We start from the raw sequence: 111572 nt of genomic DNA on the forward strand, positions 1-111572 counted from the left end.
GCATTCGCCTGAGCCAGAAACTGGCGGCACTGTTGAACGGCTCGGTCCGGCATTTCGACAAACCTGGCAATGGCAGCATATTTGTGCTCACATTGCCGCTGGAATAGCGGATACTAGAGGCGATACATTGACAGGAGTACCAATGTCAGCACGCATCCTGATTATCGAAGACAACCCTACGAATATGGAGCTGATGGTGTACCTGCTCCGTGCCTTCGGCTATCAGCCGCTCCTGGCCCACAACGGAGAGGAAGGCGTGGAAGTGGCGCGCCGCGAAGTGCCCGACCTGATCATCTGCGATGTGCACCTGCCCAAGCTCGATGGCTACGGCGTGGTGGCGCAACTGAAACAAGACCCGGAACTGAAAGACATTCCCGCGCTGGCCGTGACCGCACTGGCCATGGTCGGCGACCGCGAAAAGCTGCTCGCTGCCGGCTTTGACGGCTATATCGGCAAGCCGATCGAACCTGACACCTTCGTCTCGCAAATCGAGTCTTTTTTGCCGGGGGAGATGTCGCCCCGGGATGAGAACGACATCGCGACGATCCTGATCGTCGACGATCATGTACTGAACCGCGAATTCCTGATGACGCTGCTGGGCTACAGCGGCCACCGCCTGCTGGAAGCGTCCAGCGGCATGGAAGGCTTGAAGGTGATGGAAGCGGAGCGGCCGGACCTGGTCATTTCCGACATCCTGATGCCGAACATGGATGGCTATGAGTTCGTCAACCGCATCCGCAGCAAGCCGGAACTGGCTGACGTGCCGATCATTTTCTATACCGCGACCTACCGCGAGCGCGAGGCGATGGCAGTGGCGGAAGCGTGCGGCGTGCGCTGGGTGCTGCCCAAGCCGTCCGACCCGGACGTGATCCTGAAGACGGTGCACCAGGCCCTGGGCATGGCGGAGCAGGGCGAGGCGCTGCCGGCATTTGCACCGGAGCCGCCCAGCCAGGGCCGCCTGTTCGATATCGAGCACAAGGTGGCGGAATACATCGACGAACTGGAGTCGAGCAGCCAGGGCATTACGCGCATCGCCAACAACGGCGAGACGCATGAAGGCGAGCCGGAACACCTGAACCAGATGACCGAGCGCCTGTCGCGTTCCCTCTCCAGCCTGCAGGCTGTCAGCTTGCGCCTGACGGCCCTGATCGAGCTGGGGATCGAGCTCGGCGCCGAGCGCGATGCGCAAGGCCTGATTGAAATCGGCGTGCGCGTGGCCCAGAATATTTGCGTGTCGCGCTTTGCCTGCATCGGCGTGCTGGAACAGGATGCGCAGGAGACCAGCTATTTTGCATCCTGCGGCGTGGGCGAACAGGCCCAGGTCGTGGCGGGCCAGCCGCGCGCCGGCATCCTTGACAGCCTGCTGCAGCAACGCCAGCCGGTTCGCATGAGCCGCCTGGGCGGCGATCCGCGTGAGATCGGGCTGCCGGCCGGGCACCCGCAGGTGCATTCCTTCCTTGGCGTGCCGATTGCCTCGCGCGAACGCGTGCACGGCTGGCTTTACCTGGTGGACAAGCTGGGCGCCGACGAATTCAACGAAGTCGATGAACGGGTGGCGGTGACGGTGGCGGCGCAGATTTCAGTCGCCTACGAAAACCTGCTGCTGTACGAGGAAATCAGCCGCCACCACGCCCAGCTCCAGCTGGACATGAACGCGCGCATCCGGCTTGACGAAGACCTGCGCCGCTTCCGGCTTGCCATGGACGCGACGGCCGATGCGATCTTCCTGGTCGACCGCGCCAATTCCTGTTTCATCGACGTCAATGTGACAGCCTGCCGCATGCTGGGTTTCGCGCGCGAGGAATTCCTGAAGGTTGGGCCGGATCGTGAGCTGGTTCCCGGCTTGCAGCCTTTGCAGGACCTGTACGACAAGCTGCTGGCGGGCGACCAGAGCGGGGCGATGGCCGAGTTGCTGCTTGAATGCAAGGATGGTTCGCCGCTGTCCGTGGAAGTGCAGCGCCGCACGCTGCGCTCGGGCCAGAACTGGATCCTGGTGGCCGTTGCGCGCGACATCACGGAGCGCAAGGAGGCGGAGCGCCGCCTGCTCAAGCTGGCCCATTTCGATACCCTGACCGGCCTGCCGAACCGCAGCCAGTTCTACGATTCCCTGACGCTGTCGCTGAAACAGGCGGCCGAGCATAACTGGGCGCTGGCGGTACTGTTCCTCGACATGGACCGCTTCAAGAACATCAACGACACGCTGGGCCACACCATCGGCGACGAGCTGCTGCGGCAGTTCTCCAGCCGACTGGTGGAGTGCCTGCGCGTGCGCGACACCATCGGGCGTTTCGGGGGCGACGAGTTCGCGGCGATCCTGATGCTGCCGGAAGGTGCGCAGAACGCCATCGCGGTAGTCGACAAGATCCGCGAGGCGATGCGCCAGCCCTTCGACCTGAAGGGCCACGAGGTGACGGTCACCGCCAGCATCGGCATTTCCGTTTTCCCGGAAGATGGCAGCGATCCCGATACCTTGATCCAGTACGCCGATACGGCGATGTACCGCGCCAAGGAGGCGGGCCGAGACGCCTTCCGCTTCTTCACCGCGGAGATGAATGCGCAATCGCTGGCGCGGCTGGACATGGAAAATGCGCTGCGGCGCGCCATCGACAACAATGAATTCAGGCTGTACTACCAGCCCAAGGTGCATATTGCCTCCGGCCGCATCAGCGGCGCCGAAGTGCTGCTGCGCTGGGAGCGGCCAGGCCACGGGCTGGTGTCGCCGGCGCTGTTCATCCCGCTGCTGGAGGAAACCGGCCTGATCGTGCGAGTCGGGAGCTGGGTGATGCATGAATCCTGCCGCAAGATTGCCGAGTGGGCGAAAGGAGATGTCGGCCCCGTGCATTTGTCGGTCAACGTATCCGGGATACAGTTCTTCGTCGGCGGCCTGGAAGAAGAGGTGATGCGGGCGATCAAGGAGAACGATATCTCGCCGGAACTGCTGGAGCTGGAGCTGACCGAAAGCTCGCTGATGTCCAATGCCGAGGAAACCATCACGGTCCTGCAAAACCTGAAGGCGCTGGGCGTGAAGATTTCGATCGACGATTTCGGCACCGGCTACTCGTCGCTGGCTTACCTGAAACGCTTCCCGATCGACAAGCTGAAGATCGACATCGCTTTCGTGCGCGAGGTAACCAGCAATCCGGACGATGCGGCGATCGTGCTGGCCATCATCAATATGGCCCACAGCCTGAAATTGAAAGTGATTGCGGAGGGCGTGGAGAAGGATGCGCAACTGTCCTACCTGCGGCGCCACGACTGCGACGAAATGCAGGGCTATTACTTCAGCCGCCCCTTGCCCGAGGCCGACTTCGTGCAGATGCTGCGCGAAGGGCGCCACCTACAAACGCCGACGGACGAAAGCATCGTCGACCAGCAAACCTTGCTGATTGTCGATGACGATGCCTTCATGCTCGATGTGCTGAGCGATTTCCTGGCGCAGGACGGCTACCGGATCCTGACTGCCCAGACCGCGGCGGAAGGCTTCGACGTGCTGGCGCGGCACCGCGTGCAGGTGATCCTGTGCGACCAGTGCATGCCGATGATGACCGGGACCGAGTTCATGGAGCGGGTCAAGAACCTGGCGCCGGATACGTTCCGCATCATGCTGTCGGCCTATGCAGACCTGACGCCGATCATGGCTGCCATCAACCACGGGGCGATTGACCGCTTCTACACCAAGCCGTGGAAGGGGGCGGTGCTGCGCGAGAATATCCGCGAAGGCTTCCGGCTGCATTCGCAAGTCAGGGCGCCGCAATACCTCAATTAATCGGCCGCCTGGCCGAGGGCGGCGAAGTGCAGGACCCAGCGGCCTTTCTCCGCCTTGACCAGCGCCGCCGCCTCGTCGTCGTAGAACGCACCGACGGGACAGGCGCCCAGTCCCCTGGCGACGGCGCCCAGCAGCCAGCGCTCGCTCATCAGGCCTGCTTCCAGGAAGGCCATGCGGTAGCCGCGGGCGCCGTTTTTCAGCGCCCGGGCGCTGTCGGCGGAGAGGATGAGGACGACGGCGGCGTCGCCGATGACGTCCTGGTCCAGCGCTGCGTTGCGGGCCTGTGCCGCGAAGTCGCCAAGCTGCACTGGCTGCAGCGCATGCCGCGTTGGCAGGTAGCGATAGACGCCGGGCCTTAGTCCAGCTACGCGATTCACCACCAGGTCTGCATGCAATGCGCCTGACAAGAGCGGTGCCTGCGCCATGTCGGCCAATATCGATGCCAGTTGCTGGAGCTGGACCGGCCGTTCCGGGAAGCGGCGCTGGCTGCGGCGCTGCAGGATTGTTCGGGCCAGGTCCATTGGCGCCGCATCGCCCGGCGGCAGGGCGACCAGTCCGTCCGCACGCAGTGCGCGCGCGGACGTGCCGCCGTTGGCCGCCGAGGTGGCGGCATGGATTTCGCCGGTCACGCCGAGGCTGGCCCCTGGAGCAGAATCGGCACTGCCGGGAGGCAGCGTTTGGGCTGCCGGCCTGCCCGGCGCGGCTGCAGTCGGGCGTGAAAAAGCCGCCATCGCAATCACGCCTTCCTGCACGCCATCCAGCCCGAATAGCGACGCCAGGGCCGTTTCGTCGAATTGTTCTAGAAGGACGGCGTGCACGCCAACATAATGTCCCGCCAGCCGGGCATTTTCCAGCAGGTGCCCCAGGTCGGCTGCGACATAGCGGTAAGCGCGATCGCGATACTTGTAACCGGTCCTCTGGAAGACAGCCGACACCACCATCAGCAAATCCGCCTCGACTGCAAGCAGCCCGGAACGAAGTCCGCCAAGCCACGCCAGCCGATGCTGGTCGGGATCAAAATGGTAAAGCCCCGGTTGCAAGCCATTGACACGCCTGGCAACCAGGTAAAGCTCGGCAGGGAACAGGGCGCCGGAAGAGGGCGCGGCGCGCAATGCAAGTCCTCCGCGCCTGGCGGTGACGCCTGCAGTCAGGTGCAGTAACTGCCCAACGGCCGCAAGGTCGAGAGCCTGCCCTGGGTGCGGCGCTGCCGGGCCGCGCAGCATGGCGCCCAGACTGCGAGAGTCGGCATCGTCCGGTACGGCGCGAGGCAAGGCGATATGTGGCGAGGCCGGATAGCTTTTGAAGGGAGGCCGTTGTGCGCCCCAATCGACCGCGGGAGCGCGGCGCAACATGCCGCTGCGCGAAGACGATGACGCTTCGTGATAGCGCAGCACCGTCGCAATGGCAGCCGCGAGAGTGTCGCCGCGCGCATCCGTCACGCCAACCGGGGGCGGTACGCCGCGCGCGCCCCAATGCGCACCAAGCGCAAAGGCCAGCACCAAAGCCCCCGCGATACCGGCGATCAGCACGCTGCCGCGCCACGCCCTGGCGCCGGCAGGCCGGTGCGGCGCTGGCGGCGAGCCATGCCGCTGCCGCAGCCAGCGCAGGGCCGTCGGCAAATTGAAGAACAGATGCAGCGACACCAGGAGCAGCGTCGCATAGCCGAACAGGTAATGCCAATCGAACACGGGAAGCTGCTGGTTGGCGACCCAGAACAATCCCAGGCCGGCAGTGCAGAGAAGGTAGGCCATCAGCAGCAGGCTGCTATGCATATTGAGCGCAAGGCGCGACGGTGCTTTCCCGCGCCATGCCAGCGCGAGCAGGGCGGCGTACACCGCCAACGGCAGCAGCACCCACAGGATTTTCGGCCCCATGCGGGCATTGTAGACCGCATTAGAAGCCCCGTTCTAGAGAGCGCGACTTACAATGGCAGCAGAATAAATACAGGAGCCGCCGCCATGGGTAAAAAGACGAAATCGTTTGAGGAAAGCGAAGAACGGCTGACCAAGGCAGTACGCGAATCGGCACAGGAGATCTGGAAGGCGGGGCTGGGGGCCTTCACCGACCTGCAAAAACGTGCCCGAGCCGTCGAAGGCGACCGCGCCGTCCATGTGCGCGAAACCGTCAATTCGCTGGAAAGAGTGTTCGAGGAGCGGGTGACGCGGGCGCTGGACTCGATTGGCGTGCCAATGCGGCAGGACATCAACGCCCTGATCGACCGGATGGATGAACTGAGCCGGCAGGTCGAAGAATTGAAGGCTTTGGTGAAAAAGCCCGTCAAAAAGGCCACAACGAAAAAAGCGTAACTTCTGGAAAGCTTCTAATAGTGATATCCTTGCAGGGGAAACAATAGAGCCCCCTGTTATGCTACAAAAAGCGCCAAGACGAACCCGCGAACGCATCCTGGAACTCTCGCTGCGCTTGTTTAACGAGTTCGGCGAGCCCAACATCACGACCACCGTCATTGCCGAGGAGATGAATATCTCCCCGGGGAACCTCTATTACCATTTCAGGAACAAGGACGACATCGTCAACTCCATCTTCGTCCAGTTCAAGGCTGAAGCGGAGCGCATGCTGCAGGTGCCTAGCGGCCGCCGCTCAAACGTGGAGGACGTGTGGCTGTACCTGCACTTGATGTTCGAGCTGATCTGGCGTTACCGCTTCTTCTACCGCGACCTGAACGACCTGCTGTCGCGCAACCGCAAGCTGGAGCTGGAGTTCAAGGAACTGCTGGCCCACAAGATCAAGGTGGCGCGCAATCTGTGCCTGGACCTGCGCAGCGAAGGCTCGCTGGAAGCCAGCGACATGGCGATCGACGCGATGTCGGTGAATATGGTGGTAGTGGCGACGTATTGGCTATCCTACGAATACGTGCGCAACCCGCGCAAATACTCCGAACAGCAATCGATGGCGGATGCACTGGCGCGCGGCTGCTACCAGGTGCTGTCCCAGATCGGCCCTTACCTGCGCGGCGAAACCAGCCTGCTGTTCCAGAAACTGTCCGAAGAATACCTGAAGAAGCTCAAATGAAATCGATTTGCGTATATTGCGGCGCCAATGCCGGCGCCTCCCCTCGTTACGCCGAACAGGCGCGTGCGCTGGCCGCGGCCCTGGTGGAGCAGAACCTGGCGCTGGTGTATGGCGGCGGCAATGTGGGCTTGATGGGCGTGATTGCCGACGAAGTGCTGCGCCTTGGCGGCGAAGTGACCGGCGTGATCCCGACCGCCCTGGTCGAGCGCGAAGTAGGCCATAACGGCCTGACGCGCCAGTTCATCGTCAAGGATATGCACGAGCGCAAAGCCATGATGGCGCAGTTGTCGGATGGCTTTATCGCCATGCCGGGCGGCATGGGCACGCTGGAAGAACTGTTCGAGATGCTGACCTGGTCGCAGCTCGGCATCCACAGCAAGCCGGTTGGCCTGCTGAACGTCGATGGTTTCTACGACAAGCTGGTCGGCTTCATCGAGCACGCCCGCGACCAGGGATTCATCAAGCCCCAGCACGCGGCCATGGTGCGTGTGAACGCCTCGCCGACGGCCCTGGTGCAAAGCCTGCGCGGCTAAGGCCAGAGCTTCTTGCCGGACGCATCGAGGTGGGTCAGGTACAGGCGGGTGTCGAACTCGTATTGGTGGTAGTTCGGCTCCATATACGTGCACAGCTTGTAGAACGCCTTGTCGTGTTGCTTTTCTTTTACGTGGGCCAGTTCGTGCACTGCGATCATGCGCAGGAATTCCAGCGGCACTTCCCTGAACATCGTCGCGACGCGGATTTCGTGCTTGGCTTTCAGCTTGCCGCCCTGGACGCGTGACACGGAGGTGTGCAGGCCGAGCGCGTGGTTGATCACGTGGATCTTGCTGTCGAAAGCCACTTTGTCAATCGGGGCCGCATTGCGCAGGAATTCGTTGCGAAGATCCTGGACGTAGTCGTACAGCGCACGGTCATTGCGGATATCGTGGGCTTTCGGATAACGTTGCAGCAGTACTTCGCCAAGGCGGCCCTGGTCCATTACCTGGCGGACCTGCGAAAGTGTCTGTTCTGAGTAAGCGCTGAGGTATTTCATGGCGGGGCGAATGGTATCATGGCCGCATGCGCACCCACGTCAATTCGGTGGGACTGCTGGTGGTCAGCGACCCCGTATTGAACTTCAGCTATCCCGCCCACATCCCCAGAGAATGCATCGATGCCTTGCCGTCGCTGCCGGGTATTTACATCTTTCGCGATGCGGCCGGCAAGCCGGTCTACATCGGCAAGAGCGTCAATATCCGCACACGGGTGCTGTCGCACATGCGAACGACGGAGGAAATGCAGATGCTGGCGCGCGCCGCCACGATCGACTTCGAGCGCACCGGCGGCGAGATTGGCGCTTTGCTGCGCGAATCGGAACTGGTCAAACGGCACCAGCCGGTCTTCAATTCCAAGCTGCGCAGGCTGCGCGAAATGTGCTCGATCAGCATGGGGGGCGACCATCCCGAGATCGTCTTTGCACGGGAAGTGGACTTTGCGCTGGCCGGCCAGCTATATGGACTGTTTGGCAGCAAAAAGGCGGCCATCGAAACGCTGCGCGACGTGGTTCATGCACGTAGCCTGTGCCCGGTGGCGACGGGGCTTGAGAAGGGCGTTCCGGGGCGGCCGTGTTTTGCGCGGCAGGTGGCGCGCTGCAAGGGCGCTTGCACTGGCGAAGAGCCTGCAGCCGATCACGCGGCACGGGTACGCCAGGCGCTGGAACCGTTGCGCGTGACACGCTGGCCGTTCGCTGGCGCGGTGGCAATCGTCGAAGAATCGGCGGGACTGCGCCAGCGTGCGATCGTCGATCGCTGGTGCTATCTTGGTGTCGACAAGCCGCGTGCGGCCGCTGTGAGCTTCGATATCGATGTGTACAATATCCTCGTGCGCCCGCTGCAGTCGGGCACTTTACGCATCGAGGAGCTTTGAATGTCGTTGAAGTTCAATGTATTCGGCACGCGCATCCATATTGAGCGCCAGGGCGGCCAGTGGGCTGCTTTCTATCCCGGTTCGGACGGCAAGCGGCGCGCGGCCGACTTCGTCATCCCGCACGATGTCGAGGAGGCCGACCTGGCCCTTTACCTCGGCGATCTTTTCCATGAAGAGGCGCGGCCTGCCTACCCTGAAGTGATCAGGGTAGCGTAATGGTTCCGTCAACACAGGTGATGGCGTTGCCGCCGACGCGGATTAGCTTGTCGCCGGTCGACAGTTTCAATATTCCCGCACGTCCGACACGCGCGCCTTGCGACGCAAGGAATTCGCGGCCAAAGGCGTCGGCCTGGCCGGTGTGGCGCAGGTAGGCGGCCAGGCTGCCATTGCCGCTGCCGCAAACCGGATCTTCATTGATGCCATGTGCAGGGGCGAAGGCGCGCACTTCGATATGTGTCGCGGCGCCTGCAGCGTGCGGACCGAAGATCACCACGCCAGTGTGGCGGCCTTTGATGTCTTGCGCCTTCATCCGCGCAAAATCCGGAGCGCATTCCAACACGGCTTCTGCGCTCGGCAACTGCGCGACTACCCAGCGCGCGCCGACCTCGACCAGGTGAGGTGAGACGCCTTGCGCCAGTGGCGTGTTGAGGATAGCGTGCAATTCATCAGCCTGACCGGCGTCGAGCGCGGTACAGGTCGGGGTGGGCAGGTCAAACGCGATCCATTGGGCGCCGTCCGGGGCGCTTTCCACCGTCAAGCGGACCAGTCCAGCGGCGCACTGCTGGACTAGCGCGCCATCGCGGGCGGTCACCATGCCGGCTTCCAACAAGGCGTGTGCCGTGCCAATGGTTGGATGCCCGGCGAAAGGCAGTTCGCCACCGGGAGTGAAAATCCGCACGTGGTAGTCGGCGCCAAGGGCGGTTACTGGTAACACGAAGCTGGTTTCGGACAGGTTGGTCCAATTCGCGATTTGCTGCATCTGCGCCGTGGACAGGCCAGCGGCGTCAAGCATGACAGCGACCGGGTTGCCCTTGAAGGGCGTGCTGGTGAAGACGTCAACAGTTTTGAGCGGAACGGTTTTCATGGCCTCAAGTGTATTTGCCGCTTGCCGCGGGCTGAAGCGACACTTGAGCAATCCAGGGCCAGTACTGTACTGGCCCTGCGACCGTTACACATCGGCGTCGCGTGCGGATTCGAAGCGGGCGCGCGTCAGTTCTTCCTTGCGCTCTCCGAAGGCGTAGTTCGCCTCCAACCACATCACATTGATGATGGCGGCGAAGACGGCGACGCAGATGCCGAGGATCCAGGTGAAGTACCACATGACTGATTCCTTTCAATAAGCGGTGTGTTCGTTTTCGTGAATATGGGCGCTGGTGACCTTGCCGCGCACCACGCGGTACACCCAGCTTGTGTACATCACGATAATCGGCAGCATGATCACCACGACCCAGAACATCACGGCCAGTGTCTTGTGGCTGGAGGTGGCGTCCCATGCAGTCAGGCTGTGCGAGGGCGCCAGCGAAGACGGCAGGACGAAGGGGAACATGGCGCCGCCAACAGTGAGCAGGATGCCGGCGACGCTCACGCCGCTGGCAAGGAAGGCTGCAACGGTGCGGCCTGCGGCGCTGAGCACGATCACCAGCACGGCGCCGAGGATGGCTGCCGCCGGGAAGGCCAGCGTCAGCGGCCAGTGCGAATAATTGTCCATCCATGCGCCGGCGGCAAGTACCACGGTTTTCGCCGGAGGCATGAAGGCGGTGCCGGCATCGGGCATGGCGGTGATGCGGTAGCCGGGCAGGGACGTGGCGACCCATAGTCCGGCGGCGGCGAACAATACGATGGTCAACGCGGCGGCAACCATCGCCATGCGGCGCGCGCGCTCGGCGATGACGCCCTCCGTCTTCTGGTGCAGGAAGGTGGCGCCGTGCATGGCGAGCATGGCGACAGCCAGCACGCCCGACAGCAGGCCGAATGGGTTGAGCAACTGGAAGAAATTGCCGGTGTATTCGAGCCGCAGCAGGTCGTCGTAGCGGAACGGGACGCCTTGCAGCACGTTGCCCATGCCGACGCCGAAGATCAGCGGTGGCACGAAGCCGCCGATGAACAGTCCCCAGTCCCAGCTGTTGCGCCAGCGCGGGTCGGCGATCTTGCTGCGGTAGTCGAAGCCCACCGGCCGGAAGAACAGGGCGAAGAGGGCGACGAGCAGGGCGATGTAAAGGCTGGAGAATGCCGCGGCATACACCAGCGGCCAGGCTGCGAACAGCGTGCCGCCCGCGGCTATGAACCAGGTCTGGTTGCCTTCCCAGGTCGGGCCGATGGTGTTGATGATGACGCGGCGTTCGGTGTCGTCCTTGCCGAGGAAGGGGAGCGCCATGCCGACGCCGAAGTCAAACCCATCGGTCAGTGCAAAGCCAAGCAGCAGTACGGCGACGAAGCACCACCAGATCACCTTATAGGTTTCGTAGTCGAAGATCATGCTTGCTGCTCCCAATGGTATTTGCCGGTGTGCAGGGCGCTTGGGCCGAGGCGGGCGTACTTGAACATCAGCTTCATTTCAATCACCAGCAGCACGGTATAGAACAAGGCGAAGCCGGCCAGGCTGAAATACAGGTTCGATGGCTGGATGCTGGAGGCCGACAGGTGGGTCGGCAAAATCCCCGCAATCGTCCAGGGCTGGCGGCCGTATTCCGCCACGATCCAGCCCAGTTCCGCGGCAATCCACGGCAGCGGGATCGCCAACACGGCCAGCTTGAGCAGCCAGCGCTGCGGCGCCAGGCGCTGGCGGATCAGGAAGTAGAACGAGGCGCTGAAGATGAACAGGAAGGCCAGGCCAAGTCCTACCATGCCGCGGAAGGCCCAGAACAGCGGGGCTACTTTGGGGATGGTGTCATCCACCGCCATCTTTACCTGGGCGTCGGTGGCGTCGATCACGTTTGGCGTGTACTTCTTGAGCAGCAGACCGTAGCCCAAGTCTTCCTGCAGCGCTTTGAAGCCTGCCAGCGCCTCGGGCGACTTATCGCCGGCCTTGATGCGCGTCAGTGCGGCATAAGCTTTCATGCCATTGCGGATGCGGACTTCGTGGTTCGCCTTCAGCTCGGAAATGCCAGTGACCGGCTTGTCGATCGAGCGAGTGGCAATGAGTCCCATGACGTAAGGGATCTTGATCGCGTAGTCGGTGCGTTGATGCTCGTCGTTGGGCAGTCCGAATACGGTGATGCCGGCAGGAGCGGGTTCCGTGTGCCATTCGGCTTCGATGGCGGCCAATTTGACTTTGTTCACTTCACCCACGGTGTAGCCGGATTCGTCCCCCAGCACGATCACGGACAGGGTCGAGGCCAAGCCAAAGCCTGCGGCAATCGCGAACGAGCGCAGGGCAAACGCCACGTCGCGCGCCTTTAGTAAATACCAGGCGGAGACGCCGAGCACGAACATGGAGGCGGTGACATAGCCTGCCGCCACGGTATGCACGAACTTCACTTGCGCCACCGGGTTGAAGATCACGTCGGCGATGCTGGTCAGTTCCATGCGCATGGTTTCGACATTGAACTCCGCGCCGACCGGATGGTTCATCCAGCCGTTGGCGATCAGGATCCACAGCGCGGACAGGCTGGAGCCGAAGGCCACCAGGAAGGTGACGAGCAGGTGCTGGCGCCTGGAGAGCTTGTTCCAGCCGAAGAAGAACAGGCCGACGAAGGTTGATTCGAGGAAGAAGGCCATCATGCCCTCGATCGCCAATGGCGTGCCGAAGATATCGCCCACATAGTGCGAGTAATAAGCCCAGTTGGTGCCGAACTGGAATTCCAGCGTGATGCCGGTGGTAACACCCATGGCAAAGTTAATGCCGAACAGCTTGCCCCAGAACTTGGTCATGTCGCGATAGATTTCGCGGCCGGTCATCACATAGACCGACTCCATGATGACCAGGATCCAGGACAGGCCCAGCGTCAGCGGGACAAACAGGAAATGGTATAGGGCGGTGAGCCCGAACTGCAGCCGGGACAGGGCAACAACTTCATCGACGGGTGCCATCTTTGACCTTTTCGGTAAGGGTTGGCGCGGGCGCCGCCAGCAGGTGTTTTTCCACCTGCCCGGTCGGCAGCCGCATTTTCTTGGTTTGCGGATGCGAGAAGAAGGCGTACCACAGGCCGTACAGCAGCAAGGCCTTGACGGCCAGTGCGATCGTGATGGTCAGGGCCAGGCTGTGGCGGCCGGGGGGCTTCATTTGCTGTCCTCTTCAGCCTCGCTGCGGCTGGAGCGGAATTTGCCGCGCACAACGTCGCCCACATCAAGCAGCTTCTTGACGGTGGAGCCCATTTTCATCAGGGAAGCCAGGGTGTCCGGCGACAGGCGCTGCACGTCGTCGAACCAGGAGCTGGAAAGCTCGATCAGTTCATACATCTCGCGCATGCGTTCCTGGGCATAGCGGTCTTCCGCCGTGGAGGCGGATTCGAGCATCGCGTCGCGCAGCATGGACAGGGTCGGTTCGACCTCGCGGCGGCGCCGTTCTTCCAGCAAGGTCTTGAAAATGTCCCACACGTCTTTCGGCGGTTCGAAATATTCGCGGCGATCGTTTGGCTGGTGCAGCAGCTTGACCAGGCGCCAGGATTGCAGTTCCTTCAAGCCCATGGAAACGTTGGAACGCGAAAATTCCAGGTGCTCTGCAATTTCATCGGCATTCAGCGGGCGGTTGCTGACGTAGAGCAGGGCATAGATTTGCCCGACAGTGCGGTTGATCCCCCAGCGGCTGCCCATTTCGCCAAAGTGGAGGATGAATTTCTGTGCGAGGGGGCTCAGGTTTACCATTTCTTGATCTGCTTCCTTGAGTTTTTGAATTTTCAGGATTTCCTGAAATTATAGGACGATTCAAAAAACTTTGCGCTGTATAATCGTGTATATTGCGCTTTTGCAAAGGAATGCTGATGAAACGTATCACTGCTGTCTTGCTGTTGGGCGCCGCTGGCGCCGCCTCTGCTGCAGATATCACTGTATCCGCCGCAGCCAGTCTCAACAACGCTTTCCGTGAGGCAGCAGCGGCCTACGAAGCAGCCCATCCGGGCGACAAGGTCCTGCTGAACTTTGCAGCATCCGATGCGCTGGTGGCCCAGATTGCCAAGGGGGCGCCGGTGGATGTCTTTGCCTCCGCCGACCAGGACGCCATGGACAAGGCCCAGCCGCACCTGGCGCCGGGCAGTCGCCGCGACTTCGCCAGCAATCGCCTGGTGGTGGCTGTTCCGTTCGGCAGCAAGCTGGAACTGCGCACGTTGGCCGACTTGCGCCAGCCGGCGCTGCAGCGGCTGACCACGGGCAATCCGGCCAGCGTGCCTGTTGGCCGCTACACCAAGGGCGCGCTGGAAAAAATAGGGCTGTGGGGCGAACTGGAACCCAAATTCGTGTTCGGAACGAATGTGCGCCAGAGCCTTGACTATATCGCCCGTGGCGAAGTCGAGGCAGGCCTGGTGTACCAGACCGACGTCGCTTCGCAAGCGGAGAAGGTGCGCACAGCGATGGTGGTGCCGACCAGGACGCAGATCACCTATCCGCTGGCCGTCATCAAGGACGCGCCAAATCCGGTGGGTGCGCGCGGTTTTGCCGATTTCATCATGTCCGCCGGCGGCCAGGCCATCCTGGCGCGCCACGGATTCGGAAAACCATAAGCAATGGATGCTGCGCTGATCGCCCTTGGCCTGTCACTGAAGGTGGCGTTGTGGGCCATCTTGATTGACCTGGTCCTGGGTGTCGGCTTCGGCTACCTGCTGGCGCGCGGCCGCTTCCCCGGCCGCGATGTGCTGGATGCCTTGCTCACGCTGCCGATGGTGATGCCGCCGACGGTGCTGGGTTATTACCTCCTTGTGCTGATCGGCCGCAATGGCCCGTTAGGTCATTGGCTGCAGCAGCACTTCGGCATCAACCTGATCTTCACCTGGCAAGGTGCAGTCATCGCGGCAGCGGTCGTCGCTTTTCCGCTGGTGCTGAAAGGTGCGCGCTCGGCCTTCGAAGCTGTCGACGTGCAGCTGGAGCAAGCCGCCCGCGTGCTGGGCGTGCCGCCGCTTGGCGTATTCCTGCGTGTCAGCCTGCCGCTGGCGTGGCGCGGCGTGCTGGCCGGCACCTTGCTGGCTTTCGCTCGTTCGATGGGCGAGTTTGGCGCCACGCTGATGGTGGCGGGAAGCATTCCCGGCAAGACGCAAACGCTGTCGATTGCCGTCTATGAGGCGGTGCAGGCGGGGCAGGACGATACGGCCAACCTGCTGGTGATCATTACGTCGCTCACCTGCATCATCGTGCTGGTGGCTGCGAACCGGCTGGTACCGAATCGCGCGCAGGGGGCGGCATGACGATCAGTGTGAATATCCGCAAGGCCCTGCGCGCCGGGCCGCGCAGCTTCCTGCTCGATGCGCGGTTCGAATCGGCGAGCAAGCGGGTCGTGATCTACGGCGCATCAGGTGCCGGCAAGAGCCAGATGCTGAAAGCGATTGCCGGCTTGTCGCGTCCTGACAGCGGCATGATTGAACTGGATGGGCAGAAGCTGTTCGACAGCAGCGCGGGAATCGATGTGCCGACGCGCAAGCGGCGCGTAGGCTACCTGTTCCAGGACTATGCCTTATTCCCGCACCTGAACGTGCGGCAGAATATCGGCTTCGGCCTGCAGCGCGGCTGGTTCAATCCGTCGCATCGCGGCGAGCCGGAAGCAGTGCGCTATTGGCTGGAAGCCTTTGGCCTGGCCGAGGTCGCGCATCAGCGGCCGGCGGAATTATCCGGCGGCCAGCGGCAGCGCGTGGCGCTGGCCCGTGCGCTGGTGGCGGAACCGAGTGCGCTGCTGCTGGACGAGCCATTCGCTGCGCTGGACCCGGCGCTGCGCGTGCGCATGCGCGCCGAACTCGATAGCCTGCAGCGCCGGCTCGATATTCCGATGCTGCTGATTACGCATGATCCCGACGACGCCGCCACTTTCGGGGGGCATGTATTGACGATGGCTGACGGCCGCGTGGCCGGAGAGGGCAGCAATGGTTAAAGAGGTCGCACTGCAAGGTGAAGTGTGGATCACGCTTGATGGCAAGGACTTCGGCGGCCACCAGCGCGTCGAACTGCTGGCCAGCATCGCGCAGCATGGCTCGATCACGCAAGGCGCCAAGGCAATCGGCATGAGCTACAAGGCTGCATGGGATGCGATCGATGCGATGAACAACCTGGCCGGCGAACCGCTGCTGGAACGATCCGCCGGCGGCAAGGGCGGCGGCGGTACGCGGCTCACGCATCGCGGCGCGCAACTGGTGGCGAACTTCCGCCGCATCGAATACGAGCACAGTGTGTTCATGAAACACCTGAGCCGCCAATCGCAAGGGTTGGCAGATGATTACCTCCTGTTGCAATCAATGAAAATGAAAACCAGCGCGCGCAATCAATTCTCCGGAACCGTGGCACGTATCAAGCCGGGCGCGGTCAATGACGAAATCATCCTGCGCATTGTTGGCGGCCAGGAGATTGTTGCAATCATCACACACGAGAGCGCAGAAAGCCTTTGTTTGCAAGAAGGAACGGAAGCTTTCGCTTTAGTTAAGGCTTCTTCGATCATCCTGGCGACCGGCGAAACCGGCAAACTGTCGGCGCGAAATCAGCTGCGCGGCACGGTATGCCGCGTGCAGCCTGGCGCCGTCAATTCCGAGGTGACCATTGCCTTGCCCGGCGGCGGCACCATCGCGGCCACCGTCACGCGCGACAGCGAGCAAGCGATGGAGCTCGAAGTAGGCATCGAAGCGACCGCCTTGTTCAAGGCGTCGAGCGTGATCATCGGCGTTCCGATATGAATTCCGTTTTGCAACGTTATGAGGATTTGCTAAGCTAGTCCACTTTTCGGGCCCGCCCCGTCCTTTTTGGAAAAGAAATGGAACTGCTAGCAAAATATTTCCGATGCCAGGGGCGCATCAATCGCCGCACCTGGCTGACACGTATTATCGCGCTTGGCCTGGTCTGCCTGGCCTTCGGCATGCTCGCCAATGAGCTGCTTGGCGATCCCGGCGCCGCCGCGTTCGCGCTGGCCTTCACCTGGGGCGCGCTGGCCGTCTCCACCCAGCGCCTGCATGATATCGGCCGCTCCGGCCCGAGTCTTCTTTTGCTGTTGATCCCTGTCCTGGGCCCGCTCTGGGTACTGCTCCTGCTTTGCCGCCGCGGCGGAGAAGGCAAGAACCGCTATGGCGACGACCCGCTGTCGCGCCACGATTACCTGCAAGTGAACATCGCAAAGTAAGACTATGCCAACTGTAAACGACGTCACCCAGCTCAACCCGATCAATGTCTACGCGGTAGCGACACCCAGCACCACCGCCGACCTGCAGGATGCATTGCGCAAGACCAGCCTGCCGATTTCCATCGGCGGCGGCCATTTCAGCATGGGCGGCCATACGGCCAGCCCCGGCAGCCTGCACCTTGACCTGCGCGGCATGAACCGCGTGCTCGAATTCTCGCCGGCGGACCGCCTGATCCGCGTGCAGGCCGGCATCCGCTGGTGCGATATCCAGCGCTTCATCGACCCGCACGGGTTGTCGGTGAAGATCATGCAGACCTATGCCAATTTCACCGTCGGCGGCGCGCTGTCGGTCAATGCCCACGGGCGCTATATGGGCCTGGGCCCGGTGGTGCTGTCGGTGCGTTCGATTACGCTGGTGCTGGCCAGCGGGGAAGTGCGCGAAGCGAGCCCGCAGCAGGACAGCGAGCTGTTTTACGCGGCAATTGGCGGCTACGGCGCGATCGGCATCATCGCCGAGGCGGAGCTGGAACTGGTGCCGAATACGCGCGTGCAGCGCGGCAGCGTAAAGCTGGCGACCAGGGATTACCCGGCGTGGTTCGACGTGAATGTGCGCGGCCGCAAGGAGATCACTTTCCATAACGCCGACCTGTATCCGCCGCAGTACAACCGTGCGCGCGCCGTGACCTGGACCGTGACCGACCTGCCGGCCGACAAGCCGCGCCTGCAACCGCTGAACCGCGCCTACCTGGCGGAGCTGTATTTCCTGTGGTCGGTGTCCGAATCGCCGTTCGGCAAATGGCGCCGCGAGTACCTGCTCGACCCGCTGCTGTACCGGAAGAAGAAGGTCCACTGGCGCAATTACGAGGCCGGCTACGACACGGCGGAACTGGAGCCGCTGGGCCGCACTGAGCGCACCTACGTGCTGCAGGAGTATTTCGTGCCTTGCACGCGCATGGACGAATTCGTGCCGAAGCTGTCGGCTATCCTGGCCAAGCATCGTGTCAACACCATCAATATCTCGATTCGCCATGCACTGTCCGATCCGGGCACCTTGCTGTCGTGGGCGCGCGGCGAGACCTTCGCTTTCGTGCTGTACCACAAGCAGCGCACGCGCGACAATGCGCGCGAACGCGTTGGCGTGTGGACGCGCGAGTTGATCGACGCCGTGCTGGAATGCGGCGGCACCTACTACCTGCCATACCAGCTGCACGGCACGCATGAACAATTCCACCGCGCCTACCCGCGCGCGAAAGAGCTGTTCGCCATGAAGCGCGAGCTCGATCCCGAGTACCGCTTGCGCGGCGCCCTGTGGGACAAATACTATGCGCCGACGCTGGACCTGAACCCGGATGGCGAAGCGGCGCGCCGTTCGCTGTTCCATTCGGTGTACGGCAGCGAGCGCGAAGCGGACAAGTTCTACGCCTTCCTGCAGAACATCTTCAACCTGTTCCCGGAAGACCGCTTCCACACCCTGATCCGCAAGGCGACCACCGAAAACGACGACGAGGAATCGATCTACCGCGCCTTGCAGGCGGGCCTGCCGGGCATTACGCCGCCGCTGTCGCTGCTGCGTTATGCCTTGCCGTCATTGATGGTGCAGAAAGAAGAAATGGGTGTTCAGGCCAAGCGCCTGCTGGGCGACCAGGTGTTGAGGGATTACGTGGAGATCGGCACCACCGGCCGCTACGTCAACGCACTGCGCAAGCACCTCAAGCTGAAGGGCAAAGTGACGCTGGTGCACGACAAGGCGCCAGGCTATTCTCCTGTCGATATCGTGGAACGGGGCGGCTTGCTGCAGGTCGGCAAGTTCGTGCAGATGAAGGACTTCGCGCCCATCGAACTGCCGGAGCAAAGCGCGGACCTGGTCAGCTGCTTCGTCGGCCTGCATCACATGGAACCGCACAAGCTGGCGCCGTTCCTGGCGTCGGTGGCGAATGTCGTGCGTCCCGGCGGCTATTTCGTGGTGCGCGACCACGACGTGAAAGACCGCGCCATGGACGATTTCGTCAGCCTGGCCCATTGCGTGTTCAATGCCGGCCTGGGCGAGCCGTGGGCGGTCAATTCGTCGGAGCTGCGCTTCTTCGCTTCGGTGGACGAATGGATCAAGCGCGTGGAAGCAGCCGGCTTCGAGCACACGGGCGAGCGCATCGTGCAGGATGGCGATCCGTCCGCGAACGTCCTGATGGCCTTCAAACGGATCTGATATGCGCAAACTCTTGCTGGCTTTGAGCCTGCTGGCCGCTTGCCTGACCAGTTCCGCCGAAAGCCCGATTGCGGCGGAACAACGGCGCAGCGTGGAGCAGACTTTCCTGACCTTCCCTGAATGGTTCCTGGTGCACAGCCCGGCCGAATACGCCCGCTATGTGAAGCAGCATCCGGCCCACAACTTCCCCTTCCTCGGGCATGTAGGCCAGATCTGGACCAGTTATGCAGCCGTGACTGAAGAACAGGTGCGTGCCAGGTATCCGGGCAACGCCGGCTATCACGTGATGATCGGCGTCATCGGCGGCAGTACCTCGGTGGAATATGGCTTGCGCTCGCTGTATGAAAACACGCTGGGCCGCATCAGCTGGGCCACCGCCTCGGCGCTGACGCCGGAAGACGAATACGGCGCGCGCGTGGCGCAGGATTACGTCGACTTCATCCGCAAGGAGCCTTGGTACCTGTACAACTTCAGCACCAAGCTGAAAGGCCTGTGGACGGATACGCCGCTGTTCGGCGCCAATATGCTGCGCAAGCTCGAGCGGCGCTATGCCTTGACCACCGAATACCTGGTGAAGGCGGCCTACGGCAAGTTGATCAAGCTGGCGACCAGTGCCGCCTACGAGCCGGCCCTGATGACGACGCAGGTGGTGGTCGACCACGAGCCTTACGACCTGGCCGACATGCCCAACGTCAAGCTGCTGCGCATGCTGGACGATGGCCGCGCCGTGCTGGAGCTGCCGCGCTATTACGACTTCCGCCTGGCAGCAACGCGCCTTGGGCTGCAGGACGTGCAGTTGCAGGACATTGCCGGCAACAGCGGCGTCATCCTGGTGACGGTGCTGACGCGCGGGCAGGGCACGGCGGCGCCACCGGACACGCGGGTGTTGTTCGAACAGCCGATCCTGACCGAACCGGGGCGCAAGCGGGTGGCGCTGGTGATGCGGGTGTCGGCATTGTCACGCTACCTGGTCGACGCGCCGCGCCAGGGCGTCGAGGTGGAGCACGTGTACGACTATTAATGCCGGCCGCGGCCAGCGCTCGCCAGGCAGGCCTCAGCCTGCTTCGCCTTTTTCGCCTTGCCGGTTGCCGCCGCGCGCAGTCTGTCGACTCTCGCCGCCTTTGCGCCCGATTTCCGCCATGTGCTCGCGGTTGCGGCTCACCACTTCGCCGCCTTTCTGGCCGGCGCGGCGCGCTTCTTCCGGGGTGAATTCATGCGCCGTGCCCTTCTGGTGCGCGGCCTGGCCGCCCTTGCTGGCAATCATGCGCTGGGTTTCCTTATCCATCGCTGCGAAGCCGCGCTTGCCATTGCCGATTCTGACCTGCTCGTCCTGTGTAGCCATGATCCACCTCCCTCAATGTGCCCAGAAATCCGGGCGTGTGCCCGGGCCGGAAGCAGCGTCGCGGCTGCTTCTTGGGCTTGGAGGGAAGGTCTGCAATAAAGTTCAAACTTTTTTTCGGTTCAGGAACCAGCCTGCCCGGTGGCGGAACGTTCGCCCTCCGCTTCGGCAGTGTTGTTGCCGCGCACCGGGGTGGCGCCGAAGTCATGCTCCAGTTCTTCCTTGCGGTCCTTGAGCTGTTCGCACAGTTCGGCCAGGTTGGCATCGCTCTGGCGGACTTTGGGGAACATTTGCTGTTCTTCTTCGGTAACGTGGTGTTCCACGCATTCGTGCAGTTTTTGCACGGTGGCATCCAGCTCGCCGTCCCCGGTGGCCATGCCGCGAATGTGCTCGACCAGCTCCTTGATCGAGCCATGCTCCTCGAGGGCTTCATCGACTTGCTGCTGGTCGCCGGTCTCGGCGCGCACAGCGGGATAGAAAATCTCTTCTTCGATGGTGGCGTGAATGGTCAGGTCCATGCAGATTTGCTGCGCCAGGTCGTGCTTCAATCCCTGGTGCGAGGCATCGCATTTCTCGAATTCACGGAACAGTTTCTTGACCTTGTCGTGGTCGGCGGTGAGTAGCGCCACGGCATCTTTTGCCGTGGCGCCCTGGTTTTGCTGGCTCATGCTGGCTCCTTCGCTGCGTCGGTTAGGCCGCGCAGAAGAAGCCGCAGCGGAAGGGGCTCAGGCGACTTGCAGCACCAGCTTGCCGAAGTTCTTGCCTTCGAACAGCATGGTCAGCGCCTGCGGGAATTTCTCGATGCCTTGCACGACATCTTCCCGGCTTTTGATTTTGCCTTCCTGCAGCCATTTGCCGAGCGCGGCAACGGCTACGTGGTAGCGGTCGGCATAGTCGAACACGACCATGCCTTCCATGCGCGCGCGGTTCACCAGCAAGGACAGGTAGTTGGCCGGTCCTTTGACCGCCGTCGTGTTGTTGTACTGCGAAATTGCGCCGCAGATCACGATGCGGGCCTTCAGGTTGATGCGCGTGAGAACGATGTCGAGGATGTCGCCACCAACGTTGTCAAAGTATACGTCAACGCCATTTGGACAGTGTTCCTTCAGGCCGGCTCGCACATCGCCGCCCTTGTAGTCGATGCAGGCGTCGAAGCCGAGCTCATGGACCACGAAATCGCATTTTTCCTTGCCGCCGGCAATGCCGACCACGCGGCAGCCAAGCTGTTTGGCCACCTGGCCGACGGTCTGGCCGACGGCGCCGGCCGCGCCGGACACCACCACGGTTTCGCCGGCTTTCGGCTGGCCCACTTCGAGCAGGCCGAAGTAGGCGGTCATGCCCGGCATGCCGAGGGTGTTGAGCCAGGTGGTCGCGGGAGCCAGGCGGGTGTCGATCTTGTGCAGGCCGGCATGACGGTCGTCGGCGGCGCCGACCCAGTACTGCTGCACGCCGAAGCCGCCGCCGACCTGGTCGCCCACGGCAAAGCGCGGCGATTTGGAAGCGAGCACCTCACCCAGGCCGCCGGCGCGCATGACTTCGCCGATGCCGACCGGGCGGATATAGGATTTGGCGTCGTTCATCCAGCCGCGCATGGCGGGGTCGAGCGACAGGTAGAGCGTCTTGACCAGCACTTCACCGTCGGCCAGCTCGCGCACCGGCTCCTTGGTGATCTGCCAGTCGCTGTCCTTGGGCAGGCCGACCGGACGGGCGGCGAGGCGGAACTGGGTGTTCTCCATTTTTGCTCCTTTTTATAAAAAAGTACGGTCATTCTATTCCGGAATTTGCCAGACGTGGCAATGTTCATGCGACAATACCGTCCCGCCCATGACTTGAAATGCCATGAATCACCCAGAATACATCCTTACGCTCTCTTGCCACGACCAGCGCGGCATCGTCCATCGTGTATCGGGATTCCTGGCTGAACATGGTTGCAACATCATCGATTCCGCCCAGTTTGGTGACGCGGAAACGCAACGTTTCTTCATGCGCGTGCACTTTGCGCGCGAGGATGCCGCGTTTACCGATGCCGCACTGCGCGAGGATTTCGCCAAGGTGGCGGAAGCCATGGGCATGGAATGGGCGCTGCACGATGCGCACGCCAAGCCGCGCGTGATGCTGATGGTGTCCAAGATCGGCCACTGCCTGAACGACCTGCTGTTCCGCTACAAGAGCGGGCTGCTGCCGGTCGACATTCCAGCCATCGTGTCCAACCATATGGACTTCTACCAGCTGGCGGCCAGCTACAACATTCCGTTCCACCACCTGCCGCTGGCAACCGGCGCGCCCGAGGAAGCCAAGCTGGCGCAGGAAGCCCGCATCGCGGAACTGATGGAAAACCACAAGGTGGACCTGGTGGTGCTGGCGCGCTACATGCAAATCCTGTCGCCGTCGATGTGCGAACGCCTGAAAGGGAAGGCGATCAACATCCATCATTCCTTCCTGCCCAGTTTCAAGGGCGCCAAGCCGTATGCGCAGGCGCACAAGCGCGGCGTGAAGCTGATCGGCGCCACCGCCCACTTCGTGACCGGCGACCTGGATGAAGGCCCGATCATCGAGCAGGACGTGGAGCGCGTCGACCACGCCATGGATTCGGATGCGCTGACCGCGATCGGCCGCGACGTCGAGTGCGTGGTGCTGGCGCGCGCCGTGAAATGGTTCGTCGAACATCGCATCCTGCTGAACGGCGACCGAACTGTAATCTTCAAATAATTAGTAATGGCACTGAAATCTACGATCTACAAGGCGGAACTGTCCATCGCGGACATGGACCGCAATTACTACGCAACCCATATGCTGACCCTGGCGCGCCATCCGTCCGAAACGGATGAACGCCTGATGGTGCGCATTGTCGCCTTCGCGATCCACGCTGATGAAGCGCTGGTGAATGCGAAAGGCATTTCCGATACCGAAGAACCTGACCTGTGGCAGATGGACCTGACCGGCGCCATCCAGTTGTGGATTGAAGTCGGCCAGCCGGACGAGCGCCGCATCCTGAAGGCCGCCGGGCGTTCCGAGAAGGTGATGGTGTATTCCTATAGCTCCGCCTCGCACGTGTGGTGGAAGCAGCTCGCCAGCAAGATCGACCGCGCCAGGAACGTCAGCGTGGTGAATATCGATGCCGAGGCCAGCGCCGCGCTGGAAAAGATGGCGCAGCGTTCCATGCAACTGCAGTGCACGATCCAGGACGGCCAGATCTGGCTGACCGACGGCGCCACCACCGTGGAAGTCACGCGCGAGGTCTGGAAGTCCTGATCCGGCGAATCGGTGGCAGAATGTGCTCATCATGTTGCGCTACCTGATTGCCTTTCTATTCCTCGTCCAGGGGGCCACGGCCAAGGCGGTGACGCAGGCTGAAGTCATGGCCGGTTCCGCAAAGCTGTATCGCGGGCAGCTCGATGAGCTTCGCAAAGGCTATCGCCTTGACGACGATGAGCGTTTTGGCGCGCGGGTGGCAGCGCTGGCGCGCCCCTTGATCGAGCAGGCGAAGCGCGAGTTTCCGGAAACGACCGCATGGGACTGGGAGCTGCACACCACGACCGACGGCGATGCCAATGCCTTTGCCATGGCGGGTGGAAAACTACTGGTCAGCCGCGCCTATGTCGATGAGCTGGCGCTGTCCGATGCGGAACTGGCAATGCTGCTGGCGCACGAAATCATGCACGCGGTACTGCGTCACAACCTGAAGGAATTCGAAGAGGCGCTGCGGCTCGAGCCGGGGCGGGCGACGCAGCCCTTCGCCGAATTCGAATACGATATCGACAACGATAGTGCCCTGATGCGCAAACTGGCGAGCTTCAATCAGCAACAGGAATTGGAAGCCGACCGCGAAGGCCTGCTGTTTGCGGCGCGCGCCGGATGGCCGCCGCAGGCGCTGGCGGCCTATTTCCGCAAGCTGGCAAAGCACAGCCACTCCCCCAATGTCGCACGCTTCGACCATCCTTCACCCGCCAGCCGCTGGCACGCCGCGCGGGAGCTGGCTGCGCAAATGGAAGCGTCCCGCTAGGCTATAATGCCCGCCATGCATATGAAATCGTCAACCCGCTTGCGCTGGATCTGGATCGCGTGCTTCGCCATCCTGATGAACGCACTTGCGCCGGCAATTTCGCATGCGGTGAACGGCAAGCCGCGCACATGGGAGATCTGCCTGAACGACGGCACGCGCGTGACCGGTGTCGGCGATCTCGATTACGCCACCTTCGTGGCCGTGACCGACCGCAGCAAAGCGCAGTCCCCGGCGCGGCCGATGGCGCAAATGGACATGGAAGACTGTTCCTACTGCTTGCCGCATGCCGGCTGGTTTGGCCTCCCGCCAACCGACCTTGCCTTGCCGTTGCCCCTCGACGGTGCGACCATGCGCCCAACCCTGTTCTACCAGTCGCCACAACCACTGCCGGTGTGGTCTGCGTCCAATCCGCGAGGACCGCCTGCACACGCCTGATTTCGTCCCCCATTTAACGAATCAAGGAGTGAAAAATGAAAAAGCAGTTCTTCGCGTTCGCAATGTCGATCGCCTTCGCCGCCTCCGCCGCGGCACAAGTTACCGTGCGCGAGCCATGGATTCGCGCCACCGTGCCGGCCGCACAGGCCACCGGCGCCTTCATGGAGCTCGTTTCCAAACAGGACGCGCGCCTGGTGGAGGTGCGTTCGCCTGCCGCCGGCATTATTGAAATCCACCAGATGTCGATGCAGGGCGACCGCATGATGATGTCGGCCGTCGAAGGCATCGACCTCCCGGCCGGCAAGCCGGTGGCGCTGGCATCCGGCGGCTACCACATCATGATGATGGACCTGAAGCGCCAGATGAAGGCGGGCGAAATGGTGCCCATGACGCTGGTGATCCAGGGCAAGGGCGAGAAGCAGGAGACGGCGCAAGTGCAAGTGCCGGTCAAGCCGCTGTCGTACACCGCTCCCAAGCACTAAGGAGCCGACCATGAAAAAATACCTGATGGCCGCAGCACTGCTTGCGGCAGCGTCCGCGCACGCCCATATCTCGCTGGAGCAGCGTGAATTTGCGGCGGGCAGCTACCAGAAGCTGGTGTTCCGTGTCGGCCATGGTTGCAATGGCAGCCCCACGGTGGCGGTCAGCATCCGGCTGCCGGAAGGCTTTGCGCCGATGAAGCCCATGCTGAAGAATGGCTGGAGCATCGAACGCACGCCCGACAGCCTGGCCTGGCGCGGCGGTCCCTTGCCTGACGAGTCCTACGACGAATTTGTCATGTTCGGCAAAATGCCGGCGGCGGGCAGCCACACCTTCAAGATCGTCCAGTCCTGCCAGTTCGGCAGCGCGAACTGGGAAGCCACCCTCGAAACGCGCTAGGGGCTGATCATGAAATGCCAATACAAACCGCTGGCCGCAATGCTGGCGGCGATGGGCCTGGCTTGCCCGGCGCAAGCGGACCACGTGGTGACGATCAACGGTGGCCGCCCGACGTCGCTGCCTACGCAGATACCGACCACGATCGAAGGGATCACCGGGGCGCAGGTGGAAGACCGCATCAACGCCTTCGATAGCGAGGATGCGCTGAAATACCTGCCAAGCCTGAATGTGCGCAAGCGTTTTATCGGCGATTACGACCATGCTGTGCTGGCCAGCCGCGCTTCCGGCACTGGCAACAGTGCACGTTCACTGGTGTATGCGGACGGCATCCTGCTCTCCAACCTGCTGGGAAATGGCGCAAGCTACACCCCGCGCTGGGGATTGGTAACGCCGGAGGAAATCGAACGCGTCGACGTGCTGTACGGTCCGTTTTCAGCCGCCTATGCAGGCAACTCGGTGGGCGCGGTGGTGGATTTCCAGACCCGCATGCCAAGCAAGCTGGAGGCGCACGCCAAACTGTCGTGGGTGAGCCAGGATTTCGAGCAATACGGAACTGATTCTCGCCATGCCGGCAGGCAGTACAGCGCCTCGCTGGGTAATCGGACGGGCGCCTTGGCGTGGTGGCTGAACCTGTCGCGCCTTGACAGCGACGGCCAGCCGATCGCCTTTGCCAACAAGCTTTTGTCGGCAGGCGTCGCGCCAAAACCGGGCGAGCCGGCCGGCGTGGCCGTGACAGGCGCTGTTGGGGATCGCAATCCCGCCGGCAAGGATTGGTACATCCTTGGCAGCACGGGCCAGGTGAACACGGTGCAGGACCACGCCAAGCTGAAGCTGGCATATGATTTGTCGCCAACGCTGCGTGCCAGCTACACGCTGGGCTGGTGGCAGAACGACGTGGTGCGCAGTGCCGAATCGTATTTGCGCGATGGCGCAGGCAATGCCGTGACCAGCGGCGCAATCAATATCGGCGGCAAGCGTTTTACGCTGCTGCCTTCCGACTTTGCTGGTGCGCGTGCGGACCTTGAACATCTGATGCACGGATTGTCGTTGAAAACGCACGGGCGCGGCAGCTTCAATTGGGAAATCGCCGGCAGTGCTTACGACTATTCGCGCGACCTCGCACGAGTGCCGACAGGAGGCGGGCAGGGCAACCTGACCGATATGGGAGGCAGTGGGTGGAACACTTTGGCGTTACGCGGTAGCTGGCGCGCTGGCACTGTGCACCAAGTGGAGTTTGGCGTGCAGCGCGAGAATGCCAGGTTGCGCACGCATGTGACCAGCGTGGCGGACTGGATCGCAGGAGCAGGCGGCAAGCATGTGTCGACCTTCAATGGCAATACGCGGCTTGAGAGCCTGTATGCGCAGGACACCTGGCGGCTGTCGCCGGATTGGAAGGCAACGCTTGGCCTGAGGCAGGAAACCTGGCGCGCATATGGTGGACAAATCTCGGCTGCGACTGGAAATCTGCTGCCTTTCACCGAACGCCGCGAGCAGGCCTGGTCGCCCAAGGCTGCGCTGGCGTGGCGTGCAGGCGAGACCTGGAGCCTGAAGGCATCCATCGGCCGTGCGGTACGTAATCCGACCGCGGCGGAGCTGTTCCAGGGTTCCATCGTGGACGACAGGATCGTCAACACGGATCCGAACCTGGGTGCCGAGAAATCGTGGACCAGCGAGATGACAGCGGAGCGCATGACAGCGCAGGGTAGTGTGCGCGCCACGCTGTTTGGCGAAGCCACGCGCGATGCCTTGTATTCGCAGCCGCTGACTGCGACTGTGAATACGGTACAGAACGTGGGCAAGATCCGTACACGTGGGTTGGAGTTGTCGCAACAGGCTGACGACGTCCTGACGCCTGGGCTGACGCTGCAAAGCAGTCTTACCTATGCGGATTCCGAGATCGTCTCGAACGATGCCATGCCTTCCAGCGTCGGCAAGCGGCAACCGCGCGTGCCGAAGCGGCGCGCGAATGCCTTGGCGTCTTACCATGTGGGCCAGCACTGGACCGGCACAATCGGTGTGCGTTATAGCGGCAAGCAGTTCGGCACGCTGGATAACGGCGATCCGAATGGGGCAACGTATATGGGCGTGTCGGACTACCTGGTCGCCGATGTGCGCCTGCGCTACCGCTTCAATCGCCAGTGGACGGCATCGGTCGGCATCGACAACCTGAATGGCGAAAAGTACTGGGCTTTCCACCCATATGCCCAGCGCACGTTCAGCGCTGACATCAAGTTCGACCTCTAAGCCCCCAGTGAACAATGCCCCGCCGGGGCGTTCTCCTTTGCGCGGCTTGACAAGCTGATCGCAGGTGAAAAATTAGAAGAATTTCTGAGGGACGATGGCCCGTGAACTTTGTGGCGACACGGGCCGGGACAGAGGCTTTGATCAGTTCGGGTTGCCAGTCAGGTGCTTCACGCTGCCGGAGCCCATCACGCTCTTGGTGAGCTGCGGCTCACCGTAGTAGCTGACATCGCCCGAGCCGGCCACGCTGACCGACAGCGATTGCTTGGCCCACACCACAGCGCGGCCTGAACCGCCAATGCTGACCGCAGCTTCGCGCGTTGCCAGTTGCCCGGTGCTGACCTTGCCCGAACCGCCAATCGACACCTTCAGTTTGTCGGCCGAACCGCTTGCCTTCAGGTTGCCGCTGCCGCCGAGGGAAACGGTGACGGACTCGCCTTCGATATTGCGCAAGTTCATGGAACCGGAGCCGCCGACATTGAAGGACAGTTTGCCGCCACGCAGGCCTTCCGCATCGACCGAGCCGGAACCGCCAACCGAAATGCGTTCCAGATTCTTTGCAGTGATCACAACCTTCAGGTTGCGGGTATCGAACTGCAGGTTGGGACGGACAGGACGAATCTGCAGGGTGCCATCTTCGACCACGGTTTCGATCAGCGGCAGGATGTTGTCATCCGATTCGATGCTCACGCTCTCGGTACTGCCGATGCGGACTTCGACGCTGCCAGGCAAGCCTAGGCCAAGGCCGGTGAAGTTGGCCGCTTCCCGCGCCTGCCTGGAGATTTTGCCATTGCCCTGCACGCGTTCGCCGGCAAACCAGCCCAGCGGGGCGGCTGAGACCACGGCAACCGGAGCGGCGACAGCAAAAACGGATGCAGCGACCAGGGCATTGCGCATTGCAGCAGACATCTTCATCTTGTTTCTCCTCAATTTGAATAAGAAACATCGTATCGAAGCCTGCGCCCTGATGCCTGCGCAATGCGACAGGACGCCGCCTTGCGGGAACAGAATGCAAATGCCGCGGGCAGGGCGTCGCTCCTGTATCATTTCGCCCATGCTTACCATCATCATCAAACAGGGCAAGGAGAAATCCATCCTTGCCGGCGATCCCTATATTTACCTGTCCGCCATCGAGCGCGTCGACGGCCGTCCCGCAGAGAAAAACAAGCCAGGCGCCACGGCCACGGTCGTGTCCTCATCGCGCCAATTCCTGGCCCGCGCCGCCTATAACGCCAAGTCGCAGATCGCAGCCCGCGTCTGGACCCTGCGTGAAGACGAGCCGGTCGACCACGCCATGGTGAAACGGCGCGTGCGTGCCGCCATCGCGCGCCGCATCCATTCCCTGCAAGCGGCGCGGCCAGATGAGCTGGTGCCGATCGTGCTCGGCGATGAAGATGGCTTGTCCGGCCTGCTGGTGCAGAGTTATGGCGGCAAGGATGGCTACCTGGTGTGCCAGTTCCAGTCGGCTGCGGTGGAAGCGTGGAAGATCGCCATCGTGCAGGCCCTGATTGCCGAAACTGGTTGTCAAAATGTTTACGAGCGTGCGGACAAGCTGATTCGGGAAGGAGAAGGCCTGCATGTGAAGTCGCGTGCGCTGGCCGGCGAGGAACCGCCGCAACGGCTGACTGTGAGCGAGCGCGGCCGCAGTTTTGCCTACGATCTCCGTACCGGATTTGAATATCCGAAATAAATGTTGTTCACCAGCCACTTACATTCTACAAAGCAAATGCAATAGAATCTTGCGTAACAATTGGAGAACACAGGCACAATGGAAACCTCGCAAATTCGCACCCTGACGTATATCGAGAACGAAGACCACCCGGTCTTTGGCACCCTCGTCGAGCAAATCCTGCACCTGCTGAATTCCAAACTGGTTTTTTCGGACATCCTGATCCACCAGAACAGCCCTTTGCTGCTGCGCCAGCCGAAGGGCCTGGTGGCCGTGACCGATTCGCCGATCACGCGCGAAGAGCTGGAAGAATTCTTTGAAGTGGTGGAGCCAAACTGGCGCGAACGCATCCAGGACCGCGCCTTCGACCGCGCCATCGACCTGCACACTGCGCGCATCCGCGCCAACTGCTTCAGTTTCCAGGGCAAGAAGCGCCTCGGCTGCGTGATTCGCCGCTTCCCGAAAGAACCGCTGCTGTTGTCTGGCCTGGGCCTGCGCCCGACGGAAGAAAAGTTCGCGCAGCTCTCGAGCGGTTTGGTGCTGATTATTGGCGACACCTGCCAGGGCAAGTCGACCACCATCGCCTCCATGCTGGACGACATCAACAAGAACCGTTCCGGCCATATCATCACCATCGAAGACCCGGTCGAGACCCTGATCCCGCAACGCAAGTGCGTGATCACCCAGCGCGAAGTCGGCTTTGACGGCGACGTTGAAACCTTCGACCTGGGCGCCAAGGATGCGCTGCGCGAACGTCCCGACGTGATCGTAATCGGCGAGATCCGCGATGCGGAGACCGCACACGAAGCGCTGGCGCTGGCCGAATCCGGTCCGCTGGTGCTGGCCTCGCTGCATGCACGCTCGACCGAGCTCGGCCTGCAAAAGATGATCCGCCTGCTGGGCAACACCGAACCGCAACGCCAGGCACTGGCGCACGCCCTGCGCGGCGTGCTGTGCCAGGCGCTGATGCCGGCGATGGATGGCGACCGCTACTACTTGGGTACGGAAAGCCTGACCGTCAATCCCGACGTGGCGGCCGTGATCGAAAACGGCAATGTGGCCGACCTGCGCAATGTCATGGAGCGCAAGTCCGCCCCCGGTTGCTACACGATGAACGAATGCCTGCGCAAGCTGCTGGCCGAAAAGAAGGTCAGCATCGAAGACGCCCGCCACGCCACCACCGACCGGCTCGGCTTCGCCGACATGCTCTAAGAACAGCCGAGCCCGTGTCACACCTTGGGGTCACACCCCGAGTGTGACACGGGCTCATCCGATACCAGTTGAGGCCGTGTCACAGTTTGGGTGTGACCCCAGGGTGTGACACGGACTGGGCTGTAGTTATTCCAGCGGGACGTTGCGGTAGCGGTTGACCGTGCTGCTTTCGACCGGTGGGGCGTTGTTGCCCCATGCGGCGCGCAGGTAGGACACTACTTGTGCTACTTCCACATCATTCAAGGAATGGCTGAACGGCGGCATGCCGTAGGGACGCGGGTTGCCTGCCGTGCCGGGGGCGAAGCCGCCATTCAGCACAATGCGGATCGGGTTTACCGCTTCGTCCATCGTCAGCGCGCGGTTGCCGGCCAATGGCGGGTAGTGCGGCGCGATGCCTTCGCCTTTTTCACCGTGGCAGTCTACGCACGCCTTGCTGTAGATCTTTTCGCCCGCTGCGAGAAAGGCGGCGGCTTCAGGTTCCTTTGAACGTTCGTACGGCTCGCGGCTGCCGCTTTCGTTCGGCAGCGATTTGAGGTACACGGCCATGGCGCGTGCGTCTTCATCGCTCAGGTGCTGCAGGCTTTCGCGCACCACTTCCGCCATCGGGCCGAACACGGTGGCGCGCTGCGAGACGCCGGTCTTCAGCAGGTCGGTGATGTCTTTTACTTCCCAGTCGCCCAGGCCGGCTTCCCGGTCGGAGGTGAGCGAGGGCGCGTACCATCCCAGCACGGGAATCAGGCCGCCTGACAGGCCTTTGTCGCTGGCGCCCAGGGCGTTGCGTTCGCTGTGGCAGGCAATGCAGTGGCCGGGGCCTTGCACCAGGTAGGCGCCGCGGTTCCATTCGGCGGACTTGCCGGCGTCTGGCGTGTACACGGCGGGCTTGAAGTACAGGGCGCGCCATACCGCCAGCATGGCTTGCTGGTTGTAGGGGAAGCGCAGGCTATGCGGCTGGCTGGCCTGCTTCACCGGTGTGATGGACTGGAAGTAGGCGTACAGCGCGTCCGAGTCGTCGCGCGTCATTGCGGTGTAGTTGGTGTATGGGAAGGCTGGGTACAGCAGGCGGCCATCCTTTGCCTTGCCGTTGTGCAGCGCGTTCCAGAAATCGTCGGCGCTCCAGTTGCCGATGCCGGTTTCCTTGTCTGGCGTGATGTTGGGCGACATCACGTTGCCGAACGGCGTTTGCAGGGCGCGGCCGCCGGCAAAGGCGGCGCCGCCGCGCGTGGTATGGCAGGCCATGCAATCGGCGGCCTTGGCCAGGTAGGCGCCGCGCGCCGCCTTTTCCGCGATCGGCATGGTCTTCGAGGCGGCGCTTGGCGCCGGGCCGGTGTCGTGCTTGGGCCAGAGGAAGCCGACCGCTGCGACGACGAGCAGCAGCGGTACGGCGATGGCGATTTTCGTATTGCGCTTCATGGTCGGTTCTGTTTATTTGTGGATGCCGCCGCATTCCAACGGCAATTGTCCGGGCAGGGCGGGCGCTGGACGCGCGTTCGGGTCGGCCGGTTGCGCGGCCAGCCAGCCGGAGACGGCGGCAACGTCGGATTCGCTCAGGCGATTGGCCACTTCGGCCATGCAGTCCGGCGCGTGCGCCTTGCGCTTCTGGTTGCGCCAGGCGCCGAACTGGGCGTTGATGTAGTCGCGCGGCAGGCCAATCAGGCCGGGAATCGCGGGTGCCACCCCGGTCATCGCCTCGCCGTGGCAGGCTACGCAGGCCGGCACTTTGCGCGAAGGGTCGCCCTGGTGCACCAGCACGCGGCCACGCTCGATCATTTGCGCCGTGGCGCTGGTGGCCGCGGGCGGCGGGTAGGGGGCGTGCTGTTCGGAGAAGTATTGGGCGATCTCCCTCAGGTAGGCATCCGGCAGCTGTTCGACCATATACGTCATCATCGGGTACTGGCGACGGCCCTGCTTGAAGTTCAGGAGCTGGTTGTACAGGTAGCCGGCGGGCTTGCCGGCGATGCGCGGGAAGAAGGCGTCTCCTTGCTCGTTGGCCTTGTGGCAGGCAATGCAGGCGGCGACGCGCTGCTCGACGGTGTCCGGCAGGCTGGCCGGTGCGGCCAGCGCGGAGGTGACCACAACTGCGGCGCCAAATGAGAGAATGCGGAGCATGATGAATCCGTTTTTCTTGTGATGGGTCAAGGATACGCCTGCGAGGCGGAGAATAACAGGCTCAGAATGGCCACGGAATGAGGGTATCAGTTTGAAGCTTTACGAGGCGCTAGCCGATGAACTGGCGGGCTTGATGGCGTCCGGCGTGCTGCGGCCGGGCGAGAAGCTGCCTTCGGTGCGGCAGCAGCAGGAGCGGCGCGGCGTCAGCCCGTCCACCGTGTTCCAGGCTTATTACCAGCTCGAGGCGCGTGGCCTGATCGAGTCGCGTCCGCGCTCGGGGTATTACGTGGCTTCGCGGCGCTTTGCTGCCGCGCCGGAACCGGAGGTGTCGCGGCCTGATGCGGCTTCCACCCTGGTTGACGTCAGTGAGCTGGTGTTCCAGGTGCTGGAGGCCAGCCGGGCGCCGGGCAACGTGCCTTTCGGTTCCGCCTTCCCCAGTCCCTTGCTGTTCCCGCTCGATAAGCTGGGACGCGCGGTCGCTGCCAGCATGCGCCATATCGATCCCTGGAGCACGATTGCCGACCTGTCGCCGGGGAATGCGGAGTTGCGGCGCCAGATCGCTTTGCGCTACCAGCTCGATGGCTTGCAGGTGGCGCCGGACGACATCGTGGTCACCAATGGCGCGCTGGAAGCGCTGAATCTCTGCCTGCAGGCGGTGGCGCGGCCGGGCGACACAGTGCTGGTGGAGTCGCCGAGTTTCTACGCAGCCTTGCAGGCGCTTGAGCGTATCGGCTTGAAAGCGCTTGAGGTGGCGACGCATCCGCGCGAAGGGATCGAACTCGGGGCGCTGGCTGCGGCGCTGGAGCAGCACAGGCCGAGCGCCTGCTGGCTGATGACCAGTTTCCAGAATCCGCTTGGCAGCCTGATGCCGCCGGAGAAGAAGCGGGCCCTGGTCGAATTGCTGGCGGCGCATGACGTGCCCCTGATCGAGGATGACGTGTACGGCGAGCTGTATTTCGGCGCGCAGCGGCCGGCGCTGGCGAAGCGTTTCGACAGCAAGGGACTTGTGATGCATTGCAGCTCGTTTTCAAAATGTCTGGCGCCGGGATTCCGGGTTGGCTGGGCTGCGGCCGGGCGTTTTGCGCGGCAGGTCGAGCGCCTTAAACTGACTACCTCGCTGTCGGCGGCGATGCCTTCGCAGCTGGCGCTGGCGGAATACCTGGGGCAGGGTGGATATGAGCGGCATTTGCGCCAGTTGCGTGGTGCGCTGGCGGGGCAGCAGCAGCAGATGCTGGCGGCGATCGCGTCGCATTTCCCGGCGGGGACGCGGGTGACGCAGCCGCAGGGCGGGTATTTCCTGTGGGTGGCGTTGCCGGAATCAGTGGATGCGCTGGAGCTGCATCGGCTGGCTTTGGCGCACGGGATCAGCATTGCGCCGGGGCCGATGTTCAGCGCGAAGCGGGCGTTTCGCAATTGCATTCGCCTCAACTACGGGCATATTTGGGATGAACGGCAGGCGGCGGCGATTGCGAAGCTTGGGGTGCTGGCGAAAACCGTGAAGCCAGTGTCAGACCCTTGGGCCTGACACTGGCTTCCCGGGTTTGGGTCGCTTGGGCGGCTTGATCGGCGGCAGCACGTTGCCGATGCCGATCCAGTGCCGGTACACGCGCAGCGCCACTTGCGCATCGTCGGCAGCGTACAGGATCTGCTTTTCATTGAGCCGCGGCGTGGCCCAGTTGGTGGTGGAGATCTTCTTGGACTTGGTCAGCGCCTGGCCGAAATACTTGGCGACAGCGCTCTTGGCGCCCAGGTCATTCTTCTGTCCTGGCACGCGCAGCACCACGCCCAGGTCCACCACTTTCAGCGGCTCGATGCCCAGCTTGGCGCGCACGCGCTTGATGTCGTCGGACAGGCCGAAGCCGATCTTCAGCGTCAGGTCCGATTCAAGGATAGCCTTGACCACGGCCAGATGGGGAAAGGCAGCGCCAACCTGGAACAGCCAGGCATGGCGGTCGTCGGCAAACTGGATCAGGTGCGGGCCGTCCGAGCTCTCGCCCTTGACAAAGGTCGGCTTGGATTCGGTATCGAAACCGATAGCATCCGCCGCCAGCAGGGCCGCTTGCGCTGCCTCCGCGTCGGCGGCGGTCTTCACGAGCCTGACGTCGGCCAGCCGGATGCCTTCATAAGGAGGCAGCTCGGGGACCGCTTCTGGCGCGTCGCTCATTACTTCTTGGAGAACTTGGCGGTCAGCGCCTGCAGCTTCTCTGCGCGGCGGCGCTCGGCTTCCTGGGCGGCTGCAGCTTCGCGTTCGGCAGCGCGTTCAGCCTTGCGACGCTCCACTTCTTTCTTGTAGCGTTCAGCCAGGGTTTCCTTGGCGTGCTTGCGGTGTTCGTCGGTGACTTCAGCGCCGGTGCTGCCATCCAGGTTGTAGCGGACGGTGGCTTTTTCCATGGCGCGCAGGTAGCGCTGCGAGGAGGTGTGGATGCCCAGGGCGGCGCGCATCAGCTTGCGGTTAAGCTCCGGCATCGCGGCGATGAGCTGTTTGTCGATGCCGATCGACAGCGGCAGGCTGTCGCGGAACGGGGCATACTGTTGCTGCAATTGCTTGAGCAGGGCGCGTGCGGAATTGGGAGCGGCAGGTGCGGCGGCTTGGCCTTCGGCCGGCTGCTGAGGGGTAGTGCTAGTGTTCATCGACTTCATAGGTTAATCAAGAGCCGCCAGCATACCACGACGCAAGCGCCCGGCGCATTGTGTTTTCGCTCATGATGTGGTTTTGATATCGAATTAATGGGTGCGGTGCGAGCCAAAACCTTGTATAATGACAGACGCACCAAATGCAGGACGGTGCGAATTCAGATTGGTAAAGAGTTTTCGGCCGGGGCCGCGCCGCCCTGTGAAGTCCAGTTCCAGGGCATGTGCCCTCTCTAATCACTGAATCATCGGAATCGAGCCCGGTCATGCGGGCTTTTTCTTTTCCCGATTATCCCTGAAACCGGGCCATCGCGAGCCTTCGATAAGTGCACCTTCGGGTGTGCTGAGAGAGATATTGAATGACGAAACCTAAGACCCTGACGTTGTCCGCCAAGAAGTCCACTGGCTCCTCCACTACCAGCGCTCCGTTGGCTGTGCCAAAGACCAGCCTTTCGTATGTGATCGACAACGCTCAAGAGGAAGCAGGAAAAGTCACCGTAGTCAAGAAATCGCGCCGCCTGGCTGCCGTGCCGCCAGTGGAAGCGCCGGCGGAAGCCGTGGCCGACGAAGCGGTCGTCAAGACCCGCGCCCGCAAGACCGCTGCTGCCAAGCCGGTGTCGCTGGCTGTCGTCGCTGAAGAAGCGCCGGCGGCGCCTGCAAAGCGCGGCCGCAAGCCCAAGGCCGCCGAACCTGCGCCCGTGATCGTGACGAGCGGCCCGGCTGCCGTGACTGAAGTGCGCGACGCAGCCGTGCTGGCATCGATCGACACTTCCGGCTACCTGCTGCCGCAAGTGAAGGTGCCGGGCCGCCGCGGCCGCAAGCCAAGCGAATTCACCCCGGAAAACGATGAAGTGGCGGCATTGAACGCCGTGGAACGCGCCGAACTGAAGGCAGCGTCCAAGGCGCGCGAGCGCAAGGCCAAGGGCATCGACGCCTTCGGCATGGCCGACGGCGCCAACGCGGAGGAGCTGGAAAAGCGCCGCACCCAGTTCAAGAACCTGATCAACCTGGGCAAGGACCGCGGCTACCTGACTTACGCCGAAATCAACGACCACCTGCCGGAAAACATCGTCGATCCGGAAGCGATCGAAGGCATCATCGCGACTTTCAACGACATGGGCATCGCCGTGTACGAGCGCGCGCCGGATGCGGAAGCACTGCTGCTGTCCGATAACGTGCCGACCGCCGCCAGCGACGATGAAGTGGAAGCCGCAGCTGCCACCGCGCTGTCGACCGTCGATTCCGATTTCGGCCGCACCACCGATCCGGTCCGCATGTACATGCGTGAAATGGGCGCCGTGGCGCTGCTGACCCGCGAGGGCGAGATCGAGATCGCCAAGCGTATCGAAGGCGGCTTGCGCGACATGATCCAGGCGATTTCCGCCTGCCCGACCACCATCGACGAGATCCTGCTGCTGGCGGAGAAGATCGCGAAGGACGAGATGAAGGTGGACGACGTGGTGGACGGCTTTGTCGACTTGAACGAAGACGCGCCGGTTCCTGCGCCCGCCAAGGTCGTTGCCGCGGCTGACGAAGACGAGGAAGAGGAAGAGCTGGACGACGAGGAAGAAGACGGCGACGTCAACGGCGGCGCTGCCGGCTACTCGACCGAACAACTGGCGCAGCTGAAGGATGACGCGCTGGCCAAGTTCGCCCTGATCTCGAGCCAGTACGACAAGATGCGCAAGGCCGCCTACGGCAATGCCGCCTACGTGAAAGCGCAGGACATCATCTCCAACGAGCTGCTGGGCATCCGCTTCACCGCGAAAGTGGTGGAAAAGCTGTGCGACACACTGCGCGGCCAGATGGAGCAGGTGCGTTCGATCGAGCGCGCCGTGCTGGAACTGTGCGTGAACCGCTGCGGCATGCCGCGCGCTCACTTCATCAAGGTCTTCCCGGGCAATGAAACCAACCTGGATTGGGTGGACGGCGAAGTGGCGGCAGGGTATCCATACAGCGCGGTGCTGGGCCGTAACGTTCCCGCCATCAAGGAACTGCAGAACAAGATGATCGACCTGCAGGAGCGCGTGGCGCTGCCGCTGGCCGACCTGCGCAAGATCAACAAGCAGATGGCTGCCGGCGAAAAGCGTGCGCGCACCGCCAAGCGCGAAATGACCGTAGCCAACCTGCGCCTGGTGATCTCGATCGCGAAGAAGTACATCAACCGCGGCCTGCAGTTCCTGGACCTGATTCAGGAGGGCAATATCGGCCTGCTGAAGGCGGTCGACAAGTTCGAATACCGCCGCGGCTACAAGTTCTCGACCTACGCTACCTGGTGGATCCGCCAGGCGATCACGCGTTCGATTGCGGACATGGCCCGCACCATCCGCGTGCCGGTGCACATGATCGAGACCATCAACAAGATGAACCGCATCTCGCGCCAGATCATGCAGGAAACCGGTTCCGAGCCGGATATGGCAACCCTGGCGCTGAAGATGGAAATGCCGGAGTCCAAGGTGCGCGAGATCATGAAGATCGCCAAGGAGCCGATTTCCATGGAAACCCCGATGGGCGAGGACGGCGATTCCCAGCTGGGCGACTTCATCGAAGACAACACCACGCTGGCGCCGCTGGACGCCGCGCTGCACGCATCGATGCGCAACGTGATCAAGGAAGTGCTGGATTCCCTGACCCCGCGCGAAGCCAAGGTGCTGCGCATGCGCTACGGTGTCGAGATGTCCAACGACCACACGCTGGAAGAAGTGGGCAAGCAGTTCGACGTGACCCGCGAACGTATCCGCCAGATCGAAGCCAAGGCGATGAGCAAGCTGCGCCAGCCTTCGCGTTCGGACAAGCTGAAAACGTTCCTGACGGAGAAGTAATGAAGACGGAGGCCTCGGCCTCCGTTTTTTTTTGGCCTTGCGCGTCGCCGATTGCCTGAACAACTGCGATTAAGCGAGGATGGGAGCCGCTGCTCCCTCCTCAAGCAAGTTCTATGCGATAGAAAGCATCAGGCGTTTGCCGAAATCAAAGCCTTTGCGGAGGTGTTCGCGGACCTTGAAGCCTGCTATTGCGGCGATAACGGCCAGGAAGCCGAGCGTGAGCCAGTCGACCGGCTTCAGGCCATGGTCGGGGCGGGCCGAATCCACCGCGCCGGACTTCAGCACGTGGCCGGTGTAGCTGGAGCCAATCACCGTGCCGTCTTCCGTGATGTCGCGCGTCAGGTACAGGCTCTCATAACCGGAGCGCACCTGCATCCGGCCGCCCTTGTAGATGAAGGTATGCGGCGCGTCGTGGTCTTTCATGCGCACGGTGCCGACGATGTCGCCGTGGTTGTTGATGCCGTTGGCGAAGCTGGAGCCGTGCGCGATCATCGCGCCCAGGTCGATCATGCGGCCGTTTTCGTACATGAAGGCGTGCCAGCTGCGATCCTCCATTTCGGAGGCGCCGACCACCACGCCGTGGTCGTTGACGCCGGTTGCCACGCTGACGCGGCCGCCCAGCGTCGGCAGCTCGATCATGCCGCTACCCGGCTTGTACAGGAAGGCGCGGCGGTAGCCGTTCGGCAGCTGCGCGGCGCCGACCACATAGCCATTGATGTTGATGCCGGTGGCGTAGCTGTTCTTGCCTCCGAAGGTGCCCAGGTCCAGCATGGCAATGCCGGTATCGACAAAGGCGTGGTAGTTGCCGTCGGCGGTGTCGGCGTAGCCGACGATGTGGCCGGATTCATTGAGTGCGGTGCCGACGCTGCTGCTGCCGCCCAAGGTGCCGAGGTCGCGCATGCCCAGCGACTCCTCGTAGCGGAAGGCATGCCAGGCATTGTTGGCGGTCAGGGCGCCGCCGGTGACCACGCCCTGGTTGTTGATGGCGTTGGCGGTGCTGTCGGTGCCGCCGAGGGTGCCGATCTCGATATGACGGCCTTGCGACATCAGCACTGCGCGGCGGCGGCCGTCTTCGTCCTTGATTTCGCCAACCCATTCGCCTGCTGCGTTAATGCCTGTCATGGTGCTGGACTCTGCTTTTCGTTCCCCCATCGGGCCGGCGGCGTGGGTAGTGGTGAAGGGCAGGGCCAGTGCAATGGCCAGGGCAAGCGTGGCAGGCTTCATAGGCAGTCTCCGGTAAATGGGAATTATTCCGGAGACTATACGGGAATCTTGCGAATAAATATTCGCAAATTGTCACACTTTGCGAACGAACTCCGATTTCAGGCTCATGGCGCCGAAGCCGTCGATCTTGCAGTCGATATCGTGGTCGCTGTCGACCAGGCGGATGTTCTTTACCTTGGTGCCTTGCTTGATCACGCCGCCGGAGCCTTTTGGCTTCAGGTCCTTGATGACAGTGACAGTGTCGCCATCTTGCAGGAGATTGCCGGCGGCATCCTTGTAGACACGTGCGGATTCGCCGGCTGCTTCGGCGGCCTGCATTGGCCACTCGTGGGCGCATTCAGGGCAAACATAGTTATCGCCGTCTTCGTAGGTATACTCGGACTGGCATTTTGGGCAGGCTGGGAAATTGGACATTGGAACTCACATGCAGGAATTGGAAAACCCGATCTGGGCTGCGCTGTATGGCGCACAGCAACATTTTAGCATTCCGGCAGGCGCGGCCCGCCGCTATCCGGCCGAGGTGGCGCCGTTCATGGCGGTGCCCGAGGCCGGCGTGGCCTTGCCTGCGGCCGACCTGGAAGGCGTGGGCGCCGGCTACTACTTCCTCGGCGCCATGCCGGAACTGCCGCGGGGCTGGTCGCTGCAGCCGCTATCGGGCGTGCTGCAAATGGTGTACCAAGGCGGGCCGGTCGCGGCACCGGATGCCGGGGCGATCCGCGTGTTGGCGGCAGACGATCCCGCGATGGTGGAGCTGACCAATCTCGCCTTCCCTGGCTACTTCCGGCCGCGCACCGGCGAAATGGGCAGGTACGCCGGCATCCACGACGATGGCGGCCGGCTGGTGGCGCTCAGCGGCGAGCGCATGGACCTTGGCCACCTGCGCGAAGTGAGCGCCGTCTGCACCCACCCTGAATTCACGGGGCGCGGCTACGCGCGCAAGCTGGTGGAATTCATCATGCACGGCATGCAGCAGCAGGGCGTGCGCCCCATGCTGCACGTGGGAGCGGCCAATGCCCGCGCCCAGGCCTTGTACCGCTCAATGGGATACGTGCCAACCCGCGAGCTGGCGCACGCACGGCTTATTTGCCCGGACTGACGTTGCCGATGCCCTTGGCCGACTTGTTGATGTGTTTCGGGTTGCCGTAATAGGTGAAGTTGCCCATGCCTTCCACAATCAGGTTCAGGGTGTCGCTGGCGTAGAGGCTGATGTCTCCCATGCCGGTGAAGTTCACGTCGGCGCGTTCGGCTTTCAGGTCCTTGAGGTTGGCCTGGCCAACCCCCTGGCCTTTCATGCGCAGCAGCTTGACCTTGCCGCTGGCGTAGAGCGCGCCGGCGCCTTCGAAGCTGATGTCGATCCGTTCGCCGTTGATGTTGGTGACGCGCGATTCGCCGGCGCCCAGCACGCGATAGCTGGTCAGCGCCGGTACGGTGACGGTGATCTTGTCGCCTTCCTTCACGTCGACCGGGGCCTTGTTGGTATTTTCGTAGACGACGCGCAGCACGCCGCCTTCCACGACGATGCTGACCTTGTCGATGTATTCCTTGCGGCCGCTGATCTTGACCGACTGTTCCTTGCCGACGTCAACGTAGACGTTGATCGGGCCTTTGACGTTGATGCCATAGAAATTGTCAAGCTTGCGAGCCTGGTCCGCAGCCTGCGCCGAGGCAGATAGCAGCAGGGCGGAAAAGACGAGGGTTCGATACATTGTAAACAGCTCCTGGGTGAATGGACGCCTACTTCGTTGCCGCGCAAGTTTAACTGGCAATGCACCAGCTTGCACGCGGATTTCCGTGAGGCTTTTCGGGTGAATTAGCCATCTGGCCAGTTGGCGCATGAAGACAGGCTGGTTATTCTGGATCGGACCAGCCTTCAACTGCCGGATACCCCATGACCACGGTCACGCCAGCCGCCGCCGACAATATCGACCAGGAGTTGCTCCTGTTCTTCGCTCGCCAGGGCCGCAGGATGCCTGTGCCGGTATTTGTTGCTGCGCTCATGCTGGCCATGCTGGTGCATGGCCATGTGGCCGATGCGCTGGTGGTAGCCTGGGTCGGCGTGGTTTGTCTGATGCTGGTGGTGCGGCGCATTGCATTGGGACGGCTGCCCGCCATGCATGGCCTGTCCGGCGCGCGACGCTTGCAGATTGCAATTTGCCTGAGCGGCTTGAACGGGCTGGCGCATGCGCTATCGCTGCTGTTTTTCGGCAGCCTGCCAGAGTTGGAGCGGGTCATCCTGACGTTGTTGCTGGTTGGCTTATGCACCGGCGCCATCGCGACCACCGCAGGCTATCGCCCGGTTTTCGTGGCCTACATCCTGCCGATATTCGCGCCGCTGGTGCTGCTGTGGGCTGGCGGGCAGCGCACCGGGCATTCGGGCTGGACCCCTGGCGCGGCAGCCCTGATTCTTGCCGTGCTGGCGACGCTCCTGACCGCCATTGCAGGTGATTCCTATCGCCTGTTCCGCGAATCGTTCGAGATCCGGCTGCAACAGGTGCGCCTGAACCGGGAACTGACGGATGCGCTGGCAAGAGCAGAGCAGGCGAACCAGGCCAAGACGCGCTTCCTGGCTTCGGCCAGCCATGACCTGCGCCAGCCAATCCATACCTTATCGCTGTTCGCCGCTGCCTTGGCGATGCGTCCGCTGGACGAAGCAAGCCGGGAGATCTCCGGCCACATGCAAGCCGCCCTTGGCAGCCTGACCGCCCAGCTCGACGCGCTGCTCGATGTTTCTAAGCTCGACGCCGGCGTGGTACTGGCCAGCGTGGTGCCGGTGCGCCTGCCCGCCCTGTTGCATCGCGTGCACGACGAGTTTGCGCCAATCGCGCAAAGCCGTGGGCTCGCCCTCGGCTTTCACAGCGTTGGCGAGGCAGTAGTCGATACCGACCCGGTCTTGCTGGGGCGTGTGCTCTGCAACCTGGTGGATAACGCCATCAAGTACACGGCGGAAGGCGGTGTGCAGCTTGAGTTGCTGGCGCAGGGCGGCCTGGCTGTCGTGATCGTCGAGGACAGCGGTTGCGGCATTCCGGTCGATGAGCAGGGACGGGTGTTCGAAGAGTTCTATCAACTGGACAATCCGGAACGGGACCGTGCCAATGGCCTCGGCCTCGGCCTGTCGATTGTGGCGCGGCTGGCAAAGCTGCTGGCGCTGCGGCTGGAAATGGTGTCGCGCGAGGGCGTGGGCACCGCATTTTACGTGATACTGCCGCTGGCGCAGGCGGCGCCGGCGCCAGTCACTGCACAGTCGAGTGTGGCCGGTTCGCTCGCCGGGCGCCAGGTGCTGGTGGTCGACGACGAATTGGCAGTGCGCAGCGGAATGCAGGCGCTGCTGGTGGAGCTGGGCGCGCGGGTCAGCCTGGCCGATGGCACGGCGCAGGCCGTCGCGCTGGCCGCGCTGGACCGGCCCGACCTCGCCCTGGTCGATTTCCGCCTGCGTGGGCAGGACAGCGGCCTGCTGGCAGTCCAGTCGCTGCGCGAGCTCTATCCCGGTTTGCCGGTCATCCTGGTCAGTGGCGATACCGCCCCCAACCGGCTGCGCGAAGCGCGCAGTGCCGGCCTGCCTTTGCTGCACAAGCCGGTTCCGCTGGCCGCCTTGCTGGCGGCGGTAGCGCAACTGGAACAGTCACCGAAAGGGGTACATCATGGATACATGCAATAGGGAGCCGGACGCTGGCAGCACGCAGCGCCATCGCAACTGGCTGTCGCACGGCCTGGAGAGCCTGGCCGCGAAGCTGGCGCTGCGCGGCGCGGAGCCAGCGCCGGACTATGATGTCGTTATCGTCGGCAGCGGCTACGGCGGCGCAGTGGCGGCAGCCGGGCTGGCCGGCTGCCGTGGCGAGGAGTCGGGACAGCCGCTCTCGGTCTGCGTGCTGGAACGGGGCAGGGAATACCTGCCGGGCGCCTTCCCCAGCCGGCTGGCAGAATTGCCTGGACACCTGCGCTTCAGCACCCCGGGCGGCCAGGTACGCGGCCAGCGCGAGGGCTTGTTCGATTTGCGCCTGGCTGGCGATGCCAATGTGCTGCTGGCCAATGGCCTGGGCGGCGGTTCGCTGATCAACGCCGGTGTGCTGGAAGAACCTGCGGCCGAGGTGGTGGCGGCGCTGGAACAGGCGGCGCCCGGGCTGGCAACCCATTTCGCCAGCGCGCGCGCCAGGCTGATTGCCGTTGATGGCGGCACCTTGCAAGCGCACGGTATTGCCGCTCCGGCCAAATTGATGGCGCTGGAGCAGCTGGGGCGGCAAGTCAAAGGGGGCAAGCTGCGCCAGGCCCGTATCAGCGTGGCGCTCGAAGCCCGCGACAGCAGCGCACAGGTGCGGCTTGACCGTTGCGTTCAGTGCGGCGACTGCGTTACCGGCTGCAACTTCAACGCCAAGGAATCGCTCGACACCAACTTGCTGGTAGACGCCTGGCGCCATGGCGCCGAACTGTATACCGGCGCCACGGTGCTGCGGTTCGAACACGACCGGGCCGCCGGTTGCTGGCTGCTGCACCTGACGTATACCGACCCCGGCTTGCGCGAACGGCAGCCGCAGCCGCTGGTGCTGAGGGCCGGCAAGCTTATTCTCGCTGCCGGTGCGCTGGGTTCGACCGAGATCCTGTTGCGCTCCCAGACTGCTGACCTGCAGTTTTCCGGTCAGCTGGGATGCGGCTTCTCGAGCAATGGCGACATGATCGCCGCTGTCTACGGGCAGCAAGCCCCGGCGCATCCGACCGATGATGAAAACACGGCTGCGGGCGCGCGCAGGGTTGGCCCTACCATCACCGGCATTGTCGATGTGCCGGCGCAGGATGGGCAGCCGGGCTTCGTGGTCGAAGAGCTGGGAATTCCGGCGCCGCTGCGGCGCGTGCTGGAAGAAGTACTGGCCACCACCCATACCCTCGATGCGCTGGCCTATGCGGACGAGAGTGAACACGGCAACGATGGCAGCCAGGGCGATCCCTGCGCAGTCGATGCCGGGGCGATCGAGCGCAGCAGCATCCTGGCGATCATGGGCGATGATGGGGCCGCCGGCGCGCTGGAGTTGGCCATCGCCGACGATGAGAACGAAGGCAGCTTGCGGGTACGCTGGCCGGGCTTGCGGAACAGCGAACTGTTCCAGGGCCAGATGGCGGCGCTGGCCGCCGCTTGCGCCGGCCTGGCGCCGGACGGACAGGGCGAACCGCCGCGCCTGCTTGCCAACCCGCTCTGGAAGACCCTGCCCGATTCCATGGAATTCCTGCTGTCGGGGCGGCGCGGTCCTCCCTTGACCGTGCATCCTTTAGGCGGCTGCCGGATGGCGCACGACAGCGAGCATGGCGTGGTGGACGATTGCGGCCGCGTGTTCATGCGCCGCAAACGGGGCCAGGAGTCATTTCATCCAGGACTGGTAGTGCTGGACGGTTCCATCGTGCCGCGCGCGCTTGGCATCAACCCGGCGCTGACCATTGCGGCGCTGGCCGAACGGGCGATTGAGGCGCTGCGCAAAGAGTGGAAACTGGCCAGGCCGCCTGAGGCCGGCCTGGTCGGCCTGCCGCAGGAGCGCCCGCGCTTCCAGCTGGCGCCCAGCGCACAGGCGCGCAGCGCAGCGCCCACCATGGTCGACCTGCGCGAACGGCTGTGCGGCCCAAGCTGGCTCGATACCGCAGCCGGTCCGCGCCAGTTTTTTGTCGAACTGACGATCGCTTACGAACGGCAGGACCTGGCGCGGCTGGTCTTGCCGGCGGACGGCGGCGCCGTGCCGCTGCAGCGCCGCATGCTCACCCGGCCTGGGGAAAGCTGGCTCACGCTGTATGACTGGGATGCCTGGCAGGCGTGGAGCCCGAAGCGCGATGACCCCAGCCATCCCAAGCCGCCCATCTTGCTGAAAGCCAGGGTGGAAGGCGAGTTGCGCCTGTTCCATCGCGAGCCGGGCACGGCAGGCGGGCGCCGCTGGGCAGCGCTGCCCGCCTGGTTCCTGAACCGGGGCCTGCGCGACGCCTGCCAGGTATTGTGGCAGACGGTGCGCAGGGGGGAGTGGCGGCACGAACCCGCCCTGTTGTTTGCCAATGGCGGCCGGCGCATCCGGTCGGCCTGGAACCTGGCCTCGCGGGCCGGCGAGGTGCGCCTGCTGGAGTACGTGCTGCAGGTGCGCGAGCTGGTGGTCCCGCCCGCTGAGGCGCTTGCCGGGCTGGAGGTGGAGGGCCAGCCGATCGTTGGCCGCAAACGCCTGACCTATGCGCGTGCCGCCAACCCCTGGCACCAGTTGACCCGGCTGCAGCTCGAGCAGTTTCCCGGCCTGCGCGCCGGCAGCCCGGCCCGGCTCGAACTCGACACCGGCTTCCTGGTATGGAAGCAGCAGCCGCTGCTACGCATCCTCCGCCAGCAGGACCAGGTGTCGGCACTGGCCGATTGCGCCGGACTGGCCGGCTATTTCCTGCGCCTGTTCCTGAGCGTCCACGTGTGGAGCTTCCGCAAGCCGGACGATTCCGCGCCGCGTGCGCCGCGGCGCCTGCCTGGCAAGCTGCCGGGCTGGTTCCGGCCGGCACCCGAGGTGACCGAGCTTGAAGTCGACCGCCTGCCCGACGGCACCCCCGTGGTGGCGCGCCTGACCCGTTACATGGGCCACGTCGACCAGGGGACGCTGCCGCCCGTGCTGCTGATACACGGCTACAGTGCCAGCGGCACCACCTATGCCCATCATTTGCTGCGCCCGGGGCTGGCCAAGTACTTGTGGCAGCGCGGCCGCGATGTATGGGTGGCCGACCTGCGGACTAGCAGTGGTTTGCCCAGCGCGCGCCACCCCTGGACACTGGAAGATGTGGCGCTGGCCGATATTCCGGCCGTGGTGGCGCATGTGGCGCGCAGCAGCGTGCACGGCACGGTTGACGTGTTCGCGCACTGCATCGGGGCGGTAATGACCAGCATGGCGGTGCTGGCGCTGCCCGAGCCTGGCGCGCGTTTCCAGCAAGAGCGGCAGGCGCTGCCGGGAATGATCCGCAGCCTCGTGCTATCACAGCTGGGACCGGTGGTGAAGTTCAGCCGCGACAACCGCCTGCGCGGCTACCTGATGGGCTACCTGCGCCGCATGCTGCCGCTGGACCGCTACGAGTACCGGCTGGAGCGCGAGGCGACCTTGCTTGACGAACTGATTGACCGGCTGCTGGCGACCTTGCCGTATCCGGACGAGGAGTTCCGCATCGAAAACCCGCTCGGGCCGTGGCGCAACGCAAGCTTCGTGCGCACCCGGCATCGCATGGACGCCTTGTATGGGCGAGACTTCAACCTGCCGCAGCTCAGTTCCGCCATCCTCAAGCATATCGACGACTTCTTCGGGCCGCTGAATACCGAGACCCTGGCCCAGACCATCCATATCGCGCGGCTGCAGCGCATCGCCAACCGCGCCGGACGCAATGTCTATGTCGCGCAGGGAACGCTGGCCACGCGCTGGACCTTCCCCACCCTGGCACTGTTCAGCGACCAGAGCGGGGTGTCCGATCATGCGGCAGCCGCCTTGTTGCAGCGCCAGTTGTGCGGCACGCCGGTCCGGCTGACGCCGGTGATCCTGCACGATTTCGGCCACCAGGACTGCCTGATCGGGAAGCGCGCCGCCGGCGAGGTGTTCGGGCGGGTGGCCGCCTTCATGGCGCAGCCGCAATGCGCGGCACCGCTGCCGGCCATGCGGCGCTGGCGCGTGGCGCCCCCGGTTGCAGGCCCCTTGCGCAGCAGCCTTGACGAGGCGGTGCGCTGGAAGATTGGGCTCGGCATCGATCCGCAACAAAATGGCGCGGCCATGATTGCGCTGGTGCCGGTGGTGGAAAGGGGGCAGCGCCTGCAGGCGTCGCACGCGCCGCTGGCGAGCCACATCCAGTTCCGTCCAACCCCGGCCGAATGCGAAGGCTGGCTGCGGCTGGATATACCGCCGCCGCCCGCCGGCGCTACGGGCTGGCTGGTGCTGGTGGTGTACGACCTGGGGGCGCAGGCGCACGCGGATCGCGAGATCTACCACGAGCCCTCGGTGCGCGACATGAAGTTCATCGCCGGCAAGGCTGAGGCGGGACTGACGGCGGACGAGTCGGCACGGGTCCGCATGCAAGCCTTTATCAACCAGCAAGCCGCCGATATCGCCGCCGCAGTCGGCGATGCGCTGCAAGCCGGCTCGGCGATCGCCCACGGCTACCTGCCGCGCCGCCAGCGCGACGACAGGGTCGCACCGGCCCTGTGCATCGCCTTCGGCAGCTGCCAGTACCCGGCTGGCCTGTTGGATCGCTATCCGGCATATGGCTCCTATTTCCGGCTCGGCAGGCTGTTGCGCGAGCATGCCTGGCGGCCTGACTTCCTGCTCTTGCTGGGCGACCAGATCTATAGCGACGCGACGGCCGGCCTGTTCGATCCAACCGCCAGGGACGATCGCTTTGTGCGGCCCTACGAGAAGTTGCTGGGTAATCCGGATGTGCGCCGGGTCCTGCGCCGCCTGCCCGTGCTGGCGATGCTGGACGACCATGAAATTGCCGACAACTGGGAAGGCGCTGCCGGCGACCCGCAGATGCAGGCGGGGCGGGACGCCTTCCGCGGCTATTTGCGGGCCAAGGAGCGCGCTGGCGCGCCAGCGTGGCTGGATTTTGCCGCGCAGCCGCGCGGATTTCCACTGTTTGTCGCCGATACGCGCACCGAACGCGCCCGGCGCAGCGCCGCCGGCATCGCGCAGGACCGCATCATGAGCGAGCGACAGATGCAGTGCCTGCTCGATTGGCTTGACAATGCACCGCCAGAGCGGCCGAAATTCATCGCCAGTCCGTCCATGGTGCTGCCGCGCCGCCTGCTCGCTGCGCGCGACATCAGCGGCCCGCATTGCTTGCGCTCCGATGCCTGGGATGGCTATCCCGCATCCTTGACGCGCCTGTTGGGGCATATCGCCGAGAATGGCATCCAGCACGTGGTGCTGCTGTCGGGCGATGAGCATATCTCCTGCGATGCGCAGGTAACGTTGTCATGTCCTGGACGCGAGCCGGTGCGCCTGCGCTCCATTCATAGCTCCGGCTTCTACGCGCCGTTCCCCTTCGCGAATTCGAGCGAGGCCGACTTTGCGGGCGACGAGGACTTCAGCTTCAAGACGGGCGGCGGGCTGCAGGTCGATTGCCAGGTCCGGACGCGTTTTTACCCGGGCGACGGCTTTGCCCTGCTGCGCGTTGTGGCGGCAAGCGGGGGCGGCTGGCGCACCGAACTGCGCTTCCACCGCGGCGCTGGCGTCAGTGTAGCGAGCGGGTCAGGCCAAGCCGCGCAATCAGGGCAGCCAGTTCGCTCCTTGTCCGAGCCCCAAGCACCCCTCGAGCTCCAGTCAGATGAACCTTGACGGTGGCGATCGCCAGGTCCATGTCGCGGGCAATTTCCTTGTTCGACTTGCCCGCCGCCACCTGGCGCGCCACCTCCAGCTGGCGCGGCGACAGGCCGTGGGAACCCGTGTCGCCAGCTGGCGGAGCCGGGCGGGGAGCCCTGGCGGAGGTTGCCACGACAGCGAGATACTCCATGACCTTGCGCGGAATCACCACCCCGCCAGACATTGCCGCCTTGAGCGAGCCTTTCAATTCTTCTTCGTCCGCTGATTTCATGATCAGTCCGTCCGACGTGATCTTCAGCACGTCCACCGCCAGCTTCATGTCTTCATCGCCGGTGAGCACCACCACGCGCGATGGGGGGCGAAAGGCCGCGCGCGTCCTCTCCAGTGTCTCGATCGGCGTGCAGCCGGGCAGGTGAAGATCGAGCAAGACCAGGTCCACCACAGGGCCGCCGGCAAAGGCCAGGGCGGTGGCGGTGTCGCCAGCTTCCAGCACCTCGTAGCCGCCCTCGGGCATGACCGAGGACAGCGCGCTCATCAGCCCGCGGCGGTACATGGGGTGGTCGTCAACTAGCAGCACACGCATGGCACGGCTCCTTAAGCATCCTGGCCGTTCGGCCTAGTCCCAGTGTCTAGGTTAGCACAGCGCCACCGTGCTGAATACGTTGTTGGTTTAGCCGTCCGGCGAATGGCGCCGGCAGGGCTGCTTTCCTACACTGGACACGTTCCGATAACAACAGTGTCGACGAGGAAGGAGACCCAAATGAATATTCTGATGCAAGGCACAAAGGCCGCTACGGCAGGCGCCATGCTGGCGTTGCTGAACGGCTGTGCGGGATTCCAGCTGTATGACGAAGCGCGCGATAAACAAGGCCAGGCAGTGGTGAAAGCGTGGGGTGAAGTCAAGGCGGAAAACTACTTCGACTCCGTGCGCAAGGTGCGTGCCGCGGATGAAGTGCAGGCGCGCGAGTACCGCAAAGCCAAGCTGATGTTCGAGCGCGACAGCAGTTTCCAGCCCGTGCTTGATCTGCCCTTGGATAAAGGCCTGGCGGCCAATATCGACCACCGCCTGCTTGAGCTGGCCGGCCCCGCAAGCGCGGACTATGCCGTGCTTGACAGGAAAGTGCGCAACATCATGGACGCGATCGGCATCGAGCGGGTGAGCCAGGAGTTCTTCCAGCGCAGCCTGCTGGAGCGCCATTTCGCTGCGGACTGTACCAGCGCGCTGGCGGGCGAGCTGCGTGCCAGGCTGGAGAAGGCGCGCGAATTCGGCCTGTTGCTGGAGGCTGAAGGCTTGCGTGCTTCCTGCCAGCAGGAACAGGAGGCATCCGCCAGGCTGGACCAGGCCCTGGCAGGCACAGGCGGCGAATTGAAGAAGCAACAGGATGCGCTGCAAGCCTTGCGCAAGCAGTTGGTGTTCGAGGCGGGGCAGGCCCGCCAGGCGGAACAGGCGTTCAAGCTGGCCCAGGAAGAATACCGGCTTGCCGCCGAGCGCGCAGCACAATTTGCCGCCCGGCCGCTGCCGGGCGATGAGTTGCAGAAGTCGGCCGCGTCGCTGCACGACGCCATCGCCGTGTTGCAGAAGCTCGAGACCGCTGCCGGCAAGGAAGCGTTGGCCAGGACCAGCCTTAGCACGATCGACGATATCCTCGCCAGCGTCAGCGGCGACAAAGCGCCTGCCGCCGATGACGGCAAGCTCGAAAGCGCCGCCAGGATGTTCCCGGCGCTTGCCAACGACCTGCATCAATTACGCGCAGTGCGTGGCACCAACGTCATGCCTTCTTTGCAGATCGCGAAGGCGATTGCCAGCAGCCGCTCCGACACGGCACACAAGATGCTGGCGCTGCAAGCGCAACGGCTGGAGTACCTGGACCAGGCGCGCCTGGCCGCCTATGGGGAATTTGCATCCCTGCTGGCGGCGCGCGGGGCGCTGCCGGGCTTGAACGGCCCGCAGCGCAAGCTGAGCTTTGCTCAATTGTGGGACAAGTTTCCCGCCCATCGCCACGCGCTCGCGAAATCTGCCATCGACTACCAGACGGCGATCGGCGCGCGCCACCTCGCTACAAGTGATCTGCTCGCGGCCGCTGAAACCGTCAGGAACGAAGGCCCCTTGGTGCGGGCGGAGGGGAACTTCGGCGAATGGAGCAGCCTGATTACACCCACCGTGGACGAAGCAGCGCGTTTCGCTGCCAACGGACAGAAACCGGACCTTGTGCTGAATCTGGTCAAGGCCATTTCCCTGCTATGGATTGGAGTAGAACAATGAATTATCTCGCCATCTTGGGAGCAAGCTTGCTCAGCGCCTGCGCGGCGCCCCCTGCAATCCAGGCCAATATCGACAACGGAAGAAACCTGCTCGCTTCGGTGCGTGAGGAGCTGGCGGCGTTCAACGAACACGAGCAGGCCGCACGGCGCGGCCGGGTGACCAACCTGCGCTCGGATTGGGCGAAATTAACGAGCGACATGCACCAGGCCATGCTGGAGCGGCTGGCAGCACAATCGGCCGGCAATCCCGGGGCGGGGCAGTTGTTCGACCACCTGCGCCAGGCAGCCGACCAGCGTGTCCAGCAAGAGGCCGCCCTGGCCGGCCAGCAAGGCCATTTCCATGAGCGCGCCGATGCGCCGCCCACCGCATCCTTGCAGGCGACGGAGCTGTCCTTGCAGGAGTTGGGTAGCACGGCCCGCAAACCCGACCGGGTCAGCGTGTTGCGCCAGTTCGCCGTGGAACTGGCGCGCACGCAGGGGCCAGCTCCTGCCGCCGCCGAAGGCGTTCCCGCACCGGTTGCCGCCAACGAGGGCGCGGCACCGGTCCTGTCCAAATGAACTTGAATGGAGGTTGCCATGTCCGAAACCCTGATTGAATACCACATCTGGCTGCAATTGCTGATTGATTTGTGCATCGCAATCAAGAAGCGCATGGAGTCCGACGGCCGGCCGGAGCTGCACAGCCGTTTTACCAAAGCCGATGCGGCACGGCGCGAAGTGATGGGGCGCATCGTCGAGGCCGAGACCCAGGGGCTGAGCCTGGCGCCGCCGTCGCCGGCAGTGATCGATGGGACCAAGCGCGTGGCTGATGCCGCACGCGGCAAGAACCTGCAGCTCGAGACGACCTCGGCCCTGATGAAGCTGTCCACCGACCTGCTCAATCTTGTGTCCGTCGGTACCGGCAAGCCCGGGCTGGCCGCGGGTTAGCATCATGGACATGTGGCAAGCGATCGGCAACGTCAGCTCCCCGCTGACGTTCGTTGCCTTCCTGGCTGCCCTGGTATCGCGCATCTACGAAGGCCAGTTGCAGCGCATGGCGGAGGAAGTGCGCAGCAGCAGCGGGGCCCAGCGCGATGTCCTGCTGGGCGCCCTGTCCAACGTCATGCGACGCGCTGATGGCGATCAGGCGATGGCAGCGCTGACGCGCCAGGAAACCCGGCTCAAGCTCGCCTGGTTTAGTTTCCTGATCGTGGCGCTGTGCCTGATCGGCCTGTCGGCATTCGCCTATTGGGGCGAACATCCCGAGCGTACGGTGCGGGAAATGCTGCAGGGAGAGCACAAGGCGGCCGTGATTGCTGCGCTGAAGAGCCAGAAGATCTATCCGATCACCGATGCCGAACTGCCGGATGCGCTGACAACGCTGGTCAGCCTGGATGCCAGGGAAAATGCGCTGGACCGCTATGGCAAGTGGGAGAGCAAGCAGGTCAAGATCATGGCCGTGCCGTCGCTCGCCGAATTGCGCCGCCGGGCGGCCAAGCGCGAAGAACCGTTCGAGCCCATGGGAGAGCAATTCAGGGTCGGCGTGCCGAACATCGGGCCGGAACAGCCGGCGCGCTTCCACGTCTATGTGGGCATGAAGTCGCCCCTGGCCTGGCAGCGCCTCAGCATCACCAATCCCGTTACCGACCGCACGCTGCGGGTGCTGGCCAAACCCGGAATCGAGGAAGACAGCGATGTTGACCTGCACTTGAATTACCTGCAGGTCCGGCAGCTATTCAATGGAAACCTGCCGGCCCGGACCGCATCGGTGTGGGTTGAAGTACTGCAGCCAGGCACCTTGTACGACCCAGCCTGTGAACCGGCCCGCAAGCGGGGGGCGCGCGCTGGCCAATGCGATCCGGACCAAAGGCCCGATTCGAAGCAGTTCCTGCCCAAGGCCGGCGCCCTTTAAAGCAGCCCATACCTACCGGAGGAAGACATGAAAGAAACAGCCAAGTTCAAGCTGACAGTACGCGACCTCGACATCGGCGAGCGGCATGAAGACGTGCCGCGCGTTCAGATGTTCCTGCGCCGTTTTGGCTACCTGAGCGAATCGGCCTCGACGGACGGCACGTTCGACGAAGCGACGCGGCAGGCCGTCAAGCGCTTCCAGGCCTACCACCGCCTGCACGACTCCGGCCTGCTGGACGACCCGACGGTGCACCAGATGGAGCGCCCGCGCTGCGGCAATCCCGATTTGCGTCCGCCAGGGTTGCAGTCGCGCTTCCTGTTAAAAGGATGCAGTTACTGGTCGCGGCGCCGCTCGCTCACCTTCGGGTTTGCCAACGCGACGCCGGACATCGCGGGGGACGGGGAAAGGGAAGCGGTTCGCAGTGCTTTCCGCACCTGGCAGCAGGTGGCGTGGGTGGATTTTGTGGAGGTGCCGATCGAAGCCAACCCAGACCTGCGCATCGAATGGCAGGCCGGCGACCATCGCGATGGCTCGGCCTTTGACGGCGTGGGACGGATATTGGCCCATGCCTTTTACCCGCCGCCTTGCGGCGGGGCGCATGCCGGCAAGTGTCATTTCGACGAGGCCGAAGCCTGGGCGCTGGGGGCCTTGTCCGGCATGATCGACCTGGAAACCGTGGCGTTGCACGAGATCGGGCACCTGCTTGGCCTGGACCACAGCGCCGATCCGTCCAGCGTCATGGCGCCCAGCTACCCTGGCGTCAGCCTGCGCACCCTGCAGCCGGATGATGTCGCCGGCATCGAGGCCCTGTACGGCAAGCGCGGCCCGGCTATGCGGGTGCGCGCGCACGTGGAGGGTTATGGCGACATGCTTGGCGTGGAAAACCAGTTCCTCGGCACGCGCGGGGAGTCGCGCCGGCTTGAAGGGATGCAGCTGGAAATCAGCAGTCCGGTGCCCGGCCTCAGCATCGAATACATGGGCCATGTGGAAGGGTATGGCGACACGCAGTTCCAGTCCGAAGGCAGTTACCTGGGAACGCGCGGCCAGGGGCGCCGGCTGGAAGGAATCGCCATCCGGCTGGCAGGTCCAGCCGCCGGCCAGTACACCGTGCGTTATATGGCACATATCGAAGGGCATGGCGACTCGGCGTTGCACAGCGATGGCCAGTTCCTCGGCACGCGCGGTGAAAGCCGGCGCCTGGAAGGGCTGCTGGTGAGGATCGAAAAACGCTGAGGGAAAGGGGCAGCCGCCGTGCCGGCTGCCCCGCTGCGATCAACTTAGCCTGTGTTGCGCAGGCCGGCGGCGACGCCGTTGATGGACAGGTGGATGCCGCGGTTGACGCGCGGATCGGCCCTGTCCTCTTCATTACCCAGCGCGCGGCGGCGCTTGATCAGCTCCACCTGCAGGTGGTTCAGCGGATCGAGGTAAGGGAAGCGGTTGGTGATGGAACGCGCCAGCAGCGGGTTGCCTGCCAGGCGGTCGCGGGTGCCGGTGATCGACTCCAGGCAGTCGAGGGTCTGGTGGTATTCCTCGGTGATGCGCTTGAAGATGCGTTCACGCAGCTCCTTGTCCGCCACCAGCTCGGCGTAGCGCGAGGCGATTGCCAGGTCGGTCTTGGCCAGCACCATGTCCATGTTCGACAGCAGGGTGGCGAAGAACGGCCAGTGCTGGAACATGTCGCGCAGTTGCGCCTTGCGTTGTTCCTCGTTGCCGGCGGCGATCCAGGCGCCGATGGCGGAGCCGAAACCGTACCAGCCCGGCAGCAGCAGGCGGCACTGGCCCCAGCTGAAGCCCCACGGGATGGCGCGCAAGTCTTCGATGCGGCGCGTCGATTTGCGGGAAGCCGGGCGCGAACCGAGGTTCAGTTCCGCGATTTCCGCAATCGGGGTGGCCGAGAAGAAGTAGTCGGTGAAGCCCGGGGTTTCGTACACCAGGTTGCGGTAAGCCTTGTAGGCCAGCTCGGAGATTTCCGCCATCGCGTTTTCGAATCCGGCCAGGCGCGGGCCGTGGCAGGCGTCGGCCGGCGGCGGCATCAGGCTCGCTTCCAGGGTCGAGCACACCAGCAGCTCCAGGTTGCGGCGGCCGATTTCGGCGTTGGAGAACTTGGAGGCGATGATCTCGCCCTGTTCGGTCAGGCGCAACTGGCCGTTGACGGTGCCTTTGGGCTGCGCCAGGATGGCCTCGTAGCTTGGACCGCCGCCGCGGCCGACAGTGCCGCCGCGGCCATGGAACAGGCGCAGCTTGACGCCGGCCTTGGCGAAGATTTCCACCAGCGCCAGTTCCGCCTTGTACAGCTCCCAGTTGGACGTCATGAAGCCGCCGTCCTTGTTGGAGTCGGAGTAGCCCAGCATGACTTCCTGGATCTGTCCCTGCTTGGCGATCAGCTTTTGCACCATCGGCACGGCCATCAGCGCTTCCATGATGCCGGCGGCGCGCTGCAGGTCGGGGATGGTCTCGAACAGCGGGATCACCATCAGGTCCGAGGTGCGTTCGCCGTCGGCACCCTGGCGCAGCAGGCCGGTCTCCTGCTGCAGCACGAACACTTCCAGCAGGTCGGACACGGTCTCGGTGTGCGAGATGATGTAGTTGCGGATGGCGCGCTTGCCGTAGCGCTGGCGGATGTCGCGCGCGGTGCGCAGGATGGTCAGCTCGGAGCTGGTCTCGTCCGAATACTCGATGTAAGGCGAATACAGCAGGCGTGGTTGCGCTAACTCCGCCAGCAGCAGCTTGACCTTGGCATCCTCATCCAGCGACGGGTAGTCGGCCTGCACGCCGGCCTTGGCGAACAGCTCCGCCAGCACGCGTTCGTGGATGTCGGACGACTGGCGCATGTCCAGCGACGCCAGGTGGAAGCCGAAGATGTCGGCGGCGCGTTTCAGGGTGGTCAGGCGCGGGCGGGCCAGCACGGAACCGTGGTTGGCGTCCAGCGACTCGATCAGCACCTGCAGGTCGGCCGAGAAATCGGCCGGACACGGGTAGGGGGCGGCGTGGCCGACTTCCTTGCGCAGGATATTGGTCGCGCCCAGTGCGCGGGCGGTCGCTGCCAGTCGGGCGTACATGCCGATCAGGGCGCGGCGATAAGGCTCGTCGCTGCGGTGGTCGGACGTGTCGGTGGAGGCATCCGACAGTGCCTGCAGTGCGGGCGAGCAGCCGATCATCAGGGTCGACACCGACAGCTCGGCGCCCAGCGCGTGGGTTTCGTCGAGGTAGAAGTCGAGGATGGTGGTGGCCTGGCGCTCCAGCGCATGCTGCATGGTGCCGGCGTTGACGTTCGGGTTGCCGTCGCGGTCACCGCCGATCCAGCTGCCCATCTGGACGTAGGAACCGTCGATGGCGGCCGGCGCGGCCTGGCCGTAATGCTCGGCGATCTCGGATTCGATGTCGTCGTACAGGGCCGGCAGTTCGCGCAGGAAGGTAATGCGGTAGTAGGACAGGGCGTTGTCGATTTCATCGGCCACGGTCAGCTTGGAGTAGCGCAGCATGCGGGTCTGCCACAGCGTCGCGATACGGGCGCGCAGCATGTGCAGGTTGGCGGTGCGCTCCTTCGGCGTCAGCGGCAGGTCGCGCTGGGCCAGCAGGCGGGCGATATCGTGTTCCGCGTCCAGGATGGACTTGCGCTGCACCTCGGTCGGGTGGGCGGTCAGGACGGGGCTGATCAGGGCTTCCTTGAAGAAGCTGGTGACGGTGTCCAGTTCGACGCCGGATTCTTTCAGCTTGTCGAGAGCAAAGCTGATGCTGCCTTTTTGCGGCGCCGAGCCGGCCAGCAAGTGGGCGCGGCGGCGGCGGATGTGGTGCTGGTCTTCCGCAATATTGGCAAGGTGGGAGAAGTAGGAGAAGGCGCGCACCACCGTGATGGTCTGTTCGCGTGTCAGGATTTTCAGCATGCCGTCCAGTTCCTTGGCGGCGCCGGCGTCGGCTTCACGGCGGAAGCGGACAGCGGTCTGGCGAATGGTTTCTACGACGGCGAATACTTCCTCTCCCTCCTGTTCCCGCAGGACGTCGCCCAACAGGCGGCCCAGCAGGCGGATGTCTTCTTTCAATGGCGCGTCTTTATCGGCGCTCTGGTTTGCTTCGTCTGTTGCACTTACTTGATTTGCCATAGTTAATCAGTCAAAAGATAAGAATGGTCGTGCAATAGGCTTGTGGCCCGCTCTCTGCATAGGGGCGCGCATGCTAGAATTTGTGGTCCCAATCATGCGCAATAAACTGGTGAACGCCGGTTTGGCGCTAGCAACAGCGAAAGAACTGGTCTTGAATACTCCTGAAATGGCCCAACAGCTCCCTTCCAAATTGGTGATCGCTTCGCGCGAGAGCCGCCTTGCCATGTGGCAGGCCGAACACGTCCGCGCTCGCTTGTCTCAATTATATCCGCAGTGCAGCATTGAGATCCTGGGCATGACAACCCGCGGCGACCAGATCCTCGATCGCGCCCTGTCCAAGGTGGGCGGCAAGGGGCTGTTCGTGAAGGAGCTGGAAGTGGCGATGGAAGAAGGCCGTGCCGACCTGGCCGTCCATTCGCTGAAGGATGTGCCGATGGAACTGCCGGAAGGCTTCGCGCTGGCGGCGGTGCTGGAGCGCGAAGATCCGCGCGACGCCTTCGTTTCGAACGACTATTCCTCGCTGGCCGAACTGCCTGCCGGCGCCATTGTCGGCACCAGCAGCCTGCGCCGCCAGGCCCTGATTTCGGCGCGTTACCCGCACCTGGTGATCAAGCCTTTGCGCGGCAACCTGGATACCCGCCTGGGCAAGCTCGATCGCGGCGATTACGCGGCCATCATCCTGGCCGCCGCCGGCCTGAAACGCCTCGGCCTGCCGCAGCGCATCAAATCGCTGCTGGCGCCGGAAGATTCGCTGCCGGCCGCAGGGCAGGGCGCGATGGCAATCGAAATCGCCGAGCGTAACGATGGCCTGGACCTGAAAGCCATCCTGGCGCCGCTGAACGACCTGCCGACCGCGCAGGCCGTGACGGCGGAACGCAAGGTGTCGAAAGTGTTCGGCGGCTCCTGCCAGGTACCGTTGGCAGCCTTCGCCACCGTTGATGGCGGCCAGATGCACCTGCGCGCCATGGTCGCTACGCCGGACGGCACCCGCGTCGCCCGCGCCGAGATCAATGGCGCCGCCGCCGATGCCGAATCGCTTGGCGCCCAGGTTGCGGAACAACTGCGCGCACAGGACGCCGAAGCCATCCTCGCCGTCTGCGCCGCCGAGCAAGCCGACGCCATGAACCCCAACGCCGCCCCATCGGTATAAAAGCGCCGCCCGGATGTCCGCCGATCCCGCGAGCCCAGCAAACCAGGGACAGCCCCTTGCCGGATGGCCGTCCCGTCTGACCCAGATTTACCGGGTTTAAATGCCACGCCCAGTCATACTCACCCGCCCGATAGCCCAGGCCGAGCCCCTGGCCAGCCGCATCCGCGCCCTCGGCCGCGAGGTCGAAGTGCTGCCGCTGCTGGAAATCAGCCCGCTGCCAGACCAAACGCCATTGCAGGACGCCCTGGCCAGCCTGGCGAGCTACCAGCTGGTGACCTTCGTGTCCCCGAACGCCATTGACGCGGCCTTCGCCCACATCCCCGCATGGCCGCCAGGCCTGCAAGCCGCAGTAGTGGGCGAGGCCAGCCGCCTGGCGCTGATCGCCCAAGGTGTCCCCGCCAGCCAGATCTCCAGCCCCGCCGACCCAGCCCACAGCGACACCGAGCACCTGCTGCAAGCCCTCGACCTGCCAGCCCTGCGCGGCGCCAGGGTCCTGATCGTGCGCGGCGAATCCGGCCGCGAACTGATGGCCGATTCCTTCCGCGCAGCCGGCGCCGAGGTCACCGTGCTGCCGGCCTACAGGCGCGCCGTGCCGCAGCTGACGCCAGCACTGGCCGGGCGATTGACAGAACTGGCCGCCACGCCAGCCGACTGGATCATCACCAGTTCCGAAGCCTTGCGCGGCCTTGTCGGGCTGCTAAAGGAATTAAACAAGTTGACAATCGTTGCATCTTTGCAACATCATCGCCTGATCGTCCCCCATCCCCGCATTGCCGAAACGGCAAGAGATTTGGGCTTCCCGAATGTGACTCTCACAGGATCAGGCGACGAACGGGTACTCGCCGCGTTACAATCACGTCCATGAACGATTTGCCTAACCAAACTGACAACTTGCCAACGACGCCAACTGCGCCGGCCGTCGACACTCCCAACACCGCCCAGGCTGCGCCCGCGACCCCGCCGGCACAGGAGCGCGATGCCTTGCGCCAGCCGCTGACCATTGCCGTAGTGGTGCTCGGTATCCTGCTGGCAGCGCAAGCCTTCTACTCGAAGAACCAGGTGTTCCGCCTGCGTGAAGAGATGGCGCGCCGCCTGCAGCAGGGCGACTCGCTGAATGGCCAGACCAGCCAGCTGGCGAAGAACGTCCAGGAGACGACCAAGGAAATCCAGCTCAAGGTAGGGGTGCTGGAAAACCGCCAGCAGGAAGCGCAGGCGCAGCAGCTCGCGCTGGAACAGCTTTACCAGGACATGTCGAAAAACCGCGACGAGTGGGCGCTGGCTGAAATCGAGCAAGTGCTGTCCACTGCCAGCCAGCAGCTGCAATTGGCCGGCAACGTGCCAGGCGCGCTGATCGCGCTGCAAAATGCCGACCGCAGCCTGTCCCGTTCCGACAAGCCGCAATTCATCACCATCCGCCGCGCCATCGCCAAGGACATCGAACGCCTGAAGGCGCTGCCGAACGTCGATAACGTCGGCCTGGCCGTGCGCCTGGATAACGTCATCGCCCAGGTCGACGGCCTGCCGATGCTGTCGGACGCCAAGCCAACGCCGCCGGCGCCTGCGGAGCGCAAGCCGCACACCCCAGCGCCGGCCAAGGCCAAAGGGAAGGGCGCAGCCGGCAAGGAAGCTGCTTCCGCACCGGCAGAAGATGAAGATAGCTGGGGCAACCGCCTGAAGACCGTGTGGCAGGACTGGAGCAGCGACATGTGGTCGGAAGTGTCGACCCTGATCCGCGTGCGCCGCGTCGAAACACCGGACGCCATCATGCTGGCGCCGGAAGAAGCCTATTTCCTGCGCGAGAACCTGAAACTGCGCCTGCTGAACGCGCGCATGGCCCTGCTGTCCCGTAACGAAGCCGCCTTCCGCGCCGACCTGCTGGCCGCGCAAGAAGTGCTGGCGCGCTACTTCGACACCAAGACCGCCCAGACCAAGACTGCGCAGCAGCTCCTGCGCCAACTGCAGGGCAGCAACCTGCAGATCGAAATGCCGACGCTGGCCGATAGCCTGAACGCGGTGCGCAACTACAAGGCGAAGCCATAATGCGTCTCTTTATCTGGCTCGTTGTAATGATGGCTGCGGCCATCGGTATCGCCGTGACGGCGCGCTTCAATCCCGGCAATGTGGTGCTGTTCTACCCGCCGTACCGCGTGGACCTGTCGCTCAACTTCTTCATGGTGCTGCTGGTTGCAGCTTTCCTGCTGGTGCATTTCCTGGTGCGCGCCTTCAACGCCACCGTCGACATGCCGCGCAAGGTGGCTGCCTACCGCCAGAACAAGCGTGAACGCGACGGCAACAAGGGCCTGCGCGACGCACTGAAAGCCCTGTTCGAAGGCCGCTTCGGCCATGCCGAAAAGGCCGCGCTGCGCGCTGCTGAATTGCCGGAAAACGCCGGCGTGGCTGCCCTGATCGGCGCCCGCGCCGCGCACCGCATGCGCCAGCAAGCCCGCCGCGACCAGTGGCTGGCCCGCATCGCCAGCGACAACGGCATGAAAACCGCGCGCCTGATGACCGTGACCGAACTGCTGGTCGACGACCACCAGCCGGAAGCGGCGCTGGAAGCCGTGCGCGAACTGAATGCCAGCGGCACCCGCCATATCCATGCCCTGCAATGGTCGCTGAAGGCCGAGCAGCAAGCCAAGAACTGGCCCGAAGTGCTGCGCCTGGTGCGCCTGCTGGACAAGCACAAGGCCCTGCATCCGGCCCTGTCGGCGCGCCTGCGCGAACTGGCATATGACGACCTGCTGTCCGATAACTCGCACGATGCGGAATCGCTGCAGCGCGTCTGGAGCACCATCCCGAACGCCGATCGCTTGAAGCCCTACGTCGCCTGCCGTGCAGCCACCGCCCTGAATGCGCGCGGCCTGCATGACGAAGCGCGCGTGGTGTGCGAAGAATCGCTGGCCGCCAACTGGGACGAGCGCGTGCTGCGCGCCTACCGCGACGCCGCGGCGCCGGTTGGTTCCGCTGCGCTGCTGGTGCAGATCGAACACTGCGAAGGCTGGGTGCGCGAGCGCCCCAACGATGCCGAGCTGGCGCTGACCCTCGGCTCCCTGTGCCTGAAGCAGAAACTGTGGGGCAAGGCCCAGCGCTACCTGGAGCAGGCCCTGTCCGATGCCTCCGAATCGCGCATGGTACGCGAGTCCCACCTCAAGCTGGCGCAGTTGCACGAAGCGCTGTCCCAGCCCGAAGAAGCGGCGAACCACTATCGCCAGTGCGCCTTGGCAACTATTTTGTGAGACTGCTGCGCCGCACAAGCGGCGCGCAGTTCGCTATAATTGCAAGGTTAGACTGTCCAAAAATGCATTAATCCGAGGAAAACATGAGCCTGAACAAAGTACCGGCCGGCAAAGACCTGCCGAACGATTTCAACGTGATTATCGAGATTCCGATGAACGCGGATCCGATCAAGTACGAAGTGGACAAGGAATCCGGCGCCATCTTCGTCGACCGTTTCATGGGCACCGCCATGCACTATCCGTGCAACTACGGCTACATCCCTAACACCCTGTCCAACGACGGCGACCCGGTCGACGTGCTGGTGATCACCCCGTTCCCGCTGATCCCTGGCGTGGTGGTACGTTGCCGCGCTATCGGCGTGCTGAAGATGACCGACGAATCCGGCGAAGACGCGAAAGTGCTGGCCGTTCCGGTCGACAAGATCCTGCCGATCTACAAGCACTGGCAGAAGCCTGAAGACCTGCAGGACCTGCGCCTGCAGCAGATCCAGCACTTCTTCGAGCACTACAAAGACCTGGAGCCAGGCAAGTGGGTCAAGGTTGAGGGCTGGTACGGTCCTGAAGAAGCCAAGAAGGAAATCATGCACGGCGTTGCACAAGCCGCCAAGCAGGAAGGCAAATAAGCCTGATCGAAGAAAGCGCCCCGCGGGGCGCTTTTTTTGTATAGTCGTTGCGTGCACCCTTGCAGGGAGGACGCAACATGGAAGGATCATTGTCGATCTGGGCGAAGACCGCCCCCGTCGCCGCGATGCCGGAACTGAGCGGCGAACTGCAGGCCGATGCCTGCATCATTGGAGGTGGCATTGCCGGCCTCACCACCGCCTACCTGTTGTCGCTGGAAGGGCGGCGGGTGGTGCTGCTGGAGGCGCGGCAGCTCGGCAGCGGCGAAACCGGCCGCACCACCGCCCACCTGATGCCGCCGGACGAGTGGTATCACTGCATCGAGCAAAATTTCGGCTCAGTCAACGCGAGGCTGGTTGCCGCAGGCCAGATGGCGGCCATCGAACAGGTGGCGTCCATCGTGGGCAGCGAAGGACTGGACTGCGAATTCGAGCGGCTCGACGGCTACCTGTACTCCGCAACTGGCGACCCCAATGAAATCCGGCGCGAGTGCGAAGCTGCAACGCGCGCCGGCCTGGAGGCCGAGCTGCTGCCCCAGGTGCCTGGCCTGCCGTTTGAAAGCGGCAGCTGCGTGCGTTACGCCCGGCTGGCGCAATTTCATCCGCTGAAATACCTGGACGGGCTTGCCGACTGCATCCGCCGCCGCGATGGACGCATTTTCTGCGGCAGCCGCGCCACCGGCATCGACCGGGTTGGCGACAAGCTGCACGTGAACACGGCCGGCGGGCGCGTGGTGGCAAACGCCGTGGTGGTGGCCACCAACACCCCGTTCAACAACCGCGTCGTATTGCATACCAAGCAGAATGGCTACCGTACCTACGTGATCGGGGTCGAGGTGCCGCGCGGGTCCTTGCCGCGCATGCTGCTATGGGACAGTGGCGACCCTTACTACTACGTCCGGCTGGAATCGGGCGGGGCCAGCCCGGGCCACGACGTGCTGATTGTCGGCGGCTGCGATCATAAGGTCGGGCAGGACGGCGACCCGCGCCACCGGCATGAGCAGCTCGAAGCATGGACGCGGCAGCACTTCCCGATGGCAGGCGCGGTAACCCTGCGCTGGTCCGGGGAAGTCATGGAGCCAGCAGACGGCTTGCCCTTCCTGGGCCGCAATCCGGCCGACGACAGCCAGGTGTACGTGATCAGCGGCGACTCGGGCACCGGCATGACCAACAGCACGCTTGGGGCGATGATCGTGCGCGACCTTGTGGCCGGGCGGGAAAATCCCTGGACCGAACTGTATGACCCGGCGCGCAAGCCTTTCCACGGCATGAAGGAATTCATGCAGGAGCAGGTGAATACGCTGGCGCAGTATGGCGACTGGCTGCGCGGCGGCGACGCTGAGTCGGCGGTGGAAATTGCACCGGGGCAGGGCGCCATCCTGAATCGCGGCGCCAGGAAACTGGCGGTCTATCGCGACGATGATGGTGGGCTGCATGCCATGTCGGCCGCCTGTACCCACTTGGGTTGTGCAGTGAGCTGGAACCCGGCCGAGAGGTCCTGGGATTGCCCTTGCCACGGTTCGCGCTTTTCAGCCGAGGGGGCGGTGCTGCACGGGCCGGCCAACACGGCGCTGGCGGCGGAAGAACTGGACGATGACGAAGCCGGCATCCAGCCTGTGCCCGGCCAGCACGGCAGCAGCCACCGCGCGCCGCGCTAGCGCCGGAAAGGCGTGTGCTCGTTCAGTTCATCGAGGTAGGCATCGATACCGCCTGCCTCGCGCTCCAGGAAGCGCTCCACCGCGTCGCTGAAAGCGGGGTGGGCCAGCCAGTGGGCAGAGTAGGTTTTCTGCGGCAGGAAGCCGCGCGCCATCTTGTGCTCGCCCTGCGCGCCGCCTTCGAAGGTCCTGATGCCGTTGGCGATGCAGAATTCGAGCGGCTGGTAGTAGGCGGTTTCGAAATGCAGGCAGGGGATGTGTTCCATCGTGCCCCAATAGCGGCCATAGAGCGTGTCGTCGGTGTAGACGACCAGGGATGAGGCGAGCGGCTGGCCATCGCGCTCGGCGAGCACCAGCAGCAGGTTTTGCGGCATGGCGCGGGCCAGGCGCAGCCAGAAATCGAGGTTCAGGTAGGGCGAGGAGCGGTGCTCGGCGTAGGTGTTGCTGTAGCAGCGGTGGAAGAAGCGCCAGTCTTGTTCGGTGGTTTCCTGCCCGCGCAGCTGGCGCATGGCGATGCCGGCCTCCCTGACCTTGCGGCGCTCGGCGCGGATGTTCTTGCGTTTTTTGTGTTCCAGCGTGTCCAGGAACTGGTCGAAGTGCTGGTAGTCCTGGTTCAGCCAGTGGAACTGCACGCCGGTGCGCAGCATGAATCCCGCCTGGCGCAAGTGTTCCGCTTCCTCCTCCGTCGGGTAGAGGACGTGGGTCGAGGACATGCCGGCGGCGCCTTGTTGCTCGCAAAGGAAGGCCAACAAGGCGCTTCGCGCCGCTGCGTTGCGCGCCATCAGGCGCGGGCCGGTAACGGGCGTAAACGGGATGGCGGAGAGCAGCTTCGGGTAATACTCGATGCCGTTGCGGTGGTAGGCGTCGGCCCAGGCCCAGTCAAAAACATACTCGCCGTAGGAGTGGGATTTGACGTAGAGCGGCATGGCAGCGGCCAGGCTGCCGCCCTGCCAGACGGCCAGGAACTGCGGCTGCCATCCCGTATCAGCGCACGCGCTGCCCGATTCATGCAGGGCATGCAGGAAGGCGTGCGACAGGAAGGGATTGCCCGCCGCCAGCCGGTCCCATTCGGCTGGATCGACATCGGCAAGGGAAGAAAGGACGCTGGTACGGTATTCCATCGGGCCATTCTAGCGAATAACGGCCGAGCCCGTGTCACACCATGGGGTCACACCCCAAGTGTGACACGGGCTCGGCCGTACGCTGGGGCGGGGGCAATGTTAAAATCTTCGCCATCACCTTTGCCTTGCCGAGATATGCCGCATTCCTTCCACAACTTGTACAACCATGACTTTGCCCGGGTGGCGGTTGGCGTGCCGCGCTGCCGGGTGGCCGATCCGCAGTTCAATGCGGCCCAAACAATCGCCTTGGCGGAGGAGGCGGCGGCGAAGGGCGCGGTCCTCGTGGCTTTCCCGGAGCTGGGCCTGTCTGCCTACTCTTGCGATGATTTGTTCCACCAGCGCGCGTTGCTGGACGGGGCTCTGCAGGCGCTGGCTTCCGTGGTCGAGGCTTCGAGCCGCATTCCGACGGCGATGGTCGTGGGCGCGCCGCTGCGCGTGGACCATCAGCTGTTCAATTGCGCGGTCGTGGTGTCGGGCGGCGTGATTCGCGGCGTGGTGCCGAAATCCTATTTGCCGAATTACGGCGAATTCTACGAGGCGCGCCAGTTCAGCGCGGCCGATGAGGCGATTTCCACCGAAATCTCGCTGCTCGGCCAGCAGGTGCCTTTCGGCGCCAACCAGCTGTTCGAGCTCGAAAACCTGCCGCTGTTCAAATTCCATATCGAGATCTGCGAGGACGTCTGGGTCCCGATTCCGCCGTCGTCCTTTGCCGCATTGGCCGGGACGACCGTGCTGGTCAACCTGTCCGCTTCCAATATCCTCGTCGGCAAGGCCGATTACCGCCGCCAGCTGGTCGGCCAGCAGTCGGCGCGCTGCATTGCGGCTTACCTGTATTCTTCGGCAGGCCGCGGCGAGTCGACCACCGACCTGGCCTGGGATGGCCAGGCGCTGATCTGCGAGAACGGCGAAATGCTGGCCGAGTCCGAGCGCTTCGCCGAAGAATCGCACATCATCTTTGCCGACGTCGACCTGGAGCGCCTGTCGCGCGAACGCATGCGCACCACCACGTTCGGCCATTCGACCCGCCGCCATAAGGTCGAAGTGGCGCAGTTCCGCATCGCGCGCTTTCCGGTCGAGCTGCCGTCGCAGCGCGTGCTGCCGCTGGAGCGCAACGTGGCGCGCTTCCCTTACGTGCCGTCCAACCCGCAACTGCGCGACAAGCGTTGCAACGAGGTCTATCATATCCAGGTCAGCGCGCTGGTGCAGCGCCTGTCCTCGTCCGGCATCAGGAAGGTGGTGATCGGCGTGTCGGGCGGCCTGGATTCAACCCACGCGCTGCTGGTCTGCGCCAAGGCCATGGACCACCTCGGCCTGCCGCGCACCAGTATCATCGCGGCCACGATGCCGGGCTTTGCCACCAGCAGCCGCACGCTGGACCAGGCGAGGGCGCTGATGCAGTTCGTCGGCTGCACTGCGATGGAAGTCGACATTCGGCCAAGCTGCATCCAGATGCTGAAGGACCTGGGCCACCCGTACAGCGAGGGCAAGGAACAATACGACATCACCTTCGAGAACGTGCAGGCCGGCGAACGCACCAACCACTTGTTCCGCATGGCGAATCACCATAACGGCATCGTGATCGGCACCGGCGACCTGAGCGAGCTGGCGCTGGGCTGGTGCACCTACGGCGTGGGCGACCATATGTCGCACTACAACGTGAATGCCAGCGTGCCCAAGACCCTGATCACCCACCTGGTGCGCTGGGTGGCCGAGAGCAAGCAGTTCGGCGATGTCAATTCAAGCGTGCTGCTGGCAGTGGTGAATACCGAAATCAGTCCGGAGCTGGTGCCTGGCAAGGCCGACGACGAAGCACCGGCGCAGATCACGCAGAACGTGATCGGCCCCTACGAGCTGCAGGACTTCAACCTGTACTACACGCTGCGCTTCGGTTTTTCGCCGGCCAAGGTAGCCTTCCTGGCTTACCACGCGTGGCGCGACCGCGATGCCGGACTGTGGCCGGAAGACGAGCACGTGGTGCGCAACCAGTACGAATTGAAAGACATCAAACACAACCTGGGCATCTTCCTCAAGCGCTTCTTCCAGACCTCCCAGTTCAAGCGCACCTGCGTGCCGAACGCGCCGAAAGTCGGATCGGGCGGCTCGCTGTCGCCGCGCGGCGACTGGCGCGCGCCAAGCGACTCGGAGGCTGCCGCCTGGCTGGAAAACCTGAAGACCGTGCCTGACGCTTAAAACCACTATAAGGAGAACGCAATGAAGCAAATTACCGCCATCATCAAGCCATTCAAGCTGGACGAGGTACGCGAATCGCTGGCCGAAGTGAACGTGACCGGCCTGACCGTGACCGAGGTAAAAGGCTTTGGCCGCCAGAAGGGCCACACCGAGCTGTATCGCGGCGCGGAATACGTGGTCGATTTCCTGCCGAAGGTGAAAGTGGAAGTGGTGGTGGACGACAGCGTGGTCGATACCGCTGTCGATGCGATCATCAAGGCGGCCCGCACCGGCAAGATCGGCGACGGCAAGATCTTCGTGCAGAACATCGAGCAGGTGATACGCATCCGTACCGGCGAAACCGGCGCTGACGCGGTTTGATCAGGCCGCAGATCTAGCGACCTGCACGCAATCGCGGCCTGCGTGCTTGGCCGCGTACAAAGCCTGGTCGGCACGCGCCAGCAGCGTGTCCGGCCCGCTGTCTCCCGCCTCCAGGCAGGCAATGCCGATGCTCAGCTTGAGCGGCACGGCCCGGCCCTCATGCATAAGCTGCAGCGCCCTGGTGCCGGTGAGCAGGCGCTCCGCCACGATCTGCGCTTCGCTGATTCCTGTCGATGGGAGCACGATTGCAAATTCCTCGCCGCCCAGGCGGGCCGCCAGGTCGCTGCGCCTGCAGGCGGTGGCGCAATGGTGTCCGATGGCGATGATCGCCTGGTCGCCGGTGGGGTGGCCAAAGCTGTCGTTGATTGCCTTGAAGTGATCGATGTCGATCATCAGCAGCGAGAGCTTGTGCCCATAGCGCCGCGAGCGTTCGATTTCCATTTCCGTGCGCGCCATGAACTGGCGCCGGTTGGCGATGCCGGTCAGGAAATCGGTGGTCGCGATCTCGTGCAGTTCACGGTTGCGGTCCTCGATCGTTTTTTCCAGTTGCAGGCTTTCCATTTCCAGCGCTGCGGCCAGGGCCTCGAGCGAAGCGCGTGCATTGTCGCTCTCGATGCGGAACTGGGCTGCGATAACGAGGATGGCCAGGGCCCCGCGCAACAGCTCGCCGGCAACGACGTCTCCGCCCTGGACGGCCAGGGCGGCAAACAGCTGCCATGCAGTGTCGATGCCAAACAGCGCGCACAGCATGGCGCGGCCATTGCGCGGCGCATGACGCGAAAGGAGCGCGATGGCTGCCAGCAGCAATGGAATGCGTATCGCCGCCGCGAGAACCAGGCGCGCGTGGTCGCTTGCATGGCCGGTCGAGGCGCAAAGGACGGCGGCCGCCAGCAGGAATGCGAGCCAAGGCTGGGGCTTGAGCAGGCATGGCGGCGGGGCAGGCATATAGCGCACGGCGCCGCGCAGCAGCAGCATGGCGTTGGCGGCGGCCAGCACATTGGGCAGCACCACCGTCAGCGCCACAGGCAAGTCGCCGCGCATGCCGGCCAGTATCCATGCCAGGCCCTGGCAGATCGCCGCCAGGCTCCAGTTGGACCCGGCGGAACGGCCATCGCGTACCGCGTGCAGGCCGATGAAGGCTATGCCGAGTGCCAGGCAGGCAATGCCGAGGGTCAGTTGGCAAGTTCCGATGCGCAGGGTATTCAAACTGCCTCCACCCGGTTGCGGCCGCCGTTCTTGGCGCGATACAGGGCAGCGTCGGCGCGAACCACCAGGCTGTCCATCGAGGCATCATGCGACTTGAGTGCGGCGATGCCAAAGCTGGCAGTAACCTGGTGCGGCACGCCGGACAGCGCGGGCGGGATGGCGCTGATGGCACGCCGCAGGCGCTCGGCCGCAAGCCGGGCCGCAATGGCGCTGGTTTCAGGCATCAGCAAGGCAAATTCTTCGCCGCCGAGGCGGCCGGGCAGGTCGACGTTGCGGGCATTGGACTGGCAGGCCTGGGCAATTACTTGCAGCAGCTTGTCGCCTGCCGCATGACCGAAGCGGTCGTTAATCTGCTTGAAGTGGTCGATATCGAGCAACAGCAGCGTGAGCGGCAGGTGGTAGCGGCGGGCCCGTTCGATTTCGTCGTTGCCGCGCTCCATGAAGTGACGGCGATTGGCGATGCCGGTCATGCTGTCGGTGGTCGCTTGCCGGGTCAGTTCCGCGGTGCGTTCGGCGACCACGGCCTTCAGTTTGTTGCGCTTGTCCTGCAGGCGGCCGGCGTGGGCCGCAAGCTCGTCGCGGATCTTTTCGCTCTCCAGCCGGAACTGGAAGGCGTTCACCAGCAGATGCAGGATGCCGCCCACCGAGACCATGACTGCAAACGAGGAGCCGCCGTCCAGAAAATTGTCGACGTGCTCGCCTGAAAGGAGGGCAGTGCCTAGACGCACCACGCTCCAGATGGTGGCCAGCGCCAGGATGTCGACCAGGTAGCGGGTGCCGGCCGGCAGGCCGGGCCGCCTGACCAGCATCAGCAAGGTCGCGCAGTAAAAGGCGGCGCGGCAGGCAGACACCAGCCCGATCCGGGCCTGCACGCTCGGCTGGCCGTAACTGAACCAGGCGAAAGCTGCGGCGGCCGCACCGACGCACAGGGCGTAATAACGGTCGCTGTAGCGTGCGCCGACCAGCATTGCCGTGCCGCGATGAATGAACACCAGGCTGACGACGGACAAGGCGTTGTCGGCGACGGTTCCAATGTAGCCGGGGAGTGTGGCGGAATTGGCAACAAGCAGCGCTGCGGCACCGCCGGCCAGGGCGGACAAGGCCCACTGGCCGCCGGGCGTGCCCGCCAGGGAGCGGCCGTGCAAGCCCCGGAAGGCGCAGGCAATCAGGATCGACAGGAAGCCGACCAGGCTCGTTGCAGTAGCGACATCAAAGGTAAACACGGACAGGCAAGCGCATCAAGAAAGTTGCGCAATTGTATCAGTTGTTACTTGATGGTAAGTTTTAACTTTCCAATTGAAAGTCTGTTGGCGATAGCCCTACGGCCGGCTGATCTTCAGGTCAAAGCGCCAGGCCAGCAGGCGCATCACGGTGATCAGGCCGGCACTGGACCACAGGGCGACGTCGTCCGAAACCTGGGTATATTGCAGCGCGATATAGAACCAGCAGCCGAAGAAGGCGCAGATTGCGTACGGTTTTCCATCGCGGAAGACCATCGGCACCTCGTTACAGATGATGTCGCGCAGCACGCCGCCGAAAATGCCCGTTACCACGCCCATCATCACGGCGACGAAAATCGGCATGTCGGCCGCAAGCGCTTGGGCCACGCTGGCAACCGCGAACAGGCCGAGGCCCACCGCGTCGGCTATCACGATCAGCCGTTCGGAAACGATATGGCGGATATGCTTGACGAAAGGCGCCGCCACCAGTGCCACCACGAACAGCAGGATCGTATATTCCTGGTGCGCTACCCAGAACAGCGGACGCTTGTCGAGCAGGATGTCGCGTACGGTACCGCCGCCGAAGGCGGTAATGAAGGCGACGATGAACACGCCGACAATGTCCATGCGCTTGCGGCGCGCTTCGATGAAGCCGGAGAATGCCCCAACCAGGATTGCTACGACCTCAATGATGGTGATCAGGGAAACGGCGGGGACTATTTTCATGAGGCGCAGATTAGCATCCTGATAGCAGAACCTGCAAGCCACGCATGCCGTGGCGCCGCCGCGGCGAAAGGAGGCCGGTCAGCGCTGGGGCGCGAGGGCGGAGCGCAGCAGCACCATGATGGCGCCTTCGCCGCCTTCTTCGGCGCGAGCCTGGCAGAAGGCGATTACGCCGTCGGTCTGCACCAGCCAGGAGTGGGCCATGGATTTCAGCACCGGCTCGCCGCCGCGCGAACCGAAGCCGCGGCCGTAGATCACGCACACGCAGCGGTAGTTGCGGCGTTTGGCCTTGAGGAGGAAATCGTCCACCGCCTGGCGCGCCTCGTCGCGGCGCTTGCCGTGCAGGTCCAGTTCATCCTGTACCGGCCAATGGCCCTTGCGCATCTTCTTCATCACGTCCGGGCCGATGCCGGGCGCGCTGTAGTTCAGCGAGGGATCTTCTTCCATGTAATGGTCGACGTCGAACATATCCGACAGCATCGACTCGCGCAGCACGGCTGCGTCGTCCGCCGCCTGCTCCTCGGCCGTCTGCGGCTTGCGCGGGCCGGATGGGGCAGGGCGGCCCGCCGCGGCCGGGCCCTTGGCGGGCGGCGGCACGTAGCGGTCGGACGGCTTCATCTTCTGCACGCCGGCCATGGAGGACTGGAACACGTTGGCAGCGGCGGCCGCGGCCTTTTCCTGCCTGGCGCGCTCCTTCTGCTCGGCCGCGCGCTGCTCTTCCTGCTCCTTGAGCTGCTTGCCCAGTCCCTTCAGGTCGGCGAAGCTTTTCACTCTTGCGCTTCCAGGTAGCGTTGCGCGTCCAGCGCGGCCATGCAGCCGGTGCCGGCGGAAGTGATGGCCTGGCGGTAGATGTGGTCTTGCACGTCGCCGGCTGCAAATACGCCTGGCACGGAGGTGGCGGTGGCCATGCCTTCGGTGCCGGTGCGGGTCTTGATATAGCCATCCTTCATTTCCAGCTGGCCTTCGAAAATGCCGGTGTTCGGCTTGTGGCCGATGGCGATGAACAGGCCGTGCACTGCCACGTCGGACAAGCCGCCGTCATTGTGCTTGATGGTGATGGCGTTGACGCCGGACTGGTCGCCCTTCACTTCGTGCAGGGTGGAGTTCAGCTTCAGCTCGATCTTGCCTTCGGCGACCTTGGCCATCAGGCGGTCCACCAGGATAGGCTCGGCGCGGAACTTCTCGCGGCGGTGCACCAGGGTGACCTTGGTGGCGATGTTCGACAGGTACAGCGCTTCTTCAACGGCGGTGTTGCCGCCGCCAACCACGGCCACTTCCTGGCCACGGTAGAAGAAACCGTCGCAGGTGGCGCAGGCGGACACGCCGCGGCCCATGAATTCCTGCTCGGTCGGCAGGCCCAGGTACTGGGCCGAGGCGCCGGTGGCGATGATCAGGGTGTCGCAGGTGTAGGTGTTGCTGTCGCCCACCAGGCGGATCGGCTTTTCGTTCAGGTGGGTGGTGTGGATGTGGTCAAACACGATTTCGGTCTTGAAGCGCTCGGCGTGCTGCAGGAAGCGCTGCATCAGGTCCGGACCCTGGACGCCCATCGGGTCGGCCGGCCAGTTTTCCACGTCGGTGGTGGTCATCAGCTGGCCGCCTTGCTCGACGCCGGTCACCAGCATCGGATTCAGGTTGGCGCGCGCGGCGTAAATCGCGGCGCTGTAGCCTGCTGGACCGGAGCCGAGAATCAGGACTTTGGCGTGTTTGGTAGTAGTCATATGCGGATTCTTTACCTAGTTGGAGTGTCTGGTATATGGGTGCGGACAGGAATGCGACAAGTCCGGCCCCAAGCAAACCGAAATTATATGCGAAGCGTGCATTTCACATGTACCGTGGGGCCGTTTTACCTTGATATGCCTTAGAATAAGCGCAATTATGGAATTTTTGCCTCCAAGCAATGAGTAAGAAGAGTCAAAAGAGCCAGGAGACTTCTTCTGGTTACACTCGCAATGTCACCGAACGCCAGCCCTTACCCAATCGGCTGGTGCGACTGCTGTCGGAGGCCCGCTTTTTCGCGCTGTTTGTCGTCTGCGTTTATTTCATCCTGATCCTGGCCAGCTACAACCGGCTGGATCCAGGCTGGTCGCACAATAATGTGGTGCCCACGGTGTTCAACCTGGGCGGGCGCGGCGGCGCCTGGCTGTCCGATTTGATGCTGTTCATCTTCGGCTTCTCAGCCTGGTGGTGGTGCGTCTACATGCTGCGCGTGGTGTGGCAGGGCTATCGCCGCCTGACCCGTAAGTTCGTGCTGGAGAAGGACGAAGATCCTGAACACAAGCAGGAAGGCCTGATCCGCGTGATCGGTTTCGGCCTGATGCTGGTGGGTTCGATGGGCCTGGAGTTCCTGCGCCTCTACACGCTGAAAGTGCAGTTGCCGCGCGCTCCGGGCGGCGTGCTGGGTGAACTGATCGGACACGGCGCGCACGTGGGCCTGGGCTTTACCGGCGCCACGCTGCTGTTGCTGCTGTTGTTCGGCACCGGTTTCAGCCTGTTCTTCCACGTATCGTGGATGTCGGTGGCCGAGAAGATCGGTGAAGTCATCGAGATGGGCATCGACTGGGTCCGCGCCCGCATGGAAGACCGCGAGGATCGCCGCCAGGGCGACGTGGCCGTGGTCAAGCGCGAAGAAAAAGTGGTCAAGGAACGCGTCAAGCACGAGGAGAAGCATCCGAAGCCGGCCGACTTGCCGCCGGATGCGCCGCCGGCGCCTATCGTCAAGATCGAGCCGCAGATCACCCAGGTGGTGCAGTCCGAGCGCGTGATCAAGGAAAAGCAGGGCACCCTGTTCCAGGAAATCGAGAACACCACGCTGCCGCCGTTGTCGCTGCTGGACGATGCGCCGCCGCAGCAGGAAACCGTGGCCGTGGAAACGCTGGAATTCACCAGCCGCCTGATCGAGAAAAAACTGTCCGACTTTGGCGTGGAAGCCAAGGTGGTAGCCGCCTATCCGGGTCCGGTCGTGACCCGCTACGAAATCGAGCCTGCCACCGGCGTGAAGGGCAGCCAGATCGTCAACCTGGCGCGCGACCTGGCGCGTTCGCTGTCCCTGACCTCGATCCGCGTGGTGGAAACCATCCCGGGCAAGAACTACATGGCGCTGGAGCTGCCGAATCCCAAGCGCCAGATCGTGCGCCTGACCGAAATCCTCGGCTCCAAGGTCTATAACGACAACCACTCGCCGCTGACCGTGGCGCTTGGCAAGGATATCGCCGGCAAGCCGGTGGTGGCCGACCTGGCCAAGATGCCGCACCTGCTGGTGGCCGGTACCACCGGTTCCGGCAAGTCGGTCGGTATCAACGCCACCATCCTGTCGCTCTTGTACAAGGCCGACCCGCACGACGTGCGCATGATCCTGATCGACCCGAAGATGCTGGAAATGTCGGTGTACGAAGGCATCCCGCACCTGCTGGCGCCGGTCGTTACCGATATGCGCCAGGCCGGCCACGCCCTGAACTGGGCGGTGAACGAAATGGAGCGCCGCTACAAGCTGATGTCCAAGCTGGGCGTGCGCAACCTGGCCGGCTACAACGCCAAGATTGCCGAGGCCGAGAAACGCGAAGAGAAGATCCCGAACCCGTTCTCGATCACGCCGGACGCGCCGGAACCGCTGGAAAAACTGCCAACCATCGTCATCATCATCGACGAGCTGGCCGACCTGATGATGGTGGTCGGCAAGAAGGTGGAAGAGCTGATCGCCCGCATCGCGCAGAAAGCGCGTGCGGCAGGCCTGCACTTGATTCTGGCAACCCAGCGCCCATCTGTAGACGTGATCACGGGCCTGATCAAGGCCAATATCCCGACGCGCATTGCGTTCCAGGTATCGTCCAAGATCGACTCGCGCACCATTCTGGACCAGATGGGCGCCGAAACCCTGCTGGGCATGGGCGACATGCTGTACATGCCGCCGGGTACAGGCTTGCCGATCCGCGTGCACGGCGCTTTCGTGTCGGACGATGAAGTGCACCGCGTCGTGAAGCATCTGAAAGCCCAGGGCGAGCCGAATTACATCGAGGGCATCCTGGAAGGCGGCACGCTGGAAGAAGGCGGCGGCGACGGCGCCGCGGCCGGTGCTGGCGGCGGCGGAGACAGCGAGGCCGATCCGATGTACGACCAGGCCGTGCAGGTCGTGCTGAAGCACCGCAAGGCATCGATTTCGCTGGTGCAGCGCCACCTGCGCATCGGCTACAACCGGGCGGCACGCCTGTTGGAACAGATGGAAAACAGCGGCGTTGTATCGGCCATGCAGTCGAACGGCAACCGCGAAATCATCGCACCTACCGCATCGGCGGAATAAGGATTGTTATGAAGTACACCAAGTTGATGGCGGCCCTGGCCGCCGGCCTGCTGTTCGCAGGTTCCGCCAGCGCTGCGGCGCTGGACCAGTTCAAGTCTTTCGTGGCCAGCACCAAGGCAGCCAGGGGCGAATTCACGCAAAAGGTCGTGGCGCAAGGCAGCAAGGACAAGCTGTCCTCCGGCAGCTTCACCTTTGCCCGCCCGGGCAAGTTCATCTGGACCTACACCAAGCCTTACGACCAGGTGCTGCAGGCCGACGGCGAGCAGTTGTATATTTTCGACAAGGACCTGAACCAGGTTACCGTGCGCAAGCTGGGCGACGCTTTGGGTTCCTCGCCAGCCGCCATCCTGTTCGGCTCCAACGACCTGGAAAAGAACTTTGCCCTGGCCGAGGCGGGTTCGCGCGATGGCCTGGAATGGCTGAAAGCCACGCCCAAAGCCAAGGATGCCAGCTTCGAGCAGATCCAGATCGGCCTGAAAAACGGCGTGCCGGAAGCGATGGAACTGAAAGACAGCTTCGGCCAGACTTCCATCCTGTCGTTCAAGAAGTTTGAAAAAAATCCTGCGTTGAATGCAACGTCCTTTAAATTTGTCATGCCCAAGGGCGCGGACGTCATCAACAATTAGGGCATGATGACGCAAGACCTGTTCGCCCCGGAACCCACCCCGCCGCTGGCCGAAGCGCTGCGCCCGCATACCGTTGCGGACGTGATCGGCCAGAGCCATTTGCTGGGCGAGGGCAAGCCTTTGAACCTGCTGTTCAAGTCCGGCAAGCCGCATTCGATGATCCTGTGGGGGCCGCCGGGTGTGGGCAAGACCACGCTGGCGCGCTTGTCGGCGCGCGCCTTCGACTGCGAGTTCATCGCCATTTCGGCCGTGCTGGGCGGGGTCAAGGACATCCGCGCCGCCATCGAACAGGCGGAGCAATTCGTCGCCAATGGCAAGCAGACCATCCTGTTCATCGACGAAATCCACCGCTTCAACAAGGCGCAGCAGGATGCGCTGCTGCCGTATGTCGAATCCGGCCTGGTCACCCTGATCGGCGCCACCACCGAAAACCCCTCGTTCGAAGTCAACTCCGCACTGCTGTCGCGCGCCCAGGTCTATGTACTGAAGGCGCTGACCGAAGAAGAGATGCGCCAGCTGCTGGCCCGCGCCCGCGAACGCTCCATGCCGGACCTGGACTTCGACGAGCTGGCGATCGATACCCTGATCGGCTACGCCGACGGCGATGCGCGCCGCTTCCTGAACCTGCTGGAGCAGACCAAGACCGCTGCCGCCACCGCGCGCACCAGCAAGGTCACCGGCGAATTCGTGCAAAACGCGCTGACCTTGAATGCGCGCCGCTTCGACAAGGGCGGCGACAATTTCTACGACCAGATATCGGCCCTGCACAAGTCTGTGCGCGGCTCAAACCCGGACGGCGCCTTGTACTGGTTCTGCCGCATGATCGACGGCGGGGCCGATCCGCGCTACCTGGCGCGCCGCATCGTGCGCATGGCGTGGGAAGACATCGGCCTGGCTGACCCGCGCGCCCTGACCATGGTCAACGACGCCGCCGAAACCTATGAGCGGCTCGGCTCTCCGGAAGGGGAACTGGCGCTGGCGCAGGCCGTGATTTACCTGGCGGTTGCGGCCAAGAGCAATGCCGGCTACAACGCCTATAACGCCGCCATGGCCTTCGTGCGCCGCGACAAATCGCGCGAAGTGCCGGTCCACCTGCGCAATGCGCCGACCAAGTTGATGAAGGAGCTGGGCTACGGCCACGAATACCGCTACGCCCACGACGAGCCGGACGCCTATGCCGCCGGCGAAACCTACCTGCCGGATGGCATGGCGGAACCGGGCTGGTACCAGCCGGTTCCACGCGGCCTGGAATCCAAGATTGCCGACAAGCTGGCCTTCCTGCGGAAACTGGACGAAGAAGCCCGCAAGGGTTAAGTGGCCGGTCTAGAGCGCAAGGGTGATGGTTTTACCTAGTTTGTCGCCTTTGCGGCCGAAGTACGTGATGTTGACGGTGCCCGGCGATGCCTCCATGCGCGCGAAGTTGTCGTCCGAATAAACCGGCGAGGTTCGCTTGATCTGGTAGTTGCCAGGTCCTGCGGTCTGGAATCCAGAAAAGTCGAACTGGTTTTCTTCCATGTGCGGGTAAGGCCAGTAGAACGAGGAAGAGACAATCTGGCTTATCTTCAATGTGGGCGACAGCTGTAGCTGGCAGGTAAAAGAACAGTGAACGTCGCCAGAGACGAAAGCTACCCGGCGTATGCTGTTCTTCTCGATGTGCTGCAAGATGCGGTCCCGGTCCGGTACGAAACCATCCCATTTGTCGTTCCTGTCCGATTTCATGTCGGGGATAAAAGGCACCGACGTGACAATGAACTTGTTGCGGCCCGACCCGTCGGAAAGCCAGTCAAGAAGCGCCTTCATCTGCTCATCCTTGATCATTCGGCGATTTGCCGTCGGTGTCGGGATTCGCTCAGTACGAACATCCATCACGAACCAATCGACGCAACCGTCCTGGAAGGTGTACCAGAAGTGTGTTGGCGTACCTTCTATGCGGCCTTCAGCATTGGATTCGAACAGCGGGCTATGGCTGCACTGGTATATCTGGTAAGCGTGGATGGCGTGCGGATAAAGGTTGATCCGGTCACTGGGCGAGGCATTGCTTGGCCAGTTGTTTTCGATTTCATGATCGTCCAGAATCATGTAGGTTGGTACACGCGACATCAGTTCACGAATCGAGTCCTGTGAAAATGCGGTCCGGTACCGGTCCAGGAAATCGTCGATTGCGCTTGCTGGATCGAGGAAACTCTTATCGTCGGCGTAAATCTGGTCACCTATCATCAACAAGGCATCGACAGGTTGAGGCTGTTTGGCGTCGTCAATCTGCGACAGAATGCTTCTGAAACATTTGTCGCCCCGGCTGTCAAAGATGGCGCCCCCGAACAGGCGCAACACGTAACGGCAAGACCCGACGATATATGACCGCGCGTGGTTGGCGGCTTGGCTGCCGCTATTGAAGACGCGGGCATCGGGCCATTGGAAGAGAGCGCCATCCATGCGGGCCACATCGGTCAGTTCACTCTCGGCAAAGAACCATCCTGCCTGGTATTCATACGGCGTATTCCGCGCCAGGCCCTTCAGCGCAAATACGCCGGTCATGTCGAAATGTGGCTCGAGTTTGTTGAAAATCGGGTCGGACCATTGCTTGGCTCCCGGCTTGCGATAGCGCACCGCACCGAAGCAACGCCGTGGCTGGCCATTGTCCAGTTTCAAGTCTCCGCGTAACCAGATGCGTGACTCGGCTTCGCTGGTATAGCCCACGATAGGGCCAACTGTCGGCTGCGAAAGTTGCATTTCAACTCCTTTCGTGGCGGGCGTAGGAAAAATCCTACGTCATTATTGGCCTAAAAAAGAGGCAATATTCTCACGGATCGTAACGATGGCTTAAATTCTTGACATCGTAGGACGACTGTCCTACTCTTGTCGGCATGAACAAGCAGGCAATCAGCACCCGCGAACGCATTGTCGAAACGGCCGACCGGCTGTTCTATGAGCGCGGCTACGGCCACACCAGCTTCGCCGACATCGCGGCGGCGGTCGAGCTCTCACGCGGCAATTTCTACTATCACTTCAAGACGAAGGACGAGATCCTGGCGGCCGTGATCGAATTGCGCCGGCAGAAGACGCAAGCCATGCTCGATGCCTGGGCCGCGGACTCCACGCAGCCGGCGGCGCGCATCGGCCGCTTCATCGACATGATGGCGATGAACGCGCCATCGATCCGCCGCAATGGCTGCCCGGTCGGCACGCTGTGCACCGAACTGGCCAAGCTTGAACATCCTGCGCTGCCCCAGGCGAATATCCTGTTCACGCTATTTCGCGAATGGCTGCGCGCGCAATTCGCGCAGCTGGGCAGGAAGGCTGCGGCCGATGCCGATGGCCTGGCCATGCACCTGCTGGCACGCAGCCAGGGCATTGCCACGCTCGCCAACGCATTTGACGACGGGACATTTATCCAGCACGAAGTTTCGCAACTACACAAATGGCTGCATGCCATTTCCAACTAAAGGAGGAATCATGTTTGTTGTATCGCTCAAATTGACCGGCAGCCGCGAACAGGCCGCGCCATGGATGGCCGCACACAAGGACTGGTTGCAGGCCGGTTTTGACGATGGCGTATTCCTTGCGGCGGGCAACCTGCTGGGGCAGGCGGGCGGCGGCATCCTGGTGCATGGGCTGGAAGAGGGCGCCGTGCGTGAGCGGCTGGCGCTAGACCCGTTCGTTGCAAACGGCCTGGTGGAGGTGGAACTGACCGGCTTCACACCTGCCAAGGCCGATTCCCGGCTGCAATTCCTATTGCCTTCATAAGCGGAACCCTTAAGCGAAGCGTTTACATTTCTATTGTCCAACGTTAGGATGTTGTAAATATTTTAACGGAGGGCGGGATGTCGCAGCGTCTGACAGTCGATGGAGTGACCGTCCATGTGGATGGTGTAGGAGAGGAAGCCATGATGATGATTCATGGCTGGCCGTATGACCGCAGCCTGTGGGATGCCCAGGTCGCTGCCTTTTCTTCGAGCTATCGCTGTGTGCGGTTCAGCTTCCCCAGTCAAAGTGCCAAGGGTAGCCATACGATCGATGAAGTCGCAAAACTCTACGCCGATACAGTTCAAGCCGTGAATGGCGGCCGCCCCGTGATCCTGATGCTGAGCGACTGGGGCTGCGTGTTCGGCTACCAGTTCGCGCTGCGCTATCCCGAACTGGTGAGCCGGGTGATCAGCGTCGGCATCGGCGGCTCCAGCCAGATGACTTACCGTGCCTCGCTGGACTGGAAAACCCGCTTGCGCCTGGCCTTTGCGCACCGCCGCCTGAAGGCATCCAGCAGCACCAGCCGGGCGGCGCGCGATGCTTGCGACCGCCTGCAATTGCCGCACGCAATTACCTGGCTGCGCGCCGCCACGCCTGCCGCAGGGACGCTGCCATTCAAGCTGCGCTGGCCCATGCTGTACATCTACGGCAAGCGCAAACCGTTCCCGTTCCATACGCGCAGTTTCGAGGCGGCCGTGCAATCCAAGCCGGACAGCCGCGTGATTGCCTTCCGTAGCGGCCACTGGGTCATGCGCGAGCAGCCGGAAGCGTTCAACAGTGCCGTGAAGGGATGGCTTGAGCAGGGCCGTACGGTCTGAAATTTGCACTTCATCCCGTGTTTTTTGCGCTTCGTCGCAAGTGCAAGGCAGGGCAGGGAGGCTTTAGGTACAGTGTAACCATGGAAGCACGGAAGTAGTTCAACACTGACCTGAAGGAGAACATCATGAAAGCCCTGAAACACATGGAAGCGATCTTCGTTATTGCAGCCGCCCTGGCCACCGTCACCAGCTTTGCAACCGCCACCACTCCGGTCCTGCACGTTGCCGCCGACCCGGTTGTTGCCAAGGTGGATACCAGCATTCCAACCGTGGTGGTGGCCGCCAAGCGCCTGACTGCAGCCGAAAAGGCAGCACTGATCTGACAGCACAACGCCGGAGGGCGTAAAACTCGGTTGTTGTGCTGTCATCTTGGTACAATTGCCCCTTTCGATTAAACCTCGTAGCGGCAGCAAAACATGATTGACATCCAACTTCTCCGTAAAGACATTGATACTGTCGCCGCCAAACTGGCGACCCGCAAGTTCCAGCTCGACGTAGCCGGCTTCAATGCCCTGGAAGGCGAACGCAAAGCCATCCAGATGCGCACCGAAGAACTGCAAAGCAAGCGCAATTCGCTGGCCAAACAGATCGGCATGTTGAAGGGCAAAGGGGAAGATGCCTCCGCCGTGATGGCCGAAGCAGCCAGCCTGCCCGAAGAACTGAAGGCCAACGAAAGCAAGCTGGCCGAAGTGCTGGCCAAGATGAATGCATTCCTGCAGGCTGTACCGAACCTGCCGCACGAATCCGTGCCGGCCGGTGCCGATGAAACGGCCAACGTGGAAGTCCGCAAATTCGGCACTCCGCGCAGCTTCGACTTTGAAGTCAAAGACCACGCAGACGTAGGCGCGGCACTGGGCCTGGATTTCGAAACCGCCGTCAAACTGACCGGCTCCCGCTTCAGCGTCATGAAAGGCGGCATCGCTCGCATGCACCGCGCGCTGGCGCAGTTCATGCTGGACACCCACACCGACAAGCACGGCTACACCGAGTGCTACACCCCGTACATGGTCAACGCGGAATCGCTCCTGGGCACCGGCCAACTGCCGAAGTTCGAAGCGGACCTGTTCTCGGTGAAGAAGGGCGGCGCCGAAGGCGAAGGCCAGAACTTCTACCTGATCCCGACCTCCGAAGTGTCGTTGACCAATATGGTGCGCGACGAGATCGTGGCAGTCGAAACGCTGCCGATCAAGGTCACCGCCCACACTCCATGCTTCCGTTCGGAAGCCGGTTCGGCAGGCCGCGACACCAAGGGCATGATTCGCCAGCACCAGTTCGACAAGGTTGAACTGGTCCAGGTCGTGCATCCGGATAAGTCGTACGAAGCGCTGGAAGAAATGGTCGGACACGCCGAAACCATCCTGCAGGCCCTGGGCCTGCCATACCGCGTAATGCAGCTGTGCACCGGCGACATGGGCTTTGGCGCCGCCAAGACCTACGACCTGGAAGTGTGGCTGCCGGCGCAGAACACCTACCGTGAAATTTCTTCGCTGTCGAACTGCGAAGCCTTCCAGGCGCGCCGCATGCAGGCCCGCTTCCGCAACGCGCAAGGCAAGCCGGAACTGCTGCACACCTTGAATGGCTCCGGCTTGGCAGTGGGCCGCACCCTGGTCGCCGTGCTGGAAAACTACCAGCAGGCCGACGGTTCCGTGGATATTCCAGCCGTGCTGCAGCCTTATATGGGCGGCCTGACGAAGCTCGTCGCATAAAGTTGAAAATAGCCCTTCCTTTTTTCGGAAGGGCTGCTATAATCTTGGCTCTCAACGGCGACCACCGTTAAATGCAGTACCTGGAGAGGTGGCAGAGTGGTCGAATGTACCTGACTCGAAATCAGGCGTAGGGTGTCCCCCTACCGTGGGTTCGAATCCCACCCTCTCCGCCAGAACACTGAAAAAGCCCTCGAGCGATCGAGGGCTTTTTCTTTTTCTTCGTCCAAATTTGCGCAGGAGGAAGCACAATGCAGGCATTCAAAGGATTTGCGGCACTGGTAAGTGGTGTTGAGAACTTTCCCGATTCCGGTGGGCTTTACACAAAGCCAAAGATCGACCGCAAAACAATTATGGATGCCGAGTTCGTAGTCATTCCGAGCATGGAGATGGAAGAGTGCATGGATGAAGAGGGCGGATATATTCCGGAGCAGTTGGCAGGGAAAGGCTACGTCGAATGGCTGGAGGCACCGATGGTTCGTGCCGTGGTCAGTAACAAACTTCAGCACTCCCCCCTGGCATCGACGGCGGAGATTGTCGATGCCATGTTCTACTATCTTGAATACGACACCTTTAAGGATGCGTAGTTGCCGCGTGCCGCGCAGCAGGATCTTTCAAACTGAGGGACGCAAATTGGCGAAAACCTATCATGGATTTATTGCGCTGAGAAATGCAGTCGATGGCATGCCTCCCGCTGGAGATCGGCTTGAGAGGGACGCGAAGGCTCCACTGCACGATATCGTTGAAGCCGTCTTTCATTTTGAGAAATACGACACCTACAAGGATTCAGAGTACTGAGGATTAACTGTTGAGGAATGACTATGGGTGCCTGGGGCCCTGCGCTGTATTCGGATGACACGACATGCGAAGTGCGCGATGCATACATCGAAAATTTGAAGTTGGGGCGATCCGACACGGAAGCCTATGAGCAAATACTGCACGGTTATGCCGATCTGGCCGACGACCGCGAGGTCATGTGCCTCGTGTATTTCGCATTGGCGGATACAGCATGGAAGTATGGACGCCTCCACGAACATATCAGGGCTCGCGCACTTGATCTGATCGGCCAGGGTGGCGACATATCTGTTTGGGAGCGCGACGCGCCAGGTGAAGTTTCGGCACGACGAAAAGTACTGCGCACCCTGGAGGCGAGGCTGCTGTCTAAGCAACCAGAGCCCCGGCAGATCAAGGTATCAAAGCCCAAGCCGAAGAAGATCCGATGTAGCGCACCTGTCGGCTCGGTGTTTACGCTGGACTTGCCCAGCAAATACAGGGCCTTCCTGGCGTTGGTGGGGTTTATCGATCTCGGGAAAAGCGTAGATCCTGTGTTTTCGATACTGGACTGGCGCAGTCATCACCTGCCATCCGACGCGGAGCTCAATGAGGCGGCGCGAAAAACCCTCCCTGTCAAATCGGGACTTGGCGATCAAGCGCATTGGGGCATTTTCCCCAAGGACGAGCGAAAGAATGTCATGGCCTGCCTCCAGCAGACCAGGCACTCGCTTACCATCAACATGCCATACGACCCCTCGAAGGTAGTGTTTACGTATCCGGAGTCGCTTGCTGATGATATCGATGCCCACTATGCTGCCCATGGCCCGGCAGCGCGAGGAGAACCCTGAAAACTCAGAGCCTTTCGATCTGGCGATTGATGGCGGCTCGCGCCCGTTCGTTTCGTTCGCTGTAACGGTCGGTCAGGTAATCGCTTCGTCCGCGCATCAGTAATGTAAGCTTGAACAGTTCTTCCATCACATCGACGACCCGGTCGTAGTAGGCGGACGGGCGCATCCTACCCGCATCGTCGAACTCCTTGTAAGCCATTGGCACGGACGACTGGTTCGGGATCGTGAACATGCGCATCCAGCGGCCGAGCAGGCGCAGCGTGTTCACCACATTGAACGACTGCGAGCCGCCACACACCTGCATGACAGCCAGCGTGCGCCCCTGGCTTGGACGCACAGCTCCTTGTTCCAGCGGTATCCAGTCGATCTGGTTCTTCATCACGGCAGTGATTGCGCCGTGCCTCTCAGGGCTGCACCAGACCTGGCCTTCCGACCAAAGGCAAAGCTCCCTCAGTTCTACCACTTTGGGGTGCGTTTCGGGCACGCTGCCAACCATCGGCAGTTCCATCGGATCGAAGATTCTGACTTCGGCGCCGAAGTGTTCGAGGATGCGCGCGGCTTCGAAGGTCAGGAACCGGCTGAATGAGCGCTCGCGCAACGAGCCGTATAGCATCAGGATGCGCGGCGGATGGTTCATGTCACCTTGCGGCGCCAGCTTGTCCAGGCTGGGAACGTCGAGAAGCTCTGCTTTGATGTTCGGAAGTTCAGGGATGCTCATGCGTCAGTGCTTTTCGAGAGAGTCTGCAAAATCGCCGGGTGCTACAGTACCGCCAACGGTGGCATCGGCGGGCGGGGCTGGGTAGAGCCAGCAAAACAAGGCAGTGGCTGCGACCATGCCCGCCAACTGAGCCAGGATGAAGCTAGGCGCATCGGCGGGGCGAATGCCGGCGAAGGTGTTGCTTGCTGCGCGGGCCAGCGTCACGGCAGGATTGGCGAACGACGTCGAGGACGTGAACCAGTAAGCGGCAGTGATGTACGCGGCCACGGCAAACGGCGTGACGGCGGGGCGGCTGCGGGAGCAGCCGATAATCACGCCGATCAGGCCGAACGTGGCGATAAATTCGCTCCACCATTGCGCGGGACCAGAGCGTACATGTTCGGACGCGAAGAACAGCGCTTCACCGAACATGCCGTGCGCTGCGGCCACCCCTGCGAATGCACCGGCTAGCTGCACCGCGATGTAAGGCAGGACTTCAGCCGCGGGAACGTTGCGCTGCCAGGCTTCCGACAACGTCACCACGGGATTGAAGTGCGCGCCGGAGATGGTGCCGAACATCAGGATCAGCGCCACGAGTCCTGCGCCGGTCGCAATCGTGTTGGCCAGCAGGGCGATGGCCACATTGCCGCCCGCAAGGCGTTCGGCCATGATGCCGGAACCGACCACCACCGCCAGGAGCATGGCTGTGCCGAGTGCCTCGGCGACCAGGCGCCGGGAGAGCCTCATGGCTGCACCTTTCCGATGCGTTCCAGCTCCGCTTTCATGCGTACCGGATCCTTCTTCAGTTCCTCCAGCGGCAGTGCGAAGAAGGTTTCGATGCGGTGGCGCAGGATGCAGTATGCCTTCATGAACGCGGCGTCGATTTCTTCGCCGGTGCCGGTTGCATGGGCCGGGTCTTCAACGCCCCAGTGGGCGCGCATGACAGGGCCAAGGTAGGCGGGGCAGGTTTCGCCTGCGGCGCTGCCGCAAACGGTGATCACGATGTCTGGGGTGACCGGCAGCTTGTCCCAGGACTTGCTGTGATAGCCCTCGGTTGAGATGCCTTCGCGCTCCAGCAATGCCAGCGACCGTGGGTGGACGTAACCAGCAGGCTTGCTGCCTGCGCTGATTGCATGCCAGCCAGCAGGGGCGAGGTGGTTGAAGGTGGCTTCGCCGAGGATGGAGCGGCAGGAGTTGCCGGTGCAGAGGATCAGGACGTTCATGGTTTGCAGGAGTTGAGATTGTTGGAAGGGGCGCAGCTTTGTCCGCCGCAGCAGTTGTCGGTCAAGAAGGAAAGCACGCCGTTCATGGTGTCGAAGTTGGCGCTGTAGATGATGAAGCGGCCTTCCTGTCGCGGCTCGATCAAGCCCGCATTGGTCAGCTCTTTCAGGTGGAACGACAGCGAGGACGGGGCAATATCCAACTGCTCGCCGATCTTGCTTGCTGCCAGGCCTTGCGGGCCGGCCTGGACCAGTAGCCGGAAGGTGTTGAGCCTGGACTCTTGCGACAGCGCCCCTAAGGCGGCCAATACAGCTTTCGTTTCCATGGTGCGGCTTTCTTTAAAGGGTTGGCCTGATTATGGCACAACGATACGACAGTTCAAAGAATATCGAAATATCTTGACAGCTTGATGACATGGGCGCTAACCTTTGTTCGTAGATTGACGAATCGCTTGATGAATATGCTTAGCTGCTGCACCTCCAACCCCAAAACTGACCTGCCCGAGCTGGATGCCGACGAGGTGGCCATGCTGTGCAAGGCGTTGGCGCATCCTGCTCGCGTACAGTTGTTGCGCTACCTGGCAGCGTACGGGGCTTGCTACTTTGGCAGCCTGGCCGATGTGTTGCCATTGGCGCCCTCGACCATTTCGCAGCATGTCACCATCCTCAAGCAGGCAGGGCTGATTCTTGGTTCCGCCGACGAACAGCGCGTCTGTTATTGCGTCAATCCCGAACGGCTGGAGCAGTTCAAGCAGTTGATCGGCAGCTTGTAAAAAATTTGCCTCTTTATTCGTAATTCGACGAACTTCGAAAGGAACGCATCATGGTGCAATTGAATGATCTCCCCGTCGCTGTGCTGGGAGCTGGCCCCGTCGGTTTGGCTGCCGCTTCGCACCTCTTTCAGCGCGGCCTGCGCCCAATCATCTTTGAGCGTGGCGCTGAAGCAGGCGCCAACCTGAATACCTACCGGCATGTGCGCTTGTTCTCGCCATGGCAATACAACATCGACAAGGCCGCGCGCCAGCTGCTGGAGCGTCATGGTTGGGAGGCGCCTGCCAACGATGGCTTGCCGACCGCAGGCGAGTTGCTGGACTTCTATCTTGCACCGTTGTCGAAATTGCCTGAGTTGGCTGGTGCGCTAAAGCTTGGCCATAAAGTTATCCAGGTAACGCGCAAAGGCTTTGACAAGGTCAAAAGCCGCGGCCGGGAGTTGGCGCCGTTTGTGATCCGCGTGGCGGGGCCAGATGGTGAGGCAGACTACCTGGCGCGGGCAGTCATTGACGCTACTGGCACGTGGTCAAACCCGAATCCGCTCGGCGCCAACGGCATTCCGGCCCTGGGTGAGAAGGAACTGCACGACCGCATCGCTTACGGCATGCCGGATGTGGCGGGCGGGCAGCGATCCGACTACGCAGGCAAACGCACCTTGGTCGTAGGTGCAGGCCACTCTGCAGCCGGCACCTTGCTGGCGCTGGCTGAGCTGGCAGAATCCGTTCCTGGCACATCGATTGTCTGGGCGACGCGCGGCGATCAACTGGCTCGCGTCTTCGGCGGTGGCGAAGCTGATGGACTCCCGGCTCGTGGCCAGCTTGGCCTACGGCTCAAGGCATTGCGCGACTCTGGCAAGCTGGAGCTGCATACCAATTTCCGCATGGTCGCGTTGCAGGAGGGGGCTGGAGCTATCACGGTTGTCGGTGACAAGCCCGATGGCCAGCAGCAGGTGATCAACGAAGTCGATCGTATCGTCGCAGCGACAGGCGCGCGCCCGAACCTGGACCTGACCCGTGAAATGCGTGTTCGGCACGATCCTTGGCTGGAAAGCACGGATGCGCTGGCTCCGCTGATCGACCCGAACGAACATAGCTGTGGCACCGTGCGTCCACACGGGCACCGGGAGCTGGCCCACCCCGAGGCGGGATACTACGCAGTCGGCGCCAAGAGTTATGGCCGTGCGCCGAACTTCCTGATGGCGACGGGTTATGAGCAGGTGCGTTCGGTCGTGGCGAGCCTGGCCGGCGACATGGCTGCTGCCGATGACGTTCAACTGGACCTGCCGGAAACTGGCGTGTGCAACACGCGCCTCGCGTATGAAGGCGAGGCCGAACCAGGCGACGGCTGCTGTGGTGGTCCGGCCATCGATGCCGGCACGGCGTGCTGCGCGCTGGACGAGGCGGAAAAGGCCAAAGGGCAGCCTGGTTGTTCGACGTCCGCCGCTTGCAGCCCACGGCCGAAAGCAGGCGCGTGCTGCGCATAAGCCGGGGAGGTACCGTGATAAAGACTTTGCTCGCACGCTTTTTCCTGCCAATGGCGCTGGCTCTGAATGCCGGAGTGTTCCTGGTGGCCAGGAAAATTGGCGGAAGCCTTGAACTTGCGGTCGTGATCCCGAGCGCTCTGATTCTCGCCGCTGCGGGATTCGCAGAGCGGAGCATGACATACCGCCCTGATTGGAAAACAAGGCAGGGCGACCTGAGTACGGACATCACCAGCGCGGCGCTGCTGTTTGCCGTGGTCGATCCGTTACTGAAGTGGCTGCTGCCGGTACTGGTGCTGGCGCTGGTGGGGGCGCAGGCGGCGGAGATTGGTGCTGCCGTCTTCCCCGCCGATTTGCCCTTCGCCACGCAAGTGCTGGTTGCCACCCTGTTGGCCGAGTTCACGAGTTATTGGTCGCACCGCTTGCATCATCGCCTGCCTGCACTGTGGTGGCTGCATGCCCTGCATCATGGCAGCCAGCGCCTGTATTGGCTTAATAACTTCCGCATCCACCCCTTGAACCATGCCATCAACTACATGCTGGGCTTTGCACCGCTTCTGTTAATCGGCACGCCGCCGGACGTGGTGCTTGGCTACCTTGCGCTGACTTATCCCGTCTTGATGACGCAGCATGCGAACCTGCCGCTACGGAGCGGATGGCTGAACTATGTGTTCAGCACCAACGAAGTCCACCGTTGGCACCATGCTGATAACGCCAGGGACGGCGACCGGAATTTTGGCCGTGCTTTGGTGCTCTGGGATATGGTGTTTGGCACCTACCGCTATCATGCCAAAGGCAATGATCCAGCTGCGGTGGGCCTGTATCGGCCGACCACGTATCCGGCCAGGTCGTCTTTCGCAAAGCAGGTCTGGTCGATGTTCTTGCCTGGCTGCTGCAAGGCTGCGCACTGAAGGAGGTGAGATGCAAATTCGGAAGCCTGTTGCAGTTCTGGCGGTAACGCAGGTAATTTCATGGGGAATGTTGTACTACGCCTTCGGCGTCCTGGCGAGCCGGATCCAGGCCGACCTGGCGCTGACGGCGAGTCAGACTTTTGGTGCATTCTCCTGGAGCGTGCTGGTGGCGGGGCTTGCCGCTACGCCGGTCGGTATTGCGATTGACCGGCATGGCGGTCGCTGGATCATGGTGGCGGGATCCATGGCCGCTGGTTTGGGCTTGTGGTGCCTTGCGGTTGCCGGGTCGTACGCCGCCTATATGGCCGCCTGGACCTTGATTGGCGCTGCAATGTCGCTCACCCTGTACGAGGCAGCCTTTGCAACGCTGAATGGCTCCCTCGCCAATGATGCTGCAAGGGCCATATCGACAGTCACCTTGCTGGGCGGCCTCGCCAGTACGGCATTTTGGCCACTGACCGAGGCCTTGGCGGTGCGTTTGGGCTGGCGAGATACGTTAACGCTCTATGCGCTTGTGCAACTGCTGGTTTGTGCGCCATTGCATTGCCTTCTTGGCGGCGCGCACCAGCATAAAGCGTCCGCATCGCGTCACGCCGGTGCGACGCTGAAGCAAGCCATCCGACAGCCACGATTCTGGCTACTGGCCGCAGCTTTTGCGATTAACGCATTCATCTTTGCTGCGATTTCCGTGCACCTGATCCGCGTCATGCGGGCCTTGGGACATTCGATGGAGCTTGCCTTGATGCTGGCGGCGTTGATAGGACCTATGCAGGTGGCGGGACGGCTTATCGAACGCACCTGGGGCAGCGGAAGGCCGCCGACGATCGTGGGGATCTATACGTTCGCAGCATTGCCGGTGGCGCTGTCCGCGATTGCTGCATTTGGAAGCCAGGCATGGGGTGTTGCTGCTTTCTGCCTGCTGTATGGACTCAGCAATGGGGTGCTTACCATTCTGCGCGGGACGCTGCCGGCAGCGATGTTCGGCCGTCTGCATTACGGGGCGATATCCGGCGCGCTTGCGGCGCCGGCGCTGCTGGCGAAGGCCAGTGGGCCGCTAGTGCTGGCAATGTCGTTTGACGTGATCGGCCCTCGTCAAGTACTGATTCTCCTGCTCGCGATGTCGCTCATTTCCTTCGCGGTGTTCACGCAGGCCATCCGGAAACGCGTCCGCCATTCAGTGGCAGCGGTGTAGCGCCAGGAGCGTGACGGCCAATCAGCAAACGTCGCCGGTAACGCGGCGTTCCACCAGCACGACATCGCGCCAGACGCCGTGTAACTGCCCCATCCTTTCCCTTCGGCCGACCTGGCGGAACCCGACGCTTGCATGCACAGCCAGGCTCGCGACATTCTCCGGAAATATGCCGGCTTGCAAAGTCCAGAAACCGTATTGTTCCGAGGCCGATACCAATTCCCGCATCAGGGCCTTGCCAACCCCTTGTCCGTGGGCAGAGGGCGTTACGTAGACACTGACTTCAGCTACGCCGCGGTAGACCGGGCGAGCCGATATCGCCGCCAGGACTGCCCAGCCGACGATGGAATCGCCTAGCACGGCAACCAGGCGGCAGGCCTGCAAATGGTTGGCGTCCCATTGTTCCCAGCCTGGTGCTTCGGTCTGAAAGGTCGAATTTCCGCTGGCAATACCTTCGAGATAGATGCTGCGGACCGCCGGCCAATCCTCCGGACGCATGGGGCGTAACGTTATTTCTGGCATTTGACCCTCGATCTTTCATCAGGTGCGCTCAGCGCGGCGTGCAAGGTTTGCAAAGCAATGCGCAGCGCGGCCCTTTGTGCAGGTGGAACATCCGCTAGCAAGCGTTCTACATGTTGATTCAGTTGGAGATTCAAGGAAGCAGCGCGAGCTTTGCCTTTGGCTGTGAGCGACAGCATGACACTGCGTCTATCGCGCTGGCTCGGTTCCTTCGACAGGCATCCTTCCACGCAAAGGCCGTCCACAGCTCGGCTGATCCATGCCTTGTCCAGGCCGAGGCGATTGACCAATGCTTGTTGTGGCAGGGGAGCTTCGCGCAGCAATTCATTGAGTATGTGGCAGCGTACCGTCTGTCCACCGTCCATGCACCCTGCGTTTTCTCGTTGGTCGCGAACGAATAGGCGCACGACGTCGCGGAAAAGCTGAGCAGTGTTTTCGTTGGTACTCATGGCGGATTGGTTGTGTTAGTCAACCAATTTTAGTTTTTGCGCCAGCTGGTTGTCAAGAACAACTAAATTCCCGGCGCCGGTGCTGGTCACAGGATCATTCGACCGGTATCCTGACTCGCCATTTGCCTTTGCCCCAGGTGGTCTGGACGGCCTGGCGGCAGATCACATCGACACTGCTCCTGGCGCCGTCCCGCCATTCGACGGCGAGGGGGACCGCGCATTTCGGCACCTGGGTCTCATTTGCCGGGTATCCGGCCTTGCGGTTCGATTTGCGCCGCGCGTTTTCGCGGCGTACGAATGCGCTCGCCGCCTTGTGGATATGGTAGTTCAGCTGCTCGCTCTCGCTGTAGACATCGACCGCGGCCTTCCAGGTGCGCTTGTAGGCCGATGGATCGGTGCGGTCGCAACTCACCGTCACGCTTTTCCGGGCTTCATATATGGCCCAGGTCGCGCCCAGGGGAACGAGGCAGGGTCCAAACATCATCCTGATATCGGGGCCGAGTGGCCGCCAGTCGGTCTTGTCGCGGACGTTCTGCTGGTCCAGGAATCGTTTTGCGGCCGCCTGGATTGCACACAGTTCGCGTTCGGGACCGCCGTTTTCGGGGCGATAGTAAGGCGGCTCGCAAACTACTCCACCTGCCCAGGAGGGAAGGGCCATGAGCAGCACGGCGCCCCCAATCGCTGATCTTAACAGTCCTGGCAAACCTCCTCCTTTGTCGTCGTCCTGCCGCCCGGCGAGAGTTTGGGTATTATTATCAATCCGACCCGCTACCACCAACACTTTTGAGCCTCGACATGACCTCTGCTCCGCAATTCGACTCCAGCCTGCCCCTCGACATGATCATCTTTGGCGGGGTGGGCGACCTCGCCATGCGCAAGCTGCTTCCGGCGCTGTATATGGCGCACCTGCATGGCAACCTGCCGCCCGGGACCCACATCATTTCCACCGGCCGCCAGGACTACGACCGCGCGGCCTACCTGGCCTTCGTCGAGGACCATTCGCGTCCCTTCATCAGCGGGGAGAATTTCACGGACGAGGCCTGGCGCAGTTTCCTGCAGTTGCTGGAGTTTGTGCGGGTCGACGTGGAAAAAGACGGCATGGCGCCGCTGGCCAAGGTCTCGCGTCCTGGTGCAGAACGGGTTTTCTACCTGGCCACGGCGCCGTCGCTGTTTACCACCATCTGCGACAAGCTGGCCGAAGCCGGCCTGGTTGACCGCAACGCGCGCGTGGTGCTCGAAAAGCCGCTTGGCCGCGACCTGGCGTCAGCGGTAGAGATCAACGAAGCGGTCGGCAAGCATTTCGAGGAATCGCAGATTTACCGCATCGACCACTACCTGGGCAAGGAAACCGTGCAGAACCTGATGGTGCTGCGCTTTGGGAATTCGATCCTGGAGCCGCTGTGGCGTGCGCCGAATATCACCAGTGTGCAGATCACGGTTGCCGAAGAAGTCGGCGTGGGCAGCCGCGCTGGCTTCTACGACAGCGCCGGCGCCATGCGCGACATGGTGCAGAACCACTTGCTGCAGCTGCTGTGCATCGTTGCGATGGAACCGCCTGCCTCGCTGGCGCCGGATGCGGTGCGCGACGAGAAGCTCAAGGTCCTGCGCTCGCTGCGCCGCTTCAGCCTTGCCTCGATCGCACGCGACACCGTCCGGGGCCAGTACGTGCGCGGCGTGAGCGGCAACCAGGAAGTGCCGGGCTACCTGGAGGAGCGCAACGTGCCGGAGGGCAGCAGCACTGAAACCTTCGTGGCGATGCGCGCTTACGTCGATACCTGGCGCTGGTCCAAGGTACCGTTCTACCTGCGTACCGGCAAGCGCATGGCGCGCCGCTCGTCCAAGATCGTGATCGAATTCGCCAACCCGCCGTTCCCGCTGTTCCCTGAGACGCCGGGCGGGGTAGCCAACCGGCTGGTGATCGAACTGCAGCCGGAAGAAGCGATCAAGCTGCAGCTCATGGCAAAGCAGCCCGGCAGCGGCATGCAGATGCAGCAGGTGGCGCTGAACCTGGACCTGCAATCCGCATTCTCGCAGCGCAGGGCCGAAGCTTACGAGCGCCTGCTGATCGACGTGGTGCGCGGCCGCCTGACCCACTTCATGCGCCGCGACGAACTGGAAGCTGCATGGGAATGGGCCGATCCGATCATCAACGGCTGGAACGCCCTGGCCGAGAAGCCGAATCCTTATGCTGCCGGCACCTGGGGCCCGTCCGAATCGTTCGCGCTGCTGGCGCGCGATGGCTTCAGCTGGGTAGAGTAGGCCGCGCGAGGCGGTCTTTTACCGCCGCGGCATAACGTTCGCTGACCGGCAGTTGCGCACCGCCGGCCAGCGTCAGTTCGTGGCTTCCTTCCTGGAGCTGGCGAACGGCCAGCATTTCGCTGCTGCGCACCAGGATGCGGCGGTGAATACGAAGGAATTGCGCCGGGTCCAGGTAGCGCTCCAGCTCCGTCAAGGTGCTGCGGTGCAGGAAGGTACGCTGCGGCAGGTGCAGTTCCACATAATTTCCCGCGGATTCGATCCACAGCACTTCCGACAGGTTGACCCGGTCTATCCTGCCGACCGAGCGCACAGCCAGTTCGGTCCAGTAGCCGGGGCGGGGATCGACGAAGCCGCGCAGGGCTTGCGTGTATGCGGCGCGCTGGTCGAGCAGCTTGGCGGCGCGTTCCAGGGCCTGCTGCAGCCGGCGTTCATCCACAGGCTTGACGATGTAGTCGAGCGCGTGGACGTCGAATGCTTCCAGGGCGTGGCCCCGGTGTGCCGTCACGAACACGATCAAGGGCGGCAGTTCGCGCCGGCTCAGTTCACGCGCAAAGTCGAGCCCCGACTCCACCGGCATTTGCACGTCGAGCAGCACGATATCCGCGCCGCCGGTGTCCAGGAAGGTGCGTGCGGCCGAGGCGCTGGCGCATTCCGCCACGATCTCCCATCCCGGCAATGCCTCCAGGGCAAACCGGAGGTTGGTGCGGGCGTGCGCCTCATCGTCCACGATCAGCGCTTTCACGGCTGCGGCCTCCAGGGAAGGGAAAGCTCCGCCAGGAAGCGGCCGCCGGTGCGCGACGTCGCCAGGGTGGCTGCATCGCCGTAGGCCAGCTGGAGGCGCGCGCGAATGCCGCGCAGGCCAATGCCCAGGCCTGCCGAAGGCGCAGCGTGCATGCGGGCCGGATTCGATACTTGTACCGTGAGCCGGTCACCATGCCGCGTGAACGCCATGTCGATATCGCTGTCGCCTTCATGGCATTCAAGGTCGTGGCGCAAGGCATTTTCGATCAGCGGCTGCAGTAGCATTGGAGGGCAATCGATGCCGTCGTCCAGCAAATGGGCGCCTGCAATGCGTACCTTCAGGCGCTCGCCGAAACGCAGGCGCTGCAAGTCCAGGTAGCTGCGGACAAATTCCAGCTCCTTGCCGGCCGCCACCCAATCGCTTTCGCTGCTCGTCAAGGCATACTCCAGCAGATCCCCCAGCCGGGACAGGGCGTCCAGTGCGAGCGCCTTGTCGTCCATGCGCACCAGGGCGCCGATCGCGCTCAAGGTGTTGAAGATGAAGTGCGGTTCAAGCTGGCCGCGCAAGGCGGCCAAGCGCTGGCGTTCAAGCGAAAGCAGGGCCTGGGCCAGTTGCCGGTCTTGCTGCCGGCGCTGGCGCCACAGCAGGAGCGCCACCACGACGCCAAAAGCCATCGTCAGCAGCACGTACTCGATAAACCACTCGAGTTTGTCCATCGTGGCCACGTAGGTCCAGGCGTTTCCAAAGGTCGGGTCGATGTCGAATTTGAAGCAGCGGCGGAATGCCAGCCCAAGCATTGCAGTGGGCCAGCCTACTGCGAGATAGGCAAGGTAGCCAAGGCCGACGCGGCGCATGCTGGCGAGCCATTCCGGATGGCGGCGGTAGACCATGTACAGCATATAGCTTTGCAACATCATCGCCGAGTAGCCAACCCACCAGCCGGCGGTCATCTGCCAGTAGCTGCGGGTGTCGCCGCTTTCGATACGGTCGCCGTAGGTGGTGATGCCGGCCAGCGCGCAGACCAGCGTCCACAGCGCGAAGTTGGCCAGCAAGGCGCGCAGCCAGGCTGGCATTGAATGTAGTCGGTCCATGGCGCGGCAGTATAGCAGCCGCATTCCGGCGTTCGTCCCGGTGGGCCGGGTGTTCGTCACACTCCGTATCGGCTTTCCCGAGGTTTCGCCAACAATGCGCATCGTTCTTTTACAACCGGGTCTTTACGATGCGAATATTGCTTTACTTGCTCCTGTTTCCCCTTTGCGCCAGTGCCGAAAGCGACGTGGTGAGTGTCGAGGTCAAAGCGGCCAGCACCTTGCAGCAACGCCGCGATGATGGCGCGGGCCGGGTTATCGTTTCACGCGATGAGCTGTTACGCTATGGCGATCCCACCATGTCCGAGGCCCTGCGTCGCCAGCCCGGAGTTACGGTAAGCGGGGGGCAGGTGCAGTTGCGGGGGCTGGGCGGCGGGCATACGCAATTCTTGCTGAATGGCGAACCGGCGCCGCCCGGATTCTCGCCGGAGAACCTGGCGCCGGAGCTCGTCGAACGTATCGAGATCCTGCGCAGTGCAACTGCCGACAGCAGCACCCAAGGCATCGCCGGCAGCATCAATATTGTTTTGCGCCGAAGCACTGGGCGGGCCCGGTCGCTGGCCTCGCTGGCCGGCAAGGACGCTGGCGCCGGCTGGTCTCCGGAAGCGTCGTTCGACCTGTCGCGTCCCGGCGAGGTTTATTCCGGCAACGTGGCGATACAGGCCGCACGCGGAAAGAGCGCACCGGCAAGCAGCATTTTCGAGAGCACCTTGTCGGCCCGGCGCCAGACTGCCGAAGCGAACTTCTTGGCCACGGAGCGCATAGGCCTGGCGCCGCGCCTGAATTGGAAATTCGACGGCGGAACGAAGGTAGCCTGGCAAGGCCTGCTGGACCATGTCCGCAATCGCAACCGTGGCAGCAGCGGGGAAACTGCGCTGCTCGGCGCATCGAGCGATTTCCCGGTGAGCGCATACAGGGCCGATGCCCGCACTGGCATCGCGCGCAGCGATATCGAGGCCAGTCATCGTCTTGGGGACGCAAACCGCATCGATTGGAAGGCTGGCCTGGCGCATAACCGGCGCAACAGCGACTATCTTTTCACCGGAAGTGACGCGTCAGGAGATGCGGTCTGGCTGCGCCGCGTGATTTCCAGCGCGTCGGACGATAGCGCCAGCAGCAGCGGAAAATGGCGTCTGGGAGGCAGCAGCGGACATGTACTGGCGGCAGGGTGGGATGGTTCGGTGGCGCGGCGTTCGGAATGGCGGCGACAGGAGGACGCCAGTGCGGCAGGCGAGCCGCTTGGCGAGCTTGACCAGCGTTACATCGCCCGCGTGCGGCGCTTTGCCGTGTACGCCCAGGATGAATGGACGGTATCGCCTGGATTTGAGGCATATATCGGCCTGCGCTGGGAAGGGCTGCGCACGATGACCAATGGACGCGACCTGGCGGACGTGCGCAGCAGCACCGCCGTCGGGAGTCCGGTGGCGCATTTGCTCTGGCGCCTGCCCGGTTCGCGCGATCAGCTGCGGCTTGGTCTCGCGCGCAGCTACAAGGCGCCCAATACGCGCGACCTGGTGCCGCGCCGTTTCACGGTCAACAATGGCAACGGCCCCGCAAATCCCGATGTGCAGGGCAACCCGGCATTGCGTCCGGAGCTGGCATGGGGAATCGATGCCGCTTACGAACGCTATTTCGGCCAGGACAGCATGGCCAGCGTGGCTGCCTATCATCGGAGCATTGCCAATGTCATCGGTTCAGTTCTTTTCGAAGACAAGGGCAAGTGGGTGGCGACGCCTGGCAATATCGGCGGCGCCGTGACCCGCGGCCTGGAATTTGACGGGCGCCTGGCTTTGGCGGCGGGGACGATGGCGCGAATAGGCGTCGCGCGCAATTGGTCGAAGGTGGATTCCGTGGCATCGCCCGGCAACCGGCTTGGCGAACAAGTGCCGCTTACCATCAACGCGGGTGTCGATATTCGCTTCGGAGCGGGAAAGACGGCGGGCTTCAACTGGAACCTGCAGAAGGGTGGCCTGGCGCATATATCTGCCTCGCAGTGGAGCGGGCGAGGCACGGAGCGCCGGCTGGACTTGAACGCCGCCTGGCAATTGCGGCCGGGGCTGACCTTGCGCGCCACGGCTGGCAATGTATTGAAGCCCGATACCCGCAATACGCAAATTTTCGAGGACGGCCGCCACGATTCCTTGCGAAACGTGACAAGCAGTGGGCAGCGCACGTTCAAGCTCGCTGCGGAAGTCGCGCTATGACGCTACAATTGCGGCCGTCTAAACAAGTGGAGTAGGGAAATTAAGAAGCTTGCACTGATCTTTGCACTGATTTGTACTCATTCATACGCAGACACGGTCATCGGCGTTTCCGATGGCGACACGCTGACTGTGCTGAGCAAGGGCCGTCCGGTCAAGGTTCGCCTGGCGAATATCGATGCGCCGGAAAAGAAACAGTCTTTCGGCGCGCGTTCGAAGCAGTCGCTGTCGGACCTTTGCTTTGGCCGCGACGCGACGCTCGACTCGGGGAAACAGGATCGTTACGGACGCACCGTGGCCGTCGTCCATTGCGGCGACGTCAACGCCAACGTGGCGCAGGTGCGCAAAGGCATGGCCTGGGTCTACCCCCAGTACAACCATGATCCTTCGCTGCCGGCAATCCAGGCCGCAGCGCGCAGCTCCCGGGTCGGTTTATGGGCGGAACGCGAGCCGCTCGAACCCTGGTTGTTCCGCAAGGAGCGCAAGGCGCGCAGCAGCTACCTGAACTAGTGGACTGTGCCCTGAACGCCGCCCTGCAGCCGCCGTCAATCTGTTTTACTATTATCCGCCTGACGACACCCAACTCAAGAGGACCAAGATGGCGGAATTCAAATTGCACTGCTTTGCTGCTTCCGGCAACTCGTACAAGGCAGCCCTTTTCCTGGCGCTGGCCAACGCGGACTGGGAGCCTGTGGTAGTGGACTATTTCGGCGGCGAGACGCGCACGGAAGGCTGGCGTGACAATCTCAATGAAATGGGAGAGATTCCGGTGCTCGAGCACAAGGGGCTGAAGATCAGCCAGTCCGGCGTGATCCTCGACTACTTGGCCGAGGTGACCGGCAAATTCGGTCCTCGCACCGATGAAGAGAAGCGCGAAATCTGGCGCTGGATCCTGTTCGACAACCACAAGTTCACCAGCTATTACGCGACCTTGCGCTTCATGTACGGCCTGCAGAAGACCGGCGACACGCCCGTCACCCAGTTCCTGCGAGATCGTGCGATCGGCGCATATCGCATCGTCGACAAGCACCTGGCCGCCAACAAGTTCCTGGTTGGCGACCGCCTGACCATCGCGGACCTGTCGCTGATTGGCTATGTCTACATGCCGGAGGAGACCGGGATCGACCTGGCCGAATTCCCGCACATCGAAGCGTGGAAACAGCGCATCAGCGACTTGCCTGGCTGGCGCCACCCGCACGAGCTGATGCCTGGCAAGAAGGCTTTCTAAGCCCAGGCGGTTTATTGCCCACTACAGCAGGAAGGAATGAACTTTTTCGCGGCATGCCGGTATTAACCTGCATTGTGATTATTTGAGGATCCCGACATGCCACAACATTCCCGCCTGCTCATTCTCGGTTCAGGTCCTGCCGGTTACACCGCCGCCGTCTACGCTGCCCGCGCCAATCTGCAGCCAACCCTGATTACTGGCCTCGAGCAGGGCGGCCAGTTGATGACTACGACCGACGTGGAAAACTGGCCGGCCGACCCGCTGGGCGTGCAGGGGCCGGATTTGATGCATCGCTTCCGCGACCATGCCGAGCGCTTCGGCACCCGCTTCATTTTCGACCATATCCACACCACCCACCTTGATGAGCGCCCGATCCGGCTGGTCGGCGATGCCGGTGAGTACACTTGCGATGCCTTAATCATCGCCACCGGCGCCTCGGCCCAGTACCTGGGGCTCCCCTCGGAGCAGGCATTCATGGGACGCGGTGTGTCGGCCTGCGCCACTTGCGACGGTTTCTTTTACCGTGGCCGCGAAGTGCTGGTAGTGGGCGGCGGCAATACCGCGGTGGAGGAGGCGCTTTATCTGTCGAATATTGTGGCGCGCGTGACCCTGGTCCACCGGCGCAGCCGGTTCCGCGCAGAACCAATCCTGGTCGACCGCTTGATGTCGAAGGTTGCCGAGGGAAAGGTTGTCCTGAAACTCGACACGACGCTGCACGAAGTCCGGGGCGACGATGCCGGAGTAAGCGGCGCGGTACTGCGCGACGCCAGCGGTGAACTGGAAGCGCTGGCGGTGCACGGCATCTTCATCGCCATCGGGCACAAGCCCAATACCAGCATCTTCGAAGGCCAGCTGGCGATGCGGGACGGCTACATCAGGACGAAGTCCGGCCTCGACGGCATGGTAACCCTGACCTCGATCGACGGCGTGTTTGCGGCGGGAGATGTGCAGGATCACATCTACAGGCAAGCAATTACGAGCGCGGGGACAGGCTGCATGGCGGCACTGGATGCACAGCGCTACCTGGAGCAGCTTTCCAGATAGGCCGGGCAGGGCGTCAGCGTTCTTCGGCCAGGAAGGCTTGCATCGCCCTGGTCGGCCTGCCGTCGTCGCCCCAGGCGCTGAGCGGGTAGTTGCTCCAGCTGCGCGCGCCCAATGGTTCCCAGTAGATCACGCCCAAGCCCTTCTGGTTGGGTACCGCCTTGACCTTGCGCTGCACGGCGACCAGCATCTCATACGTGTTTTGCGGGCGTTTGTCTTCGCCGCCCACCTCCACGATCATGACCTCCTTGCCGTAGCGCGCGGCCATGTCGTTCATATTGCGGGCAAGGGCGTCGATCGACTGTTTATAATCCGGCTTGCCGGGCAACCAGTAGGGGTAGTACGACATGCCGATCACGTCGTAGCGTGCGCCATTGGCCCTTGCATTGTCGAACCAGGTCCTGAAACGCTTGCTGTCATTGCCGCGGTCCAGGTGCAGGATCACCTTGGATACAGGGCTGACGGCCTTGATGGCATCGTAGCCCTTGTTGATCAGTTGCGCCAGTTGCGGCCAGTTCCTGGTGCTGCCTTCGGGATAAATCATCCCTCCCGGCGTTTCATTCCCAACCTGCACCCATTCCGGCGCGACGCCAGCCGCCTGCAGGGCGGACATGACCTCATAGGTATAGCTGTAGACGTCTTCCAGCAGGCGCGGGAAGTCGTGGCCTGCCCAGGCAGCGGGCTTGTTCTGCTTCGACGGATCGGCCCAGCTATCGCTGTAATGGAAGTTGATCATCACCCGCATGCCCATCTTCTGCGCGCGAACGGCCATGGCCACGGTTTCGTCCTTGCTGTTGTGGCCATTCGTCCTGTCGTCCGAAGGATTGACCCAGGTGCGCAGTCGCACCGTATTGATGCCGTGGTCCTTGAGGATCTGCAAGGCGTCTTCCTGCTTGCCCTGCTCGTCATGGAACTTGTAGCCGGTGGCTTCCATTTGCTGGAGCCAGCCGATGTCGGCTCCCTTGGCAAATTCCCCGGCTCCGGCAGGCGTCGCGATTGCAAGGAGCAAGGCAAGCAGCGCACCAATCTTCTTCATCATCCTCTTTCGCTATTTTTGGTGGCACAATGCTAGACCAAGGACAGGCTTCGCAGGTATGACGAAACTGGTGCGGGCCATGCAGGATTGATATGAGACTTTGATCGAGGTTTCAAGATGAAGACATCCCATCAGTTGAGCGAACTCCTCGAGCAGCGCTTCCTCAAGAACATGGAGCGCCACCAGGAACTGGCATGGAACGCAGTGCAGGCACGCCTGGATGCGCATCCAGGCAAGCTTCGCGTACTCGAGGAAATGGAACGTACCGGCGGCGAGCCCGATGTCGTGGGCGTCGACGCCGCGACGGGTGAAGTGGTGTTCTGCGACTGTTCGCCGGAAAGCCCGGCAGGGCGGCGCAGCCTGTGTTTCGACCGGGCCGCACTGGATGGCCGCAAGGAAAACAAGCCTTCCGGCAGCGCGCTGGAAGCGGCCAAGGCGATCGGCATCACGCTGCTGACCGAGGCCGAGTACCGCCACCTGCAAACGCTGGGTGAATTCGACCGCAAGAGTTCAAGCTGGGTGCAGACGCCGGCCGACATCCGCAAGCAGGGTGGCGCCCTGTTCTGCGACCGGCGCTACGGCCACGTCTTCCTGTACCACAATGGCGCCGAGTCGTATTACGCGGCGCGCGGCTTCCGCGGCATCCTGAGGGTTTAAGGCGGCAGGTAGCGTTCCAGCGTTTGCATCATCTCGTCGATATCGAGCGGCTTGGGAATGAAGTCGTCCATTCCCGCCGCCAGGCAATCGGCGCGTTCGGATTCCATGACGCCTGCCGTCATCGCCACGATAGGCAGCTTCAGGCCCAGTTCCTGGCGGATGATGCGGGTCGCCGTGTAACCGTCCATGACCGGCATCTGCACGTCCATCAGGACCAGGCGGTAGGCCTCGGGCGAGGCGCGCAGGATGCGCACCGCTTCCTCGCCGTTGCCGGTGACATCGATGGTAGCGCCGGCGCGCTCCAGGATGCCGACTGCGACAAGCTGGTTCATCGCGTTGTCCTCCACCAGCAGCAGGCGGCCGCTGATGCGCAAGGCCGGCGCTGCATCCGCCTGCACCTCATGCAGGTCGGCCTTGTCCAGCACCTCGTGCACGGTATCGTACAGGGCGGACGCGGTAATCGGCTTGGTGAGCAGGCCTTCTCGATCGGCATCGTCTTCGAGCATTTTGCTGCGCTCGTAGGCGCTCACCATGAGTATCACGGGAACTGCCGGTCCTTGCGCATGGCGCAGCGATTCGATATAACGCTGGTCTTCGCCGGGCACGCTCCAATCGGCGAGTATCACGTCATAAGGCAAGTTGCGCTGGGCGGCGAGGGCGAGCATCTTCTCCACCTCTGCCCCGGAGGAGGCAACGTCGACGCCCCAGCCCCAGGCTTGCAGCGTCTTGGACAGGTAGACGCGGCTGGTGAAGTGGTCGTCCAGCACCAGCACGCGCAGCGGCCGTGCGCCCGCGCCGCTTGGCGCCTGCTGCTGGCCGGCCGGTACGGCGCCGAAGGGCAGGGTGACGGTGAAGGTGCTGCCTTCGCCCGGCCGGCTTTCAAGCGCGATGCTGCCGCCTTGCAGTTCGACCAGGCGCTGGCAGATCACCAGCCCGAGCCCGGTGCCGCCAAATTTGCGGGTGACGGATTCGTCGGCCTGGGCAAAGGGCGCAAACAGGTTGGCCTTTTGTTCCGCCGAGATGCCGATACCGGTATCGCACACGATAAAGCGCATGACGGAGCGCTGCTCGTCGCACTCCGCGCATTCGACCTTCAGGCTGACTTCACCCCTTGCCGTGAACTTGATGGCATTGCTGGTGAGGTTGACCAGCACCTGTTGCAGGCGCAGGGGATCGCCGAGCAGCATGCGCGGAACGTCCGGTTCGACGCCGATGGCCAGTTCCAGCTCCTTCTCGCCGGCGTTCACGCTCATGATGGTGGATACCGCGTGCAGTACCGCGTCAAGTTCGAAGCGGGTCGTATTGAGCTGGACCTTGCCGGCTTCGATCTTGGAGAAGTCGAGGATGTCGTTCAGCAGTGCCAGCAGGGACTGCCCCGAAGTGCGCAGCATCGTCAGGTAGCGCCGCTGCTCCAGCGACAACGGGGTGGTGGTCATCAGATGCGCCATCCCCAGCACGGCATTCATCGGCGTGCGCAGTTCGTGGCTCATGTTGGCGAGGAAGGAACTCTTGGCCGCATTGGCTGCCTGCGCTTCCTTGACCGCCTCGCGCAAGGCTTCCTGCGACTTCTTCAGCTCCGTCACGTCGCGCAGGACGCCGACGAAACGATATTTGCCTTCGTCGCGGATGGCGCTGATGGTCAGTTCAACGGTGAACTGGGTGCCGTCCTTGCGCAATGCGGGCAGTTCGACGGCGCCTTTGCCGATCACGTGCGGATCGCCGCCCGACAGGAATCGCCGCATGCCATGCTGGTGCGCGGCGCGTATCGGCTCCGGCATCAGCATCTGGATGCCGGCGCCGACGGCTTCTTGCGCTGAGTAGCCGAAGATTTCGCTGGCCGCACGGTTGAAGGTTTCGATCCGGCCTTGCTCGTCGATGGTGACGATGCCTTCCCCGACGCTGTCGACAACAGTGCTGATGCGCACGTTGGCGTCCTCGAGCTGGTCGGTGCGTTCGTGGATCAGGCTTTCAAGCTGCCGGATCTTGCCGCTGATGAACCAGGCCAGGCCGAAGCCCGCCAGCAGGAGCGCCAGCACGATCCAGGTAAGCCAGGTGACGGAGGCCAGCAGCTCCTGCAAGATGGTGGCGCGCGGCACGCCGACCGCGACGGCCCAGCCGCTGCGGCTGGAGCGGGTGAAAATCGTGTACACCGGGATGCCCTCCAGCGTCGTGGACTCGAACACGGCTTCATCGGTCTCGCCCAGCCGCTTGACCAGGGCGTCCGAGCCGGGCTTGCCGACAAAGCGCTCCGGTTCGTGGGTGCGTGCAATGATCACGCCTTTACGGTCGAAAATGGCAAGCACCCGATCCCTGGGCAGGGTTCCGGAAGCGAGGACGCGCCCCAGGTTGCCGGGCTGGTAGCCAACCGAAAGGCAATAGACGACCTGGCCGCCCCGTATGACCGGCACATGGACCGCGACCAGGGGCTTGCCGGTAACGCCGCCAATAAATACGTCCGACACCACGACTTGCCCCGTTTCGAACACGCGCTGGATACGTTCGCGGCTGCCGGGGTCGGGAATCTGCTGGCCGAAGGGGAGCAGCGTGTTGAGGAGCTGGACCGAGTCGCGCGTGCTGAGCACGATGTTCGAACCGGGAAAGCCGGCATTGACGATATTGACCGCTTTGCGGTGAAAGCCGGCCAGGTCGCCCTGGTCGAGTTCCGCCGACATGGCCAGCGCCCTGGCCGCAGTGATGCCGAGGTCGAGATCGCGGTCGACCGCCTGCATCATCGAGCGCACGACGAACAGGGAATCGCGCTCGACCTGGGCCCGTTCGCGGGTATAGAAGTGCTGGATCAGCAGGCCGAAGCCCAGGGCCGCGGGGAGGGCGCATGCCAGCACGAGTGCAAACAGCATGCGGCGAACGGTGGGCCTTCTTGGTTGCCGAATTTGAGCCAAGTTGCTTCTTCCTTCGGATGGGCAAGTTGTAAGCTGGTCATGGCATTGTACAGTTGTAGGCCTCGACTGGGCGCTGGATTCCCACTGTGCGCATCGCCCGCTCGGCAACGTCGGCAATACTGGGATGGGCATCGCCCCAGCGGTCGAAGGGTGTGCGCAAAATGGCAATGATCTCGGGATCGGCTACCCCTGCCATGGCAAGATAGGCCCAGGCATATACACCGCCGTAGACGAAATCAATGCAGTGGGCATTCAGGATAAGGGAAGATGTGGGCGTGCGCATGCAGTTTCATGGTGAAGCTAGCGCACAAGAGTGGGGTGCAGCGGATATCAGGGCGGCGGCAGGCGGGATCGGGCATGCCGGAGCGTAGTGCTGCACTGTAGCACGCGGCAAGGCTTCATATCAAGTTTTGCCGCCCGCACCCGGCCCTCGGTCAGGATTGCCTGTAGCCGTGTGCGTGAAGCCATCAACGGAAGCGGTGAGCTGGTTCACGAACGGCTTCAGGACGTTTCGGGCGGCGGCAGGAAAAAGCTGCGCGGCGCCTGGCGGAAGCGCTGCCATACCATGCCGGCCAGGGCCCGGCCGCGGCCGAAACTGACGCGGCGCGAACGCAACGCAACCATCAGGGCCAGCGAGAAGCTGACCGCCAGGTTGGTCAGCGCGATCAGCACAATGCCCGACAGCGACAGCAGCCATTGCTCGGTGCTGAGCTGGTAGTCCAGTCCAACCAGCGCGAAAGCGAAATTGGCGCTCGAGAAGGTCACATGGCGGATGTCGATCGGCAGTCCCAGCACGTATCCGATGGTGCCGATCGTACCGAGCATGATGCCGAAGAAGAAATTACCTGCAAGTGCGCCAAGGTTGCGGCCGATGTAATCGGTGACGCGCCCCAGCCGCTTTTCGCCCAGCAGCCAGCGCAACCAGTGCAGCTGCCGTAGGCGCGCGGCGATATCGTTATAAGCCGCCTTGTTGTCGTAGTAGCCCGAGATCAGTCCGGCCAGGAACAGGCACACGCCGGCAATTGCCGCATGCGGCAAGGCCAGGCTATGCAGCGGGTCGATATCGTGCAGCAGGTGCTGGGCCTTTTCCGCGCCGGCCAGGTGCTGGCCGAATGCCGCCTGCCATCCCACGGCGATGGCGAAGGCGGTGGGCATGGCAAGCGCCACATTGCCGACGATCGCCACGAATTGCGAGCGCAGCACCCTGACCACCAGCTCGGCCAGTTCATCGAGCTTCTTCTGGCCTTCGTCGATTGCAGCGGCGATGCGCGCCGCCGTCATTGCCGGCTGCTTGGTGGCCACCGTGAAGTGCAGCACGTGGATCAGCATGAAGCCGAGCGAGTAGTTCAGGCTATACAGCGCGGCGTAGCCGATCGGGGCAAGCAGCAGGCGGGCCATCAATATCTTGAGCGTCGCCATGAAGCCGACGATGAATCCCGCGCCGGCGGCGGAGCGCATCATGGACAGCCATTCGGCGCGCGTGCTGGCGACATAATGTTCGCCCGAACGCCCGGCGTGCTCCGTCACCTGCAAGGCCAGCAACTCGGTATTGGTCTGGAACAGGTCGGTCAGGCTCAGTTTACGATTGTCGGCTTCCACCAGTTGCTGGAACAGGCCGAGCGCGCTGGGCAGGGATTCCTGCAAGGAGGGCGCTTCCAGCAGGTCCAGCAGGATGCGCAGGCGGCCGATGCTTTGCGTCAGGCGCAGGAACAGGCGGGTCAGGCTGACCGACACCCCTTGCACCGATGCCGCCTTGCGCGCACGGCCGATGATTTCTTCGCACTGGCTGAGAAGCACGTCGAGGTGGCGGGCATCCGGCACTGCGGCCTGGGCGTCGACCAGGCGGGCGCGCCAGGCTTCGGTCAGCTGCACCACTTCGGCATTCTGGCGCAGGAAGGGCGATTCGAAGCGTTCGATGTCCGGATGGACGCGCACCAGTTCAGGCTCCAGGCCGATGGCGCTGATGCGGTAGGAGAGCACCTGGATGGCTTCCAGCAGTTCACCCAGCGCCTGCCCCTGCAGCCAGCCATGCTGCGGCAACTGGAGCGTATTGAGCAAGTCCAGCCAGACCGTGGGTTCGACGCCGTTGACCCACTTGTAGTCATCCTGGCGATTGAAAATCTGGCCGAAGACGTCTTTCAGGTAGGCGTCGTTGACGGTCGGCGGCAGCCATTTGTGATTCAGGCGGCGCCATAGCTCGCCGAAGAAGCCCTGGTTCTGCAACACGCCGGTATCGGTGAGCAGGTGCACCAGCTTGCGCTGTCCGACTACTTCGGCCAGGTATTCGCGCAGGGCTTGCGCCCACTCTGGCCGCGTAGCAAGCAGGTGCGCCAGGGCGCGCAGGCGGTTGGTAGCCTGTTGCAGGTCATTTGCATGGCGGGGACGTACAGTGCCGACCAGTTCCTGCAGCAGGGATGTATCGCGCGACGGGGCCGTGGCCTGGATGCGCGCCAGTATGCTGTCCATCATCATTCGCGACAGCATACTGGCGATCGCGCTGCTTGTCCAATCAGGCGCTTAGGGTAGCCTTAAGGACCTTGCCGCCGATCCTGACGTTTTCGAGCGCGAGGCCGGCCACGTTATACAGCCAGACCGGCTGTGCGGCATTGACCGGGTTGCCGAAGTCGCAGTTGCTGATGGTGACCCGGCGTACCGGCAGCACAGGCGGTGCGGGCTGCGGGCCGTTGTAATCGCTGGCGACGGGGCCGAGGATGGCAATGGCCTGGTAGCAGGAGCCGGAGGTGCCGCCTTTGGTTACATTGCCGACGGTGAGGTTCTCGATGTGTACATCGGAGACCTCGGGCGGCCGGATGCGAACGCTGTCGGCGCCTGGCTGGTAGTCGCAGTCGAAGGAAACGACGGCGCCGGCGGCGGTGGCCAGCCCCTTGGTGTCGATCGGCGACCCGGGCAGCAGGGCGTAGTGCGAAGGGCTGAGCTGGACGCCATTCGGGATCTTCACATTCTTCACGTAGAAGTGGCGCAGGTAGCCGCCGCGGTTCATATTGGTCTTGAGCCGGATGGCGATATTCAGCGGATCGGTCTTCCAGTGCACGTTCTCGAATACCAGGTCGCGGGCATAGACGTGCTCGATGCCGCCGGCCATTTCGGAGCCCAGCGTCACGGCGCCGTGGCCGCTGTGCATGGTGCAGCCCTGGATCACGATATTGCGCGTCGGGCCGTACTGGACGTCGCGGTTCTTGCCGGCCTTGACGGCAATGCAGTCGTCGCCGGAATCGAAGACGCAGTCTTCCACCAGCACATGGTCGCAGGCTTCAGGATCGAAGCCGTCGCTGTTCGGGCCGCGGCTTTCGGCGTGGACCTTGCGGATCACGAGGTTGCGGCAGGTGACCGGGTGGTGCTGCCAGAAAGGGGTGTTCTGCACATGGTAGCCCTGCAGCAGGACGTTGCTGCAGTTGATGAAGTGGATCATCGGCGGGCGCAGGTAGTGGCCTTTGCCGAACACGCGCTGTTCAACCGGCACGCCTGCTTCGGACAAGGCAGGCAGGTAGCGCTCGTCGCTGCGCCATTTGTCGCCTTCGCCTTCGATCAGCTTGCGCTGGGTGGCGTTCAGGCCCGGGGCGATTTCCGCCAGCGGCTTGTTGAGCGGGTTGGGGACCACTTGCGTCGGCTGGCCTTCCTTGTAGCCGGGCGCCGTGGTCTGAGAGACCGCGTTCATGGTGCGGTTGCGGCCCTTCCAGGACCACCAGCAATCGCCGGCTTCGTTGAAGGCGACGCCGCCCTGGCCGTCCAGTTTCGACGTCCAGTCTTCGCCGGTCAGCGCTATATTCCTGGCGTTGACGGCGTACACCATGGGCGAGTAGTTCAGGCAATCGTTGCTTTGCCAGCGCGAGAGCACCAGCTTGCCGTTTGCGCCGCAGTCGAAGTCGCCGTGGCGGGCGTAATCGTCGGGGTACTGCGAGAACAGGATATGGGCTCCGGCTTGCAGGTGGACGTGGACGTTGGAGCGCAGCACCAGCGGGCCGGCGCAGTACCAGTACCCTTTGGGAATGACGACCCGTCCGCCACCGGCGGCAGCGCAGGCGTCGATGGCCGCCTTGAAGCCTGCGTAGCAGTCATGGGCGTCGTCGGCCTGGGTCGGGACCAGCTCCTGGTCGTCGTGGGTAACCCAGGCCTTGACCGTCTTGGTGCCGCACGGCCTGGCGCCAAAATCCGTGACCAGGAAATCCTCGTTGCGGAAACTGACGGGAGCGCGCAGTGCAGCGGCGATGGCGTCGGCACGGCGCCAGGCATTGGCGCGGCTGGGCGGGGAGGCCGCCAGCGCGGGCAGCCATTGCGGTGCGAGCAGGGCGGCGGCGCCGGCTTGCAGCAGTTTGCGGCGGCGTAGTTGTCGTGGTGCGTTCAAATCAAGTCTCCTAAGCAGAGAAGGTGCGTGTCACGCGGCCAAGGTGCACCCGCATGGCCTTGCGGGCGGTGCCCGGGTCGTGGCTGGCGATGGCCTGCAGGATGGCGCGGTGATCGCCCAGGGTTTCCTTGCGCAGTTCTTCGGTCTGGAAGTGTTCCTTGAGCTTGTGCCACAGGTGGCCGCGCTGGTCCCACAGGTGGTTCATCACGCCCACCAGCGCGCTGTTGCCGGTGGCATTGGCAATCGCCATGTGAAAGTTGCGGTCGGCCTGTTCATTGGTGGCCACGTCGTCGTGGTCGCGCTCCATGGCTTCCACCGCGACGAGGATGGCGTCGATCGCGCGGTCGGTGGCCACTTGCGCGGCGATGGCGGCAATCTCGGCCTCGATCACGCGCCGCGCCGACAGCACTTCAAACGGTCCCGGGCCGGCTTCGGGCAAGGCGGGCGCGTGCCCTGGACGGTCGCATATATAGACGCCGGAATTGCTGCGCACCTCGATCACCCCGCCCAGCTCCAGCGCAATCAACCCTTCGCGCAGGGACGCCCGGCTCACCTCCAGCTTGGCCGAAAGTTCGCGCTCCGACGGCAGGCGATCGCCGCTCCCATATCCCTCGGTGGCGATCATCGCCTGGATCTTGTCCGCCACCTGTCTATATAGCCTGGTCTCCATGTGCGCAATTCTAAGGTGGTCAGACCAAAACAGCAATCTGGACTGGCCAATAGTGGCTTTTTTTGCACAAGCTTGCAATTTCTTCTTGTGAAATTGGCCTAACCACTTTAGTCTGCGGTTATACCAAAATCGAAAATCGATCAAACCAATTTGATCATACAACTGGAGGAGACTCATGAATTACGTTGCAGGCCCTCAAACCAAACGCGCCGTGTTGGCAGCAGCCGTAGCAGCGGCCGTTCTTCAGATGGCGAACCAGGCAGCCGCACAGACCGCGGCCCCGGCGGAAGAGCCGGTGGCTTCGGTCGTGGTGACCGGCTCCCTGATCCGCCGTGTAGCCAATGAGGGCGCCACCCCGCTGGTCACCATCAAGTCCAGCGAACTCCAGGCGCGCGGCAACACCGAGTTGAAAGACCTGGTGCTGGAAATGCCGCAGTCGCTGTCGCTGGGCACCAATAGCGGCGCGGCCGGGCCGATCATCAACCTGCGCGGCCTGGGGCCGATGCGCACCCTGACGCTGCTGAACGGCCGCCGCCTGGCCAACGAGCCTTTGCAGGACCAGTATGTCTCGGTCAACGTGATGCCGCGCATGGCGCTGGACCGCGTGGAAACCCTGAACGGCGGCGCCGCGTCGATCTACGGCGCGGACGCCATCGGCGGCGTGCAGAACTTCATCACCAAGCGCGGCTTCGAAGGCGCTTCGGTCAAGGCCGAATACGCGCCGACGGAAAAGGGCGGCGCCGATACGAAGAGCTTCGGCATGATCCTGGGCGCCGGCAACATGTCGCGCGACGGCTGGAACGCCTATATTGCGATCGACCACCAGAAGAAGGATGCGCTGTTCCAGAGCGACCGCCCGGAGCAGCACGACCCTGCCATCCTGCGCACGCTGGGCCTGGGCATCACGCCGGACGCCCGCAACGCGACCCCGGCCGCCAACTTCGGCTTCGCGCGCAACGCCAACTCGAACTACAACCCGACTTTCGCCACCGGCTGCCTGTCGCCATACGCCACACCGACCCTGGGCAACAACAGCACCGCCACGCCGCCAGTGTATGCGCCGGGCTGCGCCCGTAATCCGCTGTACTGGAATGCGGTGACCGACGGCAGCGAGATCACCAACATCAGCGGCCGCGCCAGCATGAACCTGCCGGGCGGCCACAAGGTGGACCTGGACATCCTGCACTCCGAGTTCACGGTCCAGAAATACCGCGGCATGCAGGCGCCGGGGTCGACCAACCCGTTCACCACTTATTCGCTGCCGGCTTCCAGCAAATACTATCCGGGCAAGGGCATCACGCCGGCCGTTCAGGTGGTGGGCAGCAATACCGGCAGCAACACGCCGACCATGTTCATCGACCCGGCCAAGACGCCGGGCACGGTCAGTAACCTGAACATGAACAACCGGACCATCTACTTCCAGTGGGGTCCTGCCGAACTTGGCCCGGCATACCGTAACGACGAACAGACCAACGACCGCATCGTGCTGACTGCCGAAGGCGAGGTGCTGGGCTGGGACTACCGCGCCGGCCTGAATTACGGCGAGTCGAAGCGCGACACGCGTGCCGGCGCAGGCTATATCTCGTACACCAAGGCGCAGGAAGGCTTCAATAACGGCACCCTGAACCCGTTCGGCCTGCAGGACGCGGCCGGCCTGGCTTACCTGCAGAGCATCCAGGCGGACGACTATACCTATCGCCTTAACAAGGCCTTCAACCAGAGTGTCGACGTGACCCTGTCCAAGGGCGTGTGGGACCTGAAGGGCGGCCCGCTGACCCTGGCCGTTTCGGGCGAGTTGCGCCGCGACGGCGCGCAGACCTTCAATGCGCCGCTGGACTACGTGCTGAAGAAAGCCGACGGCAGCTACAACATCGATGCGGCAGGCAACGTGGTGCAATCGGACCTGGTGGGCGAGACCCCGCAAGGCGTCGCCAAGAAGATCCACCGTACCATCGCTTCGCTGCTGATGGAGGCCGATGCGCCGATTACCGACAAGTTCCTGCTGAATGCAGCGGTGCGCGCCGACCGTTACTATGACCTGAAGCAAACCACCGTCAACCCCAAGCTGGCCGCGCGCTGGCAGCCGTTCCAGCAGCTGGTCCTGCGCGGCAACGTGAATACCGGCTTCCGCGCGCCGTCGATCATCGACATCCAGAACCCGACGCCGGAAGTGCGCAACCAGGTGATGGACGATCCGGTCCTGTGCCCAAGCTCGCAGCCGCTGGTGGCGGGCACCGGCACGCCAAAGGCCGGCTACACCTATGACCAGGTGTGTAACGTCGGCACCAACTACTGGACCAAGTCGCCGAACAACGATTTCCTGAAACCGGAAAAATCGCGCGGTTTCTCGCTCGGCTTCGCGCTGGAGCCGATGAAAGACCTGTCGATCACCGTCGACTACTGGGGCCTGAAGCTGCGTGACGTGCTGGGCGCGGTGACCATCGCCGAGATCCAGCAGAATCCAGCCAAGTACGACGTGAACTTCGTGCGTAATGCGGACGGCACCATCGACCACATCGTGGCGAGCCAGGCCAACCGCGGCCAGACCCGCATCCGCGGCCTGGACCTGTCGGCCAGCTACCGCTTCCCGAAAACCAGCTTCGGCACCTTCGACGC

The 111572-nt window shown here is 63.1% G+C and carries 105 protein-coding genes and 1 tRNA gene (2 of these 106 running past the window's edge); 63 read left to right on the forward strand and 43 right to left on the reverse strand.

Features of this window, described 5'->3' with window-relative positions:
- Both ACN9M3_RS12195 and ACN9M3_RS12200 read left to right on the forward strand, forming a co-directional pair.
- Positions 1-107: the final stretch of a PAS domain-containing sensor histidine kinase gene (locus tag ACN9M3_RS12195; RefSeq protein WP_426322696.1), read on the forward strand. Its footprint begins 862 nt before the window's first position; only the last 107 of its 969 coding nucleotides appear in the window; its start codon lies off the left edge, out of view; its stop codon occupies positions 105-107.
- A 35-nt stretch (positions 108-142) separates the two neighbouring features.
- Positions 143-3766 carry an EAL domain-containing protein gene (locus ACN9M3_RS12200; RefSeq protein ID WP_426171038.1) on the forward strand — a complete coding sequence of 1208 codons (3624 nt, stop codon included), beginning with the start codon at positions 143-145 and terminating at the stop codon, positions 3764-3766.
- Here the strand turns inward: ACN9M3_RS12200 and ACN9M3_RS12205 are convergent.
- Positions 3763-5118, reverse strand: coding sequence for a SagB/ThcOx family dehydrogenase (locus tag ACN9M3_RS12205; protein ID WP_426323739.1), 1356 nt, complete (start codon positions 5116-5118; stop codon positions 3763-3765). The genes ACN9M3_RS12200 and ACN9M3_RS12205 overlap by 4 nt on opposite strands.
- A gap of 606 nt (positions 5119-5724) precedes the next feature.
- On the opposite strand from ACN9M3_RS12205, the gene ACN9M3_RS12210 reads away from it, so the two are divergent.
- From ACN9M3_RS12210 to ACN9M3_RS12220, 3 genes are read left to right on the forward strand one after another with little or no spacing between them, the layout of a single operon-like run.
- Positions 5725-6072, forward strand: coding sequence for a phasin family protein (locus ACN9M3_RS12210; RefSeq protein WP_426171040.1), 348 nt, complete (start codon positions 5725-5727; stop codon positions 6070-6072).
- Positions 6073-6130: 58 nt separating this feature from the next.
- A complete protein-coding gene (locus ACN9M3_RS12215) occupies positions 6131-6796 on the forward strand; it encodes a TetR/AcrR family transcriptional regulator (RefSeq protein WP_055934831.1) in 666 nt (221 codons plus the stop codon).
- Complete coding sequence (locus ACN9M3_RS12220) at positions 6793-7329, forward strand: TIGR00730 family Rossman fold protein (RefSeq protein ID WP_426171042.1); 537 nt, start codon at positions 6793-6795, stop codon at positions 7327-7329. Before ACN9M3_RS12215 ends, ACN9M3_RS12220 begins: the two co-directional genes overlap by 4 nt.
- On the opposite strand, the gene ACN9M3_RS12225 is transcribed toward ACN9M3_RS12220, so the two are convergent.
- A complete protein-coding gene (locus tag ACN9M3_RS12225; RefSeq protein ID WP_426171044.1) occupies positions 7326-7826 on the reverse strand; it encodes a YgjP-like metallopeptidase domain-containing protein in 501 nt (166 codons plus the stop codon). The two genes, ACN9M3_RS12220 and ACN9M3_RS12225, sit on opposite strands and share 4 nt — an antisense overlap.
- A gap of 26 nt (positions 7827-7852) precedes the next feature.
- On the opposite strand from ACN9M3_RS12225, the gene ACN9M3_RS12230 reads away from it, so the two are divergent.
- Together ACN9M3_RS12230 and ACN9M3_RS12235 are read left to right on the forward strand one after the other, a co-directional pair.
- Positions 7853-8698 carry an endonuclease gene (locus tag ACN9M3_RS12230; protein WP_426322700.1) on the forward strand — a complete coding sequence of 282 codons (846 nt, stop codon included), beginning with the start codon at positions 7853-7855 and terminating at the stop codon, positions 8696-8698.
- Positions 8699-8914, forward strand: coding sequence for a DUF7661 family protein (locus tag ACN9M3_RS12235; protein ID WP_426322702.1), 216 nt, complete (start codon positions 8699-8701; stop codon positions 8912-8914).
- Here ACN9M3_RS12235 and ACN9M3_RS12240 read toward each other — a convergent pair.
- From ACN9M3_RS12240 to ACN9M3_RS12265, 6 genes are all read right to left on the reverse strand, one after another.
- The gene (locus ACN9M3_RS12240; protein WP_426322704.1) at positions 8901-9782 is read right to left on the reverse strand and encodes a PhzF family phenazine biosynthesis protein; all 882 of its coding nucleotides are present in this window, start codon (positions 9780-9782) and stop codon (positions 8901-8903) included. The genes ACN9M3_RS12235 and ACN9M3_RS12240 overlap by 14 nt on opposite strands.
- An 84-nt stretch (positions 9783-9866) precedes the next feature.
- Positions 9867-10019, reverse strand: a complete 153-nt coding sequence (gene cydX, locus ACN9M3_RS12245; RefSeq protein ID WP_426171053.1) for a cytochrome bd-I oxidase subunit CydX — start codon at positions 10017-10019, stop codon at positions 9867-9869.
- Positions 10020-10031: 12 nt separating this feature from the next.
- Positions 10032-11174 carry a cytochrome d ubiquinol oxidase subunit II gene (gene cydB / locus ACN9M3_RS12250; RefSeq protein WP_426322706.1) on the reverse strand — a complete coding sequence of 381 codons (1143 nt, stop codon included), beginning with the start codon at positions 11172-11174 and terminating at the stop codon, positions 10032-10034.
- Positions 11171-12727: a cytochrome ubiquinol oxidase subunit I gene (locus ACN9M3_RS12255; protein ID WP_426322708.1), complete on the reverse strand. Its 1557-nt coding sequence runs from the start codon at positions 12725-12727 to the stop codon at positions 11171-11173. The genes cydB and ACN9M3_RS12255 overlap by 4 nt, the downstream gene beginning before the upstream one ends.
- On the reverse strand, positions 12711-12920 hold the full coding sequence (cydP, locus tag ACN9M3_RS12260; protein WP_426171059.1) for a cytochrome oxidase putative small subunit CydP: 210 nt from the start codon (positions 12918-12920) through the stop codon (positions 12711-12713). Before cydP ends, ACN9M3_RS12255 begins: the two co-directional genes overlap by 17 nt.
- Positions 12917-13501, reverse strand: a complete 585-nt coding sequence (locus ACN9M3_RS12265) for a GbsR/MarR family transcriptional regulator (RefSeq protein ID WP_426322711.1) — start codon at positions 13499-13501, stop codon at positions 12917-12919. Before ACN9M3_RS12265 ends, cydP begins: the two co-directional genes overlap by 4 nt.
- 116 nt (positions 13502-13617) lie before the next feature.
- Between ACN9M3_RS12265 and modA the strand changes: the two genes are divergently transcribed.
- From modA to ACN9M3_RS12300, 7 genes are all read left to right on the forward strand, one after another.
- Positions 13618-14352: a molybdate ABC transporter substrate-binding protein gene (gene modA, locus ACN9M3_RS12270; RefSeq protein WP_426322713.1), complete on the forward strand. Its 735-nt coding sequence runs from the start codon at positions 13618-13620 to the stop codon at positions 14350-14352.
- Positions 14353-14355: 3 nt separating this feature from the next.
- Positions 14356-15030 (forward strand): molybdate ABC transporter permease subunit, encoded by a 675-nt coding sequence (gene modB, locus ACN9M3_RS12275; RefSeq protein WP_426322715.1) that lies wholly within the window; start codon positions 14356-14358, stop codon positions 15028-15030.
- Positions 15027-15707, forward strand: coding sequence for an ATP-binding cassette domain-containing protein (locus ACN9M3_RS12280; protein WP_426322717.1), 681 nt, complete (start codon positions 15027-15029; stop codon positions 15705-15707). Before modB ends, ACN9M3_RS12280 begins: the two co-directional genes overlap by 4 nt.
- Entirely contained in the window at positions 15700-16500 is an 801-nt protein-coding gene (locus ACN9M3_RS12285) for a TOBE domain-containing protein (RefSeq protein ID WP_426171068.1), read from the forward strand. The genes ACN9M3_RS12280 and ACN9M3_RS12285 overlap by 8 nt, the downstream gene beginning before the upstream one ends.
- A 77-nt stretch (positions 16501-16577) precedes the next feature.
- Positions 16578-16940 carry a DUF805 domain-containing protein gene (locus ACN9M3_RS12290; RefSeq protein ID WP_426171070.1) on the forward strand — a complete coding sequence of 121 codons (363 nt, stop codon included), beginning with the start codon at positions 16578-16580 and terminating at the stop codon, positions 16938-16940.
- A 4-nt stretch (positions 16941-16944) separates the two neighbouring features.
- A complete protein-coding gene (locus ACN9M3_RS12295) occupies positions 16945-19143 on the forward strand; it encodes an FAD-binding protein (RefSeq protein WP_426171071.1) in 2199 nt (732 codons plus the stop codon).
- A 1-nt stretch (position 19144) separates the two neighbouring features.
- Positions 19145-20164, forward strand: a complete 1020-nt coding sequence (locus ACN9M3_RS12300) for a hypothetical protein (RefSeq protein ID WP_426171072.1) — start codon at positions 19145-19147, stop codon at positions 20162-20164.
- 33 nt (positions 20165-20197) lie between these two features.
- On the opposite strand, the gene ACN9M3_RS12305 is transcribed toward ACN9M3_RS12300, so the two are convergent.
- From ACN9M3_RS12305 to ACN9M3_RS12315, 3 genes are all read right to left on the reverse strand, one after another.
- Positions 20198-20485, reverse strand: a complete 288-nt coding sequence (locus ACN9M3_RS12305; RefSeq protein ID WP_426171074.1) for a KGG domain-containing protein — start codon at positions 20483-20485, stop codon at positions 20198-20200.
- A gap of 119 nt (positions 20486-20604) precedes the next feature.
- Positions 20605-21150 carry a hemerythrin domain-containing protein gene (locus ACN9M3_RS12310; protein WP_426322721.1) on the reverse strand — a complete coding sequence of 182 codons (546 nt, stop codon included), beginning with the start codon at positions 21148-21150 and terminating at the stop codon, positions 20605-20607.
- A 57-nt stretch (positions 21151-21207) separates the two neighbouring features.
- Complete coding sequence (locus ACN9M3_RS12315) at positions 21208-22218, reverse strand: NADP-dependent oxidoreductase (protein ID WP_426171077.1); 1011 nt, start codon at positions 22216-22218, stop codon at positions 21208-21210.
- A 103-nt stretch (positions 22219-22321) separates the two neighbouring features.
- Between ACN9M3_RS12315 and purU the strand changes: the two genes are divergently transcribed.
- Genes purU through ACN9M3_RS12350 form a run of 7 tightly spaced genes read left to right on the forward strand, consistent with a single transcriptional unit; the run spans position 22322 to position 28043 of the window.
- Positions 22322-23191, forward strand: a complete 870-nt coding sequence (gene purU, locus ACN9M3_RS12320) for a formyltetrahydrofolate deformylase (protein ID WP_426322723.1) — start codon at positions 22322-22324, stop codon at positions 23189-23191.
- Between the two features lie 6 nt (positions 23192-23197).
- Positions 23198-23734 (forward strand): YaeQ family protein, encoded by a 537-nt coding sequence (locus tag ACN9M3_RS12325; protein WP_426171081.1) that lies wholly within the window; start codon positions 23198-23200, stop codon positions 23732-23734.
- Positions 23735-23765: 31 nt separating this feature from the next.
- Positions 23766-24485 (forward strand): M48 family metalloprotease, encoded by a 720-nt coding sequence (locus ACN9M3_RS12330; protein ID WP_426323741.1) that lies wholly within the window; start codon positions 23766-23768, stop codon positions 24483-24485.
- A gap of 21 nt (positions 24486-24506) precedes the next feature.
- Positions 24507-24920 (forward strand): DUF2946 domain-containing protein, encoded by a 414-nt coding sequence (locus ACN9M3_RS12335; RefSeq protein WP_426322725.1) that lies wholly within the window; start codon positions 24507-24509, stop codon positions 24918-24920.
- Between the two features lie 35 nt (positions 24921-24955).
- Positions 24956-25402 (forward strand): copper chaperone PCu(A)C, encoded by a 447-nt coding sequence (locus tag ACN9M3_RS12340; protein ID WP_426322727.1) that lies wholly within the window; start codon positions 24956-24958, stop codon positions 25400-25402.
- A 10-nt stretch (positions 25403-25412) separates the two neighbouring features.
- Positions 25413-25799, forward strand: coding sequence for a YcnI family protein (locus tag ACN9M3_RS12345; protein WP_426322729.1), 387 nt, complete (start codon positions 25413-25415; stop codon positions 25797-25799).
- A 9-nt stretch (positions 25800-25808) separates the two neighbouring features.
- Positions 25809-28043, forward strand: a complete 2235-nt coding sequence (locus tag ACN9M3_RS12350; RefSeq protein ID WP_426322731.1) for a TonB-dependent receptor — start codon at positions 25809-25811, stop codon at positions 28041-28043.
- 141 nt (positions 28044-28184) lie between these two features.
- Here the strand turns inward: ACN9M3_RS12350 and ACN9M3_RS12355 are convergent, their stop codons facing one another.
- The gene (locus tag ACN9M3_RS12355; RefSeq protein WP_426322733.1) at positions 28185-28955 is read right to left on the reverse strand and encodes a head GIN domain-containing protein; all 771 of its coding nucleotides are present in this window, start codon (positions 28953-28955) and stop codon (positions 28185-28187) included.
- 139 nt (positions 28956-29094) lie between these two features.
- On the opposite strand from ACN9M3_RS12355, the gene ACN9M3_RS12360 reads away from it, so the two are divergent.
- Both ACN9M3_RS12360 and ACN9M3_RS12365 read left to right on the forward strand, forming a co-directional pair.
- On the forward strand, positions 29095-29730 hold the full coding sequence (locus tag ACN9M3_RS12360; RefSeq protein WP_426322735.1) for an SAM-dependent methyltransferase: 636 nt from the start codon (positions 29095-29097) through the stop codon (positions 29728-29730).
- Positions 29731-29808: 78 nt separating this feature from the next.
- Positions 29809-30921, forward strand: a complete 1113-nt coding sequence (locus ACN9M3_RS12365; protein WP_426171094.1) for a type IV pilus twitching motility protein PilT — start codon at positions 29809-29811, stop codon at positions 30919-30921.
- A 126-nt stretch (positions 30922-31047) separates the two neighbouring features.
- On the opposite strand, the gene ACN9M3_RS12370 is transcribed toward ACN9M3_RS12365, so the two are convergent.
- Positions 31048-32331: a c-type cytochrome gene (locus tag ACN9M3_RS12370; RefSeq protein ID WP_426322737.1), complete on the reverse strand. Its 1284-nt coding sequence runs from the start codon at positions 32329-32331 to the stop codon at positions 31048-31050.
- A gap of 12 nt (positions 32332-32343) precedes the next feature.
- A complete protein-coding gene (locus ACN9M3_RS12375) occupies positions 32344-33027 on the reverse strand; it encodes a c-type cytochrome (protein ID WP_426322739.1) in 684 nt (227 codons plus the stop codon).
- A 91-nt stretch (positions 33028-33118) separates the two neighbouring features.
- Here ACN9M3_RS12375 and ACN9M3_RS12380 point away from each other — a divergent pair, with 91 nt between their 5' ends.
- Positions 33119-34552, forward strand: a complete 1434-nt coding sequence (locus tag ACN9M3_RS12380; protein WP_426322741.1) for a PLP-dependent aminotransferase family protein — start codon at positions 33119-33121, stop codon at positions 34550-34552.
- Here the strand turns inward: ACN9M3_RS12380 and ACN9M3_RS12385 are convergent.
- Both ACN9M3_RS12385 and ACN9M3_RS12390 read right to left on the reverse strand, forming a co-directional pair.
- Positions 34535-35191, reverse strand: coding sequence for a 3'-5' exonuclease (locus tag ACN9M3_RS12385; RefSeq protein ID WP_426322743.1), 657 nt, complete (start codon positions 35189-35191; stop codon positions 34535-34537). The genes ACN9M3_RS12380 and ACN9M3_RS12385 overlap by 18 nt on opposite strands.
- Positions 35191-35667 carry a ProQ/FINO family protein gene (locus tag ACN9M3_RS12390; RefSeq protein WP_426322745.1) on the reverse strand — a complete coding sequence of 159 codons (477 nt, stop codon included), beginning with the start codon at positions 35665-35667 and terminating at the stop codon, positions 35191-35193. The genes ACN9M3_RS12385 and ACN9M3_RS12390 overlap by 1 nt, the downstream gene beginning before the upstream one ends.
- A gap of 350 nt (positions 35668-36017) precedes the next feature.
- On the opposite strand from ACN9M3_RS12390, the gene rpoD reads away from it, so the two are divergent.
- Positions 36018-38480 carry an RNA polymerase sigma factor RpoD gene (gene rpoD / locus ACN9M3_RS12395; RefSeq protein WP_426171103.1) on the forward strand — a complete coding sequence of 821 codons (2463 nt, stop codon included), beginning with the start codon at positions 36018-36020 and terminating at the stop codon, positions 38478-38480.
- Between the two features lie 111 nt (positions 38481-38591).
- Here rpoD and ACN9M3_RS12400 read toward each other — a convergent pair whose 3' ends face one another.
- Positions 38592-39704: an HAF repeat-containing protein gene (locus tag ACN9M3_RS12400; protein ID WP_426322747.1), complete on the reverse strand. Its 1113-nt coding sequence runs from the start codon at positions 39702-39704 to the stop codon at positions 38592-38594.
- Positions 39705-39776: 72 nt separating this feature from the next.
- Complete coding sequence (locus ACN9M3_RS12405) at positions 39777-40118, reverse strand: zinc ribbon domain-containing protein YjdM (RefSeq protein ID WP_426171107.1); 342 nt, start codon at positions 40116-40118, stop codon at positions 39777-39779.
- A gap of 10 nt (positions 40119-40128) precedes the next feature.
- Here ACN9M3_RS12405 and ACN9M3_RS12410 point away from each other — a divergent pair, with 10 nt between their 5' ends.
- The gene (locus tag ACN9M3_RS12410; protein ID WP_426322749.1) at positions 40129-40800 is read left to right on the forward strand and encodes a GNAT family N-acetyltransferase; all 672 of its coding nucleotides are present in this window, start codon (positions 40129-40131) and stop codon (positions 40798-40800) included.
- On the opposite strand, the gene ACN9M3_RS12415 is transcribed toward ACN9M3_RS12410, so the two are convergent.
- The gene (locus ACN9M3_RS12415; RefSeq protein WP_426322751.1) at positions 40784-41410 is read right to left on the reverse strand and encodes a head GIN domain-containing protein; all 627 of its coding nucleotides are present in this window, start codon (positions 41408-41410) and stop codon (positions 40784-40786) included. The genes ACN9M3_RS12410 and ACN9M3_RS12415 overlap by 17 nt on opposite strands.
- Before the next feature lie 182 nt (positions 41411-41592).
- Between ACN9M3_RS12415 and ACN9M3_RS12420 the strand changes: the two genes are divergently transcribed.
- Positions 41593-43359 (forward strand): hybrid sensor histidine kinase/response regulator, encoded by a 1767-nt coding sequence (locus ACN9M3_RS12420; RefSeq protein ID WP_426322753.1) that lies wholly within the window; start codon positions 41593-41595, stop codon positions 43357-43359.
- A complete protein-coding gene (locus ACN9M3_RS12425) occupies positions 43343-49009 on the forward strand; it encodes an alkaline phosphatase D family protein (protein WP_426322755.1) in 5667 nt (1888 codons plus the stop codon). The genes ACN9M3_RS12420 and ACN9M3_RS12425 overlap by 17 nt, the downstream gene beginning before the upstream one ends.
- On the opposite strand, the gene ACN9M3_RS12430 is transcribed toward ACN9M3_RS12425, so the two are convergent.
- On the reverse strand, positions 48906-49577 hold the full coding sequence (locus ACN9M3_RS12430; RefSeq protein ID WP_426322757.1) for a response regulator: 672 nt from the start codon (positions 49575-49577) through the stop codon (positions 48906-48908). The two genes, ACN9M3_RS12425 and ACN9M3_RS12430, sit on opposite strands and share 104 nt — an antisense overlap.
- 177 nt (positions 49578-49754) lie before the next feature.
- On the opposite strand from ACN9M3_RS12430, the gene ACN9M3_RS12435 reads away from it, so the two are divergent.
- The 5 genes from ACN9M3_RS12435 to ACN9M3_RS12455 are packed head-to-tail and all read left to right on the forward strand — an operon-like array spanning position 49755 to position 54380.
- On the forward strand, positions 49755-51257 hold the full coding sequence (locus ACN9M3_RS12435) for a hypothetical protein (RefSeq protein ID WP_426322759.1): 1503 nt from the start codon (positions 49755-49757) through the stop codon (positions 51255-51257).
- Positions 51254-51814 (forward strand): hypothetical protein, encoded by a 561-nt coding sequence (locus tag ACN9M3_RS12440; protein ID WP_426322761.1) that lies wholly within the window; start codon positions 51254-51256, stop codon positions 51812-51814. Before ACN9M3_RS12435 ends, ACN9M3_RS12440 begins: the two co-directional genes overlap by 4 nt.
- An 18-nt stretch (positions 51815-51832) precedes the next feature.
- Entirely contained in the window at positions 51833-52183 is a 351-nt protein-coding gene (locus ACN9M3_RS12445; RefSeq protein ID WP_426322763.1) for a hypothetical protein, read from the forward strand.
- A gap of 4 nt (positions 52184-52187) precedes the next feature.
- Positions 52188-53147 carry a hypothetical protein gene (locus ACN9M3_RS12450; protein ID WP_426322765.1) on the forward strand — a complete coding sequence of 320 codons (960 nt, stop codon included), beginning with the start codon at positions 52188-52190 and terminating at the stop codon, positions 53145-53147.
- 27 nt (positions 53148-53174) lie between these two features.
- On the forward strand, positions 53175-54380 hold the full coding sequence (locus tag ACN9M3_RS12455; RefSeq protein ID WP_426322767.1) for a matrixin family metalloprotease: 1206 nt from the start codon (positions 53175-53177) through the stop codon (positions 54378-54380).
- 44 nt (positions 54381-54424) lie between these two features.
- On the opposite strand, the gene ppc is transcribed toward ACN9M3_RS12455, so the two are convergent.
- Entirely contained in the window at positions 54425-57247 is a 2823-nt protein-coding gene (gene ppc, locus ACN9M3_RS12460) for a phosphoenolpyruvate carboxylase (RefSeq protein ID WP_426322769.1), read from the reverse strand.
- Positions 57248-57413: 166 nt separating this feature from the next.
- Between ppc and hemC the strand changes: the two genes are divergently transcribed.
- From hemC to ACN9M3_RS12490, 6 genes are all read left to right on the forward strand, one after another.
- A complete protein-coding gene (gene hemC / locus ACN9M3_RS12465) occupies positions 57414-58397 on the forward strand; it encodes a hydroxymethylbilane synthase (protein WP_426172183.1) in 984 nt (327 codons plus the stop codon).
- 100 nt (positions 58398-58497) lie between these two features.
- The gene (locus tag ACN9M3_RS12470) at positions 58498-59262 is read left to right on the forward strand and encodes a uroporphyrinogen-III synthase (protein ID WP_426171116.1); all 765 of its coding nucleotides are present in this window, start codon (positions 58498-58500) and stop codon (positions 59260-59262) included.
- On the forward strand, positions 59259-60437 hold the full coding sequence (locus tag ACN9M3_RS12475) for a uroporphyrinogen-III C-methyltransferase (protein ID WP_426171117.1): 1179 nt from the start codon (positions 59259-59261) through the stop codon (positions 60435-60437). The genes ACN9M3_RS12470 and ACN9M3_RS12475 overlap by 4 nt, the downstream gene beginning before the upstream one ends.
- Complete coding sequence (locus tag ACN9M3_RS12480; RefSeq protein WP_426322772.1) at positions 60437-61633, forward strand: heme biosynthesis protein HemY; 1197 nt, start codon at positions 60437-60439, stop codon at positions 61631-61633. Before ACN9M3_RS12475 ends, ACN9M3_RS12480 begins: the two co-directional genes overlap by 1 nt.
- 83 nt (positions 61634-61716) lie before the next feature.
- Positions 61717-62256, forward strand: a complete 540-nt coding sequence (gene ppa / locus ACN9M3_RS12485; protein WP_426171119.1) for an inorganic diphosphatase — start codon at positions 61717-61719, stop codon at positions 62254-62256.
- Positions 62257-62333: 77 nt separating this feature from the next.
- Entirely contained in the window at positions 62334-63911 is a 1578-nt protein-coding gene (locus ACN9M3_RS12490; protein WP_426322774.1) for an FAD-dependent oxidoreductase, read from the forward strand.
- Here the strand turns inward: ACN9M3_RS12490 and ACN9M3_RS12495 are convergent.
- Positions 63908-65029, reverse strand: coding sequence for a GNAT family N-acetyltransferase (locus tag ACN9M3_RS12495; protein ID WP_426322776.1), 1122 nt, complete (start codon positions 65027-65029; stop codon positions 63908-63910). The two genes, ACN9M3_RS12490 and ACN9M3_RS12495, sit on opposite strands and share 4 nt — an antisense overlap.
- A gap of 135 nt (positions 65030-65164) precedes the next feature.
- On the opposite strand from ACN9M3_RS12495, the gene ACN9M3_RS12500 reads away from it, so the two are divergent.
- Entirely contained in the window at positions 65165-67219 is a 2055-nt protein-coding gene (locus tag ACN9M3_RS12500) for an NAD(+) synthase (protein ID WP_426322778.1), read from the forward strand.
- Positions 67220-67240: 21 nt separating this feature from the next.
- Positions 67241-67579: a P-II family nitrogen regulator gene (locus ACN9M3_RS12505; RefSeq protein WP_028103924.1), complete on the forward strand. Its 339-nt coding sequence runs from the start codon at positions 67241-67243 to the stop codon at positions 67577-67579.
- Here ACN9M3_RS12505 and ACN9M3_RS12510 read toward each other — a convergent pair whose 3' ends face one another.
- The 5 genes from ACN9M3_RS12510 to trxB (ACN9M3_RS12530) all read right to left on the reverse strand — a co-directional run bounded on the left by ACN9M3_RS12510 (position 67580) and on the right by trxB (ACN9M3_RS12530) (position 72446).
- Positions 67580-68785 (reverse strand): GGDEF domain-containing protein, encoded by a 1206-nt coding sequence (locus ACN9M3_RS12510; RefSeq protein ID WP_426322780.1) that lies wholly within the window; start codon positions 68783-68785, stop codon positions 67580-67582.
- Entirely contained in the window at positions 68782-70008 is a 1227-nt protein-coding gene (locus ACN9M3_RS12515) for a GGDEF domain-containing protein (protein WP_426322782.1), read from the reverse strand. The genes ACN9M3_RS12510 and ACN9M3_RS12515 overlap by 4 nt, the downstream gene beginning before the upstream one ends.
- Before the next feature lie 96 nt (positions 70009-70104).
- Positions 70105-70731 carry a trimeric intracellular cation channel family protein gene (locus tag ACN9M3_RS12520; RefSeq protein WP_426171129.1) on the reverse strand — a complete coding sequence of 209 codons (627 nt, stop codon included), beginning with the start codon at positions 70729-70731 and terminating at the stop codon, positions 70105-70107.
- Between the two features lie 78 nt (positions 70732-70809).
- Positions 70810-71499 (reverse strand): Smr/MutS family protein, encoded by a 690-nt coding sequence (locus ACN9M3_RS12525; protein ID WP_426322785.1) that lies wholly within the window; start codon positions 71497-71499, stop codon positions 70810-70812.
- Entirely contained in the window at positions 71496-72446 is a 951-nt protein-coding gene (gene trxB / locus ACN9M3_RS12530; protein ID WP_426171133.1) for a thioredoxin-disulfide reductase, read from the reverse strand. Before trxB (ACN9M3_RS12530) ends, ACN9M3_RS12525 begins: the two co-directional genes overlap by 4 nt.
- A 179-nt stretch (positions 72447-72625) precedes the next feature.
- Between trxB (ACN9M3_RS12530) and ACN9M3_RS12535 the strand changes: the two genes are divergently transcribed.
- The 3 genes from ACN9M3_RS12535 to ACN9M3_RS12545 are packed head-to-tail and all read left to right on the forward strand — an operon-like array spanning position 72626 to position 76962.
- A complete protein-coding gene (locus tag ACN9M3_RS12535; protein WP_426171134.1) occupies positions 72626-75022 on the forward strand; it encodes a DNA translocase FtsK in 2397 nt (798 codons plus the stop codon).
- Between the two features lie 8 nt (positions 75023-75030).
- Complete coding sequence (gene lolA, locus ACN9M3_RS12540; RefSeq protein ID WP_426322788.1) at positions 75031-75648, forward strand: outer membrane lipoprotein chaperone LolA; 618 nt, start codon at positions 75031-75033, stop codon at positions 75646-75648.
- Positions 75649-75651: 3 nt separating this feature from the next.
- Entirely contained in the window at positions 75652-76962 is a 1311-nt protein-coding gene (locus ACN9M3_RS12545; RefSeq protein WP_426322790.1) for a replication-associated recombination protein A, read from the forward strand.
- A 9-nt stretch (positions 76963-76971) separates the two neighbouring features.
- On the opposite strand, the gene ACN9M3_RS12550 is transcribed toward ACN9M3_RS12545, so the two are convergent.
- Positions 76972-78378, reverse strand: coding sequence for an alkaline phosphatase D family protein (locus ACN9M3_RS12550; RefSeq protein ID WP_426322792.1), 1407 nt, complete (start codon positions 78376-78378; stop codon positions 76972-76974).
- 134 nt (positions 78379-78512) lie between these two features.
- On the opposite strand from ACN9M3_RS12550, the gene ACN9M3_RS12555 reads away from it, so the two are divergent.
- From ACN9M3_RS12555 to ACN9M3_RS12590, 8 genes are all read left to right on the forward strand, one after another.
- On the forward strand, positions 78513-79091 hold the full coding sequence (locus ACN9M3_RS12555) for a TetR/AcrR family transcriptional regulator (protein WP_426322794.1): 579 nt from the start codon (positions 78513-78515) through the stop codon (positions 79089-79091).
- 10 nt (positions 79092-79101) lie between these two features.
- Positions 79102-79392, forward strand: coding sequence for a YciI family protein (locus tag ACN9M3_RS12560; RefSeq protein ID WP_426322795.1), 291 nt, complete (start codon positions 79102-79104; stop codon positions 79390-79392).
- Between the two features lie 140 nt (positions 79393-79532).
- Positions 79533-80210: an alpha/beta fold hydrolase gene (locus ACN9M3_RS12565; RefSeq protein ID WP_426322797.1), complete on the forward strand. Its 678-nt coding sequence runs from the start codon at positions 79533-79535 to the stop codon at positions 80208-80210.
- 125 nt (positions 80211-80335) lie between these two features.
- On the forward strand, positions 80336-80533 hold the full coding sequence (locus ACN9M3_RS12570; protein ID WP_426171144.1) for a hypothetical protein: 198 nt from the start codon (positions 80336-80338) through the stop codon (positions 80531-80533).
- A gap of 93 nt (positions 80534-80626) precedes the next feature.
- Positions 80627-81916: a serine--tRNA ligase gene (gene serS, locus ACN9M3_RS12575; protein WP_426322799.1), complete on the forward strand. Its 1290-nt coding sequence runs from the start codon at positions 80627-80629 to the stop codon at positions 81914-81916.
- Positions 81917-81998: 82 nt separating this feature from the next.
- Positions 81999-82089, forward strand: a tRNA-Ser gene (locus tag ACN9M3_RS12580).
- Between the two features lie 75 nt (positions 82090-82164).
- Positions 82165-82500, forward strand: a complete 336-nt coding sequence (locus ACN9M3_RS12585; RefSeq protein WP_426322801.1) for a DUF7716 domain-containing protein — start codon at positions 82165-82167, stop codon at positions 82498-82500.
- A gap of 234 nt (positions 82501-82734) precedes the next feature.
- The gene (locus ACN9M3_RS12590; protein WP_426171150.1) at positions 82735-83535 is read left to right on the forward strand and encodes a hypothetical protein; all 801 of its coding nucleotides are present in this window, start codon (positions 82735-82737) and stop codon (positions 83533-83535) included.
- 4 nt (positions 83536-83539) lie between these two features.
- Here ACN9M3_RS12590 and arsH read toward each other — a convergent pair whose 3' ends face one another.
- From arsH to ACN9M3_RS12610, 4 genes are read right to left on the reverse strand one after another with little or no spacing between them, the layout of a single operon-like run.
- A complete protein-coding gene (arsH, locus tag ACN9M3_RS12595; protein ID WP_426322803.1) occupies positions 83540-84253 on the reverse strand; it encodes an arsenical resistance protein ArsH in 714 nt (237 codons plus the stop codon).
- A 3-nt stretch (positions 84254-84256) separates the two neighbouring features.
- Positions 84257-84979, reverse strand: coding sequence for an aquaporin (locus ACN9M3_RS12600; protein WP_426322805.1), 723 nt, complete (start codon positions 84977-84979; stop codon positions 84257-84259).
- On the reverse strand, positions 84976-85455 hold the full coding sequence (locus ACN9M3_RS12605; protein ID WP_426322807.1) for an arsenate reductase ArsC: 480 nt from the start codon (positions 85453-85455) through the stop codon (positions 84976-84978). The genes ACN9M3_RS12600 and ACN9M3_RS12605 overlap by 4 nt, the downstream gene beginning before the upstream one ends.
- Positions 85452-85778: an ArsR/SmtB family transcription factor gene (locus tag ACN9M3_RS12610; RefSeq protein WP_426322809.1), complete on the reverse strand. Its 327-nt coding sequence runs from the start codon at positions 85776-85778 to the stop codon at positions 85452-85454. The genes ACN9M3_RS12605 and ACN9M3_RS12610 overlap by 4 nt, the downstream gene beginning before the upstream one ends.
- A 129-nt stretch (positions 85779-85907) precedes the next feature.
- Between ACN9M3_RS12610 and ACN9M3_RS12615 the strand changes: the two genes are divergently transcribed.
- The 4 genes from ACN9M3_RS12615 (at position 85908) to ACN9M3_RS12630 (ending at position 89806) form a co-directional block, all read left to right on the forward strand.
- Positions 85908-86225: an ArsR/SmtB family transcription factor gene (locus ACN9M3_RS12615; RefSeq protein WP_426171158.1), complete on the forward strand. Its 318-nt coding sequence runs from the start codon at positions 85908-85910 to the stop codon at positions 86223-86225.
- A 50-nt stretch (positions 86226-86275) separates the two neighbouring features.
- Complete coding sequence (locus tag ACN9M3_RS12620; protein WP_426322812.1) at positions 86276-87706, forward strand: NAD(P)-binding domain-containing protein; 1431 nt, start codon at positions 86276-86278, stop codon at positions 87704-87706.
- A 173-nt stretch (positions 87707-87879) separates the two neighbouring features.
- A complete protein-coding gene (locus tag ACN9M3_RS12625) occupies positions 87880-88614 on the forward strand; it encodes a sterol desaturase family protein (RefSeq protein WP_426322814.1) in 735 nt (244 codons plus the stop codon).
- Positions 88615-88624: 10 nt separating this feature from the next.
- Complete coding sequence (locus tag ACN9M3_RS12630; protein ID WP_426322816.1) at positions 88625-89806, forward strand: MFS transporter; 1182 nt, start codon at positions 88625-88627, stop codon at positions 89804-89806.
- Positions 89807-89827: 21 nt separating this feature from the next.
- On the opposite strand, the gene ACN9M3_RS12635 is transcribed toward ACN9M3_RS12630, so the two are convergent.
- The 3 genes from ACN9M3_RS12635 to ACN9M3_RS12645 form a co-directional block, all read right to left on the reverse strand.
- Positions 89828-90301, reverse strand: a complete 474-nt coding sequence (locus tag ACN9M3_RS12635) for a GNAT family N-acetyltransferase (RefSeq protein ID WP_426322818.1) — start codon at positions 90299-90301, stop codon at positions 89828-89830.
- A gap of 11 nt (positions 90302-90312) precedes the next feature.
- A complete protein-coding gene (locus ACN9M3_RS12640) occupies positions 90313-90771 on the reverse strand; it encodes a MarR family winged helix-turn-helix transcriptional regulator (RefSeq protein ID WP_426322820.1) in 459 nt (152 codons plus the stop codon).
- Positions 90772-90865: 94 nt separating this feature from the next.
- A complete protein-coding gene (locus tag ACN9M3_RS12645; protein WP_426322822.1) occupies positions 90866-91438 on the reverse strand; it encodes a hypothetical protein in 573 nt (190 codons plus the stop codon).
- Positions 91439-91566: 128 nt separating this feature from the next.
- Between ACN9M3_RS12645 and zwf the strand changes: the two genes are divergently transcribed.
- On the forward strand, positions 91567-93030 hold the full coding sequence (gene zwf / locus ACN9M3_RS12650) for a glucose-6-phosphate dehydrogenase (protein WP_426322824.1): 1464 nt from the start codon (positions 91567-91569) through the stop codon (positions 93028-93030).
- Here the strand turns inward: zwf and ACN9M3_RS12655 are convergent.
- Both ACN9M3_RS12655 and ACN9M3_RS12660 read right to left on the reverse strand, forming a co-directional pair.
- The gene (locus tag ACN9M3_RS12655; protein WP_426322826.1) at positions 93014-93772 is read right to left on the reverse strand and encodes a LytR/AlgR family response regulator transcription factor; all 759 of its coding nucleotides are present in this window, start codon (positions 93770-93772) and stop codon (positions 93014-93016) included. The genes zwf and ACN9M3_RS12655 overlap by 17 nt on opposite strands.
- The gene (locus ACN9M3_RS12660; protein WP_426322828.1) at positions 93769-94845 is read right to left on the reverse strand and encodes a sensor histidine kinase; all 1077 of its coding nucleotides are present in this window, start codon (positions 94843-94845) and stop codon (positions 93769-93771) included. The genes ACN9M3_RS12655 and ACN9M3_RS12660 overlap by 4 nt, the downstream gene beginning before the upstream one ends.
- A 155-nt stretch (positions 94846-95000) precedes the next feature.
- Here ACN9M3_RS12660 and ACN9M3_RS12665 point away from each other — a divergent pair, with 155 nt between their 5' ends.
- The 4 genes from ACN9M3_RS12665 to trxB (ACN9M3_RS12680) all read left to right on the forward strand — a co-directional run bounded on the left by ACN9M3_RS12665 (position 95001) and on the right by trxB (ACN9M3_RS12680) (position 99333).
- The gene (locus ACN9M3_RS12665) at positions 95001-97064 is read left to right on the forward strand and encodes a TonB-dependent receptor plug domain-containing protein (RefSeq protein ID WP_426322830.1); all 2064 of its coding nucleotides are present in this window, start codon (positions 95001-95003) and stop codon (positions 97062-97064) included.
- A 129-nt stretch (positions 97065-97193) separates the two neighbouring features.
- Positions 97194-97571, forward strand: a complete 378-nt coding sequence (locus ACN9M3_RS12670) for a thermonuclease family protein (protein ID WP_426171174.1) — start codon at positions 97194-97196, stop codon at positions 97569-97571.
- Positions 97572-97659: 88 nt separating this feature from the next.
- Positions 97660-98289, forward strand: a complete 630-nt coding sequence (locus ACN9M3_RS12675; RefSeq protein ID WP_426171176.1) for a glutathione S-transferase family protein — start codon at positions 97660-97662, stop codon at positions 98287-98289.
- A gap of 96 nt (positions 98290-98385) precedes the next feature.
- Entirely contained in the window at positions 98386-99333 is a 948-nt protein-coding gene (trxB, locus tag ACN9M3_RS12680) for a thioredoxin-disulfide reductase (protein ID WP_426322833.1), read from the forward strand.
- Positions 99334-99346: 13 nt separating this feature from the next.
- Here the strand turns inward: trxB (ACN9M3_RS12680) and ACN9M3_RS12685 are convergent, their stop codons facing one another.
- A complete protein-coding gene (locus tag ACN9M3_RS12685; protein WP_426322835.1) occupies positions 99347-100369 on the reverse strand; it encodes a glycoside hydrolase family 53 protein in 1023 nt (340 codons plus the stop codon).
- Positions 100370-100483: 114 nt separating this feature from the next.
- On the opposite strand from ACN9M3_RS12685, the gene ACN9M3_RS12690 reads away from it, so the two are divergent.
- On the forward strand, positions 100484-101023 hold the full coding sequence (locus tag ACN9M3_RS12690; protein ID WP_426322837.1) for a DUF4256 domain-containing protein: 540 nt from the start codon (positions 100484-100486) through the stop codon (positions 101021-101023).
- On the opposite strand, the gene ACN9M3_RS12695 is transcribed toward ACN9M3_RS12690, so the two are convergent.
- The 5 genes from ACN9M3_RS12695 to ACN9M3_RS12715 all read right to left on the reverse strand — a co-directional run bounded on the left by ACN9M3_RS12695 (position 101020) and on the right by ACN9M3_RS12715 (position 108956).
- A complete protein-coding gene (locus ACN9M3_RS12695) occupies positions 101020-103881 on the reverse strand; it encodes a response regulator (protein WP_426322839.1) in 2862 nt (953 codons plus the stop codon). The two genes, ACN9M3_RS12690 and ACN9M3_RS12695, sit on opposite strands and share 4 nt — an antisense overlap.
- 79 nt (positions 103882-103960) lie before the next feature.
- Positions 103961-104206: a hypothetical protein gene (locus tag ACN9M3_RS12700; protein WP_426171183.1), complete on the reverse strand. Its 246-nt coding sequence runs from the start codon at positions 104204-104206 to the stop codon at positions 103961-103963.
- A gap of 218 nt (positions 104207-104424) precedes the next feature.
- Positions 104425-106395 (reverse strand): site-specific recombinase, encoded by a 1971-nt coding sequence (locus tag ACN9M3_RS12705; RefSeq protein ID WP_426322841.1) that lies wholly within the window; start codon positions 106393-106395, stop codon positions 104425-104427.
- Positions 106396-106432: 37 nt separating this feature from the next.
- Positions 106433-108286 carry a glycoside hydrolase family 28 protein gene (locus tag ACN9M3_RS12710; RefSeq protein ID WP_426322843.1) on the reverse strand — a complete coding sequence of 618 codons (1854 nt, stop codon included), beginning with the start codon at positions 108284-108286 and terminating at the stop codon, positions 106433-106435.
- A 10-nt stretch (positions 108287-108296) separates the two neighbouring features.
- Positions 108297-108956, reverse strand: coding sequence for a FadR/GntR family transcriptional regulator (locus tag ACN9M3_RS12715; RefSeq protein ID WP_426322845.1), 660 nt, complete (start codon positions 108954-108956; stop codon positions 108297-108299).
- Between the two features lie 175 nt (positions 108957-109131).
- Between ACN9M3_RS12715 and ACN9M3_RS12720 the strand changes: the two genes are divergently transcribed.
- A protein-coding gene (locus ACN9M3_RS12720; protein WP_426322847.1) for a TonB-dependent receptor domain-containing protein crosses the window boundary here: on the forward strand, positions 109132-111572 show its 5' portion. Its footprint extends 469 nt past the window's final position; the window shows 2441 of its 2910 coding nt (coding positions 1-2441); the start codon lies at positions 109132-109134; its stop codon lies beyond the right edge, outside the window.

Source organism: Pseudoduganella sp. R-43, from assembly GCF_049913255.1.
Taxonomy (GTDB): Bacteria; Pseudomonadota; Gammaproteobacteria; order Burkholderiales; family Burkholderiaceae_D; genus Rugamonas.

Excerpts from the sequence above, each read along its gene's own strand:
- ACN9M3_RS12200 (WP_426171038.1), top strand. The coding sequence starts at position 143 with ATGTCAGCACGCATCCTGATTATCGAAGACAACCCTACGAATATGGAG.
- ACN9M3_RS12205 (WP_426323739.1), bottom strand. The coding sequence starts at position 5,118 with ATGTTGCGCCGCGCTCCCGCGGTCGATTGGGGCGCACAACGGCCTCCC.
- ACN9M3_RS12210 (WP_426171040.1), top strand. The coding sequence starts at position 5,725 with ATGGGTAAAAAGACGAAATCGTTTGAGGAAAGCGAAGAACGGCTGACC.
- ACN9M3_RS12215 (WP_055934831.1), top strand. The coding sequence starts at position 6,131 with ATGCTACAAAAAGCGCCAAGACGAACCCGCGAACGCATCCTGGAACTC.
- ACN9M3_RS12220 (WP_426171042.1), top strand. The coding sequence starts at position 6,793 with ATGAAATCGATTTGCGTATATTGCGGCGCCAATGCCGGCGCCTCCCCT.
- ACN9M3_RS12225 (WP_426171044.1), bottom strand. The coding sequence starts at position 7,826 with ATGAAATACCTCAGCGCTTACTCAGAACAGACACTTTCGCAGGTCCGC.
- ACN9M3_RS12230 (WP_426322700.1), top strand. The coding sequence starts at position 7,853 with ATGCGCACCCACGTCAATTCGGTGGGACTGCTGGTGGTCAGCGACCCC.
- ACN9M3_RS12235 (WP_426322702.1), top strand. The coding sequence starts at position 8,699 with ATGTCGTTGAAGTTCAATGTATTCGGCACGCGCATCCATATTGAGCGC.
- ACN9M3_RS12240 (WP_426322704.1), bottom strand. The coding sequence starts at position 9,782 with ATGAAAACCGTTCCGCTCAAAACTGTTGACGTCTTCACCAGCACGCCC.
- cydX (WP_426171053.1), bottom strand. The coding sequence starts at position 10,019 with ATGTGGTACTTCACCTGGATCCTCGGCATCTGCGTCGCCGTCTTCGCC.
- cydB (WP_426322706.1), bottom strand. The coding sequence starts at position 11,174 with ATGATCTTCGACTACGAAACCTATAAGGTGATCTGGTGGTGCTTCGTC.
- ACN9M3_RS12255 (WP_426322708.1), bottom strand. The coding sequence starts at position 12,727 with ATGGCACCCGTCGATGAAGTTGTTGCCCTGTCCCGGCTGCAGTTCGGG.
- cydP (WP_426171059.1), bottom strand. The coding sequence starts at position 12,920 with ATGAAGCCCCCCGGCCGCCACAGCCTGGCCCTGACCATCACGATCGCA.
- ACN9M3_RS12265 (WP_426322711.1), bottom strand. The coding sequence starts at position 13,501 with ATGGTAAACCTGAGCCCCCTCGCACAGAAATTCATCCTCCACTTTGGC.
- modA (WP_426322713.1), top strand. The coding sequence starts at position 13,618 with ATGAAACGTATCACTGCTGTCTTGCTGTTGGGCGCCGCTGGCGCCGCC.
- modB (WP_426322715.1), top strand. The coding sequence starts at position 14,356 with ATGGATGCTGCGCTGATCGCCCTTGGCCTGTCACTGAAGGTGGCGTTG.
- ACN9M3_RS12280 (WP_426322717.1), top strand. The coding sequence starts at position 15,027 with ATGACGATCAGTGTGAATATCCGCAAGGCCCTGCGCGCCGGGCCGCGC.
- ACN9M3_RS12285 (WP_426171068.1), top strand. The coding sequence starts at position 15,700 with ATGGTTAAAGAGGTCGCACTGCAAGGTGAAGTGTGGATCACGCTTGAT.
- ACN9M3_RS12290 (WP_426171070.1), top strand. The coding sequence starts at position 16,578 with ATGGAACTGCTAGCAAAATATTTCCGATGCCAGGGGCGCATCAATCGC.
- ACN9M3_RS12295 (WP_426171071.1), top strand. The coding sequence starts at position 16,945 with ATGCCAACTGTAAACGACGTCACCCAGCTCAACCCGATCAATGTCTAC.
- ACN9M3_RS12300 (WP_426171072.1), top strand. The coding sequence starts at position 19,145 with ATGCGCAAACTCTTGCTGGCTTTGAGCCTGCTGGCCGCTTGCCTGACC.
- ACN9M3_RS12305 (WP_426171074.1), bottom strand. The coding sequence starts at position 20,485 with ATGGCTACACAGGACGAGCAGGTCAGAATCGGCAATGGCAAGCGCGGC.
- ACN9M3_RS12310 (WP_426322721.1), bottom strand. The coding sequence starts at position 21,150 with ATGAGCCAGCAAAACCAGGGCGCCACGGCAAAAGATGCCGTGGCGCTA.
- ACN9M3_RS12315 (WP_426171077.1), bottom strand. The coding sequence starts at position 22,218 with ATGGAGAACACCCAGTTCCGCCTCGCCGCCCGTCCGGTCGGCCTGCCC.
- purU (WP_426322723.1), top strand. The coding sequence starts at position 22,322 with ATGAATCACCCAGAATACATCCTTACGCTCTCTTGCCACGACCAGCGC.
- ACN9M3_RS12325 (WP_426171081.1), top strand. The coding sequence starts at position 23,198 with ATGGCACTGAAATCTACGATCTACAAGGCGGAACTGTCCATCGCGGAC.
- ACN9M3_RS12330 (WP_426323741.1), top strand. The coding sequence starts at position 23,766 with ATGTTGCGCTACCTGATTGCCTTTCTATTCCTCGTCCAGGGGGCCACG.
- ACN9M3_RS12335 (WP_426322725.1), top strand. The coding sequence starts at position 24,507 with ATGAAATCGTCAACCCGCTTGCGCTGGATCTGGATCGCGTGCTTCGCC.
- ACN9M3_RS12340 (WP_426322727.1), top strand. The coding sequence starts at position 24,956 with ATGAAAAAGCAGTTCTTCGCGTTCGCAATGTCGATCGCCTTCGCCGCC.
- ACN9M3_RS12345 (WP_426322729.1), top strand. The coding sequence starts at position 25,413 with ATGAAAAAATACCTGATGGCCGCAGCACTGCTTGCGGCAGCGTCCGCG.
- ACN9M3_RS12350 (WP_426322731.1), top strand. The coding sequence starts at position 25,809 with ATGAAATGCCAATACAAACCGCTGGCCGCAATGCTGGCGGCGATGGGC.
- ACN9M3_RS12355 (WP_426322733.1), bottom strand. The coding sequence starts at position 28,955 with ATGAAGATGTCTGCTGCAATGCGCAATGCCCTGGTCGCTGCATCCGTT.
- ACN9M3_RS12360 (WP_426322735.1), top strand. The coding sequence starts at position 29,095 with ATGCTTACCATCATCATCAAACAGGGCAAGGAGAAATCCATCCTTGCC.
- ACN9M3_RS12365 (WP_426171094.1), top strand. The coding sequence starts at position 29,809 with ATGGAAACCTCGCAAATTCGCACCCTGACGTATATCGAGAACGAAGAC.
- ACN9M3_RS12370 (WP_426322737.1), bottom strand. The coding sequence starts at position 32,331 with ATGAAGCGCAATACGAAAATCGCCATCGCCGTACCGCTGCTGCTCGTC.
- ACN9M3_RS12375 (WP_426322739.1), bottom strand. The coding sequence starts at position 33,027 with ATGCTCCGCATTCTCTCATTTGGCGCCGCAGTTGTGGTCACCTCCGCG.
- ACN9M3_RS12385 (WP_426322743.1), bottom strand. The coding sequence starts at position 35,191 with ATGAGCGACGCGCCAGAAGCGGTCCCCGAGCTGCCTCCTTATGAAGGC.
- ACN9M3_RS12390 (WP_426322745.1), bottom strand. The coding sequence starts at position 35,667 with ATGAAGTCGATGAACACTAGCACTACCCCTCAGCAGCCGGCCGAAGGC.
- rpoD (WP_426171103.1), top strand. The coding sequence starts at position 36,018 with ATGACGAAACCTAAGACCCTGACGTTGTCCGCCAAGAAGTCCACTGGC.
- ACN9M3_RS12400 (WP_426322747.1), bottom strand. The coding sequence starts at position 39,704 with ATGAAGCCTGCCACGCTTGCCCTGGCCATTGCACTGGCCCTGCCCTTC.
- ACN9M3_RS12405 (WP_426171107.1), bottom strand. The coding sequence starts at position 40,118 with ATGTCCAATTTCCCAGCCTGCCCAAAATGCCAGTCCGAGTATACCTAC.
- ACN9M3_RS12410 (WP_426322749.1), top strand. The coding sequence starts at position 40,129 with ATGCAGGAATTGGAAAACCCGATCTGGGCTGCGCTGTATGGCGCACAG.
- ACN9M3_RS12415 (WP_426322751.1), bottom strand. The coding sequence starts at position 41,410 with ATGTATCGAACCCTCGTCTTTTCCGCCCTGCTGCTATCTGCCTCGGCG.
- ACN9M3_RS12420 (WP_426322753.1), top strand. The coding sequence starts at position 41,593 with ATGACCACGGTCACGCCAGCCGCCGCCGACAATATCGACCAGGAGTTG.
- ACN9M3_RS12425 (WP_426322755.1), top strand. The coding sequence starts at position 43,343 with ATGGATACATGCAATAGGGAGCCGGACGCTGGCAGCACGCAGCGCCAT.
- ACN9M3_RS12430 (WP_426322757.1), bottom strand. The coding sequence starts at position 49,577 with ATGCGTGTGCTGCTAGTTGACGACCACCCCATGTACCGCCGCGGGCTG.
- ACN9M3_RS12435 (WP_426322759.1), top strand. The coding sequence starts at position 49,755 with ATGAATATTCTGATGCAAGGCACAAAGGCCGCTACGGCAGGCGCCATG.
- ACN9M3_RS12440 (WP_426322761.1), top strand. The coding sequence starts at position 51,254 with ATGAATTATCTCGCCATCTTGGGAGCAAGCTTGCTCAGCGCCTGCGCG.
- ACN9M3_RS12445 (WP_426322763.1), top strand. The coding sequence starts at position 51,833 with ATGTCCGAAACCCTGATTGAATACCACATCTGGCTGCAATTGCTGATT.
- ACN9M3_RS12450 (WP_426322765.1), top strand. The coding sequence starts at position 52,188 with ATGGACATGTGGCAAGCGATCGGCAACGTCAGCTCCCCGCTGACGTTC.
- ACN9M3_RS12455 (WP_426322767.1), top strand. The coding sequence starts at position 53,175 with ATGAAAGAAACAGCCAAGTTCAAGCTGACAGTACGCGACCTCGACATC.
- ppc (WP_426322769.1), bottom strand. The coding sequence starts at position 57,247 with ATGGCAAATCAAGTAAGTGCAACAGACGAAGCAAACCAGAGCGCCGAT.
- hemC (WP_426172183.1), top strand. The coding sequence starts at position 57,414 with ATGGCCCAACAGCTCCCTTCCAAATTGGTGATCGCTTCGCGCGAGAGC.
- ACN9M3_RS12470 (WP_426171116.1), top strand. The coding sequence starts at position 58,498 with ATGCCACGCCCAGTCATACTCACCCGCCCGATAGCCCAGGCCGAGCCC.
- ACN9M3_RS12475 (WP_426171117.1), top strand. The coding sequence starts at position 59,259 with ATGAACGATTTGCCTAACCAAACTGACAACTTGCCAACGACGCCAACT.
- ACN9M3_RS12480 (WP_426322772.1), top strand. The coding sequence starts at position 60,437 with ATGCGTCTCTTTATCTGGCTCGTTGTAATGATGGCTGCGGCCATCGGT.
- ppa (WP_426171119.1), top strand. The coding sequence starts at position 61,717 with ATGAGCCTGAACAAAGTACCGGCCGGCAAAGACCTGCCGAACGATTTC.
- ACN9M3_RS12490 (WP_426322774.1), top strand. The coding sequence starts at position 62,334 with ATGGAAGGATCATTGTCGATCTGGGCGAAGACCGCCCCCGTCGCCGCG.
- ACN9M3_RS12495 (WP_426322776.1), bottom strand. The coding sequence starts at position 65,029 with ATGGAATACCGTACCAGCGTCCTTTCTTCCCTTGCCGATGTCGATCCA.
- ACN9M3_RS12500 (WP_426322778.1), top strand. The coding sequence starts at position 65,165 with ATGCCGCATTCCTTCCACAACTTGTACAACCATGACTTTGCCCGGGTG.
- ACN9M3_RS12505 (WP_028103924.1), top strand. The coding sequence starts at position 67,241 with ATGAAGCAAATTACCGCCATCATCAAGCCATTCAAGCTGGACGAGGTA.
- ACN9M3_RS12520 (WP_426171129.1), bottom strand. The coding sequence starts at position 70,731 with ATGAAAATAGTCCCCGCCGTTTCCCTGATCACCATCATTGAGGTCGTA.
- trxB (WP_426171133.1), bottom strand. The coding sequence starts at position 72,446 with ATGACTACTACCAAACACGCCAAAGTCCTGATTCTCGGCTCCGGTCCA.
- ACN9M3_RS12535 (WP_426171134.1), top strand. The coding sequence starts at position 72,626 with ATGAGTAAGAAGAGTCAAAAGAGCCAGGAGACTTCTTCTGGTTACACT.
- lolA (WP_426322788.1), top strand. The coding sequence starts at position 75,031 with ATGAAGTACACCAAGTTGATGGCGGCCCTGGCCGCCGGCCTGCTGTTC.
- ACN9M3_RS12545 (WP_426322790.1), top strand. The coding sequence starts at position 75,652 with ATGATGACGCAAGACCTGTTCGCCCCGGAACCCACCCCGCCGCTGGCC.
- ACN9M3_RS12550 (WP_426322792.1), bottom strand. The coding sequence starts at position 78,378 with ATGCAACTTTCGCAGCCGACAGTTGGCCCTATCGTGGGCTATACCAGC.
- ACN9M3_RS12555 (WP_426322794.1), top strand. The coding sequence starts at position 78,513 with ATGAACAAGCAGGCAATCAGCACCCGCGAACGCATTGTCGAAACGGCC.
- ACN9M3_RS12560 (WP_426322795.1), top strand. The coding sequence starts at position 79,102 with ATGTTTGTTGTATCGCTCAAATTGACCGGCAGCCGCGAACAGGCCGCG.
- ACN9M3_RS12565 (WP_426322797.1), top strand. The coding sequence starts at position 79,533 with ATGATGATGATTCATGGCTGGCCGTATGACCGCAGCCTGTGGGATGCC.
- ACN9M3_RS12570 (WP_426171144.1), top strand. The coding sequence starts at position 80,336 with ATGAAAGCCCTGAAACACATGGAAGCGATCTTCGTTATTGCAGCCGCC.
- serS (WP_426322799.1), top strand. The coding sequence starts at position 80,627 with ATGATTGACATCCAACTTCTCCGTAAAGACATTGATACTGTCGCCGCC.
- ACN9M3_RS12585 (WP_426322801.1), top strand. The coding sequence starts at position 82,165 with ATGCAGGCATTCAAAGGATTTGCGGCACTGGTAAGTGGTGTTGAGAAC.
- ACN9M3_RS12590 (WP_426171150.1), top strand. The coding sequence starts at position 82,735 with ATGGGTGCCTGGGGCCCTGCGCTGTATTCGGATGACACGACATGCGAA.
- arsH (WP_426322803.1), bottom strand. The coding sequence starts at position 84,253 with ATGAGCATCCCTGAACTTCCGAACATCAAAGCAGAGCTTCTCGACGTT.
- ACN9M3_RS12600 (WP_426322805.1), bottom strand. The coding sequence starts at position 84,979 with ATGAGGCTCTCCCGGCGCCTGGTCGCCGAGGCACTCGGCACAGCCATG.
- ACN9M3_RS12605 (WP_426322807.1), bottom strand. The coding sequence starts at position 85,455 with ATGAACGTCCTGATCCTCTGCACCGGCAACTCCTGCCGCTCCATCCTC.
- ACN9M3_RS12610 (WP_426322809.1), bottom strand. The coding sequence starts at position 85,778 with ATGGAAACGAAAGCTGTATTGGCCGCCTTAGGGGCGCTGTCGCAAGAG.
- ACN9M3_RS12615 (WP_426171158.1), top strand. The coding sequence starts at position 85,908 with ATGAATATGCTTAGCTGCTGCACCTCCAACCCCAAAACTGACCTGCCC.
- ACN9M3_RS12620 (WP_426322812.1), top strand. The coding sequence starts at position 86,276 with ATGGTGCAATTGAATGATCTCCCCGTCGCTGTGCTGGGAGCTGGCCCC.
- ACN9M3_RS12625 (WP_426322814.1), top strand. The coding sequence starts at position 87,880 with ATGACATACCGCCCTGATTGGAAAACAAGGCAGGGCGACCTGAGTACG.
- ACN9M3_RS12630 (WP_426322816.1), top strand. The coding sequence starts at position 88,625 with ATGCAAATTCGGAAGCCTGTTGCAGTTCTGGCGGTAACGCAGGTAATT.
- ACN9M3_RS12635 (WP_426322818.1), bottom strand. The coding sequence starts at position 90,301 with ATGCGTCCGGAGGATTGGCCGGCGGTCCGCAGCATCTATCTCGAAGGT.
- ACN9M3_RS12640 (WP_426322820.1), bottom strand. The coding sequence starts at position 90,771 with ATGAGTACCAACGAAAACACTGCTCAGCTTTTCCGCGACGTCGTGCGC.
- zwf (WP_426322824.1), top strand. The coding sequence starts at position 91,567 with ATGACCTCTGCTCCGCAATTCGACTCCAGCCTGCCCCTCGACATGATC.
- ACN9M3_RS12660 (WP_426322828.1), bottom strand. The coding sequence starts at position 94,845 with ATGCCAGCCTGGCTGCGCGCCTTGCTGGCCAACTTCGCGCTGTGGACG.
- ACN9M3_RS12675 (WP_426171176.1), top strand. The coding sequence starts at position 97,660 with ATGGCGGAATTCAAATTGCACTGCTTTGCTGCTTCCGGCAACTCGTAC.
- trxB (WP_426322833.1), top strand. The coding sequence starts at position 98,386 with ATGCCACAACATTCCCGCCTGCTCATTCTCGGTTCAGGTCCTGCCGGT.
- ACN9M3_RS12685 (WP_426322835.1), bottom strand. The coding sequence starts at position 100,369 with ATGATGAAGAAGATTGGTGCGCTGCTTGCCTTGCTCCTTGCAATCGCG.
- ACN9M3_RS12690 (WP_426322837.1), top strand. The coding sequence starts at position 100,484 with ATGAAGACATCCCATCAGTTGAGCGAACTCCTCGAGCAGCGCTTCCTC.
- ACN9M3_RS12695 (WP_426322839.1), bottom strand. The coding sequence starts at position 103,881 with ATGCTGTTTGCACTCGTGCTGGCATGCGCCCTCCCCGCGGCCCTGGGC.
- ACN9M3_RS12700 (WP_426171183.1), bottom strand. The coding sequence starts at position 104,206 with ATGCGCACGCCCACATCTTCCCTTATCCTGAATGCCCACTGCATTGAT.
- ACN9M3_RS12705 (WP_426322841.1), bottom strand. The coding sequence starts at position 106,395 with ATGATGATGGACAGCATACTGGCGCGCATCCAGGCCACGGCCCCGTCG.
- ACN9M3_RS12715 (WP_426322845.1), bottom strand. The coding sequence starts at position 108,956 with ATGGAGACCAGGCTATATAGACAGGTGGCGGACAAGATCCAGGCGATG.